This window comes from Enterococcus malodoratus (genome assembly GCF_027659535.1).
Classification (GTDB): Bacteria; Bacillota; Bacilli; order Lactobacillales; family Enterococcaceae; genus Enterococcus_A; species Enterococcus_A malodoratus.
The window spans coordinates 461,372-576,714 of the sequence record NZ_JAQDPG010000001.1; the positions used below are offsets into that span (position 1 = coordinate 461,372).

The 115,343-nt window shown below is 40.2% G+C and carries 110 protein-coding genes (2 of these 110 running past the window's edge); 27 read left to right on the forward strand and 83 right to left on the reverse strand.

What is annotated here, in order from left to right:
* Positions 1 to 615, reverse strand: the start of a protein-coding gene (locus tag PGP85_RS02265) for a sensor histidine kinase (RefSeq protein ID WP_270325832.1). 843 nt of this gene lie to the left of the window's left edge; 615 of the gene's 1,458 nt are visible here — the first part of the coding sequence; the start codon lies at positions 613 to 615; its stop codon lies beyond the left edge, outside the window.
* A 229-nt stretch (positions 616 to 844) separates the two neighbouring features.
* Here PGP85_RS02265 and PGP85_RS02270 point away from each other — a divergent pair, with 229 nt between their 5' ends.
* Entirely contained in the window at positions 845 to 1,741 is an 897-nt protein-coding gene (locus PGP85_RS02270) for a hypothetical protein (RefSeq protein ID WP_270325834.1), read from the forward strand.
* Between the two features lie 48 nt (positions 1,742 to 1,789).
* Here the strand turns inward: PGP85_RS02270 and pnuC are convergent, their stop codons facing one another.
* From pnuC to PGP85_RS02320, 10 genes are all read right to left on the reverse strand, one after another.
* Positions 1,790 to 2,533, reverse strand: coding sequence for a nicotinamide riboside transporter PnuC (gene pnuC / locus PGP85_RS02275; RefSeq protein WP_270325836.1), 744 nt, complete (start codon positions 2,531 to 2,533; stop codon positions 1,790 to 1,792).
* A gap of 55 nt (positions 2,534 to 2,588) precedes the next feature.
* Positions 2,589 to 3,296 carry a deoxynucleoside kinase gene (locus PGP85_RS02280; RefSeq protein ID WP_270325837.1) on the reverse strand — a complete coding sequence of 236 codons (708 nt, stop codon included), beginning with the start codon at positions 3,294 to 3,296 and terminating at the stop codon, positions 2,589 to 2,591.
* A gap of 211 nt (positions 3,297 to 3,507) precedes the next feature.
* Positions 3,508 to 4,512, reverse strand: a complete 1,005-nt coding sequence (locus tag PGP85_RS02285) for an SIS domain-containing protein (protein ID WP_270325838.1) — start codon at positions 4,510 to 4,512, stop codon at positions 3,508 to 3,510.
* A gap of 19 nt (positions 4,513 to 4,531) precedes the next feature.
* Positions 4,532 to 5,587 carry an SIS domain-containing protein gene (locus PGP85_RS02290; protein ID WP_270325840.1) on the reverse strand — a complete coding sequence of 352 codons (1,056 nt, stop codon included), beginning with the start codon at positions 5,585 to 5,587 and terminating at the stop codon, positions 4,532 to 4,534.
* A gap of 15 nt (positions 5,588 to 5,602) precedes the next feature.
* On the reverse strand, positions 5,603 to 6,430 hold the full coding sequence (locus PGP85_RS02295) for a PTS system mannose/fructose/sorbose family transporter subunit IID (RefSeq protein ID WP_371198868.1): 828 nt from the start codon (positions 6,428 to 6,430) through the stop codon (positions 5,603 to 5,605).
* Positions 6,414 to 7,202 carry a PTS mannose/fructose/sorbose/N-acetylgalactosamine transporter subunit IIC gene (locus PGP85_RS02300; protein WP_270325841.1) on the reverse strand — a complete coding sequence of 263 codons (789 nt, stop codon included), beginning with the start codon at positions 7,200 to 7,202 and terminating at the stop codon, positions 6,414 to 6,416. The genes PGP85_RS02295 and PGP85_RS02300 overlap by 17 nt, the downstream gene beginning before the upstream one ends.
* 19 nt (positions 7,203 to 7,221) lie before the next feature.
* Positions 7,222 to 7,692 (reverse strand): PTS sugar transporter subunit IIB, encoded by a 471-nt coding sequence (locus tag PGP85_RS02305; RefSeq protein ID WP_090403913.1) that lies wholly within the window; start codon positions 7,690 to 7,692, stop codon positions 7,222 to 7,224.
* Between the two features lie 20 nt (positions 7,693 to 7,712).
* Complete coding sequence (locus PGP85_RS02310; RefSeq protein WP_034709157.1) at positions 7,713 to 8,132, reverse strand: PTS sugar transporter subunit IIA; 420 nt, start codon at positions 8,130 to 8,132, stop codon at positions 7,713 to 7,715.
* 79 nt (positions 8,133 to 8,211) lie between these two features.
* Positions 8,212 to 10,983, reverse strand: a complete 2,772-nt coding sequence (locus PGP85_RS02315; protein ID WP_270325843.1) for a sigma 54-interacting transcriptional regulator — start codon at positions 10,981 to 10,983, stop codon at positions 8,212 to 8,214.
* 395 nt (positions 10,984 to 11,378) lie between these two features.
* Positions 11,379 to 12,233, reverse strand: a complete 855-nt coding sequence (locus PGP85_RS02320) for an AraC family transcriptional regulator (protein WP_270325845.1) — start codon at positions 12,231 to 12,233, stop codon at positions 11,379 to 11,381.
* A gap of 229 nt (positions 12,234 to 12,462) precedes the next feature.
* On the opposite strand from PGP85_RS02320, the gene PGP85_RS02325 reads away from it, so the two are divergent.
* Complete coding sequence (locus tag PGP85_RS02325; RefSeq protein WP_270325847.1) at positions 12,463 to 13,317, forward strand: RNA polymerase sigma factor; 855 nt, start codon at positions 12,463 to 12,465, stop codon at positions 13,315 to 13,317.
* Complete coding sequence (locus tag PGP85_RS02330; protein WP_270325848.1) at positions 13,307 to 14,002, forward strand: DUF2461 domain-containing protein; 696 nt, start codon at positions 13,307 to 13,309, stop codon at positions 14,000 to 14,002. The genes PGP85_RS02325 and PGP85_RS02330 overlap by 11 nt, the downstream gene beginning before the upstream one ends.
* A gap of 107 nt (positions 14,003 to 14,109) precedes the next feature.
* On the opposite strand, the gene PGP85_RS02335 is transcribed toward PGP85_RS02330, so the two are convergent.
* The 10 genes from PGP85_RS02335 to glpO all read right to left on the reverse strand — a co-directional run bounded on the left by PGP85_RS02335 (position 14,110) and on the right by glpO (position 25,648).
* Positions 14,110 to 14,784 (reverse strand): methyltransferase family protein, encoded by a 675-nt coding sequence (locus PGP85_RS02335; protein ID WP_270325849.1) that lies wholly within the window; start codon positions 14,782 to 14,784, stop codon positions 14,110 to 14,112.
* Positions 14,785 to 14,982: 198 nt separating this feature from the next.
* The gene (locus PGP85_RS02340) at positions 14,983 to 16,560 is read right to left on the reverse strand and encodes a C39 family peptidase (RefSeq protein ID WP_270325850.1); all 1,578 of its coding nucleotides are present in this window, start codon (positions 16,558 to 16,560) and stop codon (positions 14,983 to 14,985) included.
* A 226-nt stretch (positions 16,561 to 16,786) separates the two neighbouring features.
* On the reverse strand, positions 16,787 to 18,001 hold the full coding sequence (locus tag PGP85_RS02345) for an MFS transporter (RefSeq protein ID WP_270325851.1): 1,215 nt from the start codon (positions 17,999 to 18,001) through the stop codon (positions 16,787 to 16,789).
* Positions 18,002 to 18,004: 3 nt separating this feature from the next.
* Positions 18,005 to 19,177 carry a M20 metallopeptidase family protein gene (locus PGP85_RS02350; RefSeq protein WP_270325852.1) on the reverse strand — a complete coding sequence of 391 codons (1,173 nt, stop codon included), beginning with the start codon at positions 19,175 to 19,177 and terminating at the stop codon, positions 18,005 to 18,007.
* A gap of 164 nt (positions 19,178 to 19,341) precedes the next feature.
* The gene (dhaM, locus tag PGP85_RS02355) at positions 19,342 to 19,710 is read right to left on the reverse strand and encodes a dihydroxyacetone kinase phosphoryl donor subunit DhaM (protein WP_270325854.1); all 369 of its coding nucleotides are present in this window, start codon (positions 19,708 to 19,710) and stop codon (positions 19,342 to 19,344) included.
* Positions 19,703 to 20,281: a dihydroxyacetone kinase subunit DhaL gene (gene dhaL / locus PGP85_RS02360; RefSeq protein WP_010742199.1), complete on the reverse strand. Its 579-nt coding sequence runs from the start codon at positions 20,279 to 20,281 to the stop codon at positions 19,703 to 19,705. The genes dhaM and dhaL overlap by 8 nt, the downstream gene beginning before the upstream one ends.
* Before the next feature lie 97 nt (positions 20,282 to 20,378).
* Complete coding sequence (gene dhaK, locus PGP85_RS02365; RefSeq protein WP_251866449.1) at positions 20,379 to 21,362, reverse strand: dihydroxyacetone kinase subunit DhaK; 984 nt, start codon at positions 21,360 to 21,362, stop codon at positions 20,379 to 20,381.
* A 130-nt stretch (positions 21,363 to 21,492) separates the two neighbouring features.
* Positions 21,493 to 22,215, reverse strand: a complete 723-nt coding sequence (locus PGP85_RS02370) for an MIP/aquaporin family protein (RefSeq protein WP_010742201.1) — start codon at positions 22,213 to 22,215, stop codon at positions 21,493 to 21,495.
* Between the two features lie 94 nt (positions 22,216 to 22,309).
* Positions 22,310 to 23,818 carry a glycerol kinase GlpK gene (gene glpK / locus PGP85_RS02375; protein WP_010742202.1) on the reverse strand — a complete coding sequence of 503 codons (1,509 nt, stop codon included), beginning with the start codon at positions 23,816 to 23,818 and terminating at the stop codon, positions 22,310 to 22,312.
* A gap of 27 nt (positions 23,819 to 23,845) precedes the next feature.
* Positions 23,846 to 25,648, reverse strand: a complete 1,803-nt coding sequence (gene glpO, locus PGP85_RS02380) for a type 1 glycerol-3-phosphate oxidase (protein WP_270325858.1) — start codon at positions 25,646 to 25,648, stop codon at positions 23,846 to 23,848.
* Between the two features lie 423 nt (positions 25,649 to 26,071).
* Here glpO and PGP85_RS02385 point away from each other — a divergent pair, with 423 nt between their 5' ends.
* From PGP85_RS02385 to PGP85_RS02400, 4 genes are all read left to right on the forward strand, one after another.
* Positions 26,072 to 27,472 (forward strand): phospholipase D-like domain-containing protein, encoded by a 1,401-nt coding sequence (locus PGP85_RS02385; protein WP_270325859.1) that lies wholly within the window; start codon positions 26,072 to 26,074, stop codon positions 27,470 to 27,472.
* Between the two features lie 104 nt (positions 27,473 to 27,576).
* A complete protein-coding gene (locus tag PGP85_RS02390) occupies positions 27,577 to 28,260 on the forward strand; it encodes a response regulator transcription factor (RefSeq protein WP_090403933.1) in 684 nt (227 codons plus the stop codon).
* Positions 28,257 to 29,687: a sensor histidine kinase gene (locus PGP85_RS02395; protein WP_270325860.1), complete on the forward strand. Its 1,431-nt coding sequence runs from the start codon at positions 28,257 to 28,259 to the stop codon at positions 29,685 to 29,687. The genes PGP85_RS02390 and PGP85_RS02395 overlap by 4 nt, the downstream gene beginning before the upstream one ends.
* A gap of 55 nt (positions 29,688 to 29,742) precedes the next feature.
* Entirely contained in the window at positions 29,743 to 30,237 is a 495-nt protein-coding gene (locus PGP85_RS02400) for a hypothetical protein (protein ID WP_270325862.1), read from the forward strand.
* Positions 30,238 to 30,298: 61 nt separating this feature from the next.
* On the opposite strand, the gene PGP85_RS02405 is transcribed toward PGP85_RS02400, so the two are convergent.
* From PGP85_RS02405 to PGP85_RS02470, 14 genes are all read right to left on the reverse strand, one after another.
* Positions 30,299 to 32,095 (reverse strand): heavy metal translocating P-type ATPase, encoded by a 1,797-nt coding sequence (locus PGP85_RS02405; RefSeq protein WP_270325864.1) that lies wholly within the window; start codon positions 32,093 to 32,095, stop codon positions 30,299 to 30,301.
* A 131-nt stretch (positions 32,096 to 32,226) separates the two neighbouring features.
* Positions 32,227 to 32,769, reverse strand: coding sequence for a class I SAM-dependent methyltransferase (locus PGP85_RS02410; protein WP_270325865.1), 543 nt, complete (start codon positions 32,767 to 32,769; stop codon positions 32,227 to 32,229).
* Between the two features lie 216 nt (positions 32,770 to 32,985).
* Positions 32,986 to 33,678, reverse strand: a complete 693-nt coding sequence (locus PGP85_RS02415) for a response regulator transcription factor (RefSeq protein ID WP_270325867.1) — start codon at positions 33,676 to 33,678, stop codon at positions 32,986 to 32,988.
* A gap of 10 nt (positions 33,679 to 33,688) precedes the next feature.
* Complete coding sequence (locus tag PGP85_RS02420) at positions 33,689 to 36,259, reverse strand: sensor histidine kinase (RefSeq protein WP_270325869.1); 2,571 nt, start codon at positions 36,257 to 36,259, stop codon at positions 33,689 to 33,691.
* A 78-nt stretch (positions 36,260 to 36,337) separates the two neighbouring features.
* Positions 36,338 to 36,862 carry a potassium-transporting ATPase subunit C gene (locus tag PGP85_RS02425; RefSeq protein ID WP_270325871.1) on the reverse strand — a complete coding sequence of 175 codons (525 nt, stop codon included), beginning with the start codon at positions 36,860 to 36,862 and terminating at the stop codon, positions 36,338 to 36,340.
* A 16-nt stretch (positions 36,863 to 36,878) separates the two neighbouring features.
* A complete protein-coding gene (gene kdpB / locus PGP85_RS02430; protein WP_270325873.1) occupies positions 36,879 to 38,909 on the reverse strand; it encodes a potassium-transporting ATPase subunit KdpB in 2,031 nt (676 codons plus the stop codon).
* A 15-nt stretch (positions 38,910 to 38,924) separates the two neighbouring features.
* On the reverse strand, positions 38,925 to 40,601 hold the full coding sequence (gene kdpA / locus PGP85_RS02435; RefSeq protein WP_270325874.1) for a potassium-transporting ATPase subunit KdpA: 1,677 nt from the start codon (positions 40,599 to 40,601) through the stop codon (positions 38,925 to 38,927).
* Positions 40,602 to 40,825: 224 nt separating this feature from the next.
* A complete protein-coding gene (locus tag PGP85_RS02440) occupies positions 40,826 to 41,230 on the reverse strand; it encodes a pyridoxamine 5'-phosphate oxidase family protein (protein ID WP_270325876.1) in 405 nt (134 codons plus the stop codon).
* 106 nt (positions 41,231 to 41,336) lie between these two features.
* Positions 41,337 to 42,581, reverse strand: coding sequence for an MFS transporter (locus tag PGP85_RS02445; protein WP_270325878.1), 1,245 nt, complete (start codon positions 42,579 to 42,581; stop codon positions 41,337 to 41,339).
* 118 nt (positions 42,582 to 42,699) lie between these two features.
* Positions 42,700 to 43,470, reverse strand: a complete 771-nt coding sequence (locus tag PGP85_RS02450) for a Cof-type HAD-IIB family hydrolase (protein ID WP_270325880.1) — start codon at positions 43,468 to 43,470, stop codon at positions 42,700 to 42,702.
* 302 nt (positions 43,471 to 43,772) lie between these two features.
* Positions 43,773 to 44,564 (reverse strand): LPXTG cell wall anchor domain-containing protein, encoded by a 792-nt coding sequence (locus PGP85_RS02455; RefSeq protein ID WP_270325882.1) that lies wholly within the window; start codon positions 44,562 to 44,564, stop codon positions 43,773 to 43,775.
* A 10-nt stretch (positions 44,565 to 44,574) separates the two neighbouring features.
* Positions 44,575 to 47,622 carry a collagen binding domain-containing protein gene (locus tag PGP85_RS02460; protein ID WP_270325883.1) on the reverse strand — a complete coding sequence of 1,016 codons (3,048 nt, stop codon included), beginning with the start codon at positions 47,620 to 47,622 and terminating at the stop codon, positions 44,575 to 44,577.
* Between the two features lie 111 nt (positions 47,623 to 47,733).
* Positions 47,734 to 49,272 (reverse strand): helix-turn-helix domain-containing protein, encoded by a 1,539-nt coding sequence (locus PGP85_RS02465; RefSeq protein WP_270325884.1) that lies wholly within the window; start codon positions 49,270 to 49,272, stop codon positions 47,734 to 47,736.
* A 264-nt stretch (positions 49,273 to 49,536) separates the two neighbouring features.
* Positions 49,537 to 50,520: a helix-turn-helix domain-containing protein gene (locus tag PGP85_RS02470; protein WP_270325886.1), complete on the reverse strand. Its 984-nt coding sequence runs from the start codon at positions 50,518 to 50,520 to the stop codon at positions 49,537 to 49,539.
* Positions 50,521 to 50,633: 113 nt separating this feature from the next.
* Here PGP85_RS02470 and PGP85_RS02475 point away from each other — a divergent pair, with 113 nt between their 5' ends.
* Positions 50,634 to 51,248, forward strand: coding sequence for a GNAT family N-acetyltransferase (locus PGP85_RS02475; protein ID WP_270325887.1), 615 nt, complete (start codon positions 50,634 to 50,636; stop codon positions 51,246 to 51,248).
* A 53-nt stretch (positions 51,249 to 51,301) separates the two neighbouring features.
* Here PGP85_RS02475 and PGP85_RS02480 read toward each other — a convergent pair whose 3' ends face one another.
* The 4 genes from PGP85_RS02480 to PGP85_RS02495 form a co-directional block, all read right to left on the reverse strand.
* Entirely contained in the window at positions 51,302 to 51,703 is a 402-nt protein-coding gene (locus PGP85_RS02480) for a VOC family protein (protein ID WP_270325889.1), read from the reverse strand.
* A gap of 198 nt (positions 51,704 to 51,901) precedes the next feature.
* The gene (locus PGP85_RS02485) at positions 51,902 to 53,317 is read right to left on the reverse strand and encodes a glycoside hydrolase family 1 protein (RefSeq protein ID WP_270325891.1); all 1,416 of its coding nucleotides are present in this window, start codon (positions 53,315 to 53,317) and stop codon (positions 51,902 to 51,904) included.
* Between the two features lie 192 nt (positions 53,318 to 53,509).
* A complete protein-coding gene (locus tag PGP85_RS02490; RefSeq protein ID WP_270325893.1) occupies positions 53,510 to 54,250 on the reverse strand; it encodes a MerR family transcriptional regulator in 741 nt (246 codons plus the stop codon).
* A gap of 15 nt (positions 54,251 to 54,265) precedes the next feature.
* A complete protein-coding gene (locus PGP85_RS02495) occupies positions 54,266 to 56,236 on the reverse strand; it encodes a HelD family protein (protein WP_270325895.1) in 1,971 nt (656 codons plus the stop codon).
* A 407-nt stretch (positions 56,237 to 56,643) separates the two neighbouring features.
* Between PGP85_RS02495 and PGP85_RS02500 the strand changes: the two genes are divergently transcribed.
* Entirely contained in the window at positions 56,644 to 56,832 is a 189-nt protein-coding gene (locus PGP85_RS02500) for a hypothetical protein (protein WP_270325897.1), read from the forward strand.
* 155 nt (positions 56,833 to 56,987) lie between these two features.
* Entirely contained in the window at positions 56,988 to 57,581 is a 594-nt protein-coding gene (locus tag PGP85_RS02505) for a histidine phosphatase family protein (RefSeq protein ID WP_270325898.1), read from the forward strand.
* Positions 57,582 to 57,621: 40 nt separating this feature from the next.
* Here PGP85_RS02505 and PGP85_RS02510 read toward each other — a convergent pair whose 3' ends face one another.
* The gene (locus PGP85_RS02510) at positions 57,622 to 58,659 is read right to left on the reverse strand and encodes a sensor histidine kinase (protein WP_090407370.1); all 1,038 of its coding nucleotides are present in this window, start codon (positions 58,657 to 58,659) and stop codon (positions 57,622 to 57,624) included.
* A gap of 2 nt (positions 58,660 to 58,661) precedes the next feature.
* Positions 58,662 to 59,351 carry a response regulator transcription factor gene (locus PGP85_RS02515; protein WP_010742237.1) on the reverse strand — a complete coding sequence of 230 codons (690 nt, stop codon included), beginning with the start codon at positions 59,349 to 59,351 and terminating at the stop codon, positions 58,662 to 58,664.
* 352 nt (positions 59,352 to 59,703) lie between these two features.
* Between PGP85_RS02515 and PGP85_RS02520 the strand changes: the two genes are divergently transcribed.
* Positions 59,704 to 60,615 (forward strand): WxL domain-containing protein, encoded by a 912-nt coding sequence (locus PGP85_RS02520; protein WP_270325903.1) that lies wholly within the window; start codon positions 59,704 to 59,706, stop codon positions 60,613 to 60,615.
* A gap of 53 nt (positions 60,616 to 60,668) precedes the next feature.
* Here the strand turns inward: PGP85_RS02520 and PGP85_RS02525 are convergent, their stop codons facing one another.
* The 3 genes from PGP85_RS02525 to PGP85_RS02535 form a co-directional block, all read right to left on the reverse strand.
* Positions 60,669 to 61,541: an aldo/keto reductase gene (locus tag PGP85_RS02525; protein ID WP_270325905.1), complete on the reverse strand. Its 873-nt coding sequence runs from the start codon at positions 61,539 to 61,541 to the stop codon at positions 60,669 to 60,671.
* Positions 61,542 to 61,558: 17 nt separating this feature from the next.
* Positions 61,559 to 61,900: a cyclophilin-like fold protein gene (locus tag PGP85_RS02530; RefSeq protein ID WP_251866900.1), complete on the reverse strand. Its 342-nt coding sequence runs from the start codon at positions 61,898 to 61,900 to the stop codon at positions 61,559 to 61,561.
* A 221-nt stretch (positions 61,901 to 62,121) separates the two neighbouring features.
* Positions 62,122 to 62,682: a DapH/DapD/GlmU-related protein gene (locus PGP85_RS02535; RefSeq protein ID WP_270325912.1), complete on the reverse strand. Its 561-nt coding sequence runs from the start codon at positions 62,680 to 62,682 to the stop codon at positions 62,122 to 62,124.
* Between the two features lie 110 nt (positions 62,683 to 62,792).
* Between PGP85_RS02535 and PGP85_RS02540 the strand changes: the two genes are divergently transcribed.
* Both PGP85_RS02540 and PGP85_RS02545 read left to right on the forward strand, forming a co-directional pair.
* Complete coding sequence (locus PGP85_RS02540) at positions 62,793 to 63,662, forward strand: LysR family transcriptional regulator (RefSeq protein ID WP_010742242.1); 870 nt, start codon at positions 62,793 to 62,795, stop codon at positions 63,660 to 63,662.
* A gap of 195 nt (positions 63,663 to 63,857) precedes the next feature.
* On the forward strand, positions 63,858 to 64,475 hold the full coding sequence (locus PGP85_RS02545) for a hydrolase (protein ID WP_090407385.1): 618 nt from the start codon (positions 63,858 to 63,860) through the stop codon (positions 64,473 to 64,475).
* A 41-nt stretch (positions 64,476 to 64,516) separates the two neighbouring features.
* On the opposite strand, the gene PGP85_RS02550 is transcribed toward PGP85_RS02545, so the two are convergent.
* From PGP85_RS02550 to PGP85_RS02570, 5 genes are all read right to left on the reverse strand, one after another.
* A complete protein-coding gene (locus tag PGP85_RS02550) occupies positions 64,517 to 65,296 on the reverse strand; it encodes a histidine phosphatase family protein (RefSeq protein ID WP_270325917.1) in 780 nt (259 codons plus the stop codon).
* Positions 65,297 to 65,298: 2 nt separating this feature from the next.
* A complete protein-coding gene (locus tag PGP85_RS02555; protein ID WP_270325919.1) occupies positions 65,299 to 66,732 on the reverse strand; it encodes a family 1 glycosylhydrolase in 1,434 nt (477 codons plus the stop codon).
* Between the two features lie 17 nt (positions 66,733 to 66,749).
* Positions 66,750 to 68,594 carry a beta-glucoside-specific PTS transporter subunit IIABC gene (locus PGP85_RS02560; RefSeq protein ID WP_270325921.1) on the reverse strand — a complete coding sequence of 615 codons (1,845 nt, stop codon included), beginning with the start codon at positions 68,592 to 68,594 and terminating at the stop codon, positions 66,750 to 66,752.
* Position 68,595: 1 nt separating this feature from the next.
* A complete protein-coding gene (locus PGP85_RS02565) occupies positions 68,596 to 69,456 on the reverse strand; it encodes a PRD domain-containing protein (RefSeq protein WP_270325923.1) in 861 nt (286 codons plus the stop codon).
* 238 nt (positions 69,457 to 69,694) lie between these two features.
* The gene (locus tag PGP85_RS02570; RefSeq protein WP_270325924.1) at positions 69,695 to 70,594 is read right to left on the reverse strand and encodes a DMT family transporter; all 900 of its coding nucleotides are present in this window, start codon (positions 70,592 to 70,594) and stop codon (positions 69,695 to 69,697) included.
* A 120-nt stretch (positions 70,595 to 70,714) separates the two neighbouring features.
* On the opposite strand from PGP85_RS02570, the gene pdxR reads away from it, so the two are divergent.
* Complete coding sequence (gene pdxR / locus PGP85_RS02575) at positions 70,715 to 72,127, forward strand: MocR-like pyridoxine biosynthesis transcription factor PdxR (RefSeq protein ID WP_270325926.1); 1,413 nt, start codon at positions 70,715 to 70,717, stop codon at positions 72,125 to 72,127.
* Positions 72,128 to 72,151: 24 nt separating this feature from the next.
* Here pdxR and PGP85_RS02580 read toward each other — a convergent pair whose 3' ends face one another.
* The 8 genes from PGP85_RS02580 to PGP85_RS02615 form a co-directional block, all read right to left on the reverse strand.
* Positions 72,152 to 72,517 carry a hypothetical protein gene (locus PGP85_RS02580; protein WP_270325929.1) on the reverse strand — a complete coding sequence of 122 codons (366 nt, stop codon included), beginning with the start codon at positions 72,515 to 72,517 and terminating at the stop codon, positions 72,152 to 72,154.
* Between the two features lie 197 nt (positions 72,518 to 72,714).
* The gene (locus tag PGP85_RS02585) at positions 72,715 to 74,133 is read right to left on the reverse strand and encodes a PASTA domain-containing protein (RefSeq protein ID WP_270325931.1); all 1,419 of its coding nucleotides are present in this window, start codon (positions 74,131 to 74,133) and stop codon (positions 72,715 to 72,717) included.
* On the reverse strand, positions 74,126 to 74,800 hold the full coding sequence (locus PGP85_RS02590; RefSeq protein ID WP_010742252.1) for an ABC transporter ATP-binding protein: 675 nt from the start codon (positions 74,798 to 74,800) through the stop codon (positions 74,126 to 74,128). The genes PGP85_RS02585 and PGP85_RS02590 overlap by 8 nt, the downstream gene beginning before the upstream one ends.
* A 66-nt stretch (positions 74,801 to 74,866) precedes the next feature.
* Positions 74,867 to 76,339, reverse strand: a complete 1,473-nt coding sequence (locus PGP85_RS02595) for an ABC transporter permease (RefSeq protein ID WP_270325935.1) — start codon at positions 76,337 to 76,339, stop codon at positions 74,867 to 74,869.
* Between the two features lie 46 nt (positions 76,340 to 76,385).
* Positions 76,386 to 77,063 carry an ATP-binding cassette domain-containing protein gene (locus PGP85_RS02600; RefSeq protein WP_270325936.1) on the reverse strand — a complete coding sequence of 226 codons (678 nt, stop codon included), beginning with the start codon at positions 77,061 to 77,063 and terminating at the stop codon, positions 76,386 to 76,388.
* The gene (locus PGP85_RS02605) at positions 77,060 to 78,331 is read right to left on the reverse strand and encodes an FtsX-like permease family protein (RefSeq protein ID WP_270325938.1); all 1,272 of its coding nucleotides are present in this window, start codon (positions 78,329 to 78,331) and stop codon (positions 77,060 to 77,062) included. The genes PGP85_RS02600 and PGP85_RS02605 overlap by 4 nt, the downstream gene beginning before the upstream one ends.
* Positions 78,332 to 78,385: 54 nt before the next feature.
* On the reverse strand, positions 78,386 to 79,480 hold the full coding sequence (locus PGP85_RS02610; RefSeq protein WP_270325939.1) for a sensor histidine kinase: 1,095 nt from the start codon (positions 79,478 to 79,480) through the stop codon (positions 78,386 to 78,388).
* A complete protein-coding gene (locus PGP85_RS02615; protein WP_270325941.1) occupies positions 79,471 to 80,139 on the reverse strand; it encodes a response regulator transcription factor in 669 nt (222 codons plus the stop codon). Before PGP85_RS02615 ends, PGP85_RS02610 begins: the two co-directional genes overlap by 10 nt.
* Before the next feature lie 360 nt (positions 80,140 to 80,499).
* Here PGP85_RS02615 and PGP85_RS02620 point away from each other — a divergent pair, with 360 nt between their 5' ends.
* On the forward strand, positions 80,500 to 81,030 hold the full coding sequence (locus PGP85_RS02620) for a hypothetical protein (RefSeq protein ID WP_010742258.1): 531 nt from the start codon (positions 80,500 to 80,502) through the stop codon (positions 81,028 to 81,030).
* A gap of 53 nt (positions 81,031 to 81,083) precedes the next feature.
* Here the strand turns inward: PGP85_RS02620 and lacD are convergent, their stop codons facing one another.
* Genes lacD through PGP85_RS02645 form a run of 5 tightly spaced genes read right to left on the reverse strand, consistent with a single transcriptional unit; the run spans position 81,084 to position 84,833 of the window.
* The gene (lacD, locus tag PGP85_RS02625; RefSeq protein WP_270325944.1) at positions 81,084 to 82,076 is read right to left on the reverse strand and encodes a tagatose-bisphosphate aldolase; all 993 of its coding nucleotides are present in this window, start codon (positions 82,074 to 82,076) and stop codon (positions 81,084 to 81,086) included.
* Positions 82,077 to 82,094: 18 nt separating this feature from the next.
* On the reverse strand, positions 82,095 to 83,021 hold the full coding sequence (gene lacC / locus PGP85_RS02630; RefSeq protein WP_270325946.1) for a tagatose-6-phosphate kinase: 927 nt from the start codon (positions 83,019 to 83,021) through the stop codon (positions 82,095 to 82,097).
* 12 nt (positions 83,022 to 83,033) lie between these two features.
* Positions 83,034 to 83,549 carry a galactose-6-phosphate isomerase subunit LacB gene (gene lacB, locus PGP85_RS02635; protein ID WP_010742261.1) on the reverse strand — a complete coding sequence of 172 codons (516 nt, stop codon included), beginning with the start codon at positions 83,547 to 83,549 and terminating at the stop codon, positions 83,034 to 83,036.
* 15 nt (positions 83,550 to 83,564) lie between these two features.
* The gene (gene lacA, locus PGP85_RS02640) at positions 83,565 to 83,993 is read right to left on the reverse strand and encodes a galactose-6-phosphate isomerase subunit LacA (RefSeq protein ID WP_090407430.1); all 429 of its coding nucleotides are present in this window, start codon (positions 83,991 to 83,993) and stop codon (positions 83,565 to 83,567) included.
* A gap of 51 nt (positions 83,994 to 84,044) precedes the next feature.
* Positions 84,045 to 84,833, reverse strand: a complete 789-nt coding sequence (locus tag PGP85_RS02645) for a DeoR/GlpR family DNA-binding transcription regulator (RefSeq protein WP_090407434.1) — start codon at positions 84,831 to 84,833, stop codon at positions 84,045 to 84,047.
* 155 nt (positions 84,834 to 84,988) lie between these two features.
* Here PGP85_RS02645 and PGP85_RS02650 point away from each other — a divergent pair, with 155 nt between their 5' ends.
* The 3 genes from PGP85_RS02650 to PGP85_RS02660 are packed head-to-tail and all read left to right on the forward strand — an operon-like array spanning position 84,989 to position 87,306.
* On the forward strand, positions 84,989 to 85,480 hold the full coding sequence (locus PGP85_RS02650; RefSeq protein WP_010742264.1) for a PTS sugar transporter subunit IIA: 492 nt from the start codon (positions 84,989 to 84,991) through the stop codon (positions 85,478 to 85,480).
* 41 nt (positions 85,481 to 85,521) lie between these two features.
* A complete protein-coding gene (locus PGP85_RS02655; RefSeq protein WP_010742265.1) occupies positions 85,522 to 85,824 on the forward strand; it encodes a PTS sugar transporter subunit IIB in 303 nt (100 codons plus the stop codon).
* Positions 85,825 to 85,845: 21 nt separating this feature from the next.
* Positions 85,846 to 87,306 carry a PTS galactitol transporter subunit IIC gene (locus PGP85_RS02660; RefSeq protein ID WP_090407437.1) on the forward strand — a complete coding sequence of 487 codons (1,461 nt, stop codon included), beginning with the start codon at positions 85,846 to 85,848 and terminating at the stop codon, positions 87,304 to 87,306.
* Between the two features lie 40 nt (positions 87,307 to 87,346).
* On the opposite strand, the gene PGP85_RS02665 is transcribed toward PGP85_RS02660, so the two are convergent.
* The 12 genes from PGP85_RS02665 to PGP85_RS02720 form a co-directional block, all read right to left on the reverse strand.
* Positions 87,347 to 88,099: a DeoR/GlpR family DNA-binding transcription regulator gene (locus PGP85_RS02665; RefSeq protein WP_270325956.1), complete on the reverse strand. Its 753-nt coding sequence runs from the start codon at positions 88,097 to 88,099 to the stop codon at positions 87,347 to 87,349.
* Between the two features lie 93 nt (positions 88,100 to 88,192).
* Positions 88,193 to 89,875: a PTS lactose transporter subunit IIBC gene (locus tag PGP85_RS02670; protein WP_270325957.1), complete on the reverse strand. Its 1,683-nt coding sequence runs from the start codon at positions 89,873 to 89,875 to the stop codon at positions 88,193 to 88,195.
* 21 nt (positions 89,876 to 89,896) lie between these two features.
* On the reverse strand, positions 89,897 to 90,214 hold the full coding sequence (locus PGP85_RS02675) for a PTS lactose/cellobiose transporter subunit IIA (protein ID WP_270325958.1): 318 nt from the start codon (positions 90,212 to 90,214) through the stop codon (positions 89,897 to 89,899).
* Between the two features lie 60 nt (positions 90,215 to 90,274).
* A complete protein-coding gene (lacG, locus tag PGP85_RS02680; RefSeq protein ID WP_270325959.1) occupies positions 90,275 to 91,675 on the reverse strand; it encodes a 6-phospho-beta-galactosidase in 1,401 nt (466 codons plus the stop codon).
* An 18-nt stretch (positions 91,676 to 91,693) separates the two neighbouring features.
* Positions 91,694 to 92,527, reverse strand: coding sequence for a PRD domain-containing protein (locus tag PGP85_RS02685; RefSeq protein ID WP_270325961.1), 834 nt, complete (start codon positions 92,525 to 92,527; stop codon positions 91,694 to 91,696).
* Positions 92,528 to 93,010: 483 nt separating this feature from the next.
* The gene (locus tag PGP85_RS02690) at positions 93,011 to 94,090 is read right to left on the reverse strand and encodes a glycosyltransferase family 1 protein (protein WP_270325962.1); all 1,080 of its coding nucleotides are present in this window, start codon (positions 94,088 to 94,090) and stop codon (positions 93,011 to 93,013) included.
* Positions 94,091 to 94,308: 218 nt separating this feature from the next.
* The gene (locus PGP85_RS02695) at positions 94,309 to 95,061 is read right to left on the reverse strand and encodes a DeoR/GlpR family DNA-binding transcription regulator (protein WP_270325964.1); all 753 of its coding nucleotides are present in this window, start codon (positions 95,059 to 95,061) and stop codon (positions 94,309 to 94,311) included.
* A 149-nt stretch (positions 95,062 to 95,210) separates the two neighbouring features.
* Entirely contained in the window at positions 95,211 to 95,963 is a 753-nt protein-coding gene (locus tag PGP85_RS02700; protein WP_010742280.1) for a class II aldolase/adducin family protein, read from the reverse strand.
* Between the two features lie 17 nt (positions 95,964 to 95,980).
* Positions 95,981 to 96,247, reverse strand: a complete 267-nt coding sequence (locus PGP85_RS02705) for a hypothetical protein (RefSeq protein WP_270325966.1) — start codon at positions 96,245 to 96,247, stop codon at positions 95,981 to 95,983.
* A 52-nt stretch (positions 96,248 to 96,299) separates the two neighbouring features.
* Entirely contained in the window at positions 96,300 to 97,691 is a 1,392-nt protein-coding gene (locus PGP85_RS02710; RefSeq protein ID WP_177184076.1) for a PTS galactitol transporter subunit IIC, read from the reverse strand.
* Between the two features lie 30 nt (positions 97,692 to 97,721).
* Complete coding sequence (locus PGP85_RS02715) at positions 97,722 to 98,021, reverse strand: PTS sugar transporter subunit IIB (RefSeq protein ID WP_010742283.1); 300 nt, start codon at positions 98,019 to 98,021, stop codon at positions 97,722 to 97,724.
* A gap of 46 nt (positions 98,022 to 98,067) precedes the next feature.
* Positions 98,068 to 98,526, reverse strand: a complete 459-nt coding sequence (locus PGP85_RS02720) for a PTS sugar transporter subunit IIA (protein WP_010742284.1) — start codon at positions 98,524 to 98,526, stop codon at positions 98,068 to 98,070.
* Positions 98,527 to 98,817: 291 nt separating this feature from the next.
* Here PGP85_RS02720 and PGP85_RS02725 point away from each other — a divergent pair, with 291 nt between their 5' ends.
* From PGP85_RS02725 to PGP85_RS02735, 3 genes are all read left to right on the forward strand, one after another.
* Positions 98,818 to 99,579, forward strand: coding sequence for a DeoR/GlpR family DNA-binding transcription regulator (locus PGP85_RS02725; RefSeq protein WP_010742285.1), 762 nt, complete (start codon positions 98,818 to 98,820; stop codon positions 99,577 to 99,579).
* Positions 99,576 to 100,547 carry a 1-phosphofructokinase family hexose kinase gene (locus PGP85_RS02730; RefSeq protein WP_270325969.1) on the forward strand — a complete coding sequence of 324 codons (972 nt, stop codon included), beginning with the start codon at positions 99,576 to 99,578 and terminating at the stop codon, positions 100,545 to 100,547. The genes PGP85_RS02725 and PGP85_RS02730 overlap by 4 nt, the downstream gene beginning before the upstream one ends.
* A gap of 179 nt (positions 100,548 to 100,726) precedes the next feature.
* Positions 100,727 to 101,590, forward strand: a complete 864-nt coding sequence (locus PGP85_RS02735) for a hypothetical protein (RefSeq protein ID WP_270325971.1) — start codon at positions 100,727 to 100,729, stop codon at positions 101,588 to 101,590.
* A 30-nt stretch (positions 101,591 to 101,620) separates the two neighbouring features.
* Here PGP85_RS02735 and PGP85_RS02740 read toward each other — a convergent pair whose 3' ends face one another.
* The 4 genes from PGP85_RS02740 to PGP85_RS02755 form a co-directional block, all read right to left on the reverse strand.
* Complete coding sequence (locus PGP85_RS02740; protein WP_034709167.1) at positions 101,621 to 104,038, reverse strand: glycyl radical protein; 2,418 nt, start codon at positions 104,036 to 104,038, stop codon at positions 101,621 to 101,623.
* Positions 104,039 to 104,198: 160 nt separating this feature from the next.
* A complete protein-coding gene (locus PGP85_RS02745; RefSeq protein ID WP_010742289.1) occupies positions 104,199 to 104,678 on the reverse strand; it encodes a VOC family protein in 480 nt (159 codons plus the stop codon).
* Between the two features lie 11 nt (positions 104,679 to 104,689).
* Positions 104,690 to 105,109 carry a GNAT family N-acetyltransferase gene (locus PGP85_RS02750; protein WP_270325973.1) on the reverse strand — a complete coding sequence of 140 codons (420 nt, stop codon included), beginning with the start codon at positions 105,107 to 105,109 and terminating at the stop codon, positions 104,690 to 104,692.
* Positions 105,110 to 105,206: 97 nt separating this feature from the next.
* The gene (locus PGP85_RS02755; RefSeq protein ID WP_090407490.1) at positions 105,207 to 105,950 is read right to left on the reverse strand and encodes a DeoR/GlpR family DNA-binding transcription regulator; all 744 of its coding nucleotides are present in this window, start codon (positions 105,948 to 105,950) and stop codon (positions 105,207 to 105,209) included.
* 157 nt (positions 105,951 to 106,107) lie between these two features.
* Here PGP85_RS02755 and PGP85_RS02760 point away from each other — a divergent pair, with 157 nt between their 5' ends.
* A complete protein-coding gene (locus PGP85_RS02760; RefSeq protein WP_270325976.1) occupies positions 106,108 to 106,884 on the forward strand; it encodes a glycyl-radical enzyme activating protein in 777 nt (258 codons plus the stop codon).
* Between the two features lie 30 nt (positions 106,885 to 106,914).
* Here PGP85_RS02760 and PGP85_RS02765 read toward each other — a convergent pair whose 3' ends face one another.
* Positions 106,915 to 107,505, reverse strand: coding sequence for a LysE family transporter (locus tag PGP85_RS02765; RefSeq protein WP_270325978.1), 591 nt, complete (start codon positions 107,503 to 107,505; stop codon positions 106,915 to 106,917).
* A 115-nt stretch (positions 107,506 to 107,620) separates the two neighbouring features.
* Here PGP85_RS02765 and PGP85_RS02770 point away from each other — a divergent pair, with 115 nt between their 5' ends.
* Together PGP85_RS02770 and PGP85_RS02775 are read left to right on the forward strand one after the other, a co-directional pair.
* Positions 107,621 to 108,187, forward strand: coding sequence for a helix-turn-helix domain-containing protein (locus PGP85_RS02770; protein WP_270325980.1), 567 nt, complete (start codon positions 107,621 to 107,623; stop codon positions 108,185 to 108,187).
* Between the two features lie 268 nt (positions 108,188 to 108,455).
* A complete protein-coding gene (locus PGP85_RS02775; RefSeq protein ID WP_270325982.1) occupies positions 108,456 to 109,193 on the forward strand; it encodes a TraX family protein in 738 nt (245 codons plus the stop codon).
* A 241-nt stretch (positions 109,194 to 109,434) separates the two neighbouring features.
* Here the strand turns inward: PGP85_RS02775 and PGP85_RS02780 are convergent, their stop codons facing one another.
* Entirely contained in the window at positions 109,435 to 110,292 is an 858-nt protein-coding gene (locus tag PGP85_RS02780; RefSeq protein WP_270325983.1) for a MurR/RpiR family transcriptional regulator, read from the reverse strand.
* Between the two features lie 350 nt (positions 110,293 to 110,642).
* Between PGP85_RS02780 and PGP85_RS02785 the strand changes: the two genes are divergently transcribed.
* Complete coding sequence (locus PGP85_RS02785; RefSeq protein ID WP_010742297.1) at positions 110,643 to 111,062, forward strand: hypothetical protein; 420 nt, start codon at positions 110,643 to 110,645, stop codon at positions 111,060 to 111,062.
* A 56-nt stretch (positions 111,063 to 111,118) separates the two neighbouring features.
* Here PGP85_RS02785 and PGP85_RS02790 read toward each other — a convergent pair whose 3' ends face one another.
* Together PGP85_RS02790 and PGP85_RS02795 are read right to left on the reverse strand one after the other, a co-directional pair.
* Complete coding sequence (locus PGP85_RS02790; protein ID WP_270325985.1) at positions 111,119 to 111,481, reverse strand: rhodanese-like domain-containing protein; 363 nt, start codon at positions 111,479 to 111,481, stop codon at positions 111,119 to 111,121.
* A 5-nt stretch (positions 111,482 to 111,486) separates the two neighbouring features.
* Entirely contained in the window at positions 111,487 to 112,011 is a 525-nt protein-coding gene (locus PGP85_RS02795) for a MarR family winged helix-turn-helix transcriptional regulator (protein ID WP_010742299.1), read from the reverse strand.
* Between the two features lie 316 nt (positions 112,012 to 112,327).
* On the opposite strand from PGP85_RS02795, the gene PGP85_RS02800 reads away from it, so the two are divergent.
* Together PGP85_RS02800 and PGP85_RS02805 are read left to right on the forward strand one after the other, a co-directional pair.
* Positions 112,328 to 113,506, forward strand: a complete 1,179-nt coding sequence (locus PGP85_RS02800; RefSeq protein WP_270325987.1) for an iron-containing alcohol dehydrogenase — start codon at positions 112,328 to 112,330, stop codon at positions 113,504 to 113,506.
* Between the two features lie 50 nt (positions 113,507 to 113,556).
* On the forward strand, positions 113,557 to 113,937 hold the full coding sequence (locus PGP85_RS02805) for a MerR family transcriptional regulator (RefSeq protein ID WP_270325988.1): 381 nt from the start codon (positions 113,557 to 113,559) through the stop codon (positions 113,935 to 113,937).
* Positions 113,938 to 113,989: 52 nt separating this feature from the next.
* Here PGP85_RS02805 and PGP85_RS02810 read toward each other — a convergent pair whose 3' ends face one another.
* Positions 113,990 to 115,343: the 3' portion of a glycoside hydrolase family 13 protein gene (locus PGP85_RS02810; protein WP_270325989.1), read on the reverse strand. The gene runs 308 nt beyond the window's last position; the window shows 1,354 of its 1,662 coding nt (coding positions 309–1,662); its start codon lies beyond the right edge, outside the window; its stop codon occupies positions 113,990 to 113,992.

Consider the following 115,343-nt stretch of genomic DNA (forward strand, 5'->3'; position numbering starts at 1 on the left):
CTTGACTTGTCTGGCTGCCAGCCCAAAACTGATTGCTCCGCCAAACAGAGAGGAAATGATAAATCCCTTCAGCAGATTATCCGAAATTAATTTCTCACTGTATTCCAGATCGTGAGCTGATTTTGATGCTATCAAGATCCCATCGATGTTATTTGAAAAAACTACTTTAGAAAGGACATACGAGGTTTGATTCGACTTTCCGTTGAAGTCGCGTTTGATTGTTTTCATTACCGGGAGGCCTTGTTCTATTTGCTGTTTTTCTGAATCATCTAAAATAGAATCCGAAATAGTAGAAATACTGTCTGGATAGATCACCTTTTTCTGATTATCGATCAACACAAAATTAATACTTTGATTCGCTAAAATCGTTTCCGCATAGTACAAGGAATTTACTAATCGTTCTTCCGGGCTCAAATAATTATACGAGCTTTCAAATTCGTTTACTTCCGGCTTACTTAGAATATTACCGACGGACTGCAGGTACCCACGAATTTGATTATAATTTTGATTGACCAATGTACGTTTATTAATGTTGGTAAAAGAAACACCAATTAACACCATCGTCAAAATAATAAGTAACCAGAAAGCTAATAACTGCTGATATAAATATTTCATAACCATCCTCTTCTATTCAGTTTATTGATTACCCTTACAATAACTTATTATCAAATCAAAAAAGCGGAATTCATTGAAAAATCAAATAATTTTCTTATTTAATGTAAGAACAGTCCGTCTGGCCGATATGATAAAATCAGCTTTTTTATCCACCTGCAAAATGCTACACTTAAAAGGATTGGAAACGCATATATCATTTTCGAACGAAAAAAAACTGCGAGGTGCTGGTGTGACAATTGATGAATCCAACGTAGATTCCGCGTTGCTTTTAAAAAAATACGTGCGGGATAAGCGCGTGTTAGACGTATCTGAAATCCAAAAGCTTTTAGAAAATTCAGAGGTCATCACTAAAATTTTGGCCGAGCCATATCGTACAGATACTTTTACAGGGCTGCGCAAACTAGAATTTTTATTAATCGAACTATCAGAAATCCCCTATTTCGAACGCATGGAGCAAGTCCAAACAATGTTAGAAACGCTGCACAGCTATATAAATTACGCTGAAGGTTTTTCATTAACGGGAAAACAATCCGGTGTTTTAGCATGCCACAATGCGATTTGCACATTGATTTTCCTGCGCGCCGGAAAAAAAGAATGGGCGGAAAAAGGGATTCAGTGGATCATTTCTTATTTTCCATTCGGTAAGAATATTGCTTCAAACTGGCATGGCAAGGATCTCTTTCATCGTTTTGGCGGATGTGTTGGAAATTCTCCCTGCTATGATGGTTTAGTCAAATCGGTTAAGGCTCTTTCAGAGTATACTGCTAAATACGGCGATTATCCTGGATTACAAACAAAATTGCAGCAAGGATTGGACTATATTTTGGCGCATCGCGTTATTTTTCATCAAAACAGCGACGAGTATTTATATGATGATCTAATCACGCTTTTCTATCCTTACCCCTATCGTACGAATATTATTGAAGCATTAGGCGTTATGAAGACAGAGGATTTGTTGGATCGTGCTGAATGCCAGGCAGCCTTAGACTATTTGAAAGAGAAGCAACAGGATAATGGTTTTTGGCAATCCGAAAAGATTTTTATGAAGAGTTCCTGGATTCCTTTTGATCCAATCAAAAAGCCCGGCACATGGATTACTGATGAAATGGAATGGCTCTTAGAATAAAAAAAATGACCCTGACGACTATCTCCATGTCATCAAGGTCATTTTTTATTAGTGACTCAAATGGTAATACTCTTCTTCCATCTGCTGCATTCTTTCCCGTTCTTTCTTGTTATACCATGGGGAAACTGTGAATGCCAGAACATCATTGATCAGATACACCGAACTATTTACAAACATCGCCAAACTTGCGGCGCCGTGTCTGAATGAAATGTACCAAAGAACCATTTGTGCAAGTCCTGAAGCCAGCCACCAGAAATATTGATTATTGTAACGTAAGAAGCTGATAATTCCTGCACTCAAACTGATTGAAAAGGCAATTGCATCAACCCAAGGACGTGGATCATCCGTGAAGCGTTGGATCAAATAACCAGAAACGAAGTAGACGACAATGGTACTGATAATGGCAGTAAACCAAGTTTTTCCAGTAAATTTCCGAATTTTAGACGCCATATTGTGGTTCCATTCTTTGCTTAGCAGCACCGGAATATCCAGCGTGATCATATAGGCGATCTGTTCACCGATACTTAAATAGTTTTTTGCTGAATAACCGACATAAATAAAGCAGATTGCAGAAATAATCCCTAGCACACCATTCACTGACTTAGCAGCATTGATTGAAAGAATACATAATACACCCACAGTTGTTCCGATGAATGTGATCACTGTCAACAGTGTGAAGGGTTGATTGACTAAAGTCATGATTTGGCACCCTAAGCTGAAGAAAAAGAGATAATAATTTTGTTGCGGCCACCCTTTTAATTGGTGAAGTAAAAATTTGAAATAATTTAACATGATTGGCTCCTTCTAAAAAACGGTCGTTCTTTTTTTGTTTTGAAAAATGGAAATACTAAAAAATACCTTTTTCAATATTCCCAGTTGAATAATAGCTGGAGTGTTTAGGCTCCTGAAGATTCAATTTGTTTGTCTCTTCCTTGATCTGTTTGATCACTGTCTCTGCTGCTTGCGGATCAGCCACAAAATCGTAACGGTCTCCGTCAATCTGAATTTTCGGACAGATATCAAAATTGTCATACCATTGCTGATAGCGCTCGTTGACCATTCGATAATAGTCGTACAGCTCAGGATTCGCGGCGATTTGTTCATAATCACGTCCGCGTTTTTCGATCCGATCCAGCATCACATCAAAAGAAACCTTGATATGAACTAGCAGATCCGGTCTTTTTTTCGGTGCGGTGTGCTCCAATTCCTTCAACATAGTATCTAGTAAATTGTCGTATTGCAGCACCTCATCTTGACTTACCCGACCAAGATCGGCATTCAAGTGAAACAGCAGACTGTCCTCATAAATTGAACGGTCCAGCACATTATCTGCTTGTTTTAAGGCATCCTTCATCGCCAAAAAACGTTTATTTAAAAAGAATATTTGTAATAGAAATGTGTATTTTTCTGGATTCGAGTAAAACAATGGCAGTACTTCGTTATCATCCACGTTCTCATAAAATGGTCTTGAGTTCATTTCCTGCGACAACATATCTGTCAAACTGCTTTTACCCGCACCAATCGTGCCAGCTATTAATAGCATCGTTTCATCCATCCCTTCTCAATAACTAATTATTTCTTTTAAATCCTTGATAATAGTACTCCTAAATTTTTTTGAAGTAAAGTCTAGATTTTGTGTATTTTTAGTGATATGTAAATAAACAACACAATATATAGTGTTGTCGAGAAACAAATAATGAAGGTGCTTTCTTGCCTTTTTGTACATTAAAAAAACCTCAATGCTCAAGCAAAGAGGTTTTCGGTGATTAATAATCAAACTGACGATAGTAACGACGAATGTCCAAAGGATGACAATTCAGTTTTTCAACATGAGCATCGATTCGTTGAGTCACACAATGCATTAATAAGTGCGGCAAAACTCTGCCGCGATTTTTTTCACTGATGCCTTCGATCGGATAATCCTTTGAGTCAATCAATGTATAGTTTCCACAGATACGCGGCAACAAATTTTTCACTCGTTCCGCCAATGGACGCTGCTCATCTTCGCCCAAGAATAGCGTTACTGCTGTTGTTTCATCAACAATTTCCAATGTACCATGCAAGAATTCTGCTGCATGGATTGATTTCGAACGCAGCCAGCTTTGCTCTTCCCAGTAGCACATTGCATAAGAGTATACGGCTCCCCATTGATTTCCGGCACCGATAAAGTAATGCATCGCATCATGGCGATGTTTTTCAGCAAACTCACGCCCAAACTCATCCGCTTGTTTTTCTGCTTCAACAAGCCCTTTCGCTAGAGATTGCTCCAACTCACCATAATAGTCTGCATAATCAGGAAAGTCGCCATTGTTCTTCAACAAACGATCCGCCGCCATAAAGAATTTAATCTGCTCTGTTCCCGGTGCAGGATAGGTGATGACATGATCGCAGCTTTCAGCTAAGCTTGTTCCCGCTGTGTCAACAAAACCAAGTAACGTAGCCCCGACCTTTTTGATTTCATTGACTGCTTTTACCACTTCTTCGGTTGTTCCTGTCACAGAGGAAAGGATCACCAACGAATCTTTGGTCAGTCTTCGGTTTCCTGTCGTATAGTATTCCGCCGCATGCTGCACATAGACAGGTAAATCACTGCGTCCATTGACATAGGTTACCGCCTGCATAGCCGAAGCATAAGTTCCGCCAATCCCTAAGTAAAAAATATTGTCGTAGCCTTTTTCCCAAACCTCATCAATGATTTTTTCTACCTGCGGACGTAATTCCAACGCGCCTTGAATATCCTCAATCTGTTGCTGCTCATCAAATTTCAACATGTTATAAACTCCTCAACTTTTATATTTTACTTTTTAATACAGAATCAAAATCATCAAAAATTCGTTTACTCAAATCAATTCCTTTTACCGTTGCGGTACGATAGGCGATCAATTGGAAAGGAATGATCAGTAATAATGGAGAGAATATCTCCGAAATAGTGATATCTAAGCCTAAAACAGCGGCATCCGAACTTTTTTCTGTCGTGACTTTTAAGATTTTTCCAACATAACTGTCCATGTAATCTGCTAATGCTTGCGATCGACTTTGGTTTACGCTAGGCGTTTCGATGAAGAATAATGTATGCTCCCAATCAGCTTCCAGATAAGGCCCGTGCATATACGCTTCTAATTCAAAGCCTTGACTTGGGCGGCGAACCGTTTCAGTGAACTTTGTTTCAAATTCCTTCGCCACACCCCAGTTTGGTCCGTAGCCCAACGCCACAAAACGACCGCCAAGTTTCAGCAGATTTTCGTGATGGTCAAAAAAAACATTGGACTTATCGATCACACTTTGAATGCTGCTGATTATTTCCAGTAACTCTTGCTTCAACTCTGCCAATCGCTGCTCATCGATCTGATTTTTCGAAACGCCGACTTTGATCGCCAACAGGATCAATTGCATAACTGTCGCTGAAAATCCTTTCGTAACAAATCCGACTGTTTCAATGCCCATATTCAAATCGATTACCTTATCGACCACCTGAGCAATCGGACTCGTTAAATCACTGGTTAAAACGATCCGTTGAATCTCACTTTTATGCAGATTCTGCATAGCATCGATCGTAGACGCACTTTTTCCGCTTTGTGAGACACCGATAATCGTATCCGTTCCTTTGATCAATCGACCATAATGTTTGAAATTATAGGGCTCCTCGATCGTGATGCTGACATCAGCGAGTTTTTCGAAAGCAATTTTAGCCGATAAACAGGCATTAAAGGAGGAGCCAGTCGCCAAGACCGTTACGGTGCCCATCTTGGCTAAACTTGGATCACTAGAAAAATCATACATCTGCAAAATGTTCGTCAATGTCTCCTGCTCTTGATTGATATAATCAAGCATCGTCATCGTTGTCATACTAATCCTCCATTCTTAAAAGAGACCGATCCATGAACCTAGGATGCCGAAAATAGCTAATCCTAGTAAAATAGTCAGTGCCTTCACTTCTTTTTTTAATAGATAAAAGACAGCGCCAAAAGCTCCAAGGGATAGGATTCTTGGTACGATATCATCAAAAATACTTTGAACCGTCACTGCGTTTTCACCTGTACCGATCTTCAATGGAATATTAATATCGATCATGGATGCGGTCATCCCGCCCACGACCATCAACCCGATGATTGAGGCACCAAGTGTCAAACTGCCCATCATGCCATTTTCCTGGATTTTCTTTAAAAAGCCTGTTCCAAGCTTATAACCCCAAGATGTAGCGAAATAACGGAACAATAAATGTGGGATATTAAAGATCAAGACGAATAAAATCGGGCCTAAAATATTTCCCTGCACTGCCAGCGACGTTCCCACACCAGTAGCGATCAAACGCAGTGTGCCCCAAAAGAATGAGTCGCCGATCCCAGCCAATGGTCCCATCAGCGAGGTCTTGATATTATCAATTGTGGAGACATCAAAATTGGCATCATTGGCGTTCTCTTCCTCCATCGCCGCATTTATTCCTAAGATCAACGTCACGATATGCGGTGTCGTGTTAAAGAATTCCAAATGACGTTTCAAAGCAGAGGACATACTTTCTTTGGTTCTATATAATTTTTTCAGAATTGGAATCATGGCATAGCAGTAGGCGAGATTCATTTGACGTTCATAATTCCATGAGAATTCCATTTGGAATGACCGCCAAAATACCTTACTCAAATCCTTCTTCGTGATCTTCAATTCCTTATTTTCATTAGAAGTCATCATCATCAACTACCTCCCCTGTTGACGTTTGTGCACTATTATTCTGTCCACCACGTATATTCATAATATTCACGACAACAACCGCTACGATCGCACCCAAAATAGCGATTCCAGTAACCGGAATTTCTAAGTAAGCCGCCAAAGCGAAGCCTAAGAAGAAATACGGCGCGACTTGTTTGTTGATCAATAAACGTGCCAGCATCGCGAACCCGAGTGCCGGGATCAATCCCGTAGCTACCGATAAACCGTGTTGAATAAACGCTGGAATCATATCTAATAAATTCCCGACCGTTTTGCTTCCAACCATGAATGAGATCATAACCACTAAACCAAGCATCAACGATAGTCCAAAGCCGGCTGTCAAATGCATCCGTTCGACACCTTTATAATCGCCATTTTCCGCATATTTATCGGCTTTTTGGTTCATGACAGGAATCATGATTCCTAAGTAAATATTTTTCAAAATCAATGTTAGTGTCGCGATCGGCAGTCCAAGTAACAAAGCAGTCTCCGTACCCGCACCAGCCGTAATCGCGAAAGCTGTTCCTAAAACGCCGCCAGTAACGACATCGGGCGGAATCGCTGCGCCTACAGAAAACGAACCAATAAATGCTAATTCCAATGTCGCACCCATGATAATTCCAGCCTTCATATCTCCCAGTACGATTCCGGTAAATAACCCGGTAACGATCGGGCGAGATAAAAGCGAGGTCCCTAACGCGTACTCAGACTGAGCGATAAAGGCAACTAACCCAAGTAAAATTGCTTGAAAGAGCATATTTCTTCAACCTTTCTTTTTAAAGAACTTCAGTGACAGCCACTTTTTTATCTGTCGGGACTTGGCGAATTTCAACCTCGATCCCGTGATCAACCATTTCCTTCAATAAGCCTTCCTCTTCCGGCAAGACATTCACTGCTTTTCCAATACTGCGCGTCCCCTCTTTGGCTTTGATCCCGCCTAAATTGATTTTTTGGATCTCCGGATGGGCATCAGCTAATTTTTTCGCATCAGCGATAGACTCCACTACGATAAATAATTTGTACTTGTCGGTTACTCCGCTTTGTAATGCCGCAATCGAATCTTCGATGTTTTTGATAACCAATTTTACGCCCTGGGGTTTAGCCAGCTTGATGGTCGTCTTTCGAATCTCATTTACTGGAACATCATCGTTAGCGATCAAAATACAATCCGCTCCCAAACCTTGAGTCCAAGAAAAGGCTACTTGTCCATGCAGCAAACGATGGTCTACTCTTGTTAATAAAATCATTTTTCTTCCTCCTATGCTTTTTAAAAATCTTCTTCCTCTATCTCACTGCTGATTAATTGGTTACAAAATTGAATCGATTGTTTAGCCGTTGTCAAAGTCGTTTCAATCAGTTTAGAAAGTGAATCAACTAACTGAAACTGCATCGCAAATTCAACCAAAAAGGGCAAGTTCATCCCAGCAACTAAATAGAAGTCCGCTCGATTGATATGTGCTAAAAATTCATTATTCACACTGCCGCCAAACAAATCTGTCACAACCACTAATTCATGATCACGATGACGTTCCATTATTTCACTGACCGCTTTTTCCAAATCAAAATCTTCTGTTAGATAGCAATCTAGCGTTTCGATGGGAGTAATTCCTCCGCAAATCAGCCTTAATGAAGAGTTCATTCCTGATGCTAATTTTCCATGTGATGCCAGAACTAGCTTTCTTTCCAACATTTTTCACCTCGCAATCTGTCTACACTTTAATAAAAGCAAGCGGCGTGCCAACTTTAGTGGCGCACCGCTTGCTTTGCTAAAATTCTTCATCTTTCATCGCTGAATCTGTATTTTTATAAACAATATCAAAAATATAGGCGAGCTCAGAATCTGGGATCGTGACACTATAATCTCGCTCAATGACACTAAATGCCTGTTTAATGTTTTTCAGCAGTTCTTTTTGACACTGATACAAATCCGAGTAACCATCATACGTTTCAATCGGAACATTTCGAATGAGGCGTTCAATCAAACAGCTGACATGAACATACAATGCGAGTTTTTTCGCATTGGACAACTGAATCTTTCCGGCCAGCTCTAAATCACGCATAAATAGATCGATCTCACTCATGACCTTATCGGTATCTAGAATCGTCACAGAATCGATCACTTTTTCCAGAGAAAAATTACGAATCACATTGGTATTAAATATTTGATTTTCTTCTGGAGTCATCACTGGAGCCAACCACTCAGTCAGAACTTGCTGCTCATCACCTGAGATTAATTCTTCCAAAGACAAATACGGGATTTCTGCGACCTGTGGATCATCGGTCCCGATAATTCCAAGAACATCATAGATTGAAAAGACTGTCTCCTCCTGCTTCTTTTCTGCTAAAACCCGGAATTCGTACGGGACGATTTTTAGCTCGCAGGAGTTCGGCAAACTTTTTTCCAATAAATGACAAATCTGCGCAGCAGTTCCAATCCCCGTTTGACATGTTGTTAGCAGCGCCTTCGTTCGATTTTCTTCTGGATAAATAATTTCCCAATCAAATGTCGCTTCCGCCGCCGATTTGCTGGCTATTTCGTTCAATGTTCGCTGCTGCTTGATATTTTCTCCGATCGCAATAGCCAACGGGGTGGTGACATTGTTCATGATCACGATCGGCACGTTGATTTGTTTAGGAAAGTATTGGTAAATTTCTTTTAGACTGCCCATATCGACCAAAATCACTAGCCCGTTTGAAATATCATTATTTTCGCTGTAATCCAGAATTTCTTCCGCAATTTGTTGCGGCGTCACATCCAATGGCATATCGAAAGACTCAAAAATATCATTTTCCAAAAATCGATTGGCTACATTGGCAATACTGCTGGCGGTCGCATAGCCATGGGCGACAATTACGGCCTTAGCTATTCCTTGTTCTTTGATCCAATCGGCCTTTTTTAAATACAAAGTCAAAACAATTCGATCCATCGCGGATATTTCAATGTCGATCTTAGGCCTGCACATTTCCAAGATTCTCTGAACATAGTGATAACTTGCGGGATAGGCCTCGGAGATTTGTCTTTCCAATTGTCGAATCAATTCACGAATATGAGGATCTTCTGGCAACCAGCGTCCAGCGCCTCTTTGAAATAAGTAATAGCCTACCGCATAAACACTGTTTCCATTAAATTTGATCTGATACGCACTTTCCATTTGACGAAAAGTCTCACGCACATATTGTGTCATATACAGCAGCATTTCATGCTTCTGCTGACGATCCGTTTCAAAAAGTAGATAATCAAACAACTGATCCACAAGCCCTTTCAGCTTTAGCTGGCAATCCACTAGTTGCCCCTGCGCCTCTTGATACGCCAAAATCATTTTAGCAAACGAATCCTCCACTCTTTTTTGACTTTGAGTATTCGTCAGCATTAAATTATCTAGTCTCGAATCACTATGAATCAAAATTTCTGCAGGCAAAGCCGTTTGCATACTTTGATGATTCATTGACAGTAACGCTTCCGGAAGCTGATAAATGGTCAATTTGATTGGCTGATTGGGTTCACTCTCGGATAAAGCTTTCGCGGCCATCACCTTAATAATATTTTTCAACTCACCAATGTTGCCCTTGAAATTTCCGCTGGCCAAAAGCTCCAGTGTTTGACCACTAATGATTAAATCACGCCGGATGGTAGCTTGTTCATTCAGTAAAAAGGAGTAAATCAATTCTAAACGCTCATTTCGCCCTCTTTGTTGTAAGGAAGGAATGGTTGTTTGAATAGGAATTCGTCGAATGAAAGTGGTTAAAAAATTACTCGTCAGCTCTTCCGTCGTCGCAAAGAATAATCTTGTATGAACAGTGATTGGATGATTTGTATCCCCCATTCGATAGATTTGACCTTGATCCAAATAGGTGAATAATTTTTCTTGCCCCTCTGCGTTCAATCGATGAACTTCATCCAAAAACAGGATGCCGCCATCCGCCGCTTCAAAGGCTCCTTTACGATCCGAGTCAGCTCCGGTATAAGCCCCCTTCACGCTTCCAAAAAGATTGCTGGTCAATAATTCAGGATTATTCGCATACTGAGCACAATTCAACGTAATGAATGGTGCATCTTCAGGCAAAAGTTCCTTTTGGACACAGTAATGATGAATGAGTTTAACTAAATAGCTCTTCCCCGTACCGCTTTCTCCATTGATCAGAACAGGCAACCCGCCATCAGGATAATTGAGAGCCGCTTTGATTTGTTCAATCACACGTTTTAAGCTTTTATCATGACCAATCAAAAGTGAGAAAAGCTCCTGCTCTTTTCCAAACATCGGCTGCTCAGTTTGAATAGCACGAACACTTTCATAGTGATTTTCCTTTAAAACAAAAAATTGTTTTTCAAAAGCGCCCTTATGAAAATAGTAGACTGGGCGCGAATTTATTTTGACTAGCTCGCCGGTCTCAGTTAACTGATTCAAGTATTGGCTCACCGTATTTCGTTTTACTTTAAATATTTCAGCCAACTTCGATGCCGTAAACAATTCACTTAAGTCATCCAAGTTGAGAAAAGCGGTTTGATTTTTCAAATACTGCAATAATTCTTCTCTCATAGACTCTCCTCCTTTCTCTATCTTAAAAAAAGCGCATCCAAAGTCAATCCTGTTTTTTTAATTTCGAATGAATAAAATTGCAAAAATGCTCCTTGCAGTGTTATCTATTGCGGTCAATTCTTTCTTTTTCTATCTCGCAATTAATATGCCAAACACTGACTATCTCTATGATTAGTTACTAGATAAGGAAATATTCAAAGATTTTCAACACTTTTAAAAGGATTTCTAAACTGTTGGAAAAAGTGTTGCATCTGTCATGATAGACAACGAACCTTTTTGATTAAAAACCGTACCCATAAAAAAACGGATGCAAATGGTTGCGTCCGTTTTTTAATTGCTATTCAATTCAATTTAAATGATCGCTATTGTTATTTCTAAAAACAATTAAATACAGATTATTTCTTTTCAATTGGAATCCAAATTTCACTTTTGTACGTCGAACTGCTCATATCTCCTTGTGAGTACCATTCAATCTCAGGTGACGGTGTGTGCTGATAATCGGTCGTCGGAAAAAATTCAGAGAAAATTCTTCCCCAAATCTCGCTCATAGCAGTTGGTAACGCTCCTTCTATTTCAAAAACGGCCCAAGTCTGCGCCGCTATATCCAACTTGACGAAATCCGCAGGACAATCTTCAGTAGTAATCACACCGATATAGTAGTCTGTGGTGTTGTCTTCATACATTTCACTATATGCGCCGACCAGACCACCAGGCTCAGCATTAGCTAAAGGCAGCAGCTTCCCCATCAATTTCTCGGAAACACTGTTCCACATTTTCCCAACACTTGCGCCTAGATCTTCTACATAAGAAAACCGTTCCTTTATACCAACAATTGAAAAAGCTTTTTTTTCAACGATTCGATAATTCATTTCTATAACTCCTTTCAAGGACAAAGTAAATGACACCCGCGGCTGCACCTTGAGACGCACATCTTTTTTTCGAGCCTGACTAGGTGTCACAGCGTGCATTCCTTGAAAAGCGCGGGAAAAAGCATCCGCCGAAGAATACCCATATTTCACAGCAATATCAATAACCTTGTCGTCAGTATTTTGTAAATCCAAGGCAGCCAACGTCAATCGGCGGCGCCGAATATACTCTGATAAAGGAGTACCAATCAGAAACACAAACATTCGTTTAAAATGATACTGAGAGCACAAAGCTATCTGTGCAATTTTAGGATACTCAATCTCTCCAGCAAGATTCTCTTCGATATAGTCGATCGCCCTTTTCATATTTTCAAGATTATCCATCATCGTTCCCTCCTCAATTAAAGTGTATAATAATTAACTATTTCATATCCGACAATAACGTGCAAGAAAAAGTCGGATTTGAACATTCAAAAAAACATTTCAACTCATTGTCAGCAAAAATTCCTATAGCCAGTTTCAGAGGAATCTGACACAATAAAGGTGTAAAATTCGGATTTTGTGTCACACCTACCATTTTTGTTTGTCTAATTAATAAAGGAGGTAAATAGAGATGCAGAACAGACGTGAAATACTGTTAGTGCAATCTTCATTGGCAGGAGATGTCGATTCACTAACAGAATTATTGAATGAGGTAAAAGACAGTATCTTCAATCTGTCCTTACGAATGCTAGGAAATATCTATGATGCAGAGGATGCCACTCAGGAAATTCTCTTGAAAATTGTCAGCAATCTATCTTCGTTCAAGCAGCAAAGTCGCTTCAGTACTTGGGTTTATCGGATCGCTGTCAACTATTTAATAACCGATCATAAAAAGAGAGGGTTTCGTGAACAGTCAACCTTTGAGTTTATGGAAAAAGACCTTGAACAACCGCTCCCAACGATGGATCTGGCCTTCGATGACTTAGAAACAGCAGAACTGGCGGAGGAATTGAAACTGTCCTGTACGAATATCATGCTGCAATGCTTGAGTCCACAGGATCGTTGCGTGTTCATTTTAGGAACGATGTTCAAAATGAACAGTCAGCTAGCAAGTGAGCTGTTGAACATCACACCAGATGCTTACCGAAAAAAACTTTCTCGCACGCGAAAAAGAATGGGATCATTTTTAACTGATTATTGCGGAGTTGCCGGCGGAATTTGCGACTGCAGAAAAAGAATTCCTTTTGCGATCAAACAAAAGCGACTCGATCCGACACAACTTGACTTTTCTTCTTTAAAAAGACTCGATTTGGCAGAGATTTTCCAACAAAAAAAGAATATGGAATTTCTAGATGAACAAACACTCCTATTCGAGACGCTGTCTTGTTACCAATCTACCTTCAACCCCAAATTCTTTTTGAACGAGCTTCTTGTATCAAAGCAATTCTCAGATTTAATCAAGGAGGATGCTATCTATGACCTATGATAAAATTTTTACCTACCTCTCCGCTTTAGAAGAGAATAATAACCGGGAATGGTTCCATGAAACTAAACAAGAACGGATAGAGATTATTCAAGAATTTAATCAGATCGTTGATAGCTTCTCGAAAATCCTTCATGAAAGGGACTCTCAAATTCCGTTGATCCCAGCTAAAAACTTAACTTTCAAGTTCAATTGCGACACCCGATTTAGTTATGATAAATCACCATACAATCCTGTACTGCGTGCACATATCGGACCAAATGGAAAGCTGCCGATTCCTTGTGGCTATTTTATCTTTTTGAAGCCGAACAATCAGTCCTTCTTAGGCGGCGGACTATTTGCGGACATGTTCTCTGAGGCGACTAAGCTGATTCGTCAAGCATTGATCGAACATGAAACAGCTTTTTTTGACATCATTGAGAATTCTGAGTTCAAAAAGCAGTTCATTGTACTGGGCAAACAGCTAAAAAGAATGCCTCGCGGATACGAGGCATTCACCGATTCTTCCATCGCTGATTATTTAAAATACAAAAATATGTATTTGGAATTTCCCTTAACCGATCAAGAAATCCTCACATCTAAGGACTTTACAGCAGATGCTGTTGAAAAATTCTTATTGATGAAAGACTTCAATCACTTCTTAAATTCAGCGTTGAAAGACTTTCGCTTCCCAGATAGAAGAATTTAATAAACTCTCTGTCCTTCCTATTGAAACGCGCTATTGGTTTTCAATAGGAAGGACTACTTAGTGTCAAAAATGATAGAATTCTTTTCTCAAAATCATTTTAACAAGAATTACCAAATGTATGGAAGTAACCGGTAATTTACCTTTTTCTGGTATTCTTTATAACCAGCTAATTCTTCCGCCAGTATCGCCTCTTCATTCATTATTCTCTTAATTATTAAAAAAGGATAGATCAAAAAAATTGGCACTGCGAACAATGATCCTAGAGTGAATGGAATTGATAGAAACATTAGCAACGTCGCAAAATACATCGGATGTCTGACGAGCCCATATAATCCAGTATCGATAACGGTTTGATCTTCTTGTACTTCTACTGTTCTTGAAAGATAGGCATTTTCACGCATAACTTCTGCGTACAGCAGATAGCCTGTCAAAAATACAATAGACGCTATGATGACTAACCAATCGGGCACCAGACTCCATTTAAATCTGAAGTCCAATCCCGCTAATACAAAACCTAAAATGAACATGATCAACGAACCCGCAATAACTTCTTTTTGTTCAGTTTCCCGTTCCTTCGTATTCAACCTTTTTTCTAACAAGTCCGGGGCTTTTAGCCATAGTATGATGCCCAAAGCAATCATCGGCAGAAATAATAGACTGATAAATAGCCAAGCGTTCCAAAATGTGAACGATCCTGCGGGAAAAAACAGAAGTATCCCCAACATTATAAAACCGATAACAAACTTAAAAAGCGCTGTTTTTAATAAATGTCTTGCTTTCAACTTCTTTCACTCCGATCCTTTCAGCTGTATTTACATACGTAAGTCCCTCTCTTAAATTGTATGTCTTCCAGTCAAAATAAAAAAGACCTTTCACCCGAAAATCAGTGAAAAGTCCTTTTTTAAAATAAATTGGAGTAGTTTAATCATGAAAAACGCCGATAAACCATCGTATTCATAGATACATCGGTTATATTTTTGTTATCTCACCACAACTGCGGATTTTCTCAAATTATAACTTGCTTCAAACTTACTAGCAGAAACCCAATATTTTCCGCTGTTTGGATCAGATATGTGATAGGTATTGTTTGATTCATTAAAGCCGTCCAATGTTACAACATGCGCATTATCGATTCCAGTTCCCCACCAATATTTTCCATAGCGCGGCGAAGCATAATTTCCCGTTACGTAAACAACTACCGGATTGCCCTTCCGCAGCTCATCTTTTAATGTCTCAACAGAACTTCCCGAGATATCTGCCACCTTACCATATTTATTCCCCCACTGCGTTAATGGTTTAGCATAAATAGAATGATAAATATTAGGCTTAATCACATCTGGTCTGCCGGAGAACCCATTATTAGGATTGTTATTGGGCGACATCGGCATTTCCTTGATGAAATTTTTTAGATTATAATTTTTTGCATAGCCTTTTTGCTGCAAAGCCTGCAACAGTGATGCGGCCTCGCACCCCATTGGAAAACCAGCACTGTTTTGATTGATGTATGGTGCATTTAGCAGAACATAAGAAGCGACACTTTGTGAACCTCCTGCCGTATACCAAGCAATTCCTTCATTTCGCCATCCTCTTTTGACCAGATCATTTCGTTCACTGACTAGCATCGTGTAATGATGTGATCCTGCACCTCGTGCATTTGGATTGAAGACTCGATACATTGGTTGACCTGTTTTAGGCGTTTTCCAGGCAATCCCCTCATAGCGCCATCCATGCTTCTTCAAGTTATCCCGTTCACCCGCAACCAATGTGTAAAAATGTTCACCAGAATTCGGATTGTACAGTCGATAGAGTTGATTTCCGGTTCCATCCACATACATACTAATTCCTTCATTTCGCCAACCAAGACGTACTAAGTAATCCCGTTCACCCGCATTCATTGTATGCAGATGCTCACCAGAATTCGGATTGTATACTCGATAGATTGCGATTTTCGCGGCTTTTGCTGCGGCGGATCTCGCTGTGGCTGCAGAACTTTGTGTCGCAGCCTTATTCGAAGACTGAACGGTTTGGTTCTCAACCGCTTTTGTTGAGTCATTGGTGGGCGCCTCTGGTGTATTCTCAGAATCAGAAGTCGTTTCTGCCTTTGAATCTTCAACAGTGGACTCTGTTGACACGGTTTCGTCCGCGACTTCTTCCGTTGAAACTTCTGTCACAGCCTCTTTTGGCGCTTGAATTTCTTTATCTATTTCTTTATCCGGTTCAATATCTGTTTTTGCTTCCGCATTTACTGTAGTTTCAGGTTGTTCAGTAACAACTGGCTGCGGCTCATTTTCTTCAACACTTTTAGTTTGGTCACTAATCACCAAATCTTCGTGACTTGTTTCTGACTCCCCTCCAACTGGTTGTTCTACAGCCTCATTAGTAGTCGATTCAATTGGAACATCTTCTGCTACCTGCTGGATTTGAGCAGTTTCTACAGCGGCATAAGCTTCATTTTTATCTACAGCCAAATCTGTCGCAACCAAAATACCTAGAAAAATGATTGGAGCTATTACCCAACTCTTTCCTTTTTTATACATTTTAAAACGTTTCTTTTCCATTTTGCGCCTCCTGATTTCAGAACGAAAAAAACAACTATCTATTCGGGAAATTAATCGCTTTTATAAATACAAATGTATTTTATCAAATTTTTAGTCAATATAACAGATATTTGTTATTAAATTCGATTATTTGAAGTGCGTACTGAATAATATATGACTTTTCATCTAAATTTTCCCAAACAAAAAAGCCATCAGAGAAAACTGATGACTTTCAGAAATTGTACTCCTATTTTTGTCGTTCTAATTCTCCGATCGCTTGCTTACTATCTTTTGTTTGGATAGCGAGTGACACGATCCCGGCTAAAACAAAAACTAATGCAATGAAACTGAAGGCACCGCCATATGATCCACTCGTATTTACTAACCAGCCTATGATCATGGGTGCGAAGAATCCACCAGAAACACCTACCGCATTGATAATCGAATACTTGGTTGAAACTTCACGTTCTGCAAAAAGTTTGACTGGCAAACTCATTAAGGTCGCAAAACCAATACTTGCTGCAGCCACGGCCAATGCCAAAAATAGCATACTTAGAACTAATGAATGACTTTTTGATAGAAGGAAAGCAACGAGTCCACCTAGTGCCGAAGCAACTAGAATTACTTGTTTTTCTCGATCCTTGAAATGACGTCCGATCATTGAGCCTGCAAACATCGCACTGATCATCATCACAAATCCGATAAACGCGCTCATCATTGCCATTCTATTCATCGTCAAATTGAATTCATCCACTAAATAGGATGCGATCCATCCAGTCATCCCATAGACTGCTGCATTGATAAAAAATGCCGCCAGCACCATGATCCAAACATTGCGATCTTTGATAACTTCAAAGAAAGAAATGTTCGATTGATTGGCAGAAACGATGGGCTCGCCAGCCGTTTTCGGAATCCCTCTGATCATTAAAAAGCCGATCACTAACACGATTACGCCATAAACGAAATAAGTTGTCTCCCAACCGAACAACGTCAATAAGGGCGCTACCAACAATGGTCCAACGATTCCCGCAAAACCTGATGAAGCAATCATAGACGATTGTACCGAACCCCTTTTTGCTGGCTCGACTTCCTTTGTAACAAACGCACTAACAGCTGACGGATACCCTGCGTGAGCAAACGATCCCGCCGCAAAACGTATCATCAATAAATATATCAGCGAAAAGCCAAAACCCAAACAAATCATTAAAACACCGATAAGCAGAATCGCAAAGGTCATGATCTTCCGACTGCCTAAACGATTGCCCAAAAAGCCAAATGGAATTTGAAATAGCGTGTAGCCAAGGAAAAAGGCACTTAATATTAATCCCTTTTGCCCAGCATTGATTCCTAGGTCCTGAGCGATTGGAATCACCGACAAACTAATAATATTTTTATCCAAGTAAACGCAAGTATACCCAAGAAATATTAAGATTAGTGAACGGTTAATTTTGCTTTTCCCCATAGGCTAGACGCTTTCTAAATAGGCTAAAGCAGCTTCCACATAAACATTTGCGCCGAAATTCAGCACTTCCTCTTCCAAGACAATTTTCGGATTATGCAGCATTAATTCCGTATCGGCCGCAGTGATGAACATCGTAGTTGTTGGAATTTGATGGCTAATCTCGCCAAAATCTTCACTTCCCATCATTGGGACTGCCAATGGCGAATGCTGAAGGACATTCGCTGGAAAAACTTCTTCCAATCCCGCTTTGACCGTCTCAGTCACTTTTTGATCAATTTCGTTACTGCAGCAGCCGTTAGTAAAATCAACCGTCACTCTTGCACCGAAAGCCTGACCGATCGATTCTGAAATTTCTACCATTCGTTTTTTGATTTGCTGACGAACTTCTTCCTTAAGGGTACGAAGCGTTCCCTTCATATATGCTGAATTCGGGATAACATTTGATGAGCCAGGTGTTCCGCCGACAAACTCACCGATCGTTAAAACAAATCGTTCTGCTGAACTGATTTCTCGTGCAGATAGAGTTTGCAGTGCATCATATATTTTAGTCGCTACATTGATTGGATCGACTGAAACCTCTGGCATCGATCCGTGACTGCCGACACCTTCAACTTTGATCTCATACCAATCAGCACTAGCCATGAACGTTCCAGCGGGTGCGACAAAAACATTTTTAATCGGAAGGTCTTTAAACGGAAATACATGGATCATCGCTCCGGCATCGACTTTGGGATTTTCCAATACGCCAGCTTCCAAGCAATCCTTCGCACCTTGTAAAATCTCTTCGCCTGGTTGGAAAAGAAGTTTTACTACTCCAGTCAATTCGGCTTCTCGTTCCTTTAAGATCTTCGCTGCGCCTAATAGCATAGTTGTATGCATATCGTGTCCGCAAGCATGCATCGCTCCATTTTCTGATCGGAACGGCAAATCCGTATCCTCATTAAGTGGAAGCGCATCCATATCACCGCGCAATAAAAAGGTCTTCTCTCCTTGACCGATTGTGCAGGTGATACCCATCTTGCCACAGGCTAGCGGCTCATAGCCATATTCCACCAGTTTTTGCCACACAAAATCCTTTGTAGCTGGCAGGTCCATTCCGACCTCTGGATTTTGATGTAAATGGCGGCGAATTTCTACTAACTCTGTTTGCAATGGTGTTTCTTTGATTTTTTCCATTATGATTCCCCCTTTAAAAAAAATCATAGCACAAAAAAAATTTTGAACCTGATTTTCTTTTAAAGATCAAAAAAAGAAAATCAATACGTTTCTTAAATTAGCGTTATTTAAAAACAAAAAAGAGAAATCAGGTAAAACTGATTTCTCTAATCTATTCATAAATTCTATTTGATTTTCAATTCTGCTAATTGCTTTTCGATTTCGGTCTCTTCTGCATCTGCCGCTAATAACGCACAGGCTGTATAGGCACTTTCAACAAATGCCGTATCGAAAAGAGTCACCTTTTTCTCCGTCATTTCAATTGCCATCTCTAAGTTCATTTTGGCACTGCCTAGATCATAAAAAGCTAACAAGTCATCAGCTGAATTTTCCTCGATAGCTTGTGAGATTCGTTCCATCGAAGTCCCGATACCGCCATCTTCCAATCCTCCGGCAGTTGTGACAGGAACATTTTTAGCGACTTCACCAATCAATCGTTTTAATCCTTCTGGTATTTCTTTCGTATGGGATACTAGCACTACACCTCTACTCATTAAAGACACCTGCCTCAATCATCGATTCAAATAAATACGCTGACGACATCGCTCCAGGATCAATATGCCCAATTGAGCGTTCGCCGAGATAGGACGCACGGCCTTTTGTCGCTTTCATATTTTTTGTTTTTTCAACCAATATTTCGATTGTTGCTGGATTCAAAGTGCCGTTATTTAAATTTTCTACTGCCGGCACCCATAAATCTAACATTGTTTTTTCACCTGCTGTAGAATTGCCTCTTTTTTCAATTCCGGCAACAGCAGCCTTCAATAACATTTCCGGATCATTTGAGTCTTTGCTGGCTTTCATCATTTCCATCATAGCTGTTCCATAGAGAGGACCTGACGCTCCACCAACCTTGCTGATCAACGCCATTGCGGTCGCCTTGAAAATAGCAGGCAAATCGCCTGATAAATCCGCCGCCATAACCGCATCCATGCCGCGGGCCATGTTGTTTCCATGGTCGCCATCGCCAATCGGTGTATCTAGCTCGCTCAAATAATCTTTCTTGATTTGAATCTTTTCATTAAATAGTTCTAGGGTTTTTCGCAAATTTTCTGGTGTAAACATAGTGGGCCTCCTTGAATACTTTTTGCTTACGATAGCATAAATCTCAGTCCAGATATAAATGATGTTTAAACCCGGACTGAGTTCAATTTTCAATTAATTACCAAGCGATTGTATGAACTGGTTCATTTAGTAAGCGCAAACGTTCTTCGTCTAATTTGATCATGGTAATTGATGCACCTGCCATTTCAAGTGAAGTCATATAGTTGCCGACCTTACTAAAGGTGATCTCAATCCCATCTTCTGAAAGAATTTTTTTCGCATCGTTAAAATAGATAAACAATTCCATCAATGGCGTAGCTCCCATACCATTAACGAATAATCCGTATTTCTCACCCGCTTGCCAATTGAATTCTGCTTTAAGTTTGCTAATGATTTCTTTAGCGATGTCATAAGAAGGTTTGATCTTTTCACGACGATAGCCGGGTTCGCCATGAATTCCGACACCGAACTCCATCTCATCATCAGCTAAAACAAAGCCAGGTTTGCCGACCTCTGGAACAGTTGCTCCAGATAAGGCGATTCCCACCGTTTTAATATCATTTACTAAATCTTTTCCATAACTTGCTAATTCTGAGACCGTTTTGCCTTCACGAGCCAAACCGCCTAGAATTTTATGAACAAGGACTGTTCCGGCTACACCGCGACGACCTTGGGTAAACGTGCTGTCTTCTACCGCAATATCATCATCTACTAAAACAGAATCCACCTCGATGTCATCCATCGCTGCTAGATCCTTGGCCATATCAAAATTCATGACATCGCCTGAGTAGTTCTTGACGATCATTAATGTTCCTTTTCCTTTATTGGTCGCTTTGATTGCTTCATAAATTTGGTCTGGAGTCGGCGAAGTGAACACATGTCCGCAAACCGCAGCACTTAGCATTCCATCCCCGACAAATCCGGCATGAGAAGGCTCGTGACCGCTGCCGCCGCCGCTGACTAATGCCACTTGATCATACTCGTCACTACGAGTTACTACCAGTGTTTCTGGAACTTGCTTCACATAATCCGGGTACGCGCCAACCAATCCGCTGACCATTTCATCTACGACATTCTTTGGGTCATTGATAATTTTTTTCACTTGCTCTTCCTCCATATTCCTTTAAGATAATTTTTATCCTTTATAATCGCTAAATCAATCACTCTTCTTCCAAACAATCCTCTGTTAATTAGAAGAAAATAAATGTATCCTTTTAAATTTGATCAAATTGTTACATAGGCAGGACCATGAACAACAGGGCAGCCAAAATACCACCAATGATTGGTCCAACTACTGGTACCCAAGAATAGCCCCAGTCGGAGTCTCCTTTATTTGGAATTGGCAGAAAAGCATGGGCAATCCGAGGACCCAGATCTCGAGCTGGATTAATCGCATAACCAGTGGTCCCGCCAAGTGATAGTCCAATAACTAAAATTAAGATCCCAACCGCAATTGGATTCAAGCCATCACCAAACTTGCTCATTCCAAAAGTTAACAAAGCGAAAACCAGCATAAAGGTTCCGATAATTTCACTAATCAAGTTGGCACCTAGACTTCGAATCGCAGGTCCCGTTGAGAATACACCTAAAATTGCTGCCGAATCTTTGGTTTCCTTCCAATGAGGATAGTAATGAATATACACTAGCACTGCACCAATAATTGCGCCAATCATTTGTCCCAATATATATGGAACAACCATATCCCAACCAATTTTTCCGGCAATTGCCATACCAATGGTGACTGCTGGATTTAGATGTGCAAAGGACATATAACCCGCAGCATAAGCACCGATTGTAACTGCGGCACCCCAACCTAGTGTAATAGCGATCCAGCCGGCACCTTCAGCCTTAGTTTTGCGCAAGCTTACACCAGCTACCACTCCATCACCTAGTAGTACTAAAACCATCGTTCCAATAATTTCTCCAATTACCTGCGTTGACATGCTCGTATCCATGAAACATTCCCCCTTAGTTTTTTATTATGCCAGCCAACGCCGCCCTTTTTCTCTCATAAAGGTCTTGTTTCGCTGCGCGGCTGGCTTAATTAGACTATTGTTCTTTCGGTTGATGTTTGTATTGCATCGTAGCTTGAACTGCTTCTTGCCAACCTTCATAAAGATCTTCAGTGACTTCTTTCTTCATTTCCGGTTCGAAACGCTGACCGTCTGAAGCGAATTTTTTGATCTCATCAATATCTTTCCAGTAGCCCACCGCTAGACCTGCTAGATAAGCTACACCAAGTCCGGTTGTTTCTAAATAAGAAGCACGTTCAACCGGTGTTTGGAGGATATCCGCTTGGAATTGCATCAACAGATCATTTTTCGATGCACCGCCATCAACTCTCAATAATTTGATGTCAGTTCCAGAGTCCTTCGCCATTGTCTTCACTACATCAGCAGTTTGATAAGCAAGTGATTCAAGTGTTGCCCGAATAAAGTGTTCTTTGGTTGTTCCGCGTGTTATGCCAAAGATTGCGCCGCGAGCCTGCTGATCCCAATAAGGAGCCCCAAGACCGGTGAAGGCAGGAACGACATAAACATTTTCACTACTATCTACACGCTTCGCATAATCTTCTGATTGCGGAGCTGATTGGAACATTCTTAGTCCATCACGCAGCCACTGAATAGCAGAACCGGCCACAAAGATGCTTCCTTCTAAGGCATATGTTACTTTGCCATCGAGCCCATAGCCAATTGTAGTCAACAATCCATTGTCAGAAAGAATTGGCTTTTCACCAGTATTCATTACGATAAACGCGCCTGTTCCGTATGTGTTCTTTACAGTTCCCTTATCGAAAGCTAGTTGACCAACTAATGCTGCTTGCTGATCTCCCGCCATACCGCCAATTGGAACTTTATTTCCGTAAAAATGATAGTCTTCGGTATGTCCGTAAATTTCTGAGTTGGATTTTACTTCCGGCAGCATTTCCTTTGGAATATCTAGCAGATCCAGAATTTCTTGATCCCATTCCAAATCGTAAATATTGAACATCATAGTACGGCTGGCATTTGTGTAGTCAGAGACATGAACTTTCCCACCGGTTAATTTCCAAACCAGCCATGTATCGATCGTTCCAAATAGCAATTCACCATTTCTTGCCCGCTCACGAGAACCATCAACATGATCTAAGATCCATTTGATTTTTGTTGCTGAGAAATATGAATCAATCAGCAAACCGGTCTTTTTCTGAATCATCTCTGAATGGCCTTGTTCTTTTAATTCATCCGCGATATCACTCGTTTGTTTTGATTGCCAGACGATTGCATTATAAATTGGATGGCCTGTTTCTTTTTCCCAAATGACGGTTGTTTCACGTTGGTTTGTGATACCTATTCCTTCGATTTGACTTGGCTTCAATCCGCCCTCAATAAGTGCTCCTGCAATGACCGATTGAACCGAGTTCCAAATCTCATTTGCATCATGTTCTACCCAGCCTGGTTTTGGAAAATGTTGAGTGAATTCTTTTTGCGAAGAACTTACTTCCTTACCAGCTTTGTCGAAAACGATTGCCCTGCTTGACGTTGTTCCTTGATCGATTGACATGATATAAGACTCCATGTTCCCACTCCTTTTATAATATATTTGTTACTTTTTTAAATCCGCTAATTGTGTTTCTTTGATTTGCTGCTCTAATTCGGCTTGATAGGATTTCTTCAATGCAGCATCCCATTCAAAATAGTTGGCCATAGCATCTACAACTGCATCCTTGATTTCCATCAAACGATGGCTGATAAACAGCATATAGTTGGTTCGCCTCAATAAATAATCTACCGGTGTCAAGGTCATCTCAGCTTCCATGGCATAACGTAATGACATAGACTCAGCTAATGATAATCCTTCAAATGTTCCCTGATCCTTCATTGCAAAAACCTGTTCTGCGTTCGATCCGTAAAGTTCTGCTAAATATTTGGCGTCCTCAGCACTCAAACCTTGTTTTTCACCTTTTTTAGCAATTTCTTCTAATTCTTCGTCAACGTTTTTCGGATCGATTTCTCCGCCAGACACTGGATAGTTTTCGGAATCGATTAACTCAAACTCATTCTCTGGCAATAAGGAAACGATTTTCTTCATTGCACCAGTAGCCATTAATCGATAATCAGTCAACTTTCCGCCGGATAAAATTAAGAGTCCATCTTCAGCTATGGTCAGATCACTGCCTCGTGAAACTGCGGATGGATTGTCTTTCGGCTCTTCCTTTGCGGCATTCGTGATTGTTTTTTCCACTTGCGGACGTGATTGTTTGCCGTTGGAATAATCGCCTGCCGCCTTTATGATCTTCTCGAAGTTTTCATCGCTGATTTTTTCTTTTTTTGTCCCATTGTAATCGCCGCCAGCTTCACTGATTAACGGACGTAATCCTGCCCAGGCTGCTTCAATATCATTCACCGTCAAGTCCGCTTCAGGATAACGACGATTGACGATTTTTAATAGATAATCTACATCGGATTGCTCAACTGTCGGATGATTGTAATCCCCTTGATAGTCTGTATCCGTTGTTCCAAAATAGGTCTTGCTTTCTCTAGGAATGACAAAAACCATCCGTCCATCATTCTCGCCTGTATCAAAATATGTCGGCTGCGGAACCTTCAATTTTTCCCCATCAACGACTAAATGTACACCCTTTGTTGGACGCATATGCGGTTTATGGTCAATCTTTTTATCTAATTTATTAACAAAATCAGACCATGGACCTGCTGTGTTGATCACTAATTTGCTAGTGACGTCAATTACTTGGTCATTCAATAAATCCTTGACTTTTACACCTGAAACTTTGCCTTGCTCATCATGGACGATTTCTTCTACCTTCATACGACTAACCGCAATTGCACCGTCTGCAACTGCTCGTTTAATATTTTCAATCACTAGTCGGGCATCATTATTGCGATAATCTAAATAAACGCCGCCGCCTAATAATCCATTTGATTCTAATTGCGGTTCTCGCTCTAATATTTCTTCCTTACTCAACATATAATTAGCATATTTACCACCAGTAATTCCCGCCAAATGATCATAGAGATCCATCGCTACCTTGACGGAAAATAAATTGAAGGTAGATCCCGGTTCATCAAAAATCGGCAGAATCATTGGATCCGCTTTCGGAATATGCGGGGCAATTTCCTGAATAATTGCTCGTTCGCTTACCGTATCTGCCACTACCTCGACATCAAAAGTTTTAAGATAACGCAGTCCTCCGTGTACTAGCTTAGTAGATCGTGAGGATGTTCCTTCGGCAAAGTCTTGCATTTCTAATAACGCCACTGAAAGTCCAGAAGCCGCCGCTTGCAATGCAACTCCGGCACCCGTGATCCCGCCGCCGATAATCACCAAATCAAACGCTTGATCACTCAATTTATCAATCATCTTAGATCGGTCTCGAAAAGAAAACATGTTTACACACCTCGCTCTTTCTAAATGATTTATTTTTCCAAGAGAAAAATAGCTTATTGTCGCTACGCCTACCATTCAACTACAATGCGCAAGAACTTAGTTGAACTGGCAACCTCGCTCTTTCTAAATGAAAATATTTACTGCTAGATTGCCTAGGTTTACATGTAAATAATGAAGTGAACAGCCCCTTTTCTAATAAATAAATCGTTGAATTGAACCTTACAAAATCAGTGTATCATAACAAAAAACGCTTTCAAAAAATTTAGATTGTAAATTATTGCTCAATTGGACTTAAATACTGTCTTTTTTTGCTTACATCATTTCTTTCATAATTATTCTTCTATATTTTTTATATGATAAACTATTAATATAGAAGTTTCTTTTTTCTGTGACTGGAGGGATGGTAAAATGCGCTTCTTTTATTTGCTTAAAAAAATTGGTCTTGGATTACTAATCTACTTCATTTATTTGGGTCTTTCTGTTTGCTTTTACAATATTCAGCAAATCAATTCAGTCACCAAAGATGCTAAAAAGAGCGATCCTAAACCTTTGAAAACTCTCTATACAAACAAAATTCAAAACGAATCAGCCTGTGTTACCGCCGATCTAAATCAGGCCTTGGCCCTACGCTGCCAACTAGTTGATGAAGCCAAGGAAACGTTATTTGTTTCCCAATATGCTATATCCGATGATGACAGTGGTCTAATTTTTATCGGAAAATTATTAGAAGCCGCACAGCGCGGTGTAAAGGTTAAATTACTTCTGAATAGTCTAGCTACTGAAATGACCATTACCAGTCGAATCCCTTTCGAAATTTTTCGTGATGAAGAAAATATTGAGATCAAAACAATTGGCGGCCTGAATCTTTTGAAGCCATGGGAAGTCAATAACATTCTCCATGACAAGCTTATTCTAGTTGACGATAATTATTTTATTTCTTCCGGACGTAATATTGGCAATCGTTTCATGCTGAAATCAAAAGATTATGAAGCAACCTACGATTTTGATTTGATTATAAAAAAAGATGGCCAGCCTTCAAAAAACTCATTAATCAAGCAAGGAAACGTCTATTTTAACGAACTATGGCAGGCCCCTTATGCGGTAGACAAATCTCATTCCTCACGCCCTTTTACTGGAAAAGCAGTAAAAAACCTGCAAAATGAAATTAGAAAAGCACGCAATCGACATGAATTGGCGCTTAGACAAGACGTCCTTTCAAATTTGTCGTTCCATAAGATTAATGCAGGAATGCTGATTCATAATCCGGTGGGGAAAATTGTTAAATCACCTGTGGTTTGGCAACAGATAGTTCATTTTTTGGAAGACTCACAAGAGGCAACTTTACAAAGTCCTTATGTAATAATTTCTGATAAAATGAAGCAATTTCAAACACGGCAGCTGCCTGATAAGCTATCTTTAATTACTAATTCCGCGGCTACCTCACCTAACTTATTCGCTTACGCAGGTTATTTGAAACAAAAAGAACAGTTAAACAGCAAAATGGACATCTGGGAATACCAAGGCGACGGTTCTCTTCATCATAAAGCTTTGCTGCTCGATCGAAGAGTTGGTGCAGTCGGCTCATTTAATCTGGATTCTAGGTCTGCCTTTTTAAGTAGTGAGAACATGGTCTTTATTGATAGTCCGGGTTTTCATGATCAGTTGAAAGAAATTATGACAAGCTATCAAGCCGAGAGTTTGCAAGTCAAAAATCAAACGACTTATAAAAAGAGCGACCGTCATCCGCGCATCGTCCATCCTACAAAGGAAAAGCTTTTAACTTTGATAAGTAAGATCATCAAGCCACTTGAATTTCTATTATAACTATCACAGCACAACAATTTTGTGCTGTTTTTTTCGGGTATTCTCTCATTCCATTATTGAATTAAGCTATACTTAAACCAATTGATACTAAGAAGGAGAACGCCATGAAAATCCTGATAATTGAAGACAATGAGCAAATCGTGAATGTTTTAACTCGCTATTTGAATGATGCTGGTTATGAAACAGCGACTGTTTGTGATGGAAAAGCGGCCCTTCCTTACTTCGATACGCATCCAGTTGATTTTATTTTATTAGACATTATGTTGCCGAACCTGAATGGTTTTGAGATTTGTCAGAGTATTCGAGAAAAATCAACTGTTCCTATTATCATGATCACAGCAAAATCAGAAGATGCCGATCGTATTCTAGGTTTAGAAATTGGTGCCGACGACTATATTATCAAGCCCTTTTCACCTAAAGAAGTTCTCTATCGAATCAAAGCGATTATGCGGCGCATTCATTTTGAAAAAGAAGCGATTGTAGATCAGTTAGCTCTGGGTTCTTTAAGCTTGCATTTAGAAAATCGACAAGTGTTCGCTCACAATCGTGAAATCAAACTGACTAAAAAGGAATTTGAGTTATTAATTCTATTCGCAAAATATCCTAAAAAAGTTTTTACTCGGGATAATCTGTTAGATGCGGTTTGGGGCTATGATTATTACGGTGATAGCCGGACGGTTGACAGCCATATCAAAAGATTGAGAGCAAAGCTGAATAATGCTGGCGTTACCGATTGTAAAATCGAGACCGTTTGGGGTAAAGGCTATCGAATCGAGGAAACGCCATGAAAAAAATCACAACTCGGCTGATACAGCAATTTGTCGGCTTATTATTGGTTTTTGCGACAATGATCGCCCTTTTCTTCGGCATTCTTTTTGCGAAACAAACGGAGGATCTTCATCAAGAAGAAATGACCCATCGCAGTGAACTGATCAGTAAGACGCTAGCCGATTATTTTGACAATACTCCGCGCTCTCACACGAATCATGATAGCTCCTCTAATGGATACGGTGCTTTTTTGCGTTTTCTGAATCAAATTGCGGGCGAGGATATTTGGATTTTAGACGAGCAAATGAATTCGCTTATTGATTATCATCTCAATCAAGGGCACCCGCCCGCTAATGCCAAAGATCTAGTAACCGACACTTTCAAAACAAAAAAGACGCAGGTGACAAAAAAACGCGAATTTTTCCAATTGCAGGAATTAAGCGTCGGCACACCGATTCTTTTAGATGGAAAGATCAAAGGCGTGGTATTAATGCGCTCTCAAGTGGATACCATCCATAAGAATCAGCTATCTGGCTATTGGATGCTACTGGTGAGCTTATTTGTCTCTGTTCTAATCGCTAGTTTATTGGCATGGCGTTTATCGAAGCGCTTTGTTAAGCCAATCGAGGAGATGCGAATTTATGCTGATCAACTTGCACAAGAAAATTATCAGGCTCCGCTTGCGATCCAAACTAAAGATGAGCTGCAAGAACTTGGTAACCAGCTTAAGCTTTTAAGCCAACGTCTGACTACGGCAAAGAAAGCACGTGATAATAAAACACAGGCTGAAAAAGATTTTCTGTCGCAGATATCTCATGAGCTGCGTACACCGGTTATGGTTATCAAAAGCTCTTTGGAGGCAATCAACGAAGGTCTGTTAAACTCAGCTGAAGAAAAAGCTTATTTGCAACAGCTTTTACTAGAAAGCACCAACCTTGAGCGATTAGTCAATGATCTTTTGGAACTAAGCCGCTTGCAATCCGTCGAGTTTCGATTGCAAAAAGAAAAGATTAACCTTCTGGATTGTATTGATGATGCCATTCGCAGCTATCGTTTGCCTTTGAAGGAAAAGCAGCAGCAAATCCAACTCTCTAATCAATTGGACACTCCAAGAATGATCAATGGAGATTATTTACGGATCACACAAGCTTTAAAAATTTTAATTGATAATGCCAATAAATATGCACCAAACAGCTCAATGATTATTCTACAAATTACCGAAAAAGGAGAATATTTGGAACTTATCCTTGAGAATTCATTGATGGAGCCACTCACGGATGTTTCCCATCTTTTTGATTCTTTTCAACGAATTGAACAGAATCATACTTCGGGTACCGGCCTTGGGTTAGCTATCGCAAAACAAGTCATTCATCGACACCAAGGAAAAATTCGGGCAGAGGCCGATGAAAATAGATTTAGAATGATCCTTTTACTCCCCTATCTTTAATTGCCACACTTTTGCCACATTTACTTCTTATCATATAGTTGAGGAGGAGATTATCATGGGAAAAAAGAAAATAGCAATTAGTTTGTTGATGTTTATCGGCTTTCTAAGTATTTCGACTAGCACAGTTGAAGCTGCGTCTACACATCACGCGCTGAATCAAATGCACTACCATAGGATCAATAATATTTATAAAACACCACAAAACTGTAGCATTTTACAAAATCGTGTTTTAGACCAATACGGAAAACAAACGACCGCAAAACCAGTCACTCAAAAACGTCAAAACGATTCCAAAGCGCAGGTGGCCGTTGTACAGATTAGCGAAAATGAGACGAATGAATCAGTTACCCAAGAAAATATTGTTCAACAACAAGTATCTGAAACAACAACCTATGTAGAATCGCCACAAGACAACACGGACTATCAAGCACAACAAGAAGTTCAGCAGCAAGCTAATCAACAACAGGCAACTCAGCAACAAGCGCCACGCGTTCATCATAACGACACCCCGCAAAGGACGAATGGACATCATAGTGATCGGCGTCATTAAAAAACCAGCAAAATTTCAAAAACGAAATTTTGCTGGTTTTTATTTATAGTATTAATCTAGCTTAGCGATCTTTTCTTGCTCTCAAAGCGGACAAGATTGAAACTGTATCAATTACTTCTTGCAAAGCGGCTCCTAATAGAGCGGGAATTATTCCTGTACTTGCAATCAACATCAGAACTACGCAAATGACGATTCCAATCAAAACCGATTGTTTTGCGATGCGCATCGTATCTTGAGATAAACGAACGGCCTCTGAGACTCGACTTAAATCATCTTTTAAAATTACTGCATCTGCACTCTCACTGGCAGCAGTTGATCCATGAGCCCCCATTGCGATACCAATATCAGCAACTGCTAAAGCCGGCGCATCATTGACTCCGTCACCTACCATGATCCCAGGTCGGTCTTCTTCACTTAAAGATTTTAACACATTGATTTTTTCTTCCGGCATACATTCCGCATGAACTTCAGTGATGCCAACTTCACTGGCTATTTCATTTGCGATTGACTGATGGTCACCCGTCAGCATAATCGTCTTCTTAATTCCTAGTTCTTTTAATTGTTTAATTGTATCTGCGGACTCTCTACGAACAATATCAGTAAAAGTAATGTACCCGATGGATTGATCATCCAAGGAAACATAGACAGCTGTATGTTCATTACTCAATTCGATTGTTGAACCAACAAAAGACGCTTTTCCAACACGAATTTTCTTGCCATTAATAGTTGCTCGGATTCCTTCACCTGTTACTTCTTCCAAATCTGCTACTGGAAATAATGTGAGCTTTTCTTCTTTTGCGTAAGCAACCAATGAGCGAGCCAAAATATGACTAGATTCTTGTTCTGCGCTAGCCACATAGGTAATCAACTCTTCCTTTGAAAAGTCGCCAGCAGTAACATGAATATCTTCGACTGAAAGTTTTCCTTCCGTTAATGTTCCGGTTTTATCAAAAGCAATACTTTGTGCTCGAGCCAATTTTTCAATCGTCGTTCCCGTTTTTACTACGACACCATTTCGACTCGAACGACTCATCCCTGCTACGAGTGCAACTGGTGCTGCCAAAATCAGTGGACAAGGTGATGCAACGACTAAAACTTCTGCGAAACGAACCGGATCTTTTGAAACGAACCATGCAACACCGCCAATTACATAAGCAATAAGTGTGAAAGGTACAGCATATCGATCAGCCAATCGAACAAAGTGAGCCGGTTTAGCTTCGGATTCTTTGACTAGTTTAACTAATGTTTGATATTGGCTGTCTTTCGCTGACTTGGTTACTTTAAACCGAAGCGCCGCATCACCATTGATTGAACCAGACATCAACTCATCATTTAATTTTTTTTCGATCGGTTTAGATTCTCCTGTTAAAGAGGATTCATCAACAGAAGATTCTCCTGCAACTACCCGACCATCAACTGGAACCAACTCACCAGGTTTAACTAAAATCAAATCACCAACCTGCACCTCATCGACAGCAAGTTCACTGATCTCTTCCCCATCGATTCGATGAGCGACTTGTGGTGAATTATCTAAAAGTGAACGCAATTCGCGACTTGCTTGATGACTAGCGTAATCTTCTAAACTGTCTCCGCCGGTCAACATAATCAAAACTACCAAGCTGGCCCAGTAATCCCCAACCAGTAATGTTGCTACGATTGCGGTAATCGCTAAAATATCTACTCCATATTTTCCTGAGCGCAGTGTTTTGATCATCCCAATCAGCATCGAGATCGTCATGATTCCACCAACGATCGAAACAAGCCAAAAAGCCCATTGATTTTGATGGAAACCAAATTCCAGAATTAATGCGACGACTCCAACCATCGCTGTTAACAAAAATTTCTTTACATTACTCATTTGCTGCGCCTCCATTTTTCTTCATTATTAGATTAGCACTCTGCTAATCTAATTGAAAATGAGAACAACTAAATGAGAAAGATAATCATTAACAACTGCATATTCAAGTGGTCACTTTAAAATAATTATAATTAAGCGTTATCATTAATCCGTTCATTTTCTTTCACAATTCGATAAAAGATCCATGTGCTGGTTGCTTCTTTTTGAATAAGAAATAATCCTAAATTGGATAAATACTGCTGAAATCGTTCGGCATCTTTGAGATTCGGCAAATAATAGTTCAGTTTAGAGTGCTCACAGGCAATGAGCAACCCTCCCTCATCCGCAAGAATTCTTTTTATCTCTACTAGAGCTATCTTCAAATTCTCCCAATGGAAATGTGTTTGAAATGCAAAGATCAGGTCAAAGGACCCCGCTGGATATTCTGTTTTTAAAATATTTTTCGTTTCAAATTTCAGTCTTTCAGTAGAATAATTTTTCTTTGCTTGTTCAATCGCAGTATCCGAATAATCAATTCCATATATTGTACTTGCTATAAAATAATTTTTGAGAAGATTGGAAGAAGCACCATTCCCAACTCCAATGTCTAAAATATTTTTGGGCTTGATCAACGTCACAAAACCTAATGACCAATTGACCATCGGCAGATATGCTCGATTCCATATTTTCATCATTTGGATGCCTACTTTGCCGGAAGGTGCTTTTGACTGCTGAATCAGCTTTTTAAAAAGATAGATCATTGCTAGACCAAGCACTGTTATTGTGGCTAAAATAATAATTGCTGATTCACCCCATTTTCGTTTGTCCTTCTCAATAGCATACTAAATTCTTAGAGCCATAGATATAAAAAAATGCCGATTGATTAATCGACATTAAAAAATCCTATTTTATTATTGTTCGGATCGATAATCTCTTAAACGATAACCCATGCCTATTTCCGTAATCAGATATTCTGGCTTTAACGTATCGCTCTCGATTTTCTTTCGAATATTGGACATGTTCACCCGCAATGTCTGAGAATCATTACTATAAGGTCCCCAAACCTCCGTTAGTAAATTTTGATAGGTAACAACTTTTCCAAGTTGTCTAAACATCAAAGCCAAAATTCGAAACTCATTTTTTGTTAAATGAATTTCTTGATTCTCTTTATAAACTAATTGTTTTTCAAAATCAATTTTCAACGCTTTGTTCTCTATGACGGATAATTCTTCCGTTTTGACATTTTGATGACGCAGTGCCGTCCGGATTCGGGCCAACAACTCGTTCGTACCAAAAGGCTTGGTCACGTAATCGTCCGCTCCCAGATCCAACGCCGTCACTTTTTCGTTTTCATTATTTCTAGCAGAAATAATAATGATCGGCAGCTTCATCCGTTTGCGCAGAATTTTCAAAAGATCGATCCCATCGATATCTGGTAGTCCTAGATCTAGCAAAACTAAATCAAAAGAATTTGTTTGAAATGCCGTCAAGGCCTCCATCCCAGTACTGGCAATGGTCAATGGATATCGTTCTTGCGTTAAAACAACTTCCATAAAATCCGTGATATTCGGATCATCTTCAATCAATAAAATGGATTGCTTCATAACTATTCCCTCACTTCAAATAAATTCTTACCATCGTTTTGCCATTGCCAACCGTCATTTCCATTTTTCCATTGTGTGCATGGATAATCGTTTTTACAATACTCAATCCGATTCCCAACCCATTTTTCGAATCCACCGGCACTTCGTTCGTACTGGATAAATTTGTTTGAATCTTTTGGAATTGCTTCAATGGAATCTCGCCATAATTTTCAATCTCAAAAACAGTCTGCTCCTGTTGCAGACGAACCGTTAATTTGACTGGCTGTTCTTTTTCACCATGACGAAAAGCATTTTCTACTAAATTGAATAGCGCTTGCTCAATCAAGATCGGGTCCGCTTGAATAAAAATTACATCCTCTGGCAGCTCAATCTTGATTTTTCCTTCCGGATAAACCTTTTTTAAATGTTTATAGACTGCTTCAATGATTTCTTCAACAGGTTCGGCGGTTTTATCGACTTTCATTGTATCCATGTTGATTCTCGTGATCGATAATAGATTCTCTACCATGCGAATCAGCCATTGCGATTCTTCTTGAATATCTGTTAGGAGCTTCTGTCGTGTTTCCTCTTTCAAATCACTACCGATGCCTAATGTTTCCGCAATTCCTGAAATAACTGTCAACGGTGTTCTAAGATCATGGGAAACTGCTCGTAATAAATTGCTGCGGACTTTCTCTCGCTCGTTTTCTAACTCGACCTGCTCTTTTTCGTTTTTCAATTCTGTCTGCTCCAGAATAACCGCGATTTGAGTTAAAACCAATTTCAAATAATTCAATTGACCATTTTCCAGATCAAGACTGGCATTTCTTTCGATTCCTAAGACTGCAAGTGTTTTTCCGCTCGCCACGATTGGCAGATAAAATCCTTTTGCACCAATCAACGTATCCGTGCCATTTCCCGCTTCCTTTTGATTCTTTGCGGTCCAAAAGGCTACGGCTGCCTCTTCTTTTGTATTTAAAATTGATTGATGTCCAGTGACACAGTAGACGCTTTCTACCTTGGCCTGACGATCAAAAATAATTACTTCCCGTTCCAGCAATCTGGATAGATAGGTGGCGGAAATATCGAGTATTTGTTTGCGACTCTCGGCTAGAACATATTGCTTATTCAACTCATATAGAATTTCCATTTGATGTTCTTTTTCCATTGAATTATCGGCCTGCTTTTTCAAGCGAACCATCAAATTGCTGATCATCAAAGCGACGACCAGCATAATCAGCAGCGTAATCGGATAGCCTTGTTTATAAACTGTTAGAGAATATAAGGGCTCGACAAAAAACCAGTTGAAGGATAAGACGCTCAAAATAGACGCAAGTGCGCTCCAAAAATAGCCTGATGTGGTACGGGCTACTAATAGAATAAAAAAGATATACACCAGCATTAGGTTTTGATCGCCTACATGAATGTATTGCATCAATTCCGTCACAATCGTCGCTAAGAAAACACCGCCAACGGCAATTGCTAAATCTTTTCCGCCGCCTTCGATCACTTTACGTGTTCTAAAAAATAGCGATTGTTTTTCTTCCTTGAACGGGATCAAATGGAGTTCAGTATCATTCAAACGTTTCAATAAACGATCATCAAAGGCTTCAACAAAAATTTTTTCATACCAAGGCTGACGCAGGTTTTTCCCCATAATTATATCAGTAACACCGGTCATTTTAGCAAATTCGACAATTGTTTCAAAACTATCATCTTCCTCGATACTTACTACTTCCGCTCCCAGCTTTTCTGCTAAAGGAATATTCGTTGAAGTGTTTTCTTGTGTACGGACTTGAATCACTGTCCATTCCGCACCCAAGCCTTGCGCTAAACGTGCAGTCCAGCGAATACATTTTTCAGTCATTTTGGGAAAAGCATCATTCACGACAGTCAGCAGCTTGCTTTGAATCCCAATCGTTTTCCCGCTAATTCGATTAATATGATCCGAAGCTCGTTGAATCGCCAATCCTCGCAGTTGATCTAGTTTGTGTGGAATGAAGAAATTCTGCAGCGCGCGTTTCGCGTTCTCGTTTGCGTAGATTTTCCCCTGCTCTAAGCGCTCGATCAACTCATCCGGTTCAACGTCGATCACTTTGATCGTTGCCTGTTGTAAAAAAGTATCGGGTACTGTCTCCTTAACTTCGATCCCCGTAACTTCTTCTACGATATCGTTTAAGCTTTCGATATGCTGAACATTGACCGTGGTAAATACATCAATTCCAGCATTCAATAATTCATCGACATCCTGATATCGCTTGCGGTTGCGAGAGTCTTTAGCATTTGTGTGTGCCAGTTCATCAATCAATACGATTTCAGGTTTTTGTTGAATAATACGATCGATATCCGGTTCGGTCAGAATTATTTGCTTATACGAAATTTTCTTTGGAGGAATTTGAGGCAACCCCTCCAACAAACGATTTGTATCGGGGCGATCATGCGGTTCAATGTAACCTACAACCACATTTTTTTCCATTAATAACAACTCATGGGCCTCAGCCAACATTCCATATGTTTTCCCAACACCAGCAGCAAAACCAAAGAACACTCGTAACCGCCCTCTACGACCATCTCCTAATGATGTTTCCTTTTCTTGTTGCACCAGTATCCCTCCCTTCACTTTTTGTATGCACAACAATTCACCAATCCTATTAGATTAGTGAATTGCTGAATAGTCTACTTATAGTTTATCTAATGCAATGTTTAACTGCAAAACATTGACATATTGCCGATTGGAAAACCAATCCTTTTGAACGTTTTCTTCTATTATATTGTGAATTTTACTTTGCTTAATCCCGCGTTCCTTTGCGATTCGAGCAGCTTGAAATTTTGCGGCCGATAAACTGATATCAGGGTCTACACCACTGGCTGAAGCTGTCACTAAATCATTTGGAACTTTACTTTCGGTTGAATTCTTTGCTAATTCAGCTGCCGTACGCTTTTCAACTAGCCGTTTTTGTTCCGTCGAAACAGGTGATAGCTGACTAACCTTTTCGCTGCGGCCTGAGAAATATTTGTCCTGTTCAAAGTTCTGTCCAATGAGTTTTGAACCGACAACTTGATTGTTCACCGTCACTTGACTACCATTTGCTTGATTCGAAAAAAACAATTGGCCAATACCGGTAACGGTAATCGTATAAAGTCCGCCAAAGACGACCAAGCTTAGTAATAAAAATCGCAGACTGCCTAGAATACTTTTTTTCATCGTTCTTACTCCTTCTTTATAAAATGATTATTGAAAGTATTACGTCAATGACCTTGATAAAAATAAACGGTGCTATGATCCCACCAAGTCCATAGATCAGCAAATTGTGTCGCAAAATCTGACTGGCTGGCTTTTCTTGATACTTCACACCCTTTAGTGCTAGTGGAATTAACGCAACGATGACCACCGCATTATAAATGACCGCCGATAAGATCGCCGTCAGTGGACTGCCCAATCCCATAATATTCAACCGATCCAATTGCGGATAAATACTGTAGAACAGTACTGGAATCACCGCAAAATATTTAGCGATATCGTTAGCGATACTGAAAGTTGTTAAAGCGCCGCGTGTCATTAATAGTTGTTTGCCGATTTGCACGACCTGTAAAAGTTTGGTTGGACTGGAATCCAAATCGATCATATTTCCCGCTTCTTTTGCTGCTTGTGTTCCAGTATTCATCGCCATCGCTACATCTGCTTGGGCCAAAGCGGGTGCATCATTTGTACCATCCCCGGTCATTGCGACCAAATGTCCTTTTTCTTGATAATCGCGGATTAGATTCATTTTATTTTCTGGTGTTGCTTCGGCTAGAAAATCATCCACGCCCGCTTCTGCTGCAATTGCTGCGGCGGTCAATGGATTATCCCCGGTGATCATGATGGTCTTGATCCCCATCTTTCGCATGTCAGCGAATTTTTCCTTTACGCCATTTTTTACGATATCCTTCAAATAAACAACGCCCATCACACGGTTATTCTTTACAACTACTAAAGGGGTGCCACCTGCCCGCGCTATCTTAGCTACAATCTCATCACATTCTGGCGGGTAAGTTTCACCTTTAGATTGGACATAATTTTTCATCGTATCGGCAGCACCTTTTCGAATCTCATCTCCGCGATAATCAATTCCGCTCATTCGAGTCTTCGCACTAAAATCAATAAATTTCACTTCTGCTTGCTGGAATTCTCTTTCCCGCAAATTAAAACGTTCTTTCGCCAAAATCACGATACTACGTCCTTCTGCTGTTTCATCTGCTAACGAAGAAAGTTGTGCCGCATCTGCAAGCTGTTCCTCACTGACACCATTGACTGGTAAAAATTCGCTTGCCCGGCGGTTTCCCAACGTAATGGTTCCTGTTTTGTCGAGTAAAAGAACATCTACATCTCCTGCCGCCTCGATGGCCCGACCACTCATCGCGATCACGTTTTCTTTCGTCAAACGGCTCATACCAGCGATCCCAATAGAAGAAATCAAAGCGCCAATCGTTGTCGGTGCTAAACAAATCAATAGAGCAATCACGATAATCATTGATAACGTTTCGCCTTTGCCTGATAACTGACTGCTGAAATCGGTAAATGGCACTAAGGTAATTGATACAGTTAAGAAGATGATGGTCAAAGTGATCAAGAAAATTTGTAATCCGATCTCATTCGGCGTCTTTTTCCGCTGCGTTCCTTCTACCATAGCGATCATTTTATCTAAGAAAGATTGTCCATTTTCTGAGGTCACGCGAATCACTAAATAATCTGATACTACCGTCGTTCCGCCAGTGACTGCGCTGCGGTCTCCACCGGATTCCCGAATAACTGGAGCAGATTCACCAGTGATCGCACTTTCATCAACCGAAGCCGCGCCTTCAATCACATCGCCATCCGCAGGAATCTGTTCTCCAGATTGGACATAAACCAAATCGTCGCGTTTTAAATCAGAAGAACGAATTTCTGTGAAATTTTCTTCCTTAATATCCTCTAAACGTTCAATTTTATAGGTCATGACTTCTTTTTTCGCTTGCTTCAAACTATCTGCCTGTGCTTTTCCACGACCTTCTGCAACAGCTTCAGCGAAATTCGCAAAAAGCAGAGTCAACCATAGAAAAACGGTTATCGAAATACTGAACCAGACAGGTACACGCATGGGGTAAAAACATAATATCGTTGTGATGATTGCTCCTAAATAAACAACGAACATCACAGGATTTTTGATTTGTTGGCGCGGGTCTAGTTTTTTAAAAGATTGTCCCACGGCCCATTGATAGATTTTCTTCATCTTTAATCACTCCATCTATTTCATCGTAAAGAACTCAGCCACTGGGCCAAGCGCCAATACTGGCAAGAAACTTAAGGCTCCAATTACCAAAATGACAATAAGCAGCATAGAAACAAAGGTTGGACTGACGGTAGATAATGTTCCTGAATTTAAAGCCGCTTTCTTTTTACCACCCATATTTTCTGCTAAGAACAGAATGGCAATAATCGGTAAATATCTTGAAACAGCCATCATTAAACTGCCGAGAACATTCAAGAAAGGCGTGTTTGCTAATAAACCGCCAAAGGCACTTCCGTTATTATTCGCTAACGAGGTCGCGCCATATAATAATTCACTGAACGCATGGGGTCCGCGATTAGTCAGCCAACTAAACACATCTGGATGCAAGACCAGTGCCATTGCACCAAAAAGAGTCAACATCAATGGCGTTAGGATCACAAGACTGGCCATCTTAATATCAAAGGCCTCGATTTTTTTGCCTAAATATTCTGGTGTTCGACCAACCAAAAGCCCAGCAATAAAGACGGCTAGTAGTAGGAATGCCAACATTCCGTATAGGCCGCTGCCCACTCCGCCAAAGATGATTTCTCCCAGCTGCATCAAGAACATTGGAATTGCTCCTCCAAGTGGGGTGAAACTATCCAGCATTGCATTCACTGAACCATTAGAAGCCGCGGTCGTTCCAACTGACCATAAGCTTGACCAGCCGACACCAAAACGAATTTCTTTCCCTTCCAGATTGGTTGAACCTAAGACATGTGCAAATTCTGGTCCATAGTATTCGCTAAAAGCCACTCCGATAAAAGCTAATAATAGGAAGAATAGTGAAACAATCATGATCGTCGGGCCTTGCTTCCAATCTTTGACCCAAAAACCAAAGGCAAAAATCAATGCAGCCGGAATCAATAGAATCGCGATGTTTTCTAAAAAGTTCGAGAACAACGTAGGATTTTCAAATGGATAAGCCGAATTTGCTCCGAAAAAGCCGCCACCATTTGTTCCAAGCTGTTTGATCGCCACTTGACTAGCTACCGGTCCTAAATAAAGCCAAAGATTCTTTCCTTCCAGACCTTGGTAAGCAACCCCTGAATTGAAGGATTGGACTGTTCCTTGCGAAACCAATAGAATGGCAAAAACAAATGCCAGCGGCAATAAAATATAAACCAAGCCGCGAGTTAAATCCTGCCAGAAATTACCAAGGGCTTTCTTCTTCACTTGCGACAATCCGCGGAGTAAAGCGACTAAAACAGAAAGTCCTACACCTGCTGAAACAAAATTTTGCACAGTTAAGCCAAACATTTGTGAGACATTCGATAACGTTGTCTCACCGGCATAGGCTTGCCAGTTAGTATTCGTTACAAAGCTAACCGCCGTGTTCAAGGCGAGAGGCAGCGATAAATTTTTTACCGCAGCACCTCCTGGCAGCCAATGTTGTGTCATTAAAATAATAATCAACAACACCATAGAAGAGATGCTCAGTAAGATGACATTTAAGGCATATCGTTTAGCCGACATTTCTTTCTTGCTGATTGGGCCAATTACTTTATAGAAAAATTTTTCCAGCGGTTGCAAAAAACGTACGCCCCTTGGAGTATTTCCCTGCATAATTTCTTTGATATACCAGCCTAATGGCAGCGCCAATACTAATAAAATAAACAAGAAAAATAATCCTTGATAGATAACACTGCTCATAATTCTTCCCCCTTAAATAAAAACCAGAAAAGATAGATCATTACTAAGATCCCGATAATTCCCAAAATAATCGTCATTTCATTTCTCTCCTTTTTTCAAACCGGATATCAAAAAACGATCCGGTATCCTTTACTCTATAAGCATAAAAAAAAAGACCTAAAGATAGTGTGAATCTTGCGATCATTTCTTTACACTATCTTTATATGGTCTTTTAATTTGATGGTTCAAAAAGGAGTCACTTGGAAATTTTGATAAAACTCTCCATGAGCGAAAGTAAACTCAAGCACTGTAAAATCCGATAATCCGCCACCCTTCTCGTAATAAATACGATAGTCCTCTTTCCAAAACGCAATCTTCTCACTTTCCTGCGATAATACCTGCATCTCTCCAATCAAGGTAATTCCTGTAAAAGTTGCGGCATCATAAAAATATAAGCAAGCTTTGGGATTATCTAAGAACTGCCGAACCTTATTTGAAGCGGTATTCGTATGAAGATACAAATAATTTCCGTCAATTTTTATCGGTCTCAGCATCGCACGAATCATTGGATACCCATCATCTGTGACTGAGCTTAGAAAACATAGCTCCTGTTTTTCCACTAACTCAATCAATTCCTTTTCAAAACGCATATTATCACCTGTCCTTTTGTCCAGTATTTCAAACTATAGACGATATTACAATCATGGATATTATCAAAAAAAGCACGCCAGCCGTAATGACTGACATGCTTCCTGTTTAATCCTTGACTGTGTGAACGTCGCTTTCTTTGGTTTCTTTAAACATCATGAAGCAGACGCCAGAAATGATGAGAACTAAAAGACTAATGAAAAGCAATGGCATGAAAACGGTAGTCGTAGTATTTCTGAACAAAAGGCCCATCAATAATTGACCTAACGGCACCGCACATTGAGCGACCGCAATAATCGTTGCCATGACTTTACCAAGGTTTTCTTTCGGCGTAATTCGCTGAACGAGCGAGATCAAATAGATAGAGATTGCACTTAACATCATTCCAATGATGATCTCCATGACGATTATTACCATAAACCCTACACCTGCGCTGGTTGTACTTAATAAAATGTTCATAATCAGCAATAGAATCCCTGAGTAGGTGAACACGCGATAAAAATTACTGAATTTCAAATTCTTGGTTAATGGTCCGGCCAAAACGGCTCCCACGATACTGGATAAGCTGAAGACCCCCATTCCTATCCCGTACATCGTGTCATTCACGTGCAGTATCATCCGAAGAATTACCGGTAATCCAACAATAAAGAAAGAAGTCATTACAAAGTTGATCGCCGCCGCAATGACAATTGATTTAAAGATAACTTGGTTGTTTTTTACCTCTTTAAACCCATCTTTCAAGTCAGCCGTTAAAATCTGCATAACTGTTCCTGGTGTCTTTTCGCGTTTTACAAACGGAATCTTCAAGAAGCTTTCGATGATCGCTGCAACTACAAAAAAGACGATACTGCTGGCCACCAGCATTTTTGCACCCATTAGTCCATAGAAGATTCCGCCTATGATCGGAGCAACAACATTTGATAATTGCAAGATCCCATTGGATATCCCATTGATCTTTTCCAGTTGATCTTCTTCCACCAACAAAGGAATACTGGCTCCGACTACAGGTGTATCAAAGCTGCCAACAATTGCTAAAACGAAAATCAAAACGCCGATTCCAAATACTGATTCAGAAGTCCCCACTACTAAAAACAGTAATACCGCAATAATTGCATTGGCTACATCCATCAAAACCATTAAAATTTTCCGATCAAAACGATCGGCGATTGCTCCGCCAATGGGCGCAAATAATACTGGAATACTAGAAATTGCTAAAACAGTCGCAAATATATCTGCTCTGCCTGTCACATCCAAAACAAACAAAGACAATGCAAATCGTAATATAGCCCCGCCAAACACTGAAATAAATTGGCCCAACATCAAATAGATAATATTTTTTCGATTCCCTTTCACACTCTTTCCTACTCTCTTTTAATTGATACGTTTATCTTAACGAATTCTTAATTTTAGAGCATCAGCCTTAAGTCTCATTATTCTCTAACACTTTAGCATAGCTTTACCCCATTTTTTACTAAGAAATCAATCCATAATGTTTGAGTCCTTCCACCACACCATTATTTGTTTTTGCCACATAACTTGCGCACGACTTTAATTGTTCTGTTCCATGCCGCATCGCGATACCATGATCGACCAACTGAAACATGCTCAGGTCATTGTTCTGATCACCAAAGGCATACGTTTCAACTTTGGAACCAGCCATCGATTTCAAAAGCTTTTGAATCGCTGTCCCCTTCGAAACATTTTTAGGCAAGACATCAATGGCCAATGGAGCAAAACGAACAGTGTCTGCTACAGCCGCCAGTTCACCACTTATCCTCTCTTCTAACTCAGTATTAAGATACAGATTCATAAAACTAACCGGATTCGTTTGATAAAAGTCCGCCACAATCGGCACATCATGAATTCCCATATAGGTCACATGTTCCTTCACTACTTTTGAAAGATTTGTTACCGCGAAACCTTGCTGATTGAAGAAACCTGCCGAAAGTTTATTCTTGTCCGCAATGTTTAAAATTGTCTCGATTTCGTTATTAGAAAACTTTGCATCCAAAATGGTTTTACCCGCAAACTGAACATAGCAGCCATTGGATAGAACAAAATGCTCCGCTTCTAATAATGCCAATAACTCTTCCACTTCATAAAAACTGCGTCCAGTCGCGATAATCGGCAGGACTTCATTTTCTTTTAACTCTCTAAAGGCCGCAATCGTTTCTTCCTCCACTTGCAAACTCCCACCTGAACACAACGTCCCATCCAAATCAAAAAAAGCCAATTTCTTCATAAAAACCTTCCTTCCAAAATTTGAGTTGAATTTATTTAAAATGCACTGACAACTTTCTGAGTACACAAAAAAAGGGAAAAGCCAGTGCATCACAAATACACTGAACCTTTCCCCTCGGATCTTTTTTATCAATAGGTGCCTTTTACATATGGTAAAAGATGAAGCCCTCGGTCGCAGTCCTCGTTTGAGCGGAACCCTAGCTCCAGTTTTCCAGTTCGAAATCAATCATACCATGTTTTATTTATAGGTGGCAATCGCAAAAAAGATCCAAGCAACAGAATCATTGCTTGGATCTTGGCTGATTATTTATTTTTTCTTCTAAAGTAGATCGTTCCAGCAATAACAATTGCGGCGATTCCAACTACTATTAACCACGAATTACGCGTATCATTGGTTTTCGGGTAACTTCCTGTTTGTGTTTCCGAAGCAGTTTTTGAATCACTTGAATGATTCGATGATGTCGGTGTTTTTGGAATCTCTTGATTCACGACTTTTCCGGCATCAACGATAGCGGGTTTATTTTCTTTTGAAGAGTCGATAGTAAATTTACGTTTTTCTTTATTGATCGTATAGCCTGTTGGAGCCTTGGTTTCTGTAAAGTAATACTCGCCTGGCGAAAGCTCACCCACCACAATCTGACCAGCTTTATCAGAAGTGTACTCTCCGACTTGCTTACCATCTGCATGATATAAAGTGAAGACCGCATCGGCCAATGCTTTATCAGCTTGCGAAACTTTTTGTAATTTTACCGAACCTTGATAATTGATAAAATCAGCTAGCGTGATTGTCTCGGGTTTTCCCGAAGCCTTCGCTGAAACTGTAAAGTCCACGACCTTTTTATTCAACAAATAGTTATTCGGCGCTTTGGTTTCAATTAATTGATAGCTGCCAGGAATTAATCCGGTCGCAACGATCTTTCCATCTTTGTCTGAGACAAGCTTGTCAGTTTCTTTTCCTGCTGAATTAAAAACTGTTTGAACATTGCCTTTTTTATCCTGAATTTCGAATTCGGCACCCTTCAAGGCTTTGCCGTCTTCATTTTTCTTAGTAACAGTCACAGAACCTTTATAGTTTAGGAAGTCTCCTAAGTTCACTTTATCAGGTTTACCTACTTAACGGTTTATCATAGTTTGGCGCAACCGTTCCATCTTCAGCAACAGTTGTTTCATACAACTTAATTGACTCTTGATCGATGACTTGATTTTCAGAGGGTTCATCCTTGATCACTACATGCTCTAGTGTTGATTGAGAAGGATTAATAACTGCTTGCCAATTGACATAATCAGGATCATTGCTGTCTTGTGCACCTGATTTTTGGACGTATTTCCCGCCATTTTTTATCCCGACTTCACCAATCACATCACGTTCATCGCCGTTATTTTCATATTGAGCGACATTGGTATATTGGTTAGAGCCTTCAATGATTTTTCCTTCCACTGATGTTTCAAATTCAATCAAATAAGTATTGGCAACATTGTCCGGAAAATCAATTTGAAGTGTCTGATCATTGGATGAACTCGGTTCAATCACCTTTTTCATCTCATCATTCACAACTTTTTCCGGTTGTTTTTTGACGACCGTTCCGTCATTTTTAACGTCCGCTTCATAGACCTTCACGGAGCCGTTCACATAATCTTGATTTTCCTTGATTTTATCAATTAATTGCGCATTTTTTAAAATATTGCGGCTATGGTTGACGGCCACAGTCCATGTAATATGCTTCGTTTGTGCATTATACTTCCCGCTTTTATGTGCATTTAATTGGAATGGATCATCTGGCTTAAAGTCTTTGTCATCATCTGAGGTGTGCTTCCCTCCACTTTTGTCTTCCCAATCTGCCCGCATGTTGTTTTTGAAGCGATCTAGGTTGGGATTTGTAGGATCCAGTAGGCTCACATCGAAATTCGTACGGTAATTAATTTCTAATTCTGATTCAGTTGGATTGTATTGGTTTTTGAACGTAACCTTGAATCCTGTCTCAAAATTGCCTGATTCATCATTAACTAAGACTAAGTCATAATCTTCACCAGGCACCAAGACCTTATTCTTAGTGACATCACGAATTTCAAAATCAGGTTTTAAATCATCTTTCACAGCCATAGATAAACCCGGGGTCGGTGAATAGGTATCTGTCAGGACCAAATTTTCCATGTAATAATTATTTTTATTGACGTTAATTTTCCAGCCAACTTTTTTATCGGCATAGTCAATATCCGTAATATCCTTAATCACATTTTGCTGCTGAGCGGTTCCTTTATCACCATCAGTTTGTCCTGTTCCAGTTGTCACGTTGTTACTTACTTGAGTAGGGTCTGTAACGATACCGTTTACTTTTGTTTTGTATTCAACTCGAACGGCTTCGTCAACATCGTGTAAAAATCTGATCACAAACCCTTCGCCATCCGGATTGGGTTCTAAAACATAATCTTTGCCTTCTTCTAAAGGAGTCCCTTTTACTTCCTTACCTTTTTCGTCAAAAGTAATCGGATAAAGTTTGATCAAACCATCAACTAAATCCATATTTTTACTGATCGTATCTGTAATAACCGCTTGATCTTTAGCGATTTTCTTTTCATTGTAATTGTATTTGATTGCCCAGCTGAATTCTTGATTGGTTGGATCGTATCCTTCCATATTTTTTTCAACCGGTTTTCCAAAATTATTGGTGACAGTGGCCTTAGCATCCAGACCGTCTTCGTCGTTTTTATCTGTTAATGTAGCGGTATTGGTGAAGCTGATCTTGCCACCTTCTTCTGGTTTAGCAGAATCATTGATATCCGTTTGATAAACTAAACGATAAGCTTTATTGGTTTCTCCAAGAATGGTCACATTACCATTCTTATCGACGGTATACTCACTAGGGTCCAATTCACGACCGACCTCTTTTACTGTACCGTCCAAGTTCATCACCAATTCTGTAACCTTGACTGATTTGTAGTCAATTCCAGATGGCCATTTTTCAGTAATCGTCGGATCTTCTAGATGATTCATCGATTGGTTAAAATCAACCGTCCATTCAACACTGCTCGGATTTGGCGTGCGGTCAAAATGACCCTTTTTATCAATCGATTGCTCTGTGTCTGGTCGAATCTCCACATTGACTGGCGGTAAATCATCTTCCACCGGATAATGAATCGTAATGTCGCCAGGACCTTCTATATGGTCTTTACGAAATTCCGTGTCAAAGAAAAAATATCCTTCGATATCACTTTGGTTTTTAACCTCTTCGGTGAATTCAAAGCGAATATTTCCTTCTTCGTCAATCGTATATTTCGCATATACTTCTCCGGCTTCATTTTTCAGTTCTCCGCTTAACGGTTGTTTAGGTTTTAATTCCTCTGGCAATTTGAAATCAAAATAATCTCCCGGCTCAATCTGCTGGCGAACATCTTCCGGAATACTCCAGGTATAAGAGATTCGTACATTCGTATCAGCCGTTACCGGTGGTTCGGCAACATTGCCGTTATCGTCCAGATAGACAATATTCGACCCCGTAATGATCGTGCCTGTACCGTTGGGGAAATACTCGCGAATATCAGTTGGTCCTTCTGCACGTTGCACGGCTTTTTTATCAGTTGATTCCTTCTGAGTTTCACTCGTCTTAGACTCTTCTGTTGCATTCACTGCTTCACTATTTTTTTCTGACTCAGTCGAACTCTCCGTACTTGCTTCTTCACTCGCAGATGTTTGCTCCGTTTCGCTTTGCGGGGTTTCTGTTTGTTCTGTCGAATCTGGTTCACTAATTTCAAAAGTATAGGAAAGTTGTTGTTGTTCGTAGGTTACATCAACTGACGGTACCTTAGTTGTATCCGCTAAAGTTAGATGAATGACTCCCTCACCACTTTTCGTTAACGGAACCGTGAGAATCTGACGATTTTTAACTTCTAATTTTGTTGACTGTCCATCTTGTTCAAAAATGGCTTCTTCAACAATTGCTTCAGAGATATTGAGCGCTGCTGTGCCTTCTCCAGCAGCTGTTTCAATTTTTACATCAACTTGATTTTCTGTTTGCCCTTTCGTAATCTCTTCTAATTTCACAGCTGGCTCTGGGACTGTTTCCGCCAACGCCATCAAAGGGGCCAAAGAATTTAGTAAGATCACTAAAGTCATCAGGCTATAAATAATCTTTTCCAAAAATTTTTTCTCTAACATGTGTGCACCTCTCATATCCATTTTCAAAAAAACGATCATTTTAAGTTATACCAGATTTTCTTTTCATGTAATTTTCAAAAAGTGCACTGTCCAAGTTTCATTTTTGGAACTTTAGTTTGATTCGTCTTGTTTTTTTGTTGCGACCTGCTCCAAAACTTCATTGATCCGTTCAAGGTCATTCATTAATAAACTTTTTCCCACTACAACAATCTGAGCTTCTGGATAAACGCTTGTCATGTCTTTCAATGTAGACGTCGTTAGTAAAATGTCCACATTGGTTTCAGTTGTCTCAAAAACATCATTGATGGATAGATTGTAAAGATAATTAAAGTATCCAGAAAGCTGACGAATAAAATTTTTCGTCATTAAACTAGGCATATCACTTTCTACCAAAATCGAAATTGGAACCTCATACCGGCATGGATCGGCTAAAAATAGAATGTTTTTCAAATAAGGAATCAGTAAAAAATCAAGCTCTAGAAAGATGGGATTCGCCGATTCCTCATATAAACGTTCAACGAATGTACGTGTTTTCTTAATTAACTGAGGATAGCGCTCTTTGAAGATAGCCTTGTACGTATTTCCCGTCATGTCTGTATTAAATCCTTTAAAATATTTTGCAAAGAAATGAGCGCTTAGTATGTAAGAACGAAAACGCCACAAATCCTCCTCTTTAATAGGAAAGAATTCTTTTTGAAATCTAGTCACCATCAATTCCGTCGCAGCGTAAATCTGTGTCTGTTGTGCTGCTTGCTGCCGCATCAACTCATCCACAAGCGGTTCTTTAAAAACATCAATTGTTTTAGACATAGACACCCACACTAAAAAGAAGAAAGGAATCTCTGAGTCTCTTGTATTAATTACTCCATGCTCACTGGTCATGATTTCTTTAAAGCCGGAGTATAACGTGTTTGTCGTGATTTGGTCTTCTAAGGGTTGAGGCATTTTCAAAATATGACCTTTTCTAGTTCGAATAATCGCTTCCGCAAAAATATATGCGAGCTGTTTCTTATAGGCATAGGGAATATTCGGATAAACCGTAAATCCACTATCAAGCATATGATCAACAAACTGTTCGACTCGTTCTTCATCGATGTGCGGGAATGGCCAGCTATTTCCCCGATAGATACTCCAAAAAAAGATCACTAAAAACATTCGAATCTGATATTCCTCGCCTATCAGCTGAAAACTTTCACGGCTGATCTCAATCCCATAGCGATCCAACAACGGTTGGACTTTGCTCAGGTCCCTTCGGACGGTAGACTCACTGATAAAATATTTCAAAGCATAATGCCGAACATTCTCAAACTCATCCGTTATCAATGCTTCAAGCAGCTTGACGGTTGAACACTCTTTCACGATTTCAGTGACTAGCTGGTAGACATCGGCGTCCCTTTTTATGAAAAGCCGGACTCCTTTTCCTTTAGACAATTGAAAAGAAAATTGACTAGTATTTAAGTTCTCAATTTTTTCCTGCAAATCATTAAGTACACCCACAGTTGTGTGCTTGCTGATTCCTAACGAGTCACTTATCCATTGTCTGCTCACCCAGCGCCCATTGGTTTTGCTCAGCAGCAAAACCATTCTTCGTTGAAGAAATGTTCCGCGATCAAATAACTCTTCAAAAAAATCTTTTTTTCTTGCTTTCATCTGCTCATCCCTTTTTTATTGCAACGATTTCATCTTATTAAGGATAATAAAAATTTTAGAAAAGCGATATTTTAATGCTCACTTTTAATCTATTATTCTAATTTTCGAAGATAATGAATTAAAGAAAATTCATTTTATTTTAATTTCCGGACCTTTTTACAAAAAAAAGATACACCCGGTAAATGGGTGCATCTTGAAATACAAACGTTTTTATAGTTACTTTTTCCCTTAATCATAAAGTCAGCAGAAAATTGCCACATTATTTCAGGAAAAAATGAAGCCGTCATTGAGATTCTCACGATTCGTCAAAATTGCCTGAAGCATATTTTCATACATTATCTGCAATGCCGGCTGCTTCAATATGCGAAAAATCGAAATCGCCTGCTCACAGCTTTGCTTCCCAGCAGTGATTGAACCTGAAACAATCCTCAACCATCCTTGATAAAAAAGCAGTTTTGTACTATTTAATAAGTCTCCTTGATCGTGAAGCAAGGATTCCGTTTCCTCTAATACTTCTCTCGCCCAAGGCAATTTCCGGAAATTGATGAACGTCGCGCAAGTGCCAAACAATAACTCAAATTTCATCCGTTGCATTAGCTGTACGCCAGCTTCTTTTTGAGTTCGTGAAACGGCCGTCCGTAATAACTGATGAACAGTCGACACCGGAAAGCTGAATTGAAAAAAGCGAAAGAGCAAGACTTCAAATCCCCCCCAGTTATCGACACTATATAAATGATTCACTACGGGCGCTGATAATGTTTGAAGTTTAGCGAATAAAGCGTCCACATTTACTTCTATTCCTTGATCCCGTTCATCATTCAATTGATAACTTAAACTCAATAATTGACATAAGATTTGTAAAAATTCTTCACTTTGCGTTTCTCCCTGAATCGTCTTCTTCAGCTCATTCAACTGATTGATACCTTCCGCAAAATTTCGAGATTGATTCACTTCGTCATTATATTTAAAGATTTGATTCAAGTAGAACGTGAACTTGCCGGTCATGAAAAACGGCCGATCGGATAGATAATCGTATATCCCGACATTATCACTTTTTGATCGCAAGTAAAGAAACTCTTCTAATGTTACATTGATTCTTTCCAATAAATGTTCGAGCCGGTGAAAACTAATATTCGAAAGTCCATTTTCAAATTTACTGATAAAAGAAAGACTGTTTACCTCATCTGATACATCTCCCATACTCATCCTGCGGTCTTTTCTTAATTGACGAAAAATTTCACCTTCCATAATTGTCCTCGCTTCTTTCCAGTCGATTAATTCCTCTATAGTGTAATTTTTGATTTCTTCCAGTGTAAGTTATCTATACTAAATGAACAAGTAATAAATTGAGGAGTGATCTTATGAGAAATGCCACAATCGCCGATTTACCAGAAATTGTTGATTTTATTTATGACCAATTTTCACCGCTTGAACATTTTATTTTTTTATCCGAAGACCTCACTGATTCTGAAACGGTACTGAGAAAGTTCGTTCAGGCAGAAGTTTCACTATTTCTAAGGTATGGGGAGCTCAAAGTATGCGGTAATCCAATTCATGGGCTCATCAGTAGTATTCCATCAAAAAAATTCACTCTGTTTCACCAAATGATCTATTCCCTGCCGTCTAGAAAACTTTTAAAAGAAATATCAAAAGACGATCGAAAAAGGCTATTAGCACAAAACAAATTTATCGCAGAGATTCATTCACCCATCGCTTGGCATAAAAAACATTCAAAAAACAGTCACTACATCTCAATGATTGCTGTTGCAAAAGAGGCTAGAGGAACTGGTGTCTTGCGAAAAATGCTGACAACAGTCATAGATGAGTGTCAAAAGGAGAATAAAGATATTGTGTTAGAAACAATGACCGAAGCGAATGTTCCAATCTATCAGCACTTTGGTTTTGAATTGATCGAGTATCATACAAGCCCGAATGTTCCATTCGCCGAATACTGTTTCATCAAACGACCAAACTAAAAAAGATAAGCAGCCGCTCTTCCGAACGGCCGCTTATCTTTTTATTTCAGTTTTTAAGACATTTCCATCCAAACAGGTTCAAATTGATTTCCATCAAGATCCAATACTTCTAAACTAAACATCTGATCCTCAGGAATCCCCATATCGACCGTAAAATAATCGCCGCCATTAGCTCTGGCCGCTTCCGCAATTTCTCTGACAACATCTGGGCTCTCTACCGAAAAGGCCGTTAATGATCCGCTCTTAGTTTTTGTATCCGCAATCTCTTTATCTTTTAAAAACAATCCGTAAAATTCATAATCCAATACCATAATCCAAAAAGTATCGTCCCAGACCATTGAACTAGAATGCTCGTTGGAGAAATCTTCATTCTTCTTAAATCCCAACTTTTCATAAAACTCTGTGGAGGCTTTTACATCTTTTACAGGAAAATTAGTAAATACTATCGTTGACATATTATTCACTCCAATCAAATTTTTCTTATATTATGCAAGATTCGCAATACTAAAACAAAGAAAACGCTTGTATAAAGTGTAACGAAATGATTTTACCAATAAAACTTTATTAAAAGAAACGATTCATTTTTCACGTCTATAAGGAATAGGAAAACACAAAAAGGGAAGTCAAATGACTTCCCTTTTCATGTCGTACGATTATAGTTCTTCCCCATTTGACTCAATCACTTTTTTGTACCAATAGAAGCTGTCTTTTCGACTGCGATCAAAGCTGCCATTTCCTTTATCGTCTTTATCGACATAAATAAAGCCATAGCGTTTTGACATTTCACCCGTTCCGCCAGAAACGAGATCAATACAGCCCCACGGAGTATAGCCAATCAAATCAACGCCATCTTGTATCGCTTTGCCCATTTCAACAATGTGGCGACGAACGTAATCGATGCGATAATCATCATGAATCGAACCATCCGCCTCGACTTTATCAACTGCTCCCAATCCGTTTTCAACGATCATCAAAGGAATTTCATAACGATCGTACAACTCATTTAAGGTAAATCGCAGCCCAACTGGATCAATCTGCCAGCCCCATTCGCTGGTCTCCAAATAATTATTTTTTACTCCACCGAATAAATTCCCGCCGACACGATCACCGCTTTCTTCAATATTAGCGGTAGCGCAACTAGTCATATAATAAGAGAAGGTATAATAATCAACAGTCCCCTCTTGCAAAATTTCTTCGTCGCCTGCTTCAAATTCTATTTGGATATCATGTTTAGCGAAATAATTCTTCATATAATAAGGATACTTTCCTTTGACCTGTACATCACCGCAGAACCAGTTCAGTTTTTTTACTAATTCTTGACTAGCCAAAGCGTCTTCTGGTTTGCATGTTAACGGGTACATCATCATGTAGGCTAGCATACAGCCAATTTGGAAATTCGGATTGATCTCATGTCCGATTTTTACGGCTTTGGCACTAGCAATAAACATATGGTGCAGCGCTTGGAATCGGCGTGCTTCATTATCCTCTTCGTCCAGAATTCCCAATAGGTTTCTACCGCCTAATGGCAATGTCCCAAAGTTTATTTCATTAAATGTCAGCCAATATTTTACTGTATCTTTGTAACGATCAAATAATACTGTCGCATAGTTAACAAAGAAGTCAATTGTTTTACGATTGGCAAAGCCGCCATAATTTTCTGCTAATGCATAGGGTAATTCAAAATGACTGATAGTGACCAATGGTTCAATACCGTACTTTTTACATTCATCAAAAACCTGATCATAGAAAGCCAACCCTTCTTCATTGGGTTCTGTCTCATCGCCTTTTGGAAAAATCCGCGACCAAGCGATACTCAAACGAAAGACCTTGAATCCCATTTCCGCAAACAACGCGATGTCTTCTTTATAACGATGGTAAAAATCGATCCCATCGTGATTTGGGTAATAGTCGTCCGGTTCAATCGTTGGGGTCATTACCCGATGTTTGTTAAGACCGCCAGCTCGCATGTGGTCAGGAATACTTTCGCCTTTTCCGCCAACATCCCAAGCGCCCTCACATTGATTCGCAGCGGTTGCGCCGCCCCATAAAAAGTCTTTTGGAAATCCCATTTATAATGCCTCTTTTCTATTTGATTTGGTAGTTTTTCGCATAAAACGTCAAAAACCCGCCAACAAATAAGCGTTCTTCACGCGTAATTTGCTAACAGGTTTAGCTTGCTTGATGCAATCACTATCCATTTGTATTCATTTCTAATTGAATTATAGCATTACGAATCAAAAAAATGCAAACGCTTTTTCAGGCTAAAAAAAACGTTCCTGCATTTCTTTGACCCGCTGTTTTAATTCACAAGCATTCTTCTTCGCTTTTTCCAAAGAGTCGATTAAATTATCACAAGCGGTAATAATACTGTCGTCTGGCTCCGTTGGATTCAACAATGATTTGATGTCCTGTCTTTCTTGATTGATCGCGTTCAGCATTCGCAAAATCGCCGCCAAAGAATATTTGGCTCCTCTCAGGGTTCGAATGATTTTTAAGCGCTTAAGGTCTTCACTATCATAAATCCGATAGTTATTCTTGCTTCTTTTAACTGCAAGCAGACCGTTTCGCTCCCAGTTTCGCAATGCCTCCGAGGTAACGCCTAAATACTCCGCGGCCTCACTTCTGGTCAGAAATATTTCCGTCCCATCGTTTTTTCCTGCAAGGATGCTTTCTGCCACTTCGATGACATCTGTTGCCTCGTTTATTTCCTGATCCACTAACTTAAGATAACGATCAAGCAATGCTTGAGCCGTTACAAAATCATAACGTGCTATAGCCTTTACCATATCCACCATTGTGATTCGCAAACCTGATTGCAGTACTTCGATCTGAAAAGCGATTTGAGCAATTTTGATTGTCTCAATATGATAATCAGTAAAAACACGGTAGCCATTTTCCGCTCTTGGAGGAATAGGAATCAACTCCCACTCCTCATAACGGCGAATCGTATTCGGATGTAAGCCGACGATTTTCGCTACCTCCGAAGTTCTATAAGTTTTCATCGCAAGCCCCTTCAATTAATCGTTAATCAAGAGTGTTAATTCGTGCAGCGCGCGCGAACAACTGGTATAGAGAATCGTGCTTTTCTGATTCATTTGACGCGCTTGAATATCCGGTAAAATTACTTGATCAAACTCTAACCCTTTGGCAAATTGAGCAGTAGTAATAATGATACCTTCAGTAATTCTCTTAGTATCCTTTTCAAAACGAATCAAATTCTCGTGAGGAAAATCTGCTTCGATCTGTGCCGCCTCCTGCCAATTCTGACAAATTATACCACAAGATCCATAGCTGCTTTGCTTGAACTCTGCAATTTTTTGCGCCAGCAGTTTTTTCTCATATGGAAGAACTTCGACATCTTTCCCATGCCGTTCCACAGGTTGTAGATCCTCCGCCGCGATAAATCGTTTAGCAAATGCCATGATTTCAAAACTTGAACGGTAACTCGTATTGAATTTTAATAGCCTTGCGTTTGGGAGCAGATTTTGAATTTCTATCAGAAAGTCATTATCCGTCGGAATCAATGATTGATGAATATCGCCGCAAATCGTTTTTTGACAAGGAAATAACCGATCAATAACCGAAAGCTGCAGCAAAGAATAATCTTGCATTTCATCGATCACCAAGTGCTGAATTTGTTTATTAGGTTTGATCCCTTCGATCATCGACTTGAAAAACAGGTAAGGAAATAAATCGGAATAATTAATGAGATTGCCTGTCGTCCCATGTTCCAAGTTCTTTGTGGCTAAAAATTGATAATAATCAGATAGACTTCCCGTTGTACCAATCCTTTTCCTGAAGATTTGCTCCAACCGCTTTGAAATTTTTTCACGTCTTAATTCTGATACTTGTCTGCTAAGCAATCGCGAAACTTCCTGAATGATTTCGGTTAAACTTTTTCCTGACTGCTGTTCAACAAAGCGACCGATCTCTTCTGACGTAAACCGTTGATCGTCAACGACTATTTCTGTTGAAGCAAGGCGTTCCTTCAAGTTTTCGAAATGTTTCCGTAACTGGTTAAAAAATTCTTTCGATTGTTTGTATCTATAATTTTCAGCTTGTTTAGACTTAGGATTTTCCAGTACCGCTTTCAATTCATCGTGGCGATCAGTCACTTGGTATTTTTCGTCAAGAAACATTGAGCCCAAGTTTACTATGTCCACTTGCGGCAGCTCGTCTTCCCCCAACTCGGGTAGAACGGTGGAGATATAATCCGCGAAGACTTGATTTGGTGAAACGATCAGAATATCCGAAGCGGCTAATTCGTCCTTTTTTTGATAGAGCAGATAAGCCATGCGATGAAGCGCAATCGATGTCTTCCCCGAACCGGCAACACCTTGGATGATCAAATTTTTAGTTTTCGTGTCTCTTATCGCCGCATTTTGTTCCTTTTGAATCGTATGGATGATTGTTTTCATTTCATTCGAGGTACTCTTACCCAGCTCACGCATGAGCAGTTCATCATTGATTGCATCATTCGTATCGACCATAAAACTGATCGTGCCATTCTTAATTTCAAATTGTCGTTTCAAACGCAATTTTCCGTGAAATTCTCGACCGTGGGACTCGTAATAGGCATCGCCCAAGGAAAAATCATAATAGAGGGACGAGATGGGAGCCCGCCAATCATAAATCAATTGTTCGCCGAAACGATCCGCAAATCCATAACGGCCGATGTAAAAATCCTCCACTTCTTCTTCCTCTGAAAACTGAAATGCAATCTTACTGAAATAAGGTGTATTCTTTTGATAGTTTAATTTCTTCAGTACATTTGATTCCAGTACGCTGCGGCTGTCGATGAATTTCAAATTTTGATGGTGATTGTACACTTCATATTTGTCCAACTCATTTTTATAATCAATCGTGTAGTGTTTCAGCTCTTTATAATTGGCTTCATTCATATCCAAAGTGTTCTCAACTTCTGCAATCTTACTCTCTAGTTTGTTCTTTACCGTGGCCAAATAATTCGTCTCATTGATCGAACTCATACAATCCTCCCCTTTCGTCAGACTTCATCTTAGCAAATCAGATCAGGTATGGTGTTATAGTGGAGGGTTTAAAAATAAAAAAACATCGAAAAAAACGGAATACCCCATTCCATAACTCCTCGACCGATTCATTGTACAAGTTGTATTATTCGACCTAAGCAGATACCAACCTTTGAGATTAATCAGATATTTACGATTCTAGTAAACATAATTATTTTATGTACACAAAAGACTTAAATTCTCAATTTGATAAAATCTGTTTTTTGCTCATAAAACATAAAAACAACTGCAAATTTTTACGTTTTATGAATTTGTTCATTTCGCCTTTCCTCTATAGAATGACTTATATAGGCTGCGCTCACAGCAAAGTACATAGAACAGACTATTTCAAACAAGGAGGAAGAAAAATGGATACTAGAGACGGACCACACCCAGAAATGTACCTTAACTATGTAACATTCAACGGTGATTATCCCGCAATCAAGATGTTTCCCGACACCGGGTTCATCTATGTTCGCCTAATTTCGGTGATCTTTGCTTTAGCTGGTTGGCATAAAAGGACGCTCAATTTTGATTATTTCACCAAAGAAGCCTAGCAGAAAAATTCTGCTAGGCTTCTTATTTATTTTACTATATCTGAAAGGATATCTTTTCTAGTTCAGTCTTCCCCAAAAACTATCTTCCAAATTAGTGATGCGCTTTCACCCGCATTTTGATAGTATTTATATAATGAACTAAATGGAGGTTTGGAATGAAAAAGAAATTATTTTTAATGCGGCATGGCGAAACACTTTTTAATCAATTAAAAAAAATCCAAGGCTCCTGCGATTCTCCTCTGACCGAGCGCGGCATTCAGCAAGCGCAGCTGGCACGTCAATATTTTCAAGAAAATAATATCCAATTTGATCAGCTTTACTCTTCTACCCAAGAACGTGCCAGTGATACATTAGAAATTATTACCGAAAATAAAAATTATCAGCGTCTGAAGGAATTAAAAGAAATGGGGTTCGGCTCTTTTGAGGGTGAACAGCAGTTTTTACAGCCGGAAGGACAAGAGTATTACGACTCCTTCTATTTGCAATTCGGCGGTGAATCAATGACGCTCGTTCAAGAACGAATGGTCAAGACTCTGCATCAGATTATGGAGCGCGAGGATCATCAGAATGTTCTAGTTATTTCTCATAATGGTGCCTGCGTCAGCTTTCTACAAACGATCTGGGAAGGTGATCCAAATGATTTGATCAGAGCCTTTCCGAATTGCTCGATATTTGTCCTAACCTATGAGAATCAGCAATTTCAATTAGAGGATATTATCGACCCTGCCACAAAACAAAGTATCTTATAAAAAAACCGCAACGATCGAATAGCAGATCGTTGCGGTTTTTTTATATTTCTGGCAGCATCAGACGAAAAATACTGCCATTTCCATAATCACTTTCTACCTTCAACTCGCCTTTTAGCTGCTCGGTTAAACTTTTACTGATATAAAGGCCCAATCCTGAGCCGCCGGTTTCTGGGTTCCTTGATTTTTCTACTCGATAGAGCCGATCAAAGATTTTTTGCTGATCAATGGTTTTGATCCCAATCCCTTCATCCTTGATTGAAAAAATGATTTGTCCATTCACAGCTTCGATTTTCAAATAGATCGTCGTATTGGCGGGAGAATACTTGCTGGCATTTTCGATCAAATTAGTTAAAATTCGATTCAATTTTCCTTCGTCGGTCATTAAGGTCTTCACTTTCGGGTCGACTTGAAGTGTAAGTTTTTGCTGCTTCTTCCTTAATATGTAATCAAAGCTAGATAACAACTTCAATAAAAACTGATCCAGCCAAACCTTTTGCTCCTGATTTGCGGGGCTTTGAGGCAAGGCTTTTTCCATAATCGTAATCTCCATTAACTGTTTCGTTAACGAACTCAGCCGCTCGACTTGAAACGCCATTTGATCCAAAGTTTGGTCAATCTCCTCCTTTGAAATGACGCCATCTTGAATCGCTTCAATTTGATTTTTGATGGCCGTAATAGGTGTTTTGATGTCATGCCCCAGCTGCGCAACCAGATTGCTTTTATCCTGTTCACTTTTTTCCAACGCCGTAAAGCTATCAGCTAAAGCAGCAACCATTTCATTAAAGTCATCTGCCAGAGTCTGCAACTCTTTAGGCGCGTGCTCTAACTGGATTTCAGTGAATTGATTTTCCTTAATAACTTTCGTTTGTTTGCTTAACTTATCTAACGAATGAAACGTATTTCGCAGTGAAAATAATCCGATGATCGTTCCTAAAATGTTCGCTAAGATGGTAATACCGATGATCAAATAGCCATCGTAATCTGTCAGATACATTTTACTAATACTGAACCAGACAATCAAAACCACCACTATACTTGAAGTAAGAAAGGACAAGATCAACATATTCCGTAATTTCATCGCTAGCCCTCCATTTTGTAACCTAAACCCCAGACAGTCTGAATGTGCGGGTAAGGTCGTTCATCAGCAACCTTTTCCAACTTTTCTCTTAAGCTATGAATATGAACATTCAATGTATTGGCATCATCAAAATATTCTGAATGCCAGATTTTTTCATACAACTCCGATTTAGGAAAAACCTTGCCTAAGTTTTTTAGAAATAATAGCAGCAACTGAAATTCCTTGATAGATAATTCCAATGGACGATCATAGAGCGAAGCTTTGAACTTTTCCTCATCAATCCGAAAGGGCCCCTCTTCGATCGCGTTTCCAGCACGTTCTTCTTTACTGCCCACTCGCCGCAAAATATTTTTTACCCGTAGCGTCAGCTCTCTAGGACTAAACGGTTTTGTAATGAAATCATCCGCCCCCAAGGTCAAAGAAAAAATTTTGTCTTTTTCTTGATCCTTCGCGCTGACAAAAATAAATGGAGTGTCTTCATCTTTTTCCAATACTTGTTCAATAAAATCATAGCCGTCCATTTCCGGCATCATGATATCGGTAATAATCAAATCGAGGGATTCTTTTTGAAAAAAAGTTAGAGCCTCTTTGCCGTTTGCGGCCGCAAAAACCTTATATCCTTCTCTTGCTAAATAACGTGACACAATATCTAAAATCGCTTTTTCATCATCTACGACTAATATTTTCTGCATAGTATACACCTCACGCTTATAGTAATCCAGGTTGTGAAAAAAAGCACCTGATTGACTCATAAATTAGCGTAAATTAAGTCTTAAATCTTTCTTAATTGATTCATTTGAAATACTTAAATTGGCAAGCATCATTCCGAAAAAATAATAGCTGATTTTATTCAACAATCTATAACCGCGACTCTTTATTTTGACCAAAAATAACTTAAACCGTTGAGTTATCCGAAAGACTGTTTTTTTCCTTTATCAGTTATGAATTGCTTAAGGAACAGCTCTTTTGTTTTTTTATTCCCACAGCCGTAAAGTTATACCCGTTAAGAGAAACTCGCAAAAAACAAAAAAAGGAGTCTTTACTATGAACGCAAGAAAATTTGGTACAGTAGTAGCTGTCACGGCCTTAAGCACCATCGCATTAGGTGGTTTCATCAAGGCAGATTCAACAAATGTCCATGCTGCGGCAAACTTTACTCAAGGAGATAAAGAAACTCGAAATCCGATGGGTGCAGCCCTCGGCAGTACAATGGCTAAAAAATACAACATTTCCATGCCGGAAGCGAATAAAGGGTATTTTTCAGGCGGGTCAACCTATATTGGGCCGCGTGTGGGAACCAGTGCGGCCGGTGCAATTTCAACGATCCAAGTAAAAGTTTCTAAAACGACCAAAGGCACAACCTTTGAACTAGAACCAGCTAAAGCCGGAAAGCAACCAGCTAAAGCTACCCTGCGTTTAGACGGTGTCCCAAATATTTCTTTCAGCAATACGATGAAGGACGATGTTAAAAAAGGCGATGTTACATTGATGGCCGATGGATACAAAGTCAGCAAAGGGACAAGTGCTGAAAAGATGGCCTTTGACGGTAATAAAGATGGTTTGATCGAAGTTACCGACAAAACAATGAGTGATAAAAGTATGGGCTGGTCGTTATTTGCGGCTATTACGCCCTTGATGGATAAAGAAGGCGACACATTGAATGCCACTTTGAATCTAAAACTGATGGGCGCAAATGGTGTTGAAGGAACCTCAACTAGTCTCAATAGTATGAACGGCGAAGCTAAGCCAGTCTTGACCGCTGCTAAAGGAATGGGCATGGATACAACAAAGGCAATGATTGATCAAAAAGGAACTACCCTAATGATCAATAAAAACGAAGATATTCAAGCCGGCGTTTACCAAGCCAATGTTGTTTGGACGCTAGCAAATGACGCGAATGCACAAGCAAATATGGCTAACGCCAATGCCAATCGCGGTGCAATCAATAATCAATAATTTCCTAAGTAAAAAACGCCTGCTCCATTATCGGAGACAGGCGTTTTTTGCGTTTACTTTCTTTTGTCCATAATTTTTCGGAAAACAGGCGTGTCATTGCTTTTTCCATAATCAAAGTCACTATTCAGAGCCTTCAATTTCTCCATATCTTCGTCCGAAATTTGGAAATCAACATCTGCATTATTCTGCATATGTTCGGGGTTCTCTGTTTTTGGCAGCGGCAAAAGATCTAGCTGCAAGCAATAGCGAATCGCTAATTGCGGAATTGTCACTTCGTATTTCTTCGCAAGACTAGTGATCGTTTCACTTCGCAACATCGCTCCATGAGCGATTGGTGAATAGGCTTCAACCAGTAATTGATGTTTTTGCGAATAATCGATCACTTCAAAGGGTGTTTGACCAATGTGGGCCAGTACTTGATTGACCATTGGCTTAATCGTCGCATGTTTTAACAGATTTTCCAGATCCGCTACTTCAAAATTGGACACACCAATTGCTCTTAGATTCCCTGCTTGATAAGCTTCTTCTAGTGCACGCCATGCGGCAACATTTCCTTCAAAATAATGATCGTCGCTTTGAAAATCCGCCCATGGTTTAGGACTATGGATAATCATCAAGTCAATGTAATCCAGTCCTAACTTTTCTAACGAACCTTCAATTGCTTTGACCGCGCCAGCATAATCCTTGATCTCAGCCGCAAGTTTCGTAGTAACAAAAAGTTCTTCGCGTTTCAGTTCAGCAGCTTGAATCGCTGCCCCGACGCCTTCTTCATTTTCATAAGCCTGTGCCGTATCGATATGACGGTAGCCAAGTTTAATCGCTTCAAGTACTTTTTCAGTTGCTTGATCGTTATCAATCATCCAAGTGCCATAACCGATCTTGGGTATCTTGACGCCGTTTGTTAATGTATATGATTCTTCTAACATAAATTTTTCCTACTTTCTTAATGGATTCTTTCAACTTCTAGCGCGCCGTTTCCCAGCTGGTCCGCCAGATTCCCCTCATTTTTTATTCGTCCGATCCTAGTATAGGAATAACTGGTTTCGAAAGAGTGATAAAAAATGACCAAGGTACTATTACCATACAACATGACATCCCCTGCCTCAATCATTCCAACTCGTTGTGCATTTGTTGGCAGTTTTTGGGACAGGTCATAGTATTTCTCATTTTGATGCAGGTCATTCATCGAGAACGTATCGGGCAATATTTCCTGTAACTTTTTTACTGCTGAGTTTTTTTCTAAAACTACATGGAATTCCGTCCCATTTATTCGTAATCGAATCATGTCCCCGTCCTCCTTTTTACTGCTAACAGTGGTTTCATTTGAACTCACTTCTGAGGACTGCTTTTCAGCACAAGCGCCTAGCAAACCGAAGCAAGCAGCAAGTAAACTTATTAAAAGGGCTTTTCTAAAATATGTCATCTTCACCACCCTCAGTCCCCCTTTTGCTTCTATTGTATTAGTGTCTTTACACTTGAAATAAATGCTGTAAAAAAGCAGCAGCTCTAAATTTCTTTGATCACTTTTGCAGGGGAACCCGCCACAATCACATTTTCTGGAACATCCTTGGTGACCGTCGAGTCTGCAGCAACGATCGAATTTTTACCGACTGTTACACCGGGAAGAATCGTAACATTCGCTCCCAGCCAAGCGTTTTCTTCAATTTTGACCGATGCTACGGACAACCCTCTGCGCTTTTTAGGATCAACCAAGTGATTGACGGAGATGATGCGGCACATCGGTCCAATCAATACATAATCTTCAATCACGATTCCGCCTAAATCGACAAATGTGACATTTTGGTTGATAAAAATGTCTTTTCCAAAAGAGATATGTTTACCAAAGTCTGTATAAAAGGGTTGTGAGACTGTCACAGAATCATCGATGCTCCTACCAGTAATCTCTTGCAAGTACCTTCGAATTTCTTCCGGTTTATGATATTTTTCATTCATCTCCATAACGAGCTGCTCATTGTTGGCCTTCAATACATGGATTTCGTCATAAATATGTGATCCTGGCAAAATTTCAATTCCTTGAATTTTCGCTAATAATTGATGTTTATTCATCGAATCATCCCTCCTTTAGTTGCTGACTCTAGTATACTTCGCTATACTTGCAATGAATAATACTTATATCGAATAGCCAACTATCGTTTTTAGTTATAGGAGGAAATAAGATGGAATTACGTGTATTGAATTACTTTTTGACTGTCGCGAGAGAAAAAACAATCAGTAACGCTGCAAAAGTATTACATCTTTCCCAACCGACCTTGTCAAAACAATTAAAAGATCTTGAAGAAGAATTAGGAGTACAGCTTTTTATTCGCGGAAACCGTGAGATCTCTCTCACCGAAGACGGTGTCTATCTGCAAAACCGCGGAAAGGAGATTTTATCACTCGTAAATGCTACAACGTCAAACTTGCAAAAAAATGAAGTCATCGGCGGTGATATTATGATTGGCGGCGGTGAGACGCAGGCTTTCCAATTTTTATCGGTCATTTTGAATGATTTGATGAAACGCTATCCCGATATCAATGTTCATATGTACAGCGGAAACGCGGACGATGTAAAAGATAAGATCGACAAAGGCCTATTGGATTTCGGCTTAGTGATCGATCCAGTAGAAAAACAAAAATACGAGTATGTCCCACTTCCCGTTTCGGATCGTTGGGGTGTCTTGGTCAGTGATACACACGAGCTGGCTCAGTTAGAAGCTGTCACCCCAGATGATTTGAAAGATCAAGCGCTGCTGATCTCTAATCAAACACTTGTGAATAACCAACTGTCAGAATGGTTAGGAGGAAACTTGGCCAATTACCCTGTCATTGGCTCTTATAATTTGCTTTACAATGCCTCATTGTTCGTTAAAGAAGGAACTAGCGTTGCATTTTGTATCGATGGCATTATCAATACGAAAGACAGCGGATTAGTTTTCATCCCCCTCGCCCCTGCACTTACTTCACGGATCACTGTTATTTGGAAAAAGAAACAGATTTTCTCTAATGCCGGAGCGCTTTTTCTAAAAAGGCTAATAGAAGCGAAATAAAACGAAATCTTCGAGTTTTTTTTAGATAAGCAGTACAATAGTCGTGTTAATCAAATGAATGTCACTATTATTCAAACAAATTTGAAATTAATTTCTAGAGAGATTCATTTTATTAACAGAATAGTATTCAGCAACATCCTCAGAGCTATTTTTTATGTAAGAAAAATACATTAATAGGAATTAGGAGTGGATAGAATGACTAGCTATGCTAAAAGAACCGAAGACGAATTACTTTCACCAGAAAACACCGTGTTAACTGTGATCGATTATCAACCGACACAAATCAACTCGGTCAATTCAATGAATCGTTCAGAATTGATCCGCAATACGGAAATCGTTATTGAGCTGGCAAAACTTTATAATATCCCGATCGTCCTTTCTACTGTAAACGTTGAAAAAGGCTGGAATACCGATACGATCCCAGTCTTGAAGAAAGCCGTTGGTGAAGATGTCCCTTCATATGACCGCAGTTCGATCAATGCTTGGGAAGACAAAGAATATAATGAAGCCATCAAGGCAACTGGACGGAAAAAAATCTTGATCGTCGCTTTGTGGACGGAAGCTTGCCTAACCTTCCCAACATTAGACGCATTAAAAGAAGGCTATGAAGTCTATCCGATCGTTGATGCTGTCGGCGGAACTTCACCAATTGCACATGAAACTGCTTTGCGTCGCGTTGAACAAGCCGGAGCGCAATTAACTTCTATCGCTCAACTTGCTTGCGAATTGCAACGTGATTGGAATCGTGAAGAAACGGTCCCAGGTTTTGATGAATTGCTGACAAAATTAGGTGCCTTTTCAAATCTAAGATAAGCTTAAAATCCCCTCACCGAAAATTCGATGAGGGGATTTTTTTATTCGATATACTGTGTGTCGCCGATTTTATCTAACGTATATTTGCCATCTTTGTAGTTAAGCGTCGTCACACTGCAATTATCCATCATTTCTCCATTGTATTCATTTGGAGTTAGCAGTTCTAACAGTGTGGGAATCATCCCGCCGGAAGAGACGATCATGACGTTTTTGGCGTTGGTCTTTTTAGCATCCTTGATTACTTTGGCCATGGCTGCTTTTCCACGTGTCGTGATTTCGTCATAATTTTCCGCCGCCTTCAAGGGATCATTTTCAGCAATGGCGTTCGCGATTCCATCATCGCCGATTTTCTCCACCAGCTTATCGTAATCAGACCAGTCATCATCCAGCTTGAAGCCGTTCGCTTCAAAGATCGGTGTCCACATTTCCTTGTCGGTCTTTCCTTCGTAACCGCCGTAGTTCCATTCTTTGAAGCCATCGTGTTCCATTAATTTTGGCTTTTTATTGTCATTTTTGGAAAGAATCAGTTTTGCTGTATTTCTCTGGCGACCTAGATCGCCTGAATACGCTAAATCAAATGTTACATCCTTTAGTCCTGTACCAAGTTTTTTGGCTTGGCTGATTCCTTTGTCCGTCAGCGGTGAATCCGCAAACCCTTGAACTTGCCCGGTCGTATTGAAAAAGGTTTTTCCGTGACGAATCAAGTAAATCGTGACCTCATCATTTTTCTTTGCGGCTTCTGCTTCATTATTTTTGGAAAAACCGCCTATTATTGTTAACCCCAACAGGCAAACCAGCAATGTTCCGAAATTCTTCTTCATGTCTACAGTTCCTCCCCGTTAGTCTCGATCAAATGTTTGTACCAATAGAACGAGTCTTTACGGCTTCTGGAAAGATCCCCGGTCCCATCATCATGCTTATCTACATAAATGAAGCCGTAACGTTTTTTCATTTCACCAGTCGTGGCGCTAACTAGGTCGATTGGTCCCCACATCAAGTAGCCAAAGCAATCCACCTTATCCTCTTCCACTGCTTTTTTTAGTTCGCTGAGATGCTTCTGTAGAAAATCGATGCGGTAATCGTCGTGAACGACACCGTCTGGTCCAATTTCATCAACTGCTCCTAGGCCATTTTCGCAAATGATAATCGGCAAACCATATCTCCGGTAGGTATAATTTAAGAGATATCTCAGACCGATTGGGTCAATGCCCCAGCCCCATTTGCTTTTTTCAAGGTAAGGGTTCTGTACTCCGCCAAATAATGACTCTTCATCTTCTCCGCCGCCTTCATAACGCGCGACATCTGTCATATAGTAATTCATTCCAAGATAGTCGAGTTTTCCAGCCGCGAATGCCTGTCTATCTTCCTCAGTCATCCCGATGTTGATCCCCATATCCGCGTACTCTTTCAACTTGTACTTCGGAAATTCACCGTTGCACATCGCATCGATCTGGTAAAAATCGCGATCCATTTCTTTAAATGCGTTCAGCACATTAACCGGGTCGCAATTCAGCGGATAGGTTGGCGTGATCCCAAAAACGCAGCCGACTTTACTTGCCGGATCAATTTGACGAATTAATTTGGCCGCCTTAACACCTGCTAAAGTCATGTTGTAGCCCATCACGGCTAAAACTTCCTTCTTGTTTCCCTCAAGTTCACTGTATTTCAGTCCAGCCAAAATATAAGTAAACATATCCGATGCTTCCGTTTGCGGATCAATGTGATTCATTTCATTGAAGGTAACCCAATACTTCACTTTTCCCTTTAAAGCTTTCACCATTGTTTCTACATAGTTCAAATAGAAATCGATTACTTTACGGTTTTTCCAAGAATCGTATTGTGTCACCAAATTCATTGGTAATTCAAAATGATACAAGGTAACTATCGGTTCAATGTTGTATTTCAACAGTTCATCAACGACATTTTGATAAAACTCGATCCCTGCTTGATTAGGTTCTGGATCATCCCCATTTGGATAAATTCGTGACCAATCGATAGAAATCCGCAGACTCTTAAAGCCCATTTCGGCAAAAAGTAGGATGTCTTCTTTGTAGCGATGGTAAAAATCAATTCCTTCATGGGAAGGATACTTTCTGCCCGCTTCGATCGTTTTTGTGTATTCTCTTGCCGTTGTTGCGGAGCCTGCTGTGGCAAAATCCATGATTGCCGGACCCTTGCCGCCTTCTTGCCAAGCACCTTCTAACTGATGAGCCGCGATACTGCCGCCCCATAAAAAATCATTTGCTAACTTTGTCATTCTTTTCCCTCCATTTTTTAGACTACGACTGTTAGGCAGTCTTCTTCACTGCTTAAGCTAGTATCATGCGATGGCAGAACATCTAAATAATCCGCTGTATTAGTAATCACTGTGATAACGACTGGGTCATAACCCTCACCGCGAATCCCCGCCATGTCAGCTTTTAAAATCGCATCCCCGACAGAAACCTTATCCCCTTGTTTAACAAACGTTTCAAAATACTTGCCGTCCAACTCAACGGTATTGATCCCGATATGGATCAGGATCTCTACACCGTAATCGGTCTTGATGCCAATCGCATGATTGGTTGGGAATAAACTGACCACTTCCCCATTTACTGGCGCATGAATGGTATCTTCTTCGGGTTCGATTCCTAATCCTTTTCCAAGTGCTGATGAAGAGAAGGCTTTGTCGCTCACATTGCTTAGTGCGACATTTTTCCCTTTCACAGGGGCTTTGATCAACAATTTAGTAACGGCTTCTGCATCCATTTCGACTGGTGCTGCTTGCTTCTCCGTAACCTTTTCATCGTCTGGAATCCCTAAGATGAAAGCCGCGATTCCTGCTCCGACAAACCCAATGATTACAGCGATTAACATCATATAAAAGTTCGAGTAGTTGTCTTTTCCGATAAATGAAGCCAAGCCGAACAATCCGACTGGCGCATACCCAACGACTTTCATCAAACCGGCGAATAATCCACCCAGTCCACCGCCAATCATCACCGCAATATATGGACGGCGATATTTTACAAATACCCCATAAACGGCTGGTTCAGTTACACCCATAAAGGCACTAAACGCAGTTGTCCCAAACAATTGCTTTTGTTTCTGATCTTTTGAACGGAAGAAATAGCCAACGACCGCTCCACAAACCGCGATATCAGAGATGATCCACGCAGCAGTAAAGACTGGATCGTATCCTAATGTCGCATAGGAATTCATGAAGATCGGGATGATAAAGTTTCCCGCACCGATCGTGATCAAGAACGGCTGCAATGCGGCATACAGCATCACGACACTCCAACTGCCAAAGGTATTGCCGATAAATTCAAAGACAAAGTTTAGACCATCACCAATATACGTTCCCATTGGACCAAATAAGATCAAGGTTACGGGTAAAGTAATAATCAAAATCAAGACAGGATTAAAAAAGTATTGCAGGGCTTTAGGCATGATTTTTTCTAAGGCTTTGCCCACGTATTTCATGAAGATGATGCTCAAAATAATCGGAAAGAATGAATTCGAATAGGTTGTTTCTGGCAATTTCAGCCCAAGAAAATCAAGTCCCTTCGCACCGTTGATTACATCAGACATCAAAGTCAAGGCAATCGTGACCGCGAGATATTCGTTAACCTCTAATCGGCGAGCAAAGGAAATCGCGATCAGGACAGGCAGGAAGAAGAAAACTGCTTGACGAATACTATCTAAGATCAGATAGGTCGAGCTTTCAGCCGATACCAATCCGGTCAAAGATACTAATGACAAAATTCCGGCCAACAACCCGGCTGCCATGATCGGAATCAAGATCGGGCCCATCGCTTCTGATAAAATCCGCAAAGCCATCGTGATAAATTTTTCTTTCTCCCCCGAATCTGTTTGTTTGCTCTCACCACTTAATCCCAAAATTTTGTTCATTTCAGGACGAATATCTTGGACTTGTGTCCCGATGATGATCTGATAAGCGACATCGTTCGACACGACATCAATCACGTCCGGCAGTTCCTTGATTTCATCTGTTTTTGCGATGCTGCGATCATTTAATTTGAAGCGCAGGCGAGTCATACAATTCGTAACACTTTGAATATTTTCTTTCCCGCCGACTAGTTCAATCAGCTGGAGACAAAATTCTTTGTATTCCATATTAATTCTCCTCTTCTCGTTTCGTGACACGCTGGATGTGAAGCATCAAGTAGACCTCTTCATCCTCCGATAGTTCTTTTTCAAACGTGTCTCGGACATAAATTCGTATTTTATTGACGCAACTGTAAGCTTCTGGATAAAGTTTGCGAATTTGTCGATTCAGCTCAGTCTCATTTGACGTATGTGCTTCATCTTTATACATGCGAACGATAAAATACTGTAAATGTGTGACTAGACGAATATAGTTGAGGCAGTCTTCCTTGAAATCTAATTTGTAATGATACTTGACGATCGACAGAATATTACGCACTGCCTCCATCATCTTCATCATGTTGTCGGCTTCATCTCCCTGATTTTGCAGGTTAATGAAATGCAGAGCGATCGAAACCGCTTCTTCATTCGGACATTCTTCCCCTGAAGCCTGCTTCATCAAATCCACGGCATATAAGCCGATTTGATAATGATCAGGATAAAATTTTCGTACCTCCCAATCCAATGGACTTTTGACGATTTGACCTTTTTTCAGGCGCTTCATCGCGAAATCAATATGATCGAGAAGTGCTAAATAGAGATAATCGGAGACACTTTTTTGAATGACTTTCTCACCGTATTCAATCGTATTCGTCACGATCTGAAGGTATTCATCTTTGGTATTTGAAAGTAAATAACTGAAATGCTCCAATTTATCGTGTGAATCCAGTACATAGGTTTTCTGGATTTCCTTTTCCTCGATACTATCACCGACCTTGTGTTTAAAAGACACACCTTTTGAATAAACGATGACTTCATTGCCGCGTGTTTGTTGATTGCTACCTTTTTTTACAATGGCTACATTATTGTTCAAAATTTGACTGATTATCATGTTTTCCCTCCTTCCAAACAAAAAAACCCAAATTACCTGAGGATAGCGTATTTATCCCAAGGTAATTTGAGTTCTGCCTGCATAATCAGTAACATACTCAAAGCAGCAACTACCACCGTTGCTTTGATTTAAGTTTTCTCACCACCATTGTAAGGGAGAAAAAATCGTATGTCAACGCTTTCTTTGCTTAAGTATTTTCAATTACTTTTAAACTACGCAAAGATTTCTGCTCTTTGGCTTATTCAGCTGTCTTTTTGACAGGGATCGTTTTCTTGGCCGTATATTGCGCTTTAACTGAGAAAACGCCTAGTATCACAAGTAAAATCCCGGCTAGTTCTATTAATGATAATTTTTCAGCGAAAAAGAAAAATGAATAAATCGACGCAATCACCGGTTGGCACAAACACACGATTGCCGATAGATTTACATTTAGCTTTCCCTGACAGTGAGCCAGTAAGTTATGGCCGATCACTTGCAAGCAAAGAGTCAAACCAATCAAAGGAGCTAGTTCCCCAATACTGCTGGGCACTTGGATGCCTTCAGTTATCGCAGCCATTCCGCCTAATGTAATAATACTGCCGAACCCGCTCACAAACATGATCACACTGCTCTCATACCGATCACGCAAACGATAAGAAATCAACAGAAAACCCGCATAAAAGATCGAAGCGCTAAAGGCCAAGAAATCACCAAAATAATTGGCCGAAACGGGATTTGCCTTTCCGCCTAATAAGACAAAAACACCGATCAAAGTAACCGCTGCTCCAATCAAAAAGAATTTTGGCGGTTTTTCTTTAAACAGAAAATAAGATACAGGAACTACCGTAAAAGGCGTCAGATTTGTCAGCAGGTTCGCATTTGCCACCGATGTATAGCTGAATGAAAGATTCCATAGAGCAATATCTCCGGCTAAAAAGATCCCAGCCAAGCCAAGAATCTGAATATCTTTTTTGGTAAGTGTTCGCAACCCTTTATATGCCAAGGGAAACAGGAAAGGAATGGCAAAAAGGACTCGATAAAAGCCCGTATTAATCGGCGACAATCCGCTAAGTTTGACGAAGATTCCGCCTGTAGCCAAAAAAGCCACCGCAACTAATTCAAGCAAAACATTTTTTGTATCATTGGTTCGTTGATTCATTTCCTATACCTCCACCATCTTCTTAGCCGTTCTTGAGAGTATGATATACTGGCGTTGGTACTATAAAAAGACCCACTAAACAAAATAATGATGGAACCACTTGAAGAACGAGGTGATGCTATGATCTATCTGAATCGACAAAGCAACGAGCCATTGTATGCTCAGATTTATGACCAAATCAAAGAGGAAATTTTAACAGGAGCGCTTAAAGAAGATGATCTTCTAACCGGCAGCCGCGCCTTTGCGGAGGTTTTAGGTGTTGGCCGCAACACAGTGAATACTGCTTACAGCCAATTAATCGCAGAAGGGTATGTTCACTCGGCTAAAGGGATCGGTCTGCGGGTTAAAAAAGTTCCTCGATTACCCATAAAAAAAGAAAAAATCACAAAAAAGCAAAAGAGCTCCTCAACAACGAGCAGCCCTTCCAAAACGGTGGTCTATGATTTAACGAACAGCAGTCAAACCAGTGAACTATTCCCGAAAAAATTATGGAAACGCTACACGATCGACTGTCTTGATTTTTTAGCAGATGAAGCCCGCCTTTCCTCGTATCAAGACAAACAAGGCGAAATTTATTTAAGGAAAAATCTGTTGGCCTATTTAGCGAAAACCCGTGGCGTCCATTGTGACGAAAGTCAGCTGATCCTTACCTGCGGCCTGCAGCAGTCCCTAGAATATCTCTGTAAACTGATTCCATTTGAACAAGACTCGCTGCTAATGGAGGACCCAGGTTTTGATAAAGCGGCTGCGGTTTTTCGAACAAATAAAATCCCTATTCGTACTATCCCAGTCGACGACGAAGGCTTGATCGTTTCCGAACTGCCTGAGCAAACAACTGTCCGTGCCGTTTATACGACGCCTTCTCATCAATTTCCGACTGGCGCGACGCTATCGATTGACCGGCGCTACAAGTTATTGGATTGGGCGGAGCAAAATGATTCTTTCATTATCGAGGATGATTTTGATAGTGAATTACGCTATTATTCCAAGCCGATTCCGGCCCTGCAATCGATCGACGAACACGATCGGGTTATCTACCTAGGAACTTTTTCAAAAGCTTTATCCCCTTCGATCCGAATGGGATATATGATTTTGCCGCCGCAGCTGCTCCAGCGTTATCTCGAAATGTTTGAACTTTACAACAGCAGTGTCCCATTACTGAATCAATATGTGATTGCCCGTTTAATAGAGACCGGGCATTATGAACGTCATATTCGCCGTTTGAATCATACGTTTCGAAAACGACTGAAGGCTTTTACCGATGAACTGGCAGATGTAAAAGATAAAATCAAAATTTCCAGCAACGGCAGTGGACAATACTTTCTGCTGACATTTACACAAGAAGTTCAGCAGAAAGTATTGATCAATCAGGCATTAAAGCAAGGCGTCAAAGTTTACTCTACTATGCAGTTTTGGCAGGAAAAGGCGGAATGCCCGCCCAATACATTATTTCTCGGGTTCAGTAAAATTGATTTAGCGGACATCCCCGACTGTGTTGCGAGATTAAAACAAGCATGGGCGGAGTGGCTTTGACCTAATCGGCAAATTTTGACCAGCTTACGGTAAAACTTCGATTCGATCACTCAATTTGAAAATTTTTGCAGAAGACATTGGGACCGCCTGTCTTGAACGATTTTCATCGACTGTCAGCTCCTGATTCAGCGGATCGTGTTCCAATTCTTTCGATACACTGTTTGTCGCTGTACTTTTTTTGTTGGTCTGAGGGGCATTTGCTTTTCGGGAGGATTTTGCCGTCGTTCCAGTTTTTGGCAAAACTTTCTTACTGACAAAGGTCACCTGCAGCTCCGGCTGATAAAAATGCTGATACACGAGATAGCTTCCTAAACTGCTTACGATCAGCAGTACGGAAATAAGCAGCGTCACGCGGCGAATCTTGTTTTGTTCTTTTGTTGTTTCTTCCATTTCCAAAGCCTCCATTTTAAAAAAGCCAATAAATGATATTATCAATTGTTTTAATGTCAATATAATTAATATTATAACACAAATAGTTATATTGTAACGCACACAAATAAACTCATTCACTAAAAAAGCTGAATGAGTTTATAATTTATATTTTCATTTCACTTATATTAATCGATCATTTGATCACAACCGAACCTTTATTCGCTCGGTTTTTCTTGATTTCCTTCACTGTCACCACCGCCAGTATTATTCGGGAAGCTGGTTGATGCTGAACCTAAATTTCCCAGGCTAATATCGATTGATACTGTCAGATTTAACGGGACATAATCACTAAAGTGGCTCATTCCTACGACCGTTCCCTTAGGCTGATCTGAGTCTACACGCCGAATGACATAATTGATGTTGGCGCCTTTTGATTGAAACTCCTCATGGAAGTATTTTTGCAGTCCGCCTTCCACCATCGTTCCTCGCAAATCCTTCATGTAGGGTCGGCCCAACGAGTATAGGACTTTAATTGTTAAATTATCTTTTGCGCTTAAAACCTTTCCCGCCTCAACACTTTGCGAGACCAATTGACCATAAGGCAGATTTTCAGTATAAATCCCTTTTGCCTGTACCTGCACCCCTTCCAAAGCGGTCCCCGCATCTTCCAAGCTGTAATCCGCAAAATTAGGAACAACATAGCCTTTTCCTAATGAAACGGTAACGTTCATTTTATCTTTCTTCGCGATTTTTTCGTCCTTAGGAATACTTTGTTCCATGATACTGTCAGCAGGAATCTCATTAGACGTTTTCTCCTCGTAAGTCAGATCGATCTCATTATTTTTCGCCCAGCTCTCGACTTCACTGCGAGGTTTCCTCTGGAAGTCCGGAACTTTGATGTCCTTTTGATAGGTCTGCTTTCCTTTTGAGTAGTAAACCTTTGCGGCATCTTTTCGCTGATAATTTTCCGGCGTTACCTCTGCATTGGCGATTTCCGTGCGGAGCGGCCGATCTTTTTCTACAGTGTCACTAAACTCTTCGATCAAGGAAAGATTCTCTGATTTATGCTCTTTGATCCATTGCTCGGCTTGCTGTTTGTTCATTTTCATAAAGTCGGGTAGCGGAATCTTCTCTTTAGGATCAGCCCCTAAGCTATTCGTAACATTCAATACATCGCCTTTTTTGATCCTTGATCCCGCCTTTTGTTCTTGCGCTAGAATTGTATTGGCCTCTTTTACCCGGTCATAGGATTGTTTGACCTTGGGCTTTAGTTTATTTTCCGATGCCCAGACCTGCATATCCGTCAGACTTTTACCGACAAAGTTAGGAACTTTGACATGGGTCTGCTGGTAATACATGAAACCCAGCAGCAAACTACCAGCGATAGCACCCAAGATTATCCAGCGTCTTTTTCGCTTTTTCTGCTGCTTATAGGCGGAATCGATCCCTTCCTCTTCCTGCGGAGCTCTGTTTCTGCGTTTTATTTTTAGATCTGGCGACTTTTTCGACTCCTTCGAGGGAGCGTCTTTTTTCGGCATCTTTTCTACTTTTTTTGCTGTCTCTTCAATCGGTTCTTTTTCTTGCTTTCTTCGATCGTAATTATCCCCATTAAAATTCGATAGAAAATCACTCATACGGCAACAGCTCACCCTGATTTAAATAGAAGGTCTGATCCGACTGTTCAGCAATTTCTCGCGAGTGGGTCACCACGATCACACATTTATTGTGGATCGCCGCCAATTCTTTAAAGATCGTGACAATCTCTTTTTCCATCCCTACATCTAAATTTCCTGTCGGCTCATCTGCCAAAATGATATCGACATTGGTCGCTAATGCTCGCGCAATTGCGATTCGTTGCTGTTCACCCCCTGAGAGCTGATTGACTAACCGATCCGCTTTAGCCTTGGTGATTCCAATGTAATCCAAAAGATTATAGGCAATTTCCTGCATATCTTGCGGCATTTCGTTATCTGTAATCGACATCGCCACTAAGACATTCTCCAGTCCGGTCAAATATGGGACGAGGTTATAATTCTGAAAAATAATACTGACATCGTCGCGGCGAAAACGGTCATAGCCGATTTGCTTGATGTCCTCTCCGTTATATAAAATCTCACCTGAAGTTGGGGCATCCAACGCGCTGATTAAGGATAAAAAGGTCGTCTTTCCCGAACCGGATTCCCCAAGTATGGTATAAAATTGTCCTTTTTCAAATTTCACGGAAGTATCTTGCAAGATCATGCGGCGTTTTCCGCCATCCTGATAGAAATAGCTGAGCTCTCTTGTCTCTAATATGGTCATCGTTTTTCCTCCTAAATAATAGTTATCTGCTTTCTCATGTTTGTAGTTAAACGTCGAAATCGATTACTACATCATGATTTTCTTAGGATTTAGCCGCATCACATAAGTCAGCGGTAAAATGGCGGCCAAAAGAATTGTCCCAATTCCAGCGATGAGATAGGTCGCGATATAAGTCATAGAGAAGCGGACTTCATAGTTATTCAACACATCTTGACTTGATAACGAAGAACCTAAGACTGATCCGCCGCCCATCGAAACGATTTGATTTCCGACATTTTGCGCAGCTTGATCCATCGTATCCCCGGCAATCAATGATTCCGAGACCATTTTACCTAAAATGTTTCCTGAGATGAGGGAGATCAACAGTGCCGCGAGACTGATCACAAATAATTCGGCAACGACCTGCTTCATAATATTCTTTCGCTGTTCTCCTAGAGATAAATAGATGCCCCACTCGTGACGGCGATCTTTCATAAAGAGCACAACGACGAGGGAAATGATCAACAAGGATGCTAAAACAGCCAGTAAAACAACATAGCCGGAAATCTTGGACAAACGTTTGACGCTTGCTCCGACTTTATCAAATTCATCGGTAGACGCAACGGCTTTGTAGCCATCCGGCAACAACGGTTTGATTTCCGCTTTGAACGCGGCAACATCATCTGGCGATTTCAAGGTAAAGACTGGTGATACTTCTTCCTCGACTTCTTCTTTTTGGTCCGCAGGCAGATTGTCCGTCTCGATCTTGTTGATGTCACGAGCAACCCCATTAGAAACAAACGCCGTATTGTATTGCTCCATTTCGGTAATTTGCTGATTTAAAGCATCCTGACCGTTTTGACCATCGCTTTTCTTTTTTTCCAGCTTAATTGGTTCAAACAAACCCACGATTTTAACCGCATGTTCTGTCGAATCCTGCGAATCCAGCGTACCATCTTCTTTAGGCGTCAAGGTAACTGTATCCAGCACCATTTGATCGCCAACGGATAGACCATTTTCATCGGCTACTTTTTTCGAGATTAGAGCGACTGGCTTTTTCCCCGTCAATTCTTCCTTCGTAAGCATTCGGCCATCGACCAATTTGACCTTTTTATTTTTAAAGTCCATCGGTTCTGTGCTGTTGCTGCCTTTTAAAGTCATCGATTTGTACGGCGTTGCCACCTGCACATCGCCCTGCTGCTTCATTTCATAAGTCTTGAATTTTTTTACATTCAAGTAGGCCATGTAACTATAATCGTAGTCCTTCACATAAGGCGAGGCGCCCATTTTTTTGATTGTCTCTTCCTTTAAATTATCCGGACGTGTCATAGACTGGACTTCGCCGTTTTCGTTTTGTTCCAACAGCTTATTCAAATCAGGTTCAGCGGAAACTGTCGCTCCCAGCTGCTGTTTCATCTTCTTCTCAACATTGCCCGTCGATTGCTGAATCGCAATCGCTCCGGCAATCACATTTCCTAAAACAAAAATAACTGCAAATAAGATTACCGATTTTCCTTTAGTTCTAAAAATACTATTTTTCGCTCGTTTCCAATAATTCATCGTGACATCCTTTCTGTCAAAGAACTTGGATGATTGGAAAGCGAGATCAGAGGACAGGATCTTGATCTTTGATAAAGAGTAATTTTCCTTCATTAAGTCCCCATAATTCATCCGCGAATTTCACCGATTGGATTGATTGAGTGGTAAAAATCAAACATTTTTTCTGCTGCAGACAGTGTTCTCTCAGCCGTTTCATTGCATAATCAGCGCCGCATTCGCTAAATACTTTTTCAGGCTCATCGACTAAGATCAGCTTAGCGCTCTTTTTCATTAGCAGTTTGGCTAAAGCAGTTAATTGACGGTCCTTCAATGTTAGTTTGCTGACGGAGGTTTTTAGCTGATTTTCTGCTAATCCGACGGACAATAAACCTTTTTTCAACGCTTCTTTAGTAGACTTGCCGCCGGAAAGCAGCATTTCCATCTCCAAATTAGCCAAGGGAGAATCCTTCAGCAAGCTGCTCTTTTGAAACAGACAAGCTGTCTCACGGCCGCGATAAGTGTTTCGATCAATTTCAGCCAATTCGTGCCCTGCAAAGGTCAATGATCCCTTAGAGCAAACCACCAATCCTGCAAACAATGCTAGAATCGTGGTTTTACCGCTTCCGGGAGCTCCAGAAATCTGATAACTTCTGCCTGTTTGAAAGCTTCCTCTAACTCCATCTAACGTCTTTACTTCTGATTGCTTATAGCAATAGTCAACCTGATCCAATACCCATTCGGTCATCGTTTCGCCACCTCCTGTAATGGTTCACGAACGATTTTAGCAATTCGAAGATTGACCAGCAGCAGCGTAATCACCAGATACAGCCCTAAAAAAATGAAACCTAAGTAATCTGACCAGCTATTAAGTCCAAGTGCCGTCTGATCAACATGGGGAAAGAGCCAATCGACAAAGGGTTCCTGATCTGTTAGGCTTTTTTGAAGCTTGATCAGCCATTCGCCAGTGATCCACTTGCTGAGCTGCTGCGAAACAGCAACCGCGGCAAGGGTGATTCCTAAAATAAGCATTACGTTCTCAAGCGAGCTGCTAAGTGCCAGCGTTCTTTGATCCATTCCCATCAAATACAGCGTATAGAAATCCTGCCGTCGTTTGACTGTCAACTGATAAATTACCGCTATTAGAACGATTCCTAAAATCAATGCCACGATTAACCCATTAAAAAGCAGGTCGATCGTATCTTTAACGGACTGTAAAATTCCCTGAGACCAGCCTTGACTGATTAAGGAAAAATCTTTAAAAGATTTGGTCTTTTTAAAATCTTTTACAAAGTTTTTAATTTCTTTTTTACTGGTCAATTGAAACATCACATTTGAAATCGTCTGTAGGATCGTTCCTTCCATGACAGTGCCTGTTTTCCAGTTGATCAAGACTGTACTGGAGGTTGTCAGCCATTCAGCCGTTGAAAATTCGGCAATTCCGACAATCGTCACTTTCTGTTCCTGACCTTTTTTCCCTAATAGAATGGTGTCCTTCAGCTTCAATTTGTTCGCTTTTGCTAGAGATCTGCTGATTACACAAGTATTTTCTTTAAGCGGAGCGGAGCCTTGCAGTTTCTCTTTTTTGTTTGTTAGCAGTGTTTTCAACGAGTCGTTATCCAGCATCGTCACTGACAAGTAATTTCCATTTGTTTGATCCGGCGGAAAGCTATAAAAACCTGTCGTGGTCTGATCCTTTTCCTTCGGCTGCGCCAATGTTGAGGCAGCGATACCTTGTCCAAGTAATTGACTCTTTTTTACATAGGACAAATTTTTCAATCTTTCATAATCGGTTGGATTCATTTTGTTTGCTTGTCCTGTTTGATTTAACTCTTGCACGCCCTTTACTACAGTCGCCGCCTGCTCACGATAATCTAAAAAATGGACCGTTGCCATTCGATAGATTTGCAGCAGTGAAAAAACGATCAGCAGTATCAATAAAATAAAGCTGCCGGCTTTCAAGTGACTGAATCGATTGCGTTTAAGATTTAGCCAAGCATGTCGGATGATGATCATCGCTTTCGTCTCCTCCTATGAGCGTATAGTAGCAAATCCTCTGTTAACTGAATGTTAACCGGCACTAGGAAAACTCAAGTAAAATGTCGAGCCCAATTTTTCTTCACTTTCCAAGTAAACAAACCCGCGACACAAATCACAAACATGTGATACGACCGAAAGACCAATACCGTAGCCATCTTGTTTCAGACCATGCACCCGATAGCGATGAGAAAAAATCGCCGGCTGCTTCTCTTGCGGAATGCCGATCCCTCGGTCTTTTACTTGAATGATCACACTTCCGTTTTTGTTGGTGATCTTTACAGTCACTAATTTTCCGTCCCCATATTTGATGGCATTGTCCACTAAATTCGAAACCGCACGATAGATCCAGCAGTCGCGTCCTTTGATCAGCGTCGTCTCCTCTTCGCAAAATTCAAATAAAAGATCCGGATAATTCTTCTTATACGCGTCACAAACCTCAGCACAAACTAAGGAAACATCCACGAACTCGTTTCCTAGATCCTCTGTATTGTTCGATAGCGTCAGAATATCATCAATACTGTCCGTCAAACGATCCAACAACGCCAGATTTCCCTGATTCGCCTGCTGCCGTTCGATCTCAAGATTCGCTCGTAAAATAGCGATGGCATTTTTTTGCTCATGGGTCAGATAACTATTCAAACGGCGATAATCCTCTAAATGGCCATCAAATTTATCCTTCAATTTATTGAACGCTTCACTGAGCGCCTCGTCCTTTACCGAATTCTTAGGTAATTGATCAATAAAGTTCAGATCATGAGTAATTGCTAGTATTTGATTGGTATAAATTTTTCGCAAGACCAGCCAAAGTAAAAAGGTCAATAGCAGTACGGCGGAACAAATAACTAAAACCATCGCCGGCAAATATTTGAACAGCTCGTCTTGATATGCCTTTTCTAACATGGAAACATTCAGTATTTGATTTTTCCCGGGCTCCGCAGTTTCTACTTTCGTTTTCGACTGAACAGCTGAGTCCATTCCCATAAAATAAACGTCTTCGCCAAGAGTAGAAGCGATACTGACTCCTTGCACATTATTCCGCAAGAAGAAGAAACTCCCTAAGATGACACCAGTTACCAGCAGCGAAAACGTCAGCATCGTGACCGTCATTTTAAAATTTAATCGCATAATTGATACCCCTTCGCTCGAATCGTTCTTAGGACTTCATGCTCCGCAGATTCAGCCAGCTTCTTTTTTAGACGAGCCAAATGAACTCGCAAGACCGAGGAAAACGGGTCAAAATCTTCGTCATAAACATGTTCAGAAATTTCCTCTGATGACACGACCGCCGGATGACGTTGCGCGATGCAGAGTAAAATATCAAACTCCTTCGGCTTTAAAAGAATCTCCTTTTGCTGATAGCTGACCTTTCGGCAAACCGGATCAACGGTCAAGCCGCCAATCGAAATCTGCGGCAATGAACGTCCGTGATAACGTCGAACGACCGCTCGTAACCGCGCTTTCAATTCCAATAATTCAAACGGCTTCACCAAATAATCGTCCGCACCGAAGTCCAGTCCCTTTGCCCGCTCTTCAATCTCATCACGAGCGGTGATGATGATGACCGGACTTTCGACTTCTTCCTCTCGTAAATTTTGCAGTACTTCTAACCCATCCCTTTTAGGTAAATTCAAATCCAGCAAGATGCCATCATAAGAATTCACGAAGGCCTTTTCTTCTCCCCGTTCTCCATCGTAGGCCAGATCCACCGAAATATTCTCCTGTTCCAAGCCCTTTTTTACCGATAAAGCCAATTCACGATTGTCCTCAACCACCAGTACGCGCATCTATTTTCACTCCTTATTTGGATAAAATAATCCTTCTTATTCTTTTTAGAATAGTACAGCTCCTTCGCCAAAGTCTATTTCCTTTTTGTGAAGATTTTAAGATTTTTATCAAAAAAGCGAACAAATGGACCTATTTATTCACCAATCACAAACTATTTCAACAAACCAGAAAACGTTAAAAATAGTTTCTAATTTCAAAATAAACATTTTTGATAATATGTAAAAACAAAATAAATCTATTGTGATATAATATTGAAAGAAATAAATCGATTAAATGGTGTCCCTGATGGATCAAATTCGTTTGAAGGTTGAATAGTTTTTATTATCGCTTGCTCAAAGATAAATTTGGAGGGGTTAAAAATGAAGAAAAAGAATCTATCAATTATCATGATGGTTATGATCGTTGGACTTTGCTTACTGGGAGCGGTTGGTTTCGGTTCAAAAGCAGATGCAGCCGAATCACCAAGAACCACGATCAATCGGCTTTATAATCCAAATTCAGGGGAGCATTTATTTACTCCTAGTGATTTTGAACGTGCTACGTTGATTAATTTTGGCTGGAAAGATGAAGGTATCGGTTTTTACGGACAAGGTTACACGACTGAAAAGACGTCCTATGTTAGTCGTGTTTATAATCCAAATGCTGGAGATCATCATTACACTGCGAGTAATGATGAGGTTCAGCACTTAGTAAAAGTTGGCTGGCATGACGATAACATTGGATTCCATATGCCTTTCAGCGGGGGGCAGCCAGTCTATCGCTTATACAATCCAAATGCCACAGCGGGTGCTCATCACTTTACACTGCTAAAAAGTGAACGTGACCATTTAATCAAAGTTGGCTGGAAAGATGAAGGTATCGCCTTTAACGCGTATGACAAATTGCAATAATCGACAAAAAAAGACGGTGAACAGTTCAATGTTCATCGTCCTTTTTTTCATTTTTATGATAGAGTTGTTTCCAGCACTTCTACTGGTGTTGCGGTTTCTTTCAATACCGCATTCAGTTCTTCGATATTCTTACGTCCTTGAGTATTCATCCATTCGATGGCTGCTTCTTTGCCTGCTGTGATGTAGCTTTCTACACCGTCCGCCCATGTAGCCCGTCCACAAAGCACCCCATTGAAGGTTGATCCCGCGTCTTTTGCAAAATGAAGCGTTTCTTGGAATAGCTCCGCTTTAACACCGGCGCTTAAAAAGATGAACGGTAAGTCAGTCGCTCCAGCTTGTTCTTTGAAGAAGTTGGCGGCTTCCGCTTTGGTATGAACAACTTCGCCAGTCGCGTAGCCTTCGACATAGTTCATATTGACAGGTACTTCAACTTTCAATACATCCACTCCGTAACGCGGATCAGAGAACTCCTTCATCATATCGTTTACCTTATGCGGTTTTTTGATCGCGTATTCTCTCGATGTCGCATCAGAAATAGTTGCGTCGTAAGAGACCAATTCTAAGAAAAACGGTAGATTTTCCGCCTGACATTCTGAACCGATCCGCTCGATAAAGGCATGCTTTTGATCATTGATTTCATCAGATTCATCGACATCATAGTAAAGTAAGAACTTGCAGGCATCCGCGCCCGCTTCTTTTAAGCGTTTGACAGACCAGATTGATAACAGATCCGGTAAACGCCCCGGAGTTGATGCGTCGTAGCCGGTTTTTTCATAAGCTAATAATAAACCAGCATTTTCGGCTCTGACATCTGCTGCTGGCAAGCCGTATTCAGGATCTAATAAAATCGATGAGGCGTATTTCGTTAATTGCGCAGAAACGATTTCTTTGAACTCGACAATCTCTGACTCTTCAGCCTCGCTGCCTTTGAACTTGGTGATCATCTTCTTCAACGCACCGCGCTGATCAATCGCTAAAGCCCCGATTACTCCATTTTCATTGCACAACTGCTTGATAAACTGACGCTTTTCTTCACTTGTTTCCATACTGTTCGCTCCCCTTATTTAGACTTCTTCAACTTTAATTTGATCGAATAGTGTTTGATAATTGGCCAACTCGACGTAGCCAGTTGTTGCTTCTTGTGCGTTTAACATACCAAGGACATTGCCTTGTTTTAAAATGGCTTCGTCTGATAATCCTTTTTCGATTGCGGTCGTCAGACCTGCCACTGTCGCATCACCAGATCCAACGGGATTAACGACAGCGATCTTAGGAATCATTACGCGATAAATTTTATCGAAATGTTTCGCAAAAGCACCCTCGCCGCCCATCGAAACAACGATCCATTCAATCCCATCGAAGATCGAATCGGATAAAGCCGCTTTTAGCGCCACCGCATTTGTAGAAATCGGTTTTTCCAATAAACCGGCTAATTCTTCAGTGTTCGGTTTGATTAAGTGCGGCTTAGCATCCCCTTTAAGTACCTCTTTCAATCCTTCACCGGAACAATCCAAAACAACTGGTTTTCCCTCACACCGCTGCAACATCTGACTATAAAAATCCGCTGATAATCCTTCAGGCATGCTGCCTGAAAACGAGATAATAGATGCTCCCTTCGCTAATTGCTCGAAATGTTCTAAGAACGCCGCAGCTTCCTCTTTGGTGATAACTGGTCCGCTTTCCAGAATTTCGGTCTGCTGGCCCTCGTGTAAAATGGCGATACAATTTCGCGTTTCACCGCTGATCGGCAAGAAATCATGAGCGATCTTTGTTTGATCTAGATCCTTTTTGATTTCCTCTCCCAGAAATCCGCCGATCAAACCGCTGGCCACTACATCAGCATCTAATTGCTTCAAAATGCGGGTAACGTTCAAGCCTTTGCCACCTGCCGTTTTGCGAACATTGTGCACACGATTAACGGTATCCAGCTTGAACTCTGCTAAGGGATAAGAAATATCGATCGACGGGTTCATCGTAATTGTTAGAATCATTGGCCGCTCCTCTTAATCGTGGTATTCGCCGCGATCCCATTTTTCGATAAATTCATCGAAGAAATGCGGATCTGACTGATTAGCACTGGCTTTTTCAACATGATCAATCTTCGCGATCAACTTCTTATTTTCTTCTGTCTCTTGATATTCCGCCTTAATGAACGCGTCTAAAATGTCGCAGATCAGAAATTCCCCAGTGATCCGTGCGCCGAAGCCGATCACATTTGCGTTCAATTGTTCTTTCGCATAAATGGCAGTAGTCATATCTCGCACCAATGCACTGCGAATGCCAGGAACTTTGTTGACAGCATTATTAATACCGACACCGGTTCCGCATAAGCAAACACCTAAATCCGCCTCGCCATTCGTTACGGCCTCGCCGACTTTCTTTCCATAGATTGGATAGTGGGTTCGCGTAAAGTCATAGGTCCCCATGTCCAACACTTCATGTCCTTTTGATTTCAAAAAATCTGATACAGCCATTTTAGTATCTGTGACGATATGGTCACAGCCGATTGCGATTTTCATTTTATTCATCCTTCCTTACGCCATTTTATTTAACATATCGACACGAACTTGATGCCGTCCGCCGTCGTAATTCGCTTGCAGAAATTCTCGTACAATATTCAATGCCAACTCATCCCCGACAATTTCAGAACCTAGTGTGATCATGCGGGAATTGTTGTGCTCTCTCGTCATATAAGCACTGCGTTCATCTGAAACTTCTGCCGCTACCATTCCTTTGACCTTTACCGCCGTAATAAAGCTGCCGGCACCATAGCCATCAAAAGCAACTCCTAGACTGCCTTCGTTTTCATTCAAATCATTGGCGATCGCCAAGGTCGACTCAACAAAATCCTCCGAAGCAGTTTCACTTTTATCGACGACGGTAAAGCCTTTAGCGATTAAGTCTTTCTTGACCAATTCCTTTAGTCTCATGCCTTCTTTGTCTGAACCAATTACTACACGCATTTTTGTTTCCTCCTAGTTAGATAGTCGTATTCTCTGTGTTGCCCGAACATCCTATTGAATGATCTTGGTGTATTGCTGATAATAACTCTTCAGTTCGGCTGAAAGAGTAGAATCCGTAAATAGCGCGTCGATCTTGCGCAAATCATAGAAATTATAAAAATCACTATGATCGAATTTGTTTGCATCCGAAACCAAACATTTTTCGGCCGCGTTGTCTAAAACGATCTTCTGCAAAGTCCCCTCTTCAATACTGAAGTTTGAAACCTCAGTACCTTTTAATCCATTGACTCCGACAAAGGCCTTCTTGATTCCAATTTTCTGCACCGCTTCATTGGCGATCGAGCCGACAAATGCCCCCGTTTTCTCACGGTAAAGCCCGCCAATTAAATAGAGCTCAAATCTTTTTGTCTCACTTAATAGATTGAAGACCGGAAGACTGTTCGTCACGATCCGTAGTGAATCGTGTTCGATATATTGCGTCATCAGCTCGATGGTCGTTCCTGATCCAAGAAAGATCGTGTCATCTTCTTTGGTAATATAAGCAGCCGCATGTTTGGCGATGTATTCCTTTTCTTTGGTATGCAGCTTCTTCTTTTCATTATGGGAAAGTTCGTTTGCTACTTTTGTTCCTTCTATAGAAGAAATCAGTTGTTCTTCACTGGTCATTTTTTGTGCGCCGCCGTGGACTCTTAAAAGTTGTTTCTTTTGTGCAAGCTCTTCAAGATCTCGTCGAATGGTCATATCAGAAACAGCTAAAACTTCTTGAATAAACTTAACCGTGATCGTCCCATAGCGATCACACATGGCTAAGATTGATTGTTGACGCTCTGTTTTCAGCATGTATTGTCCCTCCACACACTTATAATAAAACATAATCGAACAATAATCAACATAATATGTTTATTTATTTTCGTTTTGTGTTGACAAAGCAAATGTAAGCGATTATACTCAACATGTAAACAAACACAAACGAACTTAGAAAGGAGCTGTTTTGTTTGAAAAAGCTTTTTTTCAAAGACACGACCTATGTTTCTAGTCGAAGTACACAAGAAGAAGTTTTTGAGGAAGTCTATTTGGATCTGCTAAACAAACAATTAGTTACTGAAGATTTTTTGGCCAGTCTTTTAGAGCGGGAACGAAATTATCCGACCGGTTTAGATCTCTCACCCGTTTCAGAGGTATTGCCCGACATCGCGATTCCTCACACCGAGAGTGAATATGTGCGAACGACGCGCATTATTCCGATCAAACTGAAAAATGAGATTACTTTCCATAATATGATCTCGCCGAGCGATCAAATTTCTGTCCGTTTCCTATTTATGATTTTGAATGAAAACGGTGAAGCGCAAGCCGGCATGCTGGCGGATATCATGGATTTTATTAATTCGGTGGACAAAGAAAAATTATGTGCATTTTTCAATCTACAAGACATTGAAGCAATCTATCAGTTTTTAGAGGAACACTTTACTATGGAAGTTTCTGCATAATGCAGGATAAAAAATAAACATATTTTAAGGAGAGAAAAATCATGATCAAAATTTTAGCAGCTTGTGGCGCGGGAGTTAATTCAAGCCATCAAATCAAAAGTGCCCTAGAAACAGAACTAAACAATCGCGGCTATCAAGTCACCTGTGACGCCGTTATGATCAAAGATATCAATGAGGAAATGTTGTCTCACTACGATATTTTCGCTCAGATCGCTAATACTGATTTAGGATTTAACGTAAATATCCCGATCGTTGATGCAGGAGCGATCCTTTACCGCATCCCGGCAATGGCTGAACCTGTTTACCAAAGTATGGAAAGCGCTATCCAATCAATCACTAAATAGGCACCAAGAAAGGACAAGCTAATGAGTACAATTATTGATATCGCCAATCAAATATTTACTCCCCTAATCAATTTAGGGGCGGCACCATTAATGACCATCGTACTGACCGTTATCGCCTTATTCTTCAAAGTAAAACCGACTCGTGCTCTAGAGGGCGGGATCAAACTCGGGATTGCTTTGACCGGTATCGGAGCTATTATTGGAATTTTAACGACTGCATTCTCAGACGCCATGACCGCTTTTGTTGAACGAACAGGAATTTCTTTAAATATTACTGATGTCGGCTGGGCTCCTTTAGCAACGATCACTTGGGGCTCCCCTTACACGCTTTATTTCTTATTAGTAATGGTGATCGTCAATATCATCATGTTGGCAATGAAAAAAACCAACACATTAGATGTTGATATTTTTGATATTTGGCATTTAGCTATCGTTGGGTTGTTCGCGATTTTCTCTGGTGCGAACCTATTTATCGCTACCGCTTTGGTTATCTTCATCGGTGTACTCAAGATTTGGAATTCTGATTTGATGAAGCCAACCTTCAATGATTTATTGAACGCACCTGATAGTAACCCAATGACAACAACGCATATGAACTATATGATGAATCCGATCATTATGGTTTTCGACAAAATTTTTGATAAAGTCTTCCCTTGGTTAGACAAATACGATTTTGATGCTGCTAAACTAAACAGCAAAATCGGTTTCTGGGGATCAAAATTCGCAATCGGGATTTATTTGGGTATTTTTGTTGGATTATTAGCAGGACAAACACCAACACAAATTTTTTCATTGGCCTTTACCGCGGCTGTATGTTTGGAATTATTCTCTTTGATTGGCGCGTGGTTTATTGCCGCTGTCGAACCCTTATCACAAGGGATCACTGACTTTGCCAACAAACGTTTGAAAGGTCGTACGATCAACATTGGTTTGGATTGGCCTTTCCTAGCAGGTCGCGCAGAAATCTGGGCTGCTGCGAACGTTTTAGCACCAATCATGTTACTTGAAGCAATTATTTTGCCAGGCAACAAATTATTGCCGCTGGGCGGAATCATCGCTATGGGTGTCACTCCAGCCTTGTTAGTTGTCACTCGCGGTAAATTGATCCGCATGATCGTGATCGGTGCCATTGAATTACCTTTATTCTTGTGGTCAGGTACTTTGATCGCGCCATTCGTTACTCAAACGGCCAAAGCAGTCGGTGCTTTCCCTTCAGGACTAAGCGAATCTGCTTTGATCTCTCATACAACAATGGAAGGTCCGATCGAGAAATTCTTAGGCTACTTAGTTGGTAACGCCTCTCAAGGACAAATCGAATTCGTGATCTACGCCGCATTAGCATTGGCCGCTTACCTATTGATCTTCATCTGGTACGCACGTCAAATGAAGAAACGCAACGCCGCATATGCTGCTGAAAAAGAAGAAAAAGCCGCTCCCGCAGCAGCTAAAGGAAACGTAGCTTATGCCGCTGAAGCGAAATAAAACAAACAAAACCCGGAGATTTAAAATCTCCGGGTTTATTTTATACAAGATACTTCGTCGCTTTTTCAATCGCTTCGTAATGCCTTCGTTCATGTTTATTGGTAATGACTGCCGTCACATCACGCAGATTGTAGTAGACAGAAAAATCCCTTTTTCCAATTTTGGAGTGATCAATCAATAAGTATCGTTCAACGGAATTATTTAACGCGATTTGCTGGGTCTGACCCTCTTCAAATGTGGCGGTCATGATTTTCTGTTCCTTCAAGGCCTTGCAGCTGAAAAAAACTTTATGGAAATTCATGTCCATCAGGGATTTGTTGGTGATTTCACCCACGAAGCACTGGGTAGCTGCTCTCAGTTCGCCGCCAATCAGATAGATTTTCCAGTTCTTTTTACACTGATTTAATCGATCGAAAATCGGCTGGCAATTCGTCACGATCCGCAAAAAGTCTGCTTGAATATACTGGACAGCCAATTCGATTGTCGTTCCTGGGCCTAGAAAAACAGTATCACCATCACTGATGAATTCCACTGCTCTTTTAGCAATCTTTTCTTTTTCATTGTAATGGACAATTTTCTTTTCACTGTGAGAAAGTTCTTCCTGACGGTAAAGATTTTGTAATCGCGCGCCGCCATGGACTCGTTCCACTAACCCTTTACCTTCTAACTCATCCAGGTCACGACGGACAGTCATATCAGAAATAGATAACTTTCCCATGATCTCGCTGCTGCGAACTTCTCCATTAATTTCAAGCAATAGCATGATTCTTTGCAGACGCTCTGTTTTTAACATCTTCACCCTCACTTTTCAAACAACTCTTAAAAGTTGTCAGGATCCTCTAGTTCAGTAATTCAGATTTTCATCGTTTAAAGTGACTTATCTAGCCTAAATCTCAGCTAATACAAAATCAACGGCTCCTTTTGGATCACGGGTTAATTTGATGTATTCCGCTCCTTTGGTCGCGACAACTTTTACCCCGACCTTATCTGCATCCTTTTGAATATCTGATAAATAAGAATTGACTTGCGGTGCTAAAACAATCAAATCAAAGTTTTTCATAATGTCATAGTGTGAACCATAAGCGCCTGCTTGTGCCTGAATATTTGCGCCTGTTTCTTTAGCACCTTCTTCTAGAGCATTCGCCAGCATCGCACTCGTTCCTGCTCCTGCGCACAAGACCAAAACGCGCTTACCTTCCTTTAGCTTTTCTATCATATCACCAGAAAATGCTTCAACAACTGGTGCGCCTGTATCCTGCGGCGTTTCAATCGTTTGTGCTTTAGTTCCCTCTATTTGGACATTCTTATTTTCTTCTTCAATCAACACCGCGTCATACGCTTTAATAAATGGCAAATAAATCACGGAATCCACTACGATTAGTACCAAAGCCAAAACAACTGCCAGCACACTGACCCCGGTTCCCAATACTAAGCCGATTGGCGCGGGCGTGGCCCACGGCAAAACATACATAAAACTATTCATACTTAAGACGTCGACAAAGAATTTGAAAATCCACACATTTATAATCGGTGCGATCAAAAACGGAAGAAAGAAATACGGATTCAAAATGATTGGTGCGGCAAACAGCAAGGGCTCATTCACTGCAAAGATTACCGGAACAAAGGATGCTTTCCCAACTGCCTTCAGCTGCTTTGAGCGAGCAAACAGCATGAAGAGAAATGGTACTACCAAAGTGGCCCCGGTACCTCCCATTGTTCCGACAAAGTTTCCCATCCCAACTGTCAAAACTTTTGAGGCCTGCTCCCCATTTTGGAAGAGCATCAGATTTGTTTCAACATTCGCATAAATAATCGCTGCAATCGCCGGCTCCACGATTGATGGACCATGAACGCCAACAAACCAAAATAACGCCATCGCACCCCATATGATCGCAATTCCCAAGTATCCATCTGCCGCAGTAAAAAGTGGTTGTAAAGCAGTGATTACCGTATTGGCAAAAGAACCCTGAAAAATATTACGGAAAAACAAATCAATTAAAACAGATCCAAATACCGCGAATGAGAAGGGGATCACATCTCTAAACATTTGCGAGATCGTTCCGGGAACCTCTTTCGGCATCCGAATCGTAATATCGCGCTTAACACAAAATTTATAAATATTTACCGTTAGAAATGCTGCGACAAATGATGCAAGCAATCCTTTGGTTCCCATAAAATCACTAGCGAAGCCGCCGTCTATTTGTTCTACGCTCAGCATGAAGAAGCCCGCGATCGACGCTAGCATGACAGACACATCATTGATGGTCTTGCCATCCTCTAGCTTGCGATTCATTGAGCCCGCCAAACAGCGTGCGGTCGTTGCAGCAACCAACAACCCTACAATTCCCATCGAATAGCCATAAATCTTCCACAGCCAAGTGGAGAAGGCTTCTGGTAAAGAAATGCCGAAAACCTCTGGAATCGCCGCAATCATAATGAAAATACTAGAAAATAAAATCGCCGGCATGGCTGTTAAAAAACCATCACGAATAGCTCCTAAATAGATGTTGCGAGAGATTTTCTCAAAAAAGGGTTTGCCCTTTTCAATTTGTTTAATAATTGCATTCATTCTACTCCAACTCCCTCTGTATTATTGATATTTATCTTTATACAATTCAATAAAATCCTGCACTAGATCTCTCAGCAGCAACGTTGTCATTAAATGATCCTGTCCATGGATAAAAATGAACCCAATGTCTAAGTTGCTACCGGCAGCCTCATCTGCCAGTATTTTTGTCTGAGAATTATGCGCCAATTTTAAGTTTTCATCCGCATCCTTCAAGGCTTCTTCAACATGCTCAAAGTCCCCTTGTCGCACTTCGCTCAATAAGGTCATCAAGGTACTTCTTGCGTCGCCAGAATATGCGACGATCTCGAAACCTACCATTTGTAATTCCTCTTTATTCATATTTTTCCCCCCTCGACAATATCTATCAATCAATTCTGTTATTGAACCGAGTAATATCGATCAAATAATTGTTTTAGTTTCACTTACAAATTTGTACCAGTATGCCGATTCTTTTGGATAACGCTTTTGCATTTCAAAATCCACATAGAATAGGCCATAGCGCTTGTTGTAGCCATTGGTCCATGAGAACATGTCCATCAGCGACCATAAGAAGTACCCTTCAACATTTACGCCGTCATCAATAGCGTCACTTAATGCCTCTAAATATTGGCGAAGATACTCGATTCGCGGTGTGTCCATGACTACGCCCTCTTTAAAATCATCTTTATACCCCATACCATTTTCAGTAATATAGATTTTCTTATAATGAGGATAGTCTTGCTTGATGCGCAGCAATAAATCATACAGACCTTGCGGATAAATTAACCAATCCCAATCGGTTCTAGGGATATCCTCTCGATAAACACGCTCTGCGATCCCATTCACTCGATAAACTGACGTGCCTTTATCCCCAGTCCCGTTGTGATATATTTCATTCGGCCCCTGATAGGCTTTACAAAAATGACTATGATAATGATTTATCCCTAAAAAATCATTTCGCTGGGAAGCTTTTTCCATTTCAATATAATCTTCTTCTATAAACTCATACGTAGCATTTTGCGCCTCGCAAATTTCATCCAAGGCTTCTAATAGTTCCTTTGTGTAACGGCCCAGATAAGTTGCCTCTAATAAGAAGCGAATAGATAACGCGTCCTCCAAAAACGCCGCATGCTTATCCGCTTCAGAATCTGAATTCGCGTATTTCGTTTCCAATGAATGCACCACACCGATTTCTCCCAGGTATTCATTATCTTTGAAAATATTGACTGTTTTAGCGTGGGCCACCATCATGTTATGTAGACACATAATGATTTTTGTGAAATCAAATTTGATTCCTGGAGGAAATACTCCCAGCAAGTATTGGTTTGTTGCTACTGGATAAATTTCATTAAACGTGCTCCAGTATCTCACTTCAGTAAATTCTTCAAAACAAAATTTTGCATAGTTTGCGAATGCATCAATATTCTCGCGATTTAAAAAATCATTTTGATCAAACAAGGTTTTGGGTGTATCAAAATGGTGCAAAGTCACAAATGGCGTGACATGATGCTCTTCACATTTTTTAAAAATATCATGGTAGAAATCAATTCCCGCTTGGTTCGGTTCCCCAACACCTGCTGGGAAAATACGACTCCAAGCAATTGAAAGGCGCAAACCGTTCACGCCAAATTTCTCACACAATTCAATATCGACCGGATATTGATGATAAAAGTCGCTGGCAGGATCTGGACTAAAGCGGCCTTGCTCTTCTAAAAAATCATCCCAAGCAACCGGACCTTTTCCGTCCTCTGTCGTTGCTCCTTCACATTGGTAAGCTGCTGTTGCTCCGCCAAAAATAAAATGCTCTGGTAATTTTTTCATTTTTTCTCCTCCATCAATTTAAAGTAATCGTTGAATATGAATCGTAAAATAAACTTTTTCTCCGGCATTCAGTTTTAATCCTGTATTTTCTATAATGATCCGATACATTTCTTCAGCCACACTGTAGGCTTTTGGATAATCCCGTTTTAAATCTTCCTCCATCTTTTCAGCAAATTCGTCCACTACCTCTTCAGTTCGCTCCAACATATAGCGCAGGTGAATCATCAGACGATCGTAAAAATTCTGAGTTTTTTCAGTCCGAACGATATTCCTTTTTCGTAGTGATTCTTCAATAAGTTGCATAACGTGCTGCTGCTTTTCATAAGCTTCTGAAGGTGTTGCGACAGGTTCTGGCGTCTTTCCTTGAGCATTGATGAAATGAATACTGATATTCTTCAGTTCGTCCTCTGGAAAAATAATATCTAAGCGCTTCTTAATGATTCTTAGGCCGTCTCTAGCAATTTGATACTCTTTGGGATACTGTTTGCTAATGTCAGGCAACAGACTATTTTGATACTCGCCCTTCATCAGCCTTTGGTAATTCCAATAGATGTGATCTGTTAGTGTGACATAAATATACTCTTGAACAGAATACTGATAGTTATTAATCGCATTCTCAATAATTTCATAAGTAGTTGTGATAAAATCCAGTGGAACATCTTTTAGTAAAAAGGAAAAATTCTGTTTCGATTCTTCACTTTTTAATACAAAAAGATTCTGAATTGATTCCTCTGACAACAAATCGCCTTTCTTTTTTTGAAAAACTAGCCCTTTTCCCATTGCTATCGCTTGTTCATGATTTTTTTTAACGATGGCAATGTTGTTGTTCAATACCTGAATGACTCTGTACATTTTTTCACCTCATTTCTACAAAAAAAACCGCAAACAACCGATTGATACATCAATCAGTTACTTGCGGTTTTTGCCTAATTCAATAGTAACAATCCACTAATATTTCGATTTCACCTACAGAATAGCACCTTAAAATAAATTTGTAAACACTTTCAGACAAAAAATGTTTGTTTTATTTATTGAAAAAAATTTTTTCCAACATCAAAACAAATACGTTCGCTAATAAAATAAACAAAGAACCTTAATCAGTTCATCCCAATTACTAATTTGAAGGCACAATAAATAAGCACCCTCTTTCCAATAGGATTGAATTTCAAAGTTTAGTATGTTTCTGTCAATTCAAAATAATTTTTCAAATAGCAAACATAAACAAACTTTTTGACTATCAATAAGAATGTATATAATAGTCACAGAATATTTAATTCTATTACTTTAACTCCTTGTCATACCAAAGAGGCTTCTCAAATTACCGAGAATTCACCCTCACTTTTTCTTCCTTTTCCGCGAGGCGCGTTTGCCTTCTGGGGTCTTTTTAAACAGTTCAGCTTGGGATTCTACCTGCTTTTGTTTCTTGCTTTTCGGTTTTTTATAATCTGCATAGGGGCTTTTCTCTTCTGCGGAAAGTGCCATCGGTTTCTGTGCAGCGGGTTCCTTGGCTTCGACTTTTGGCGGTTCTTTGAGAGCGGATGCGGTTGAACCACTGATTGATTCAGCTTTTGGGGCTGCAGCGTCAATAGGTTGTTCCGCAGCATTATTGCTCAAATCATTGGCCAAAACGTCTTCTTTAAGTTCTTCCATACGAGTATCGGTCAGAACAATGCCTTCAGGCAGGAGTAATTTTACTATTTCCAGCTTTTCTTCCTCCGTTAAATCATCCAAATCAGCTTCTGGCGACACTCCCATTTCTGGTTGAAGTTCCCTGACTAGATCAGTTGCCTCCACAATTTTCCCTTTTCTGATCTTGATATCGCGGGTACAGTTGTCGATTTCGGAGTTTTCCAATTTAACGAAACGTCGAACGTCATCTTTTTCGAAAATAGTCAAAGTGGACATCAATTCTAGAACAGAATCGATTTTAGTTCCCGAAGAATTCGGATCGGCATCCCGCAAACTCCACGTATGCACCTTGCCCATCGCATCTTCAAAGGTCGAGAGAATTTTATATTGTTGACCTTCTAATGCTTCGATAGGTGTCGTTTTTTCAAGCAAATATCTTTTGCTGTCGCCTAAACGGATGTTATAACGGTGGATTTGTTTTGAGTTTTTGTAGAAACGTTTGAGGACTTGGTCCCATTCCTTTTCGTTTTCAAAAGCATCGCGAAATAGTGGACAAAATTTGCGCAGCACCTCTGTCGGCTCCGCAAATAGAAAGATTTCTCTGATTAAGTCATTGCAGATCCCTGCAAAGTCACTTACGCACAAACATTGACGAATCAGCACTGCCACAAGGTATTGAACGGTGGTATCTGCATCTGGCGACTCTGTGTGCGCTTTCAAAATACGTTTTTCAAGATTCGTTTTTCCCATGGTAAAAAGTGTGATTTGCGACAATGTTTTTGGCATAAGTGTACTCTCCTTCTATTTTAAGATCTCGTTTTTATTTTTTTAACTGCTCTTTGTCTATTTCTATGATACATCAGAAATAACCCTAAAAATTACTCTATCTTTTAATCTTTATGTATATTGTTGAGTATTAGAAACAATTTGAAAAATTATTATTTTATAAAAAAACACCTCCGAAATCTCAGAAGAGAAATTTCAGAGGTATGCTATCTACTATATTAAACAATATACTTTTCTTCTTTTTCAATCTTTTCGTAATGTTTCTGTTCGTCTTCATCAATTATGACCGCCGTCACGTCATGGAGGTTATAGTACACGGAAAAATCTCTCTTCCCGATTTTAGAGTGGTCGATCAGCAAGAAACGTTCAACGGAATTATTCAGAGCAATTTGCTGCGTCTGCCCTTCTTCAAAGGTCGATGTCATAATTTTTTGTTCGTTTAAGGCGTTACAGCTGAAGAATGCTTTATGAAAATTCATATCGTTCAGCGACTTGTTAGTAATCTCGCCGACGAAACATTGTGTTGTTTCCCGTAATTCGCCGCCTAATAAATAAATTTTCCGATTGCCCTTATGCTTGTTTAGTTCCTCAAACACCGGCAAACAATTTGTCACGATCCGCAACCCATCGGCCTTGATGATTTTCGACAATAATTCGATCGTCGTTCCAGGTCCTAGAAAAATAGTATTGCCATCATTGATCAGCTCATTGGCTTTTTCAACAATCCGCTGTTTTTCGGCCTGAAGCATTATTTGCTTTTCCGTATGTGAAAGCTCTACATGTCGATAAAAATCTTTCAATTTCGCACCGCCATGCACCCGCTCTAATAATCCTTGTTTCTCCAATTCGTCCAAATCACGCCGCACCGTCATATCAGAAACCGATAATTTTTCCATGATTTCATTGACCCTTACCGTTCCGCTAACTTCCAATAACGACATGATTGCTTGAAATCGATCCGTTTTTAACATTTCATCGCCTCTTTTCTCACCTAGCGTATCAAATTTCAGTTAAATGTACTAGAGATAGTTTACTATATTTGAACTCAAAATAAACAAAAATAAAAAAACTTGAACAGGAAGATGAAAATTCTCTTCCCTGTTCAAGCTTTTGTTTCCCCTTAATCCCCGCCCGCTAAGATCTCTTCACGGTTATAGATCGGGGTATGATCTTTCAAGTCTTCTATGGTTCCGACTTGTTTTCCTTTTGAATAGTAGCCATCCAACAGGCCTAATGATTGGAAAATCGTTTGTTTATAGGCAATCTCGGCATTCCATTCTGTTGTATCAAGGATTTGCAGCGCTTTATGAATTGCTTCGATTCCAGTTTCACCTGGTGCACTGATCAACACGCCGTGACTGTTCAATAGAAGCATGTTCGGCAGGTCTAATTGTTCTTTTTCCATATAGCTGGAAACTAGATCGGCTAGTTCCGGCGAACAATTCGGCTCGAATCCTAACACTGGCACATAGCCAATTTTTTGTGTTGCTTCTGTCAAGTTCGGCATATCTAAACCAGCGGTAGCCCAAAACATCGAGTTGGGGGCATGTGCATGTAAGACAGCTTTAATTTCTGGATTCGTGTCATAAACCGCCTCGTGTAAATTGATTTCACGAGTCAGCTTTCCAACCCCATCGATGACTTTGCGCGTGTGCGGTTCAACAACTAAAATTTGTGCCGGCGACACTTCCCCTAAATAGGCTTCCGACATCATCGTTGGTGTCATAATGATATAGTCTTTTCCATTTTTGTCTGTCGTTTTAAAAGAAAAGTTACCTCCAGCGACATTCGTATTCTTTCGTGCAAAAATCAATTTTACAATCCGCGCCAAGTCCTCGCGCTCTCTCTCAAAAATCATCCGTCCGTCTGACATAGTCGAGACCACCTTTTCTATTTTTTGAAAATTCTTTTACTGCTAATAGCTGTTTGCGCCGCTTTTCGAACCTGCATGGCTTCCTCATACTTGTTTTTTCTGCGTTCGTCATACTCTTTAAAAAGAATCGGATTGCCATACTTGTAGATATAAACAGCGAGCGTAATCGCAATAAAATTAAAGATTAACTGCTGCGTCGAAAAGGCTAGAACAAAACATAGGATGGCGATAAATAATAGAAACAACCACTTCGTTTTTTCTCGGTTACTGCTCTTTTTAGTCATGATTTTTACCTGCCTTCATTTTTATCTAACCGTTTTCGAAACAATTCCTACATTAGCTTGCAACTTCTACATTGCTGACCTTTTTATCCGTTGCTGCTTCATATCTTTGGCTTGGTACTTTGGCTTTATTCATATACTTGTATAACCAAACGAACATCGCGATAAAAATCACTGCACCGACAATCCCTAAGATATTCCCTTTAAAGGCTTCAGCGAATAAAATTCTGAATTCTGGTCCTTCAATGGAAGACCAAGTGATTTGCTGGCCTTTTTTAATACCTTCAACCGCCCCGGTTTTATCTGCTAACCCGGTTAAAATCGGTGTCAGATACGTAGCTGCATATAGATAGATCGGCATCGAAATGACACCCATGATCAGCATTCTGACAAGATTTCCGCCAGTTAATAATAAACCGCCAACTGCAATCGAATAGTTAATGATTCCGGCTAATGGCAATACCGCATTCCCCGGCAAAATAATCGCATATCCGATAAATACTGGAACCAATAGAATCGCAGTTACCCAAATTTCAGAACGTCCAGCCAAAACCGGCCAGTCTAATCCAATGTACACTTCGCGATCCTTGAAGCGTTTTTTCATCATTTCTGACATTGCATCTGCTAATGGCGACAATGACTGCATGAACATTTTAGAAATCATTGGGAACAAAGCCATTGCCGTAGCGATTTGAATAGCCAGATTTAGCGAACCTGAGACTCCATATGCCGCCGCAAGTCCAAGACCTAAACCGATAATAAAGCCCATTACTGAGTTTTCAGAGAAAATACCGATCTTTTTCTTCAAGGCTTTAGTGTCTGCCTGTTTATTAAGGAAAGGAATCTTATCCATCAAAACATTTATCGGCAGTAATAAAACAGCTGAAATATTCATTAAATGCGTCACTGTAACTAATGGAATTCCCGTTAAGTCTTCGATATGTCGTTGGAACATGTCCCCCATTTTCAATTCCAAAATCACTTGAACGATCGCTGTCGCAAATCCCGCGATCAAACTACCGCTGATGAAGTAAACAAGGTAGGCAGTTAACGCTTTGCCCCAAACATTCCACATATCGACGTTCAAAGTCTTCGTCCAATTTAAAATCAACATCACGAAATTTACACCAAGAACAACCGCAAAAAATACAAAGGCATACGACCATGACCACGTAATACTAGCAGCCCCTGTCCACCCTAAATCCAAGGCTGGAAGATTAAGTCCCGTATTTTTGGCTAATGCTTCTGATGCAGGACTTACTGCATTTGACATAAAGCCAATCACCATCGACATCCCTGTGAAGGCGATTCCCAGCGTGATCGCTGACATGAAGGCTTTTTTAAGTTTCATTCCGGCAACTAGACCTAAAAGTAAAATAATCAATGGAACAAAAATAGCGGATCCTAACCCAAGAATATAATTTATTATGTCCTGAAATACTTGCACTTTTTCCACTTCTTTCTTTAGTAAGATTTTTTATTCAACTAATGCTTTGATGTCTTCGTAAATCTTGTCCGAACCCATCCCGGTCAAAAACGGGATACCAGGGAAAACATTCACACCCAACTCCTCTGCTTTTTCCAAAACTTCATCATCCGGCTGCGCAACATAAACATAAATCCCAGTAGAAGGCAGTTCGCTTTGAATCGATTTGTAATCCACTGCGTCGACTGGAAAATCAATCCCGTCATCTTCTAATAAACTCGCGATTTTACTAGCAATCGTCTGACTTGTAGCGACACCGCTTCCACATGCAACAATCAATCTTCTTTTCATCTTCTATTCCTCCAATTTTCAATTAATTTTCTTTTAATAATTACTTTTAGATGTTTGCTGTAAACAATTGATAAATATCGGTTTCGTCTTGTGCATTGATAAACCTTGTGACGAACTCTTCCTGCATAAATAATTCCATGAAGGCCTGCAATAACCCGACCTGTCCTTTTGGATCTTTGATTCCTAAAAAGAATAAATTTTTGACGCCCATTTCTTGACTGTCGCCCATCTGCTTCACTTTGACCTCATTTTTCAAACGCGCAATATAAACGAATGGTTTCTCAACGTATTCAGGATCTGAGTGCGGCAAAGCAATATTCACATGCTGCGTGATCAACCCTGTCGGAAATTTTTGTTCCCGAGCTGTAATTCCTCTCAGATAGCCTTCATTGACAAATCCGAGATCGCGCAATTGAGCCGCAACCTTTTCAAAAACAGCCTCCTCAGTCGCTCCTTCCACCTCAAGGTGAATCAATTGCTCATGAAACATATCTTTATAACTCACCAATCTGTCACTCCTTTCTCAATAAATCTGAAATATTTTGTTAAACTTTGTTAACATGTGTTTTACAATGTAAATATACAATGCTTGAAATCCTTTGTCAACGCTTTCTTTTCTTTTTATTTCAAATATCAACAAACTGCTATCAGATAGTTTAATAGTAATTAACAAACTTTAACACAACTGAACATTTATCCTTGCTTTTTCTTTCTTTAAATGCTATTAATTAGTGTATAGACATAGCCGACTTGATTATCGGCTATTGTAAGAGCTTACTTAATTAGAGGTGATTTCATGTTAAAGAAAGAGCGACAAGAAAAGATTTTGGATTTGTTACACGTGAATGACTATCTGTCGATTCCTGAAATATCTGCGAAATTAGATGTCTCAGATATGACGATTCGAAGAGATATCAATGAGCTGGCTGAAAATTCTTTGTTAGTAAAGATTTATGGCGGCGCACAAAAACTTGAAAAAATTGAGCAGGAGCTTTCTACTCAAGAAAAAATCGACACTAATGTTCCAGAGAAACAATTTATTGGAAAAGTCATGAACAGCATTATTTCAGATAACGACACGATCTATATCGGTGCCGGAACCACCATGCTCCATGCCCTTCCAGAAATAAAAAAAGCAAACTTATTTGTAATCACAAATAGTCTGCTGGCTTTTAATTATTTGATTTACAACACGGATTATCGCGTCCTGTTGACCGGTGGGGAATTTTCCCGCACGACTGAAGAGTTTTATGGTGAAATCGCGGAAAGAAGCTTCGAGAATTTGAATATTGACTTGGCTTTTGCAGCAACAAATGGCGTGTTTGATAACAATGTCACGACCGCAAACTCGATCGAGGGATCGATCCAACGAGTGGCCTTTAAGCATGCTCGGAAAAAATGTGTCGTTGCGGACAGTTCTAAGTTTAATCGCTCGGATGTTTATACCTTCTATTCTCTATCTGATATTGATTATCTGGTGACAGATGACAAGCTTTCCGAAACGACATTCGACTACTACAATTCGTATACGACGATCATTAAGGAGGAACAGGAATGATTTTGACGATTACGTTGAATCCTTCAATGGATTACAACTACCTTGTTTCTTCACTGAATTTGGACCAAGTAAATCGTGTAGAAAATCCACACACATCTATTGGAGGAAAAGGAATCAATGCCGGCAGAGTCATCGCTCAATCTGGTGAAGGAGTCATTTTGACCGGAATATTAGGCGGGCCTGTCGGAAAAATGATTTTAGATACATTGATCGCTGAAGACCGTTACCAGCTTGAATTTCTGCCAGTCGAAGGCAATTCGCGAAACGCAATTACGATCATGCATGACGGGAATACCCATACGGAACTCGTAGAAAAGGGCCTTTATCTTTCTAAAGAAAATGAACAGCTTTTCTTTCAGCATATCGCTAATCTTTTACAAAAGTACGCAATTGATGTGATTTGTATTTCTGGTTCGGTAAATTCTGACGATCCGAATTTCCACTTTCATCTGCTGCAATTCATTCGCTCGATCGTAGGGGAAAAGTTCCCGATTTTAATGGATATCTCTGGCGAGCAATTGGAAAATGTTTTAGCCCAGCCAGCTGTTCGTCCAAGTTTTATCAAACCTAATACGGCCGAGTTGGAAGAATTGATTGGAAAAGAGATTCGATCGAATGAAGAGCTGATCACCATTTTACATCAACCGATTTTTGACGCTATCGACACCATCATGATCTCGCAAGGCGGCGACGGAGCCCTAGTCAAACATGGCTCCCAGATTTATGACGTGCAGATTCCTAAAGTTGAGATCGTGAATACAACCGGTTGCGGCGACTCCACTGTTGGCGGCATGGCTTTTGCGATCAGTCAAGGATATTCGATCGAGGATGCCATCAAATATGCTATGGCTTGCGGTATTTCCAATTCCCTGTTCGAAACAAATGGAACAATCGACAAAGTCCAAACAGCTAAATTCATTGGGGATATTCAAATCATGGAAGTGAAAGAATTAAGTATAAACAACTGAACGGCTATCAAATAAACACACCAACCTAAAATTAGGATTGGTGTGTTTTTCTGCTTCATCAATCAGACCGATTGACTCTTTAATCGAAATAGCTCAAATCAGCTTTCTTTTTTATGAAACTTTGGGATAATAAAACTAAATACTCTATGTACTGTTTGAAAAAGAAAGGAGCTGACAGAATGGACCATGCGCTAATGTTACGACTGAAAATATCCCAAGGGGAAATAATTGATGCCCCGCTGCACTATCTCGAACAGTCAGAGATCATTAAAAAATACGACAAGCTGACCAACTTGAAACCGCTCGGAAAAATATTTGCCTTGATCGGCTTGGCTGAGATTCCGTATGCTGAGGAATTGCCGCTGACCCAAGAATTGATCGGTTTTGTGAACCAGCACTTAGCGACATCCGAAGGCTTTGCCTTTACGGGAAAATTAGAAGAGATTGTTCCCTGCTACAATGCGCTGCTATTTGAAGCCTATTGCCGACTCGGTTTGGGAAAATCGACGGAAGCCCAAAATGCTCTCAATTGGATCAAGCAATACCAAGTATTCGACCGCGAACAAAAGACCGCTTGGCCCCACAAAGGCATCTGCAAGTTTGGCGGCTGTATGAAAAATACGCCCTGCTATATCGGAATCGGCAAGACTGTTCGTGCTTTATTAACGTATCAAGAAAAAGTTGATCCGGCTGATGAGAAAGTCAATGCTATGATAATTCACGGTGTTGAGTACATGCTTCAACACAAAATGTTCTGCCGGCTAACGAATGGTCAACCCATCAGTCCCCATATTACTGATAGTATGTTTCCGCAAAGTTATCATTTATCCATGACCGATCTCGTTTATATCCTGCAAAAAAGCCAACGCATCAATGATCCGCGAGCAAAGGATTTAGTCCAATTGTTGGCAGAAAAAAGAAGCAAAACTGGCGGCTGGAAAATCGATTATATTTATCAATACAACGGCTACGTCGCTTTTGATAATCGACGGAAGGATTCTGAATGGCTGAATTATTTGTATCATGAAATCAAAAAGACTTGATGAATTGTGCATTCATCAAGTCTTTCTGTGTTAAATCACATGTTCTGTCCGTTCAATGATATCGTCTTGGGTTGCTTTTGATAGAACATTGAAGAAAGCGGAATAACCAGCCACACGAACAATCAAATCCCGGTGTTTTTCAGGATGCTGTTGCGCATCGATCAACGTTTCTCGCGAAACAACATTGTATTGGATATGGTAGCCGTGCAATTTGTTAAAGAAGGCCCGCAACAGCATGATCAGCTTTTGCTTATCTTCTTCCTTAGCCAAGGTTTGCGGATTGACTTTTTGATTCAACAGTACACCGCCAAGAATATCTTCGGTGCTTAATTTCGAAACAGACTTCAATACGGCGGTCGGACCATTTTTATCCATGTTATGAGATGGTGAGCAGCCTTCTGCTAACGGCACCCACGCGTTTCGTCCATCTGGTGTCGCCATTGTCGCCCGTCCTTGTCCAACATTCGCAGAGATTGATGACGTTCCTGAATAGCGAATACCGCCGATCGGTCCGCGCCCATATCGAGTATTCGGATATTTCGCGATTTCATCGATATAACTATCGTAAGCTTCTGTGATCAACTGATCGACCGAATCATCATCGTTCCCATATTTCGGTACATCATTTAAAATCATTTGCTGAATCGCTTGACTGCGTTCACTTGCATAATCCGTCATCAACGCTTCCCACAATTCCTCTGTGGTTACCTTTTCTTCATCGAACACTAACTGTTTGATGGCCGCTAACGAATCCGCCATGTTTGCGATACCGACTTGCAGACCCGAAATGAAATCGTAAACAGCGCCGCCCTCTTTTAAGGTTTTACCGCGGCCGATGCAGTCTTCAGTCAATGCCGAGCATAAAATGTCCGGTACTTCACGTTCCAAGCCAAGATCAATCGCATTTTCAACGATCACACTCATACGGGTCAATTCTCGTACCGTTTTATCCCAAGCCTCTTGTAAATCGGCATATGATTTCATGTCTTTGAAGTGACCGTAGCCTTCGACAAAGCGTTTGCCGGAAACCGGATCGATCCCATCATTCATAGCGATCATCAAGATTTTCGGAAAATTCATATAGCTCATGCCTGTACAGCGATAGCCCCATTTACCCGGCACAGCTGTTTCAACACAGCCGATCGCACTATAATCATACGCGTCCTCTTCCGTCACCCCAACCTTCATGAATGAAGGGATAATGATCTCATCATTGTTAAATGCTGGCATCCCAAATCCCAGCTTCATGACTTCGATACATTCATTCATAAAACGATTGTCCAACCCAGCGTGATAACGAACCGTCAAATTCGGCTGCGGCAACTTCGTTTGAGCAACACTGCGCAACACTAAATAGGATAATTCGTTGACCGCGTCTTTTTTATCTCTAGTTTGACCGCCGATTGTGACGTTTTGATAAAGCGGACTGCCAGCACTGCTGAGCGTGTGAGATTGACTACGGACTTTATTGACCGTCAGCGTTTTGATCCAAAGGTTGGTTAATAATTCGACCGCTTTGTCTTCTGTGATATCGCCTTTTTCCAGATCTGCCTTCAAATAAGGATACATATATTGATCGAAACGGCCATAGGATAATGAGTGACCATTCGATTCGATTTGCAAGAGTAATTGGATAAACCAAGTTGCTTGGATCGCTTCTTGGAAGGTTTCTGCTGGTTCATAAGGAACCTTGCCGCAGATTCGGCTGATCTCTAACAATTCCGCTTTGCGTCGCGGATTGGCTGTTGCTGCTTGCTCTTTAGCCAATGCTGAAAAGCGCTCCGCGAACGTTTTCACCGCATCGATCATGATCAAAACAGCTTTGTAAAATTGATATTTGTCTAAACTTTCCGGTATCGTCAAATCAAGCGCTGCTTTTTCTTTCAGTGTGCGTTCTTGATATCCCTTCAGACCAACGCGCAGCATTTGCCCATAATCAACGGCCAGATGAGCATCACCGGAATTCAGCTTGCCTTCCATTCCGAAAAAGCCTGTTTCCATGAAGACACTGACTTCATCCGGCAGTAATGCCCAGCCCTTCGCACGCAGATTATTATTCTCCCAAAATGGCGCGATTGAGCGCAAGTCCTCTTTGGTCTTTTCCGTAATATAGAAGACATCGCCATCACGTTTTTCAAATAAATCCAATTCATTCAACACAAATTCCATTGTATATTCTGGGAAAATCGGCGCATCGCGATTCGATGACGCTTGATTTCCGACAATCAAAGTATCCTCTTCAATGTAGATCGACATTTTCTCCAAAATGTTTTGCAGCATCAAGGCCCGTTTCACAGTACTTGGTTGATCTTGATGTTTTTTGTAGACTTCGGTTGCTAATAATGCCCGTTCAGCATCAATATAAGGTTTTTTCGTTAATACTGATTCTCGAAAATGATTCATTCGATTGGTTAATTTTCCAAAATACGGCGCGTTTTGTTCTTTCATTTGAATACTCATGATTACACCCTCCGTTTTTTCATTCGAAACTAAATATATCTTCTTTCGTAATCATAGTATCATGTGAACAGAAACACAGTCAATAGGGTTTGTCAGGATTTAGGCGTAAAAAAAAGATATTGCACATTCGTGCAATATCTTAGGCTGATTAATCGTTTGCTTGTTCCAGCGCAGCTTTTATATAACCAACATCTCCGCCCATTCGTTCGGCCGTTTCTTCAATCGTCAGACCTGAATCGATAAAGCGTTTGATCACTGATGTAAGGCTTTCGGCTACCTCGATAATATGCTTGTCTACATCATAAAAACGGACAGCCCGTTGTCCCCAGCTATGCTCCATTACTGGATGAAGAAAGTCAATCTCCTTCCGCGCGGCCAGCTTCTCAATAAAAGCATCCATATCTTCAGTTTCAAAATAAAGTTCAATCGCATTATTTTCCAGCACGATATCCTTCGACGTCCGATTAATAAATCCTCCCCAAGACTCTACAGTTTGTAAAAACATTCCTTCTGTTAGTTGAACATGTTCACCAGCATCCATAACGACCTCCAGTTCCAAAACCTCGTGATAAAACTGTTGCGCTTTTCCAATGTCCTTAACTGCGATCAGTGTCCCTCGATAGTTCATCGTTTTCCTCCTTATTCAATCTGCTTGATCAAAAACAACTCCATCGGCTGTTGAATCTCGTGTATCGAAATCAACAAGCCTCCGGCATCCTGATAACCCAGCTTGCGATAAAAGTGCTGCGCCTGTTCGTCGACCTGCGTTGAAGTCATCAGCATTTTGTATCCTAGCCGCCGCATCTCTTCTTCCCAAAAGACCATTAGAGCCTTTCCATATCCTTTGCCTTGATACGCATCAGCCACATACAGCATCGTACAAAATGGATGTTCATCCCAAAAAAGATTGTATCTCAACAATCCAACGTCAGCGCCATCAACCAATAAGACATACCCCTGCTTATCCCGAACCTTCTGATCAAACTGGTCTTCCGGCAAGTGACGATCTAATGTGAACCAAAAAGCACGATCCGATTCCTGCACATGACGAATCTTCATAACTATCCGCCTCCTCGCATTATTCTTTCAGTATAGCATTCCGCTAAACAAAAAATCAGCCAGTTTTTTCTGACTGATCCAAACGTTTCACTAAAATTTATGCGGTAAAAACAGAAATCTTTTCTTTTTCCAAAAAGGCCAATGCTTCTCGATTAATATGTTTGTCTGTAAACACTTTGCTGATCTCGCTAAAACCAAACTCTGACACCAATCCATTTTGCGAAAACTTGCTGGAATCGGTCAATACAATCGTCTGATTCGCAGCTGTTGCTAACGTCCTTGTCGTATCGCAACGAGTGATATCACTTCCAGTAAATCCGCGACGCGCATCAAAACCGTCAATCCCGACAAATAATTTATCGACATAAAATTCATTGATGACCTGTTTTACCAACGGCCCCACATTCACTTGCGATTCCTTTTGATATTCCCCGCCTAGCAAAATCACTTTGACCGATTCAGCCTTGCGAACGTAAGAAGCGATGAAACAAGAATTAGTGATAATTGTAATATCATTTCGGTTGAAGGCTAATTCCTCGGCCAATAACGCACATGTTGACCCGGATTCGATCATGATCACTTCTCCGTCATTAACAATTTTACTGGCTTCTAAGGCAATTTTACGCTTTTGATCGTAGTTTTGCGCCAAACGATAGTTGATATCATCCAGATTGTTCAACAATGCGTAACCATGCTGGCGATGCAATAATCCTCGTGCTTCCAATTTATCTAAATCTTTTCTGATCGTTACTTTCGAAACATTCAGTAACGCTGAAAGTTCGTTGACTTCTATTTTTTTCTTCTCACTGACAATCGCAAGAATCTCTTCTTCTCTAGACATAAACTCTTCTCCATCCACATTCAGTCATTTGTATCAGGTTATCATATTTTTACCATTCGAACAACTTATCAGTCATTTTTAATTACGAACGTAACTATTTATATTTACGTTAACAAATTATTGTGCTAAACTCAGGGTGAACTGGAGGGACTTTCCAATGAATGATAAAGCCTGTATTTTCAATATCCAAAAATTTAGTATCCATGACGGACCAGGGATTCGCACGGTCGTATTTTTTAAAGGCTGCCCGTTGCGTTGTTATTGGTGCTCAAATCCTGAATCTCAAAATGGCAACCCTGAGCAAATGTGGGATACGCAAAAAAATACCCATACAACAGTGGGCGAATACAAAACAATGGATGAGATCATTGCTGAAGTTATGAAGGATGAAGCTTTTTATGAAGAGTCGAATGGCGGTGTCACCTTATCAGGCGGCGAAGTCTTATACCAAGCAGAATTCGCAACCGAACTATTACGACAATTAAAAGCAAAAAACATCCATACAGCGAGTGAGACTACCGGTTACGCTAAACCAGAAATTTTTGAACGGTTCATTGAACAAGTTGATCTGCTTTATTTCGATGTCAAACATCATGACGAAGCTCAGCATAAAGCTGGAACCGGCGTTTCATTAAAACCCATTTTAAAAAATCTCTCGATCGCTATCCAACACCAGCAAAATTTAGTTGTCCGAATTCCCGTGATCCCGGGTTATAATGATGGCCTAGAAAACGCAGAAGCCTTCGTAAAATTGTTTAACAAAATGAATATTACAGAAGTGGAACTACTGCCCTTCCATCAATTTGGGGAAAAAAAATATGCCTCACTTGATCGAGACTATCAAATGCAGGACATCCCGCAACTGCATACCGAAGATCTGGATTATTTCAAAGAGATTTTAGAAGCACAACAGATCCAGTGTAAAGTTCAATAGAAAAACGTTCTCGATTTCGAGAACGTTTTTTTATTTTAATACCATCAGCGCACAATACACCAGTAACAGTGCCATGATCAGATTTGTTTGTTTATGATATTTCGTGAAGATACTTTGAAAGAGTGAGCCAAATAATGCCCAGGTACAAGTGCCTAAAAAACCGACGACCGACAAAAGCAAGATCCCTAAGATGATTCCGCCATTAGATTGCGCATTGGGTAAAACAAAGGCCGTCATTGACGTTATTCCGTAGATGATCACTTTCACGTTGACTAGCTGCATAATAGTTCCCGTAAACATACTGCTGGGATTCAAAAAACTTTCTTCCGTCTTTTCCTTTTTCGGTTTATCGCGAAAAACAGTAAATGCCAGATAGAGCATATAGAGCGCGCCTATTCCCTTCATAAAGGGTTCTATCTTTGGAATGGATGTATATAATGCTGTAGTAAGCAGCGCACATAACGACATATCGATCAGAAATCCTAAGAAAACACCTGCACTAAAAGTAACTCCTCTTCGTAAGCCAAACTTTGCTGCATTGGTCAACGCCATCAAATTATTTGGACCGGGTGTAAAAGCCGTGACAAAAATATAAGACATAAATGCTACTGAAATCATCATCTTTCCTTCCTTCCGCTTATTTGCTATAATGTACAAAATGAACAACATACAGAACGAACTGTTTCTTATATAGTACATTTTGTTCTATATATTGTCAAGATAAGGAGAGTATTTTATGTCCGAAATCAACCAAACTTTCTCAAACAACCTGAAGCAATACCGCGAAAAGAAAAATCTCAGCCTAGATAAGGTCGCAGATCTAACCGGTGTCAGCAAAAGTATGCTGGCTCAAATCGAAAAAGGCACAGCCAATCCAACGATTAACACCGTTTGGAAAATCGCCAATGGTTTAAAAATGTCCTTTACTGAACTAATGACTGCTCCGGAAGAAGATTTTGAAGTGGTTACTCAAGAAAAGCTATCGGTCTTAACCGAAGATGACGGACACTATCGCAATTACCCCATCTTCCCTTTTAATGATCAGCGCGGTTTTGAAATTTATCGCATCGAACTAGACCCAGGGGCCTTTTTACAAGCCGAAGCTCATCCAATTGGTACACAAGAATTCATTACCGTTTTCTCAGGTGTGATCGAAGTTCAATTTCTAGAACAAAAACTGCAAGCCAAGAACGGCGAAGCGATTCGTTTCAAAGCAGACACCAGTCATAGCTACCATAATCCTTCTGATGAAGTAGCCACAGTTAATATGGTGATCTGGTACGAACCGCAACAGAATATATAAAAAATCCGATCAGCTACGAGCGCCCTCGCTGCTGATCGGATTTTTTATTTGATTAATTGTTCAATTACATTTACTGCTAAAACGGGGAAAACTAACATTGTACTCCGTGACTTATGTCTTCGCAGACACTATTCATACTTCTATGATTAATAACCAGATAACATTATTTAATCTACAATTGTGGAACAAAGTTGTAGAGTTAGATGAGCCTTTAGTCTGATTAATAAAAAAATAATTAATTTAAACTATTGTAAAGGGAGGTTTTACCATGAAAATAAAATTAGATAGTTTCCATTTAAAAATAATTGCGATTACAGGGATGTTAATTAATCACACGGGCATAATATTTGAGTGGGGTCACAGTATCCAAACGTTGCCTTTTTTTGCTGTTTCTGAATTTGTAGGAAGATTTACGTTCCCTATCATGGCTTATCTATTGGTGGAAGGATATCATTATACACGAAATGTAAAAAAGTATGCTCTGAGGTTAGCTGTCTTCTGGCTAGTATCAATCTATCCTTTTTACTTAATGCATAACCCTGCATACGCTTTTTCAATTACAGATATTCCCAATAATATTTTCTTTACTCTTCTCATAGGGCTTATCATGTTAATTTGTTACGAAAAAGTAAAAAGTCCAATAGGGCATTTTATGCTTGTCATTCTGTTTACGTTTTTAACGATACTTTCCGATTGGAATTTATTAGGAATTATTTTAATATGGGCATTTTACAAATTCCATACTGATAAAGGTATAAAAGTAACAATGTTTTCTTATTTCTTAATCTTTGAAATAATATCTATTGTAGGAATTTTCACCAGTGCAAATTCGGCGGCATATATTGTTGAAATATTCTCTTCATTTGGTTTTCTAGCAGTAGGATACTTATTGTTGAACTATAATGGAACCCGTGGGTATTCACCACGTTGGATCAAATGGGGCTTTTATGCTTTTTATCCAATCCATTTGATTTTACTAGAAAGTATAAAATATTTATTTTTCTAAAGGATCCTTTTTTAACTAGTATAAGTGTACAGAAATAGAATCTGTACACTTTGTTTTTGTAACTAATTCCGCTCCACTTCTGAAGAAATAGTATTCATATACTCATAACTCTATCTATTTTCAAATATACCAGCCTCATAAGATTATGATACAACAGAATAAAACGTTAAAATCGGAATCGCGTGCCCCGCAGAGGGTAAGTTTTTCATCAAAATTTTTGCCATCCTACTCCTCTTCTCCCTTACTCTCGTAAGATATCGGAATCGGAACATCGATCATTTTCAATTCTTCGTGAGGCTGCTATTTTCAAGGCGACATTTTTATCGTAGTCCAGCGCAAAAACACAAGAGTAAATGACATTCAGCAAATAGTTGATTGCTGCATCGGTCGAATACGTGGAAATCTTTGAATAGAGTTTTTCCCGAGTACACAATCTAAGAATTGCTTCAGACAAACGAGCCGTACTATTTTCACCTAAGCTAGTGATGGTGATCAGCGGAATCTCTTGTTCCGCTAATATTTCAGCCACCTGATTCAAACTCCCCGTTTCCCCTGAATAAGTAATCATCAATGCACACGAATCCGGTTTGGCTAAATAGGCATTGAACCAAATCTCCCCTTGTAAAGAATGGATGTGTACGTCCTTCTGAATTCGGCTCATCTGATGAGAAAACTCTTGAGCAACCAGCAGATTATTGCTGGCCGCAAAAATATGGATCGATGAGGTCTTGGCAATGATATCAACAACTTTTCGTAAATCGTCATGGGTAACCAGAGAAAGTGTATCCTCGATAGATTCGATTTCTAATTGAGCAATTTTGTTAGCGATCGACATGAGCGAATCCCGTTTCGAAAAGGGATAATTCGCATCAATACAAGAAATACTTTTTTCTAGGTAATCCAGTTCATTGAGATAGGCCTCTTTTAATGCCATCCAACCAGAATAATTCAATTTTTTTGCGATTCTGACTAAAGTCGATTTTGATGAATAAGTAACTTCGGCTATTTCGGCTGTCGTTTGATTTTTAATATTGCGTTGTTGTGCAAGTAAATAGTCGATCACCTGCTGCTCGCTATTCGTAAAAGGATGCGTCTCCATTCGTTCTTGTAAAAGTATCGTTATTCCCTCCCTGTATACTATTGAAACAGCATTTCAAAAAAATAGTGCTTCCCAGCGTTGTTTCTGGAACACTGTTTTCGTTTATTTCAAAAGTATTTAAAGTCATTGTATCAGTTGTTATGATGATTTCAAGGAACAACTTAAGCGGTTTCTGATGAATGAATAGGTTAAGTTACAATAAATATTTTGTTCCAAACGAGCTTTTTCATTCTTTTAGGTTGACTTAAAGTAGACTCGAGGTATTATGGTAATTTCGTACAGAAAAATGACCGACGTGCAAGAAATGTCCCCTGCCATTTCAAATACATATAATAGAAAGGATGAACAAAATGACTAAATTAAATAAACTGACGATCATCAAAGAAACCGGCACTAACAGTATTACTGATATGCTAGTCACGCGTTTTAAAGAATTAACTGAAAAAGAAGGTATTTCGATCCAAGTTGAAGTTGTTGCCTTCGATCCAGATGCGATCCATGATTTATCAGGTGATATCCTCTTGTTAAGTCTGCCGCTGATGAAGGATCTGCGCTATCTGAATCGACTAAACAATCGTTTCTATTTTGTTTCATTTATTGATCCTTACGCGTATGCTCAATTGGATGAAAAAAGATTATTGAAGCAATTGCAGTTGATTGAACAGCTTAAATCTGAAGAGATTTTAAAATTCCATCCAAGAAACGGCTGGACCTACGCGGATTACTTCCTGGCAAACGATCAAATGAAGAAGATACAAACAGCCAGTTAATAAAGAAAAACGCCCTTCGATCATTGCTGAATAAATGATCGAAGGGCGCCTTTTTATTAAATTTCTTCAATCGGTAAATTCATACCTTTCCAACCTTCAAGGGCTCCAGCCAACTCATACGCTTCAAACCCATTGGACAAAAGAATCAATAAAGCAGTTTTTCCCAAGGGCGTCCCGCCTGTCCAATCGTAAACGACATATGTTTTTTCCTTATCCAATTCATCTAAATGATTCGTCAGATCTTTAGCCGGCATCGCGATAGCCCCTTTGATCTGATCCTTTTTGACTTGCGCTGGTGCATTACGAACGTCTAACACCACATATTTTGAATCTGCTTGATCCATGTTTTCTAAAACAACAAAGTGGTTGATATATAGGCTTAAATAGGTTTCTAATAATTCGATTTTCTTTTCGTTCATTTTAATTACTCCATTTCTTTTGTTAAATTGCTGGTTCCTTGTTTGATTTTATTCAGTAAATGGAAAAACTGTTCGATCTCCTCTTCGTCCAATTGTTCAAGCAGAATATTTACCGCCTCAAAGTTTTTAGGCAAAAATTTAGTCAAAACATCTTTCCCAGTATCGGTCAATTGAACCTGGACTGCTCGTTTATCTGTGAGAGAAGGGATTTTTTGGATCATCCCAGCACGTTCCATATTATTTACAAGCTTCGTGATCGTCGCTCTGGATGCACCTAATTTATCCGCCAATTCTGACGGCATCAGCGAATGATCCGCTGCCCGCTCCAAAAACATCAGAATGATAAATTTGGATTCTGAAAGATCATACTGCTCCAAAACAGAGTCATATGCCTTCTGCATTTCCCGAAATGTCCATTGGAAATCTAGAAATAATGATGCAATCGTTGAATCCGATGATTCAGCATAGTGGTCAATCGTTAGTTGAATCCGCTGATTATCTGGACGATCCTTAAACGTAAAATTCTCCATTGCACTCTCCTCTTTAATGTGATTAGCCGGCTAACTATATTTAGTATAACGCAGATTTTTTAATTGTCAAACGCTATGTCTCAAGTAAGTTGAGCTCATTTCCCTCAAAATAATTTATAAATCTTGTTGACTTAGAGTGTACTCGAAGTATTAGAGTGAAATCAAAGGGGCTATTATACGTCTGACGTTTCGAAAGTTTTCCCCTAGCAAAGCCGCAGCTTCTCGAAATCAGTCGGATTTTCCGTAAAAAGAACGTACCTTATTTATAAAACTACTAATAAATAGTTTTATTTTGGATAAAAAAGGAGTGGTAAAAATGAATCAAACTCAATTCTATGCCCCAACAAGGGTGATCTTTGGAGCAGATACAGAAAAACAAATCGGAGATATCATCGCCAATTATGGCTACAAAAAAGTTTTGATCCATTATGGCGGGCAAAGTGCACTTCGCTCTGGCTTGATTGATCATGTCAAGCAATCTCTAATAAGTAAAAAAATCGACTTTGTGGAGTTAGGCGGCGTGGTTCCAAATCCAGTTTTATCGTTGGTTTATCAAGGTATCAGCTTAGCAAAGACCGAAAAAGTTGATTTTATTCTGGCGATTGGCGGTGGCAGCGTTATTGATTCCGCCAAAGCCATTGGTTACGGAGCTGCTAATGAACAAGACGTTTGGGATTATTACAGTACCTCTGCCCTGCCCCAAGCTTGTTTACCGATCGGAACCATTTTGACAATCGCTGCAGCAGGCAGTGAAATGAGCAACAGTTCAGTGATCACGAATGAAGCTGGTAATTTAAAACGCAGCTGCGGTAGCGATTTGAGCCGGCCGCTCTTTAGTATTATGGACCCAGTATTAACGTTGACTTTGCCTGATTATCAAACGGCCGCCGGATGTGTGGACATTATGATGCACACGATGGAACGTTATTTCAACCACGGCGATAATCTAGAGCTGACCGATGCCATCAGTGAAAGTCTATTGCGGGTGGTTAAGAAAAATGCGCTGCTGTTAGCCAAGGAACCGCAAAATTTGGCAGCGCGTGGAGAAGTAATGTGGGCAAGCAGCTTGTCCCACAATGGATTGACTGGCTTTGGTACTGACGGCGGTGATTTTGCGACCCATAAGATCGAACACGAATTAAGCGGCATGTTCGATGTTACTCATGGTGCTGGTTTGGCAGTTGTATGGCCTAATTGGGCCCGCTATGTTTTTAAAGAACGGCTGGAACGCTTCGTGCAATTTGCAGTCAACGTCATGGATGTCGAACCATGTGCTGATGCTGAAGAAACCGCATTAAAAGGCATACATGCGATGGAAAACTTTTATCATGCACTCAAGATGCCCACTAATTTAAAGGAATTAGGACTAAATCCTACGGAAGCAGAATTACAGGAAATGGCTGAAAAATGCGACTATCGACCAGATGGAACGATTGGCATCGTTAAAAAGTTGGCTGTATCGGATGTTTATGCGATTCTAAAATGTTCCCGTTAATCCATCTTTTCATCTGTTAAAATAGAAGAAAAGACAGTTAGAGGGAGAAAATGATGGGGTATAAAATTGGAGATATTTCTAAAAGAACAGGACTTAGTACCTATACTTTAAGGTATTACGATCAGAAAGGGCTGCTGCCCTTTGTTGCGCGAGATAAAAATGGGCGGCGTCATTTCAAGGAAGAAGATTTTGAATTTCTATCAATTATTACATGTTTAAAAGATACCGGAATGCAATTAAGCGATATTCGACAATTCGTGGAGTGGTCAATGGACGGCGATCCGACCTTTGAAAAACGGCTCAATTTCTTTACCGATCACAAACAAGAGGTTGAAAAACAATTAGCGCAAACTCAAACTTATCTTAATAAGATTGATCGGAAAATTGGTAAATATACCAGAGCTCATGAGGCTGCAATGACTAAACAATAATATGCCGATAACGTAAAACGGGAAGTAAAGGATACCCTTCACTTCCCGTTTTTTAGTTGGTCAGCTCAACAATAAAAGCCTCATATGGCAACAAGTCCATCAATAAATCACGACGTTCTTCATTATTTTTGATTTTGAAATCCGCTTGCTGTTCAAATAATTCTTTTGGCAGCTTTTGGATCTCCTCCGACATATTAGCAACGACATACCAATTTTTTTGATCAAGCTTTCTCTGATAAATAAACAAGGCGCCATCTTCCGGATAAAGCAAGTCATATGTTCCTTCAATCAAAATCGTCTCCGAGTGACGTAATTGGATCAGCTGCTGATAAAAGTGAAAAATTGATTTTTGACTTTCTTGATCCGCGGCGACATTGATTTCCTGATAATTGGGATTGACCTTGAACCAAGGCGTCGTTTGACTGAAGCCTGCATGACTACTTTGATCCCACTGCATCGGTGTTCGAGCGTTGTCCCGGGAAATTTTATGAACGGCGGCTAAAAAATCGGATTTTGACATCGTTTTTTGCTGCTCAACATAAAATTCGAAATTGCCGCGCAACTCGATATCCTCGTACTCCTCCAAGTCAAACCTCGCATTTGTCATACCGATTTCTTCTCCTTGAAAAATAAAAGGCGTCCCTTGCAATCCGTGCAGAATCGTCGCAAAGGCTGTAGCACATTCATAGCGATACCTTTCATCGTTCCCCCAGCGTGAGATGACACGAGCACGATCATGGTTTTCAAAATACAAAGCATTCCAACCTTTTCCTCGCAACTCCTTCTGCCATGCAGACAGGATCCTCTTCAAATCCGGCAGATCCATTGATTTCAAAGCCCAGCGACCATTGACATCGCCTTTTTTACGATCGACATGCATATGCTCAAATGTGAAAATCATATCCAGTTCTTCTCTTTTCGGATCGACTAACAGGTGAGCATCCGTTGATTTAGCCGCTGGCGACTCACCCACACTCATCATTTCAAAAGGTTTCAAGACCTCTTGATTCATCTCATGGATAAATTCGTGCATTCGCGGACCATTCTGCTGATTTTCTGTAGTAAAAGCCCTCGGATTGTCTGGATAATCCAAGTTTTTAGAAATGGAGGTTACAACATCCATCCGCCAGCCGTCTACACCCTTCGCTTTCCAGAAACGCATCATGTCATAAATGTATTCGCGAACAGTCGGATTTTCCCAATTGAGATCGGGTTGTTCTTTGGCATAATAGTGTAAATAATACTGCTGGCGCGACTCATCCCAGCTCCATGCCGAACCGCCGAAACTCGAGCCCCAATTATTTGGCGCTGATCCATCCGACTTAGCCTCTTTCCAAATATAGAAGTCGCTGAAAAAATTATCGGACGATTTACGACTTTCTTGAAACCATAAACATTGATCCGAC

What these genes read in the sequence shown, in the direction of transcription:
- PGP85_RS02550 (WP_270325917.1), bottom strand. Translation starts at nt 65,296, where the DNA reads ATGAAGAAGAATTTCGGAACATTGCTGGTTTGCCTGTTGGGGTTAACA.
- kdpB (WP_270325873.1), bottom strand. Translation starts at nt 38,909, where the DNA reads ATGAAGAAAATCTATCAATGGGCCGTGGGACAATCTTTTAAAAAACTA.
- PGP85_RS02330 (WP_270325848.1), top strand. Translation starts at nt 13,307, where the DNA reads ATGACCTATGATAAAATTTTTACCTACCTCTCCGCTTTAGAAGAGAAT.
- PGP85_RS02665 (WP_270325956.1), bottom strand. Translation starts at nt 88,099, where the DNA reads ATGTTAAAAACAGAGCGTCTGCAAAGAATCATGCTATTGCTTGAAATT.
- PGP85_RS02675 (WP_270325958.1), bottom strand. Translation starts at nt 90,214, where the DNA reads ATGAATAAAGAGGAATTACAAATGGTAGGTTTCGAGATCGTCGCATAT.
- PGP85_RS02570 (WP_270325924.1), bottom strand. Translation starts at nt 70,594, where the DNA reads ATGAATCAACGAACCAATGATACAAAAAATGTTTTGCTTGAATTAGTT.
- PGP85_RS02590 (WP_010742252.1), bottom strand. Translation starts at nt 74,800, where the DNA reads ATGACCATATTAGAGACAAGAGAGCTCAGCTATTTCTATCAGGATGGC.
- PGP85_RS02405 (WP_270325864.1), bottom strand. Translation starts at nt 32,095, where the DNA reads ATGAGTAATGTAAAGAAATTTTTGTTAACAGCGATGGTTGGAGTCGTC.
- pnuC (WP_270325836.1), bottom strand. Translation starts at nt 2,533, where the DNA reads ATGTTAAATTATTTCAAATTTTTACTTCACCAATTAAAAGGGTGGCCG.
- PGP85_RS02300 (WP_270325841.1), bottom strand. Translation starts at nt 7,202, where the DNA reads ATGCTCTTTCAAGCAATTTTACTTGGGTTAGTTGCCTTTATCGCTCAG.
- PGP85_RS02285 (WP_270325838.1), bottom strand. Translation starts at nt 4,512, where the DNA reads ATGTTGAAATTTGATGAGCAGCAACAGATTGAGGATATTCAAGGCGCG.
- PGP85_RS02400 (WP_270325862.1), top strand. Translation starts at nt 29,743, where the DNA reads ATGGGAAAAAAGAAAATAGCAATTAGTTTGTTGATGTTTATCGGCTTT.
- PGP85_RS02715 (WP_010742283.1), bottom strand. Translation starts at nt 98,021, where the DNA reads ATGAAAAGAAGATTGATTGTTGCATGTGGAAGCGGTGTCGCTACAAGT.
- PGP85_RS02520 (WP_270325903.1), top strand. Translation starts at nt 59,704, where the DNA reads ATGAACGCAAGAAAATTTGGTACAGTAGTAGCTGTCACGGCCTTAAGC.
- PGP85_RS02685 (WP_270325961.1), bottom strand. Translation starts at nt 92,527, where the DNA reads ATGTACAGAGTCATTCAGGTATTGAACAACAACATTGCCATCGTTAAA.
- pdxR (WP_270325926.1), top strand. Translation starts at nt 70,715, where the DNA reads ATGATCTATCTGAATCGACAAAGCAACGAGCCATTGTATGCTCAGATT.
- PGP85_RS02290 (WP_270325840.1), bottom strand. Translation starts at nt 5,587, where the DNA reads ATGACAACGATGACGATGCTTGATTATATCAATCAAGAGCAGGAGACA.
- PGP85_RS02750 (WP_270325973.1), bottom strand. Translation starts at nt 105,109, where the DNA reads ATGAAGATTCGTCATGTGCAGGAATCGGATCGTGCTTTTTGGTTCACA.
- PGP85_RS02540 (WP_010742242.1), top strand. Translation starts at nt 62,793, where the DNA reads ATGGAATTACGTGTATTGAATTACTTTTTGACTGTCGCGAGAGAAAAA.
- PGP85_RS02700 (WP_010742280.1), bottom strand. Translation starts at nt 95,963, where the DNA reads ATGTCAGACGGACGGATGATTTTTGAGAGAGAGCGCGAGGACTTGGCG.
- PGP85_RS02645 (WP_090407434.1), bottom strand. Translation starts at nt 84,833, where the DNA reads ATGCTGAAAACAGAGCGTCAACAATCAATCTTAGCCATGTGTGATCGC.
- kdpA (WP_270325874.1), bottom strand. Translation starts at nt 40,601, where the DNA reads ATGAGCAGTGTTATCTATCAAGGATTATTTTTCTTGTTTATTTTATTA.
- lacC (WP_270325946.1), bottom strand. Translation starts at nt 83,021, where the DNA reads ATGATTCTAACAATTACGATGAACCCGTCGATCGATATTTCTTATCCC.
- PGP85_RS02580 (WP_270325929.1), bottom strand. Translation starts at nt 72,517, where the DNA reads ATGGAAGAAACAACAAAAGAACAAAACAAGATTCGCCGCGTGACGCTG.
- PGP85_RS02620 (WP_010742258.1), top strand. Translation starts at nt 80,500, where the DNA reads ATGAAGAAAAAGAATCTATCAATTATCATGATGGTTATGATCGTTGGA.
- PGP85_RS02740 (WP_034709167.1), bottom strand. Translation starts at nt 104,038, where the DNA reads ATGAAAGAACAAAACGCGCCGTATTTTGGAAAATTAACCAATCGAATG.
- PGP85_RS02390 (WP_090403933.1), top strand. Translation starts at nt 27,577, where the DNA reads ATGAAAATCCTGATAATTGAAGACAATGAGCAAATCGTGAATGTTTTA.
- PGP85_RS02770 (WP_270325980.1), top strand. Translation starts at nt 107,621, where the DNA reads ATGTCCGAAATCAACCAAACTTTCTCAAACAACCTGAAGCAATACCGC.
- PGP85_RS02555 (WP_270325919.1), bottom strand. Translation starts at nt 66,732, where the DNA reads ATGACAAAGTTAGCAAATGATTTTTTATGGGGCGGCAGTATCGCGGCT.
- PGP85_RS02695 (WP_270325964.1), bottom strand. Translation starts at nt 95,061, where the DNA reads ATGTTAAAAACGGATCGATTTCAAGCAATCATGTCGTTATTGGAAGTT.
- lacG (WP_270325959.1), bottom strand. Translation starts at nt 91,675, where the DNA reads ATGAAAAAATTACCAGAGCATTTTATTTTTGGCGGAGCAACAGCAGCT.
- dhaM (WP_270325854.1), bottom strand. Translation starts at nt 19,710, where the DNA reads ATGAGTAGAGGTGTAGTGCTAGTATCCCATACGAAAGAAATACCAGAA.
- PGP85_RS02370 (WP_010742201.1), bottom strand. Translation starts at nt 22,215, where the DNA reads ATGGATACGAGCATGTCAACGCAGGTAATTGGAGAAATTATTGGAACG.
- PGP85_RS02340 (WP_270325850.1), bottom strand. Translation starts at nt 16,560, where the DNA reads ATGGAAAAGAAACGTTTTAAAATGTATAAAAAAGGAAAGAGTTGGGTA.
- PGP85_RS02525 (WP_270325905.1), bottom strand. Translation starts at nt 61,541, where the DNA reads ATGTTAGAAGAATCATATACATTAACAAACGGCGTCAAGATACCCAAG.
- PGP85_RS02670 (WP_270325957.1), bottom strand. Translation starts at nt 89,875, where the DNA reads ATGAATGCAATTATTAAACAAATTGAAAAGGGCAAACCCTTTTTTGAG.
- PGP85_RS02790 (WP_270325985.1), bottom strand. Translation starts at nt 111,481, where the DNA reads ATGAACGAAAAGAAAATCGAATTATTAGAAACCTATTTAAGCCTATAT.
- PGP85_RS02345 (WP_270325851.1), bottom strand. Translation starts at nt 18,001, where the DNA reads ATGGGGAAAAGCAAAATTAACCGTTCACTAATCTTAATATTTCTTGGG.
- PGP85_RS02470 (WP_270325886.1), bottom strand. Translation starts at nt 50,520, where the DNA reads ATGGAAGGTGAAATTTTTCGTCAATTAAGAAAAGACCGCAGGATGAGT.
- PGP85_RS02325 (WP_270325847.1), top strand. Translation starts at nt 12,463, where the DNA reads ATGCAGAACAGACGTGAAATACTGTTAGTGCAATCTTCATTGGCAGGA.
- PGP85_RS02475 (WP_270325887.1), top strand. Translation starts at nt 50,634, where the DNA reads ATGAGAAATGCCACAATCGCCGATTTACCAGAAATTGTTGATTTTATT.
- PGP85_RS02495 (WP_270325895.1), bottom strand. Translation starts at nt 56,236, where the DNA reads ATGAGTTCGATCAATGAGACGAATTATTTGGCCACGGTAAAGAACAAA.
- PGP85_RS02595 (WP_270325935.1), bottom strand. Translation starts at nt 76,339, where the DNA reads ATGAATTATTGGAAACGAGCGAAAAATAGTATTTTTAGAACTAAAGGA.
- PGP85_RS02490 (WP_270325893.1), bottom strand. Translation starts at nt 54,250, where the DNA reads ATGAAAACTTATAGAACTTCGGAGGTAGCGAAAATCGTCGGCTTACAT.
- PGP85_RS02410 (WP_270325865.1), bottom strand. Translation starts at nt 32,769, where the DNA reads ATGATGAAAATATGGAATCGAGCATATCTGCCGATGGTCAATTGGTCA.
- PGP85_RS02610 (WP_270325939.1), bottom strand. Translation starts at nt 79,480, where the DNA reads ATGCGATTAAATTTTAAAATGACGGTCACGATGCTGACGTTTTCGCTG.
- PGP85_RS02800 (WP_270325987.1), top strand. Translation starts at nt 112,328, where the DNA reads ATGAATCAAACTCAATTCTATGCCCCAACAAGGGTGATCTTTGGAGCA.
- PGP85_RS02415 (WP_270325867.1), bottom strand. Translation starts at nt 33,678, where the DNA reads ATGAAGCAATCCATTTTATTGATTGAAGATGATCCGAATATCACGGAT.
- PGP85_RS02760 (WP_270325976.1), top strand. Translation starts at nt 106,108, where the DNA reads ATGAATGATAAAGCCTGTATTTTCAATATCCAAAAATTTAGTATCCAT.
- PGP85_RS02460 (WP_270325883.1), bottom strand. Translation starts at nt 47,622, where the DNA reads ATGTTAGAGAAAAAATTTTTGGAAAAGATTATTTATAGCCTGATGACT.
- PGP85_RS02730 (WP_270325969.1), top strand. Translation starts at nt 99,576, where the DNA reads ATGATTTTGACGATTACGTTGAATCCTTCAATGGATTACAACTACCTT.
- PGP85_RS02465 (WP_270325884.1), bottom strand. Translation starts at nt 49,272, where the DNA reads ATGAAAGCAAGAAAAAAAGATTTTTTTGAAGAGTTATTTGATCGCGGA.
- PGP85_RS02655 (WP_010742265.1), top strand. Translation starts at nt 85,522, where the DNA reads ATGATCAAAATTTTAGCAGCTTGTGGCGCGGGAGTTAATTCAAGCCAT.
- glpK (WP_010742202.1), bottom strand. Translation starts at nt 23,818, where the DNA reads ATGGAGTCTTATATCATGTCAATCGATCAAGGAACAACGTCAAGCAGG.
- PGP85_RS02765 (WP_270325978.1), bottom strand. Translation starts at nt 107,505, where the DNA reads ATGATGATTTCAGTAGCATTTATGTCTTATATTTTTGTCACGGCTTTT.
- PGP85_RS02585 (WP_270325931.1), bottom strand. Translation starts at nt 74,133, where the DNA reads ATGAGTGATTTTCTATCGAATTTTAATGGGGATAATTACGATCGAAGA.
- PGP85_RS02605 (WP_270325938.1), bottom strand. Translation starts at nt 78,331, where the DNA reads ATGATCATCATCCGACATGCTTGGCTAAATCTTAAACGCAATCGATTC.
- PGP85_RS02755 (WP_090407490.1), bottom strand. Translation starts at nt 105,950, where the DNA reads ATGTCTAGAGAAGAAGAGATTCTTGCGATTGTCAGTGAGAAGAAAAAA.
- PGP85_RS02510 (WP_090407370.1), bottom strand. Translation starts at nt 58,659, where the DNA reads ATGAAATTACGGAATATGTTGATCTTGTCCTTTCTTACTTCAAGTATA.
- lacD (WP_270325944.1), bottom strand. Translation starts at nt 82,076, where the DNA reads ATGGAAACAAGTGAAGAAAAGCGTCAGTTTATCAAGCAGTTGTGCAAT.
- PGP85_RS02535 (WP_270325912.1), bottom strand. Translation starts at nt 62,682, where the DNA reads ATGAATAAACATCAATTATTAGCGAAAATTCAAGGAATTGAAATTTTG.
- PGP85_RS02745 (WP_010742289.1), bottom strand. Translation starts at nt 104,678, where the DNA reads ATGAACTATCGAGGGACACTGATCGCAGTTAAGGACATTGGAAAAGCG.
- glpO (WP_270325858.1), bottom strand. Translation starts at nt 25,648, where the DNA reads ATGTTTTCTTTTCGAGACCGATCTAAGATGATTGATAAATTGAGTGAT.
- PGP85_RS02545 (WP_090407385.1), top strand. Translation starts at nt 63,858, where the DNA reads ATGACTAGCTATGCTAAAAGAACCGAAGACGAATTACTTTCACCAGAA.
- PGP85_RS02485 (WP_270325891.1), bottom strand. Translation starts at nt 53,317, where the DNA reads ATGGGATTTCCAAAAGACTTTTTATGGGGCGGCGCAACCGCTGCGAAT.
- PGP85_RS02615 (WP_270325941.1), bottom strand. Translation starts at nt 80,139, where the DNA reads ATGCGCGTACTGGTGGTTGAGGACAATCGTGAATTGGCTTTATCGGTA.
- PGP85_RS02515 (WP_010742237.1), bottom strand. Translation starts at nt 59,351, where the DNA reads ATGCAGAAAATATTAGTCGTAGATGATGAAAAAGCGATTTTAGATATT.
- PGP85_RS02660 (WP_090407437.1), top strand. Translation starts at nt 85,846, where the DNA reads ATGAGTACAATTATTGATATCGCCAATCAAATATTTACTCCCCTAATC.
- PGP85_RS02505 (WP_270325898.1), top strand. Translation starts at nt 56,988, where the DNA reads ATGAAAAAGAAATTATTTTTAATGCGGCATGGCGAAACACTTTTTAAT.
- PGP85_RS02560 (WP_270325921.1), bottom strand. Translation starts at nt 68,594, where the DNA reads ATGGAATACAAAGAATTTTGTCTCCAGCTGATTGAACTAGTCGGCGGG.
- PGP85_RS02805 (WP_270325988.1), top strand. Translation starts at nt 113,557, where the DNA reads ATGATGGGGTATAAAATTGGAGATATTTCTAAAAGAACAGGACTTAGT.
- PGP85_RS02500 (WP_270325897.1), top strand. Translation starts at nt 56,644, where the DNA reads ATGGATACTAGAGACGGACCACACCCAGAAATGTACCTTAACTATGTA.
- PGP85_RS02775 (WP_270325982.1), top strand. Translation starts at nt 108,456, where the DNA reads ATGAAAATAAAATTAGATAGTTTCCATTTAAAAATAATTGCGATTACA.
- PGP85_RS02725 (WP_010742285.1), top strand. Translation starts at nt 98,818, where the DNA reads ATGTTAAAGAAAGAGCGACAAGAAAAGATTTTGGATTTGTTACACGTG.
- dhaL (WP_010742199.1), bottom strand. Translation starts at nt 20,281, where the DNA reads ATGTTTACACCAGAAAATTTGCGAAAAACCCTAGAACTATTTAATGAA.
- PGP85_RS02350 (WP_270325852.1), bottom strand. Translation starts at nt 19,177, where the DNA reads ATGGAAAAAATCAAAGAAACACCATTGCAAACAGAGTTAGTAGAAATT.
- PGP85_RS02395 (WP_270325860.1), top strand. Translation starts at nt 28,257, where the DNA reads ATGAAAAAAATCACAACTCGGCTGATACAGCAATTTGTCGGCTTATTA.
- PGP85_RS02530 (WP_251866900.1), bottom strand. Translation starts at nt 61,900, where the DNA reads ATGATTCGATTACGAATAAATGGGACGGAATTCCATGTAGTTTTAGAA.
- PGP85_RS02315 (WP_270325843.1), bottom strand. Translation starts at nt 10,983, where the DNA reads ATGAGAGAAGAATTATTGCAGTATTTGAAAAATCAAACCGCTTTTCTC.
- lacB (WP_010742261.1), bottom strand. Translation starts at nt 83,549, where the DNA reads ATGAAAATCGCAATCGGCTGTGACCATATCGTCACAGATACTAAAATG.
- PGP85_RS02425 (WP_270325871.1), bottom strand. Translation starts at nt 36,862, where the DNA reads ATGAAAAAAAGTATTCTAGGCAGTCTGCGATTTTTATTACTAAGCTTG.
- PGP85_RS02600 (WP_270325936.1), bottom strand. Translation starts at nt 77,063, where the DNA reads ATGACCGAATGGGTATTGGATCAGGTTGACTATTGCTATAAGCAATCA.
- PGP85_RS02480 (WP_270325889.1), bottom strand. Translation starts at nt 51,703, where the DNA reads ATGTCAACGATAGTATTTACTAATTTTCCTGTAAAAGATGTAAAAGCC.
- PGP85_RS02565 (WP_270325923.1), bottom strand. Translation starts at nt 69,456, where the DNA reads ATGATAATCAGTCAAATTTTGAACAATAATGTAGCCATTGTAAAAAAA.
- PGP85_RS02785 (WP_010742297.1), top strand. Translation starts at nt 110,643, where the DNA reads ATGACTAAATTAAATAAACTGACGATCATCAAAGAAACCGGCACTAAC.
- PGP85_RS02795 (WP_010742299.1), bottom strand. Translation starts at nt 112,011, where the DNA reads ATGGAGAATTTTACGTTTAAGGATCGTCCAGATAATCAGCGGATTCAA.
- PGP85_RS02320 (WP_270325845.1), bottom strand. Translation starts at nt 12,233, where the DNA reads ATGGATAATCTTGAAAATATGAAAAGGGCGATCGACTATATCGAAGAG.
- PGP85_RS02705 (WP_270325966.1), bottom strand. Translation starts at nt 96,247, where the DNA reads ATGACTAAAAAGAGCAGTAACCGAGAAAAAACGAAGTGGTTGTTTCTA.
- PGP85_RS02735 (WP_270325971.1), top strand. Translation starts at nt 100,727, where the DNA reads ATGGACCATGCGCTAATGTTACGACTGAAAATATCCCAAGGGGAAATA.
- PGP85_RS02450 (WP_270325880.1), bottom strand. Translation starts at nt 43,470, where the DNA reads ATGAAGAAATTGGCTTTTTTTGATTTGGATGGGACGTTGTGTTCAGGT.
- lacA (WP_090407430.1), bottom strand. Translation starts at nt 83,993, where the DNA reads ATGCGTGTAGTAATTGGTTCAGACAAAGAAGGCATGAGACTAAAGGAA.
- PGP85_RS02295 (WP_371198868.1), bottom strand. Translation starts at nt 6,430, where the DNA reads ATGATGATGACTTCTAATGAAAATAAGGAATTGAAGATCACGAAGAAG.
- PGP85_RS02280 (WP_270325837.1), bottom strand. Translation starts at nt 3,296, where the DNA reads ATGGATGAAACGATGCTATTAATAGCTGGCACGATTGGTGCGGGTAAA.
- PGP85_RS02305 (WP_090403913.1), bottom strand. Translation starts at nt 7,692, where the DNA reads ATGATTTTATTAACAAGAGTAGACCATCGTTTGCTGCATGGACAAGTA.
- PGP85_RS02690 (WP_270325962.1), bottom strand. Translation starts at nt 94,090, where the DNA reads ATGCCAAAAACATTGTCGCAAATCACACTTTTTACCATGGGAAAAACG.
- PGP85_RS02780 (WP_270325983.1), bottom strand. Translation starts at nt 110,292, where the DNA reads ATGGAGACGCATCCTTTTACGAATAGCGAGCAGCAGGTGATCGACTAT.
- PGP85_RS02440 (WP_270325876.1), bottom strand. Translation starts at nt 41,230, where the DNA reads ATGCGTTTTGAAAAGGAATTGATTGAGTTAGTGGAAAAACAGGAGCTA.